The organism is Saccharomonospora xinjiangensis XJ-54 (assembly GCF_000258175.1).
GTDB classification, from domain to species: domain Bacteria; phylum Actinomycetota; class Actinomycetes; order Mycobacteriales; family Pseudonocardiaceae; genus Saccharomonospora; species Saccharomonospora xinjiangensis.
Genome location: NZ_JH636049.1, coordinates 1,879,191 through 1,990,548, shown reverse-complemented (window position 1 = coordinate 1,990,548; position 111,358 = coordinate 1,879,191). Strand labels below are relative to the sequence as shown.

The window sequence follows — 111,358 nt, the reverse complement described above, 5'->3', positions numbered from 1 at the left end:
CTGGTTGATCGCCAGGGAGCACTCGCTCGCGGTGGAGGCGTTCGTGTGCAGGCGGCCCGACGAGGCACATGAGGACGTCTACCGGTTCCTGCTGCGCCGCAACGCGAAGCTCTACGGCGTCCACTACACCATCGACTCGGCAGGGGACATCTACCTCGTGGGCCGGTTCGGCCTTGACGCCGTCACGGAGCCGGAACTCGACAAGGTGCTCGGTCAGGTCCTCGAAGCCGCCGACGGTGATTTCAACACGCTGCTCGAGCTGGGCTTCGCGACGTCCATCCGCAAGGAGTGGGACTGGCGGGTCTCCCGGGGCGAGTCGCTGGCGAACCTCAAGCCCTTCGAGCACCTGGTGCGGCCGGAGAGCCCGCACACCCCCGGATCGCTCACGTCCGACTGAGGCGGCGCTGATCACACCGGGAACCGGCGGATCGTCGTGCTCGTTGGACGGCGTAAGACGCGGTGGTGAGGGAGTGTCGCGGGGCGGCTCGAGGGAGGGGGGAGTCGCGAACTCGAGCCGCCCCGCTGACGTTCCCGCCGCGTGGACCCGGTGGCGAGGGGGATGCCAACGGGGCCGGCGGGCCGCAGCTCGGCAGGGGGGAGACGAGCTGCGCCTACGCCCGCGTCCGGCCGGGGAGTGCGTGGTGACCGACCGGGCGGGTTGTAGCCAACTTGTCAGACCAAGGTCTGTAATCACAAGACTACGCACTACCCCGATAGGGTGAAATTCGCCCCCTCGGTTAACGCCCCGCATTTCTCTGGGCGGGAACGTCATGTTGTTGGCAGCACGCTTGGGGCATGGGTGAAGTTCCGCCCGCCGCCATGCAACTCACAGTAGAAAACGCAGGTCGATTCCCGCTGCCCCGTTCCGGAGAACAGCGGCATGGCAGGCTTGTGGCATGTCCGAACTTGGAACCCTTGTGCTGCTTCGCCACGGGCAGAGCACGTGGAACGCGGAGAACCTGTTCACGGGCTGGGTCGATGTCCCGCTGTCCGAGCAGGGCGAGGCCGAAGCCCGGCGCGGTGGCGAACTCCTCGCCGAAGCGGACCTTCTGCCCGACGTCGTCCACACCTCGCTGCTGCGGCGCGCGATCTCCACGGCGAACATCGCACTCGACGTCGCAGAAAGGCACTGGATCGACGTGCGGCGGGACTGGCGGCTCAACGAACGGCACTACGGCGCGCTTCAGGGCAAGAACAAGAAGCAGACGCTCGAGGAGTTCGGCGAGGAGCAGTTCATGCTCTGGCGCCGCTCGTACGACACGCCGCCGCCGCCCATCGACGCGGACAGCGAGTACAGCCAGGACGGCGACGCGCGCTATACCGGACTCGGTGACGCGATGCCGAGGACCGAATGCCTCAAGGACGTCGTCGCGCGGCTGCTGCCGTACTGGGAGTCGGCGATCGTGCCCGACCTCAGGGCGGGAAAGACGGTGCTGGTCGCCGCGCACGGCAACTCGCTCCGAGCCCTCGTCAAGCACCTCGACGACATCTCCGACGCGGACATCGCCGGTCTCAACATCCCGACGGGCATCCCGCTTCGCTACGACCTGCGTGACTCCGGGGGCGAACTGCGGCCGGTCAACCCCGGCGGCACCTACCTCGATCCCGAACAGGCGGCCAAGGCCGCGGCGGCAGTGGCGAGCCAGGGCCGTTGACGCCTGCCGCGCTGCCGGTGCGACAGGCTGGGGAAGGTGAGCCCTTCCCCAGCCTGCGGGGGCCAGGTGGTGAACGGCCGGTGACACGGTGGCGAACAAGTGCCCGGAAGATGTCACGGCTGTCACGACAAGGCTTCGAGTACTGGTCTTCGGGGCCACCTCCGTGCCTACGATGCCACCCGTGACGGCGCCCGCTACGTTCGCGCTGGCCATCGCCACCGCGGTGATCGGCCTCCTCATCGGTATCGCCGTCGGCAGGTCCGGGATCGCTCGCAGACGCACTGCGGCGCAGGGCCCGACGGCCGCCGAGCTGCTCGACAGGTTCGTGCGCTCCTCCAACAACGGTGTGCTGATCCTCAACCGTTTCGGCGATCTCGTGTTGCACAACCGCAGGGCGGAGGCACTGGGGCTCGTGCGGCTGAACCAGGCCGACGCCAGGGCCCGCAAGGCCGCCGAGCAGGTCGCCGAGACCGGCGAACCCACAGAGATCGACCTCTCCCCGCTCGCGGTGCGGGGCAGGGGGCCGGAGGCTGTGCTCGGCGAGGTGCGGCCACTCGGGGACGGATACGCCGTCGTCGAAGCCGTTGACCACTCCGAGGTTGTGCGCCTCGAAGCCACGCGAAGGGACTTCGTGGCCAACGTCAGCCACGAGCTGAAGACACCGGTCGGCGCCATCGCGCTGCTCGCCGAGGCGGTCCTCGACGCGGCCGACGACACAGCCGAGGTCCGGCGCTTCGGCGAGAAGATCCTGCGAGAGTCCACCCGGCTCGGCAAGCTCGTCACCGAGCTGATCGCGCTGTCGCGGTTGCAGGGCGCGGAGAAGCTGCCGGAACTCACCGTGGTCGATGTGGACGCGGTGGTGGCCGAGGCGTTGGGCCGCACGAGGCTCGCCGCCGAGTCGGCCGACATCGAGATCACCACCGACAACGCGAGCGAACTGCGTGTCGAGGGCGACCGCACGCTGCTCGTCACCGCGTTGTCGAACCTGCTCGACAACGCCGTCGCCTACTCGCAGGCGGGAAGCCCCGTGTCGATCAGCCGCAAACTGGTGGACGGGCACGTGGAGATCGCCGTCACCGACCGGGGCATCGGCATCGCCGAGGTGGACCAGCAGCGGGTGTTCGAACGGTTCTACCGGGCGGACAAGGCGCGGTCCAGGGCGACCGGAGGCACGGGGCTCGGACTGGCCATCGTCAAACACGTCGCAGCGAACCACGGCGGCGAGGTCCGGTTGTGGAGCAGGCCGGGGATCGGTTCCACGTTCACGCTGCGCATACCGGCGCACCCGAACGCAGCCGAAGAGCGTGGCGATGCGGTTCCGGCCGCACTGTCCGCCGCCAAGCCCGCCGCCAAGCCTGACGCCAAGCCCGCCGCACTGCCCGCCGCCAAGCCTGACGCCGCCGCGCTGCCGGAGCAGGGCGCGCGGAGCGCGCACACCGTGCCTGCGTCAGCGCAGGAAAGCCCCCGAGGAGGAGAAACGTCGTGACCAGGGTTCTGATCGTGGAGGACGAGGAGTCGTTCGCCGACCCGTTGGCCTTCCTGTTGCGGAAGGAGGGGTTCACGGCCGCCGTCGCCACCGACGGCAGGCAGGCCCTCGAAGAGTTCGACCGCAACGGCGCCGACATCGTCCTGCTCGATCTCATGCTGCCTGGCATGAGCGGCACGGACGTGTGCAAGCAGTTGCGCCAGCGCTCCAGCGTTCCGGTGATCATGGTGACGGCAAGGGACAGCGAGATCGACAAGGTCGTCGGTCTCGAACTGGGGGCCGACGACTACGTCACGAAGCCCTACTCGGCCCGTGAACTGATCGCGCGCGTCAGGGCGGTACTCAGGCGAGGCGAGAAGCCGGCGGTCGAAGGCCAGCAGGCCCAGCCCGTGCTGACAGGCGGCCCCGTGCGCATGGACGTCGAGCGGCACGTGGTCACGGTGGACGGCACGGAGGTCCCGCTGCCGCTGAAGGAGTTCGATCTCCTCGAGTACCTGCTGCGCAACGTCGGCCGCGTGCTCACGCGCGGCCAGCTCATCGACCGGGTGTGGGGCGCGGACTACGTCGGTGACACCAAGACGCTCGACGTTCATGTCAAGCGTCTTCGCTCCAAGATCGAACCAGACCCCGGTTCGCCTCGGCATCTGGTCACCGTCCGTGGGCTGGGCTATAAATTCGAGGCCTGAAACGGGACGTTCGGCGCAGAGTGGCGACCGCCGAACGGTTCCCCGTCCGATGTCACAGTGGAAGCACGCCGGCGAACGGTACCGTAGGACTTTGTGCGCCTAGGGGTACTCGACGTCGGTTCCAACACCGTTCACCTTCTCGTGGTGGACGCGCATCGTGGTGCCCACCCCACGCCGATGCACTCCGAGAAGTCGGTGCTGCGTCTCGTCGAGCAGATCGACGAGGGCGGCGAGCTGGACAAGAAGGCGGCCGACGAGCTGGTGATCGCGGTAGCCGAGGCCCGTGACGCGGCCGAGCGGCTGGGGTGCGAGGAGGTCATGTCGTTCGCGACGTCGGCGATCAGGGACGCGGTCAACGCCGCCGAGGTGTTGCGGAGGGTCGCCGACGAGACGGGCATCGAACTCCAGGTGCTGACGGGCGAGCAGGAGGCCACCCTCACCTTCCTTGCCGTGCGACGGTGGTTCGGCTGGTCGGCGGGGCGGTTGCTGGTGCTCGACATCGGTGGCGGTTCCCTCGAGGTCGCGATGGGTATCGACGAGGAGCCGGAATTCGCGGAGTCGCTGCCGCTCGGTGCGGGCCGCATCACGCGCACGCGCTTCGCCAACGACCCGCCCACCCGCTCGGAGGTCGTCGCCACTTCGGCCTGGCTGGAGGACCAGCTCGCCGATCTCGCCGACCGCGTCGCGAGCACGGGCGTGCCCGACCGTGTCGTGGCCACGTCGAAGACGTTCCGGACGCTGGCGAGGCTGACGGGTGCCGCGCCGTCGTCGGCAGGCCCTCGGGTGAGCAGGGTGCTGACGCGCGCAGGTCTCCGGCAGCTGATCGCGTTCATCTCACGCATGTCGTCGGACGACTTGGCGCAGCTTGAGGGTGTGAGTCCCAGCAGGGCACACCAACTCGTCGCGGGCGCGCTTGTGGCGGAGGCCACGATGCGGGCGCTGTCACTGGAATCCCTGGAAATCTGTCCCTGGGCGCTCAGGGAGGGTGTCATCCTGCAACGGTTGGACCGCTCCGACGGCACAGAACAGACCGCTTTGCTGACCGGCCGGAGGCGGCACGCATGATGCCTGGGTTCAGACTGGACGTAACGAACGGGCGACGGGCACGGTGGAAAGGATGACGCGAGACAGCGACGGCGGGCGGCCGCAGAAGACCGTGGCCGAACTCCTCGCCGAACACGGCGGAAAGGTCGGCGACACACCGCGTCGCCGACGGCGCCGTGCTGCCGAGGACGACGCGCCCGGCGCGCGGCAGCCCGGGCTCACCGACACGGCGCCTCAGGCGATCATCGAGAGAGTCCGTTCCGAGGGGCCGCCACCCGGCGCGGCGGCACAGAGCAGCAGGCCGAAGGGACGCTCTCCCGAGGGGGACGAGCAGGCACGTGGCCGTTCGGCTGCGCCTCGCACAGGCCCGCAGAAGGTGCCTGCGCCACCACGGACGCCGCAGGGGTCCGGTGCGTATCCCGCGCCGGGCGCCGGTGAGGGGTCCACTCGCCAGCCGCTCCCACCGCGCGGCCAGGCGCGGTCGGCGCCTGCACCGGCGAGTTCCGCGCCCCCCACGCAGTCGAGCCTGCCCCCGAGCACGGCCCACAGCACCGGATACGGCAAGCCGACGACGAACGGTTTCCGGCTGCCACCGAAGCAGCAGAACAGCGGGGCGAACCCGGTGCCGCCGGGTGGTGCGCCCCAGGGCGGCGGAACGACGGGGGGCCTACCGGTCCCGCCGAGTCCGCAGACGTCGGCGAACCCTTCGCAGCAGACACCGCAGCCCGACGCGGCGAGCCGGATGGCGGCCACCCGCAGGGTCCCCGCGCCCCCGCCACCGCCTGCGGCGCAGGAGGGAACGCTCGCGGCCCGGCTCGACGGGCTCGGCGACGTCGAAGAACAGGAGCAGGCCGCCGCACCGCCTGCACCACCTGCGAGCGGTCCCCCACAACGCTCCAGCCGGTTCGCCCTGCCGCCGCGACGGCGAAGGCCACCGAGGGGCGCCCCGGCGCCGGACCCCGAGCCGCACACCGAGCAGCTTCCCGCGGTCGGGGTCAGCGATGCGGAGCAAACGGCACTGTCCGAGCCCGTGCGTGCCGACGCCCCACCGGCCGGATTGGCGAGCTGGCCGGGGCATCCGGGACCGGCAGGACCGGTCCCGGGCCGCGCCGAGCGTCAGGGGGGCCCCGATCCTTCCGTCGAGGAGACGCAGGTCCACGCCCCAGCGACACTGGACGACGACGGCAGCGGAGAAGGCCCGGACACCGGGTACTACGTCCCGGACTTCGACGACGATTCCGACGACTCCGAGGACCTGGACGCGGCCACCAGGGTGGGAGCTCTCGCCGACGACCCACTCGCCGACGGCACCTACGGCGCCTACGGCGACGAGCCGTACGCCGACCACCCGGACGCCGCCTACGACGACTACGACGGCGACTACGACGACTACGACCAGGACCACGACGTCGAGTACGACGGCTCCGAAGGGAACGGGCAGAACGACCGGAGAAACGGCGACACCGGCGCATCAGGCATCGAGGCAGGCGACGCCGCCGAGGAGGAATCGCCCGCGAAGCAGTGGCTTCTGCTCGCGGGGCAGCTCGCGCTCGGAGTCGCGGGCGGAGCGGGGGTGTGGCTCGGCTTCAACTGGCTGTGGGGCCAACTCCCGGCTGCCGCGTTGATCGCCGCGCTGCTGGTCACCGTCGGCCTGGTCTGGATTGTGCGCAAGGTCCGGAAGGCGGAGGACACGCAGACCACCGTGCTGGCACTGCTCGTCGGCCTTGTGGTGACCGTGTCGCCCGCGGCGTTGCTACTGGTGTCCCGCTAGCGTGGCCACCCCGGCGATTCCGGTCGCGCTGTCCACGGCGTCGGTGTGGCCGCTCCGCGCGCACAGGGCCTTCGAGCTGGCAGCCGACCTCGGCTTCGACGGTGTCGAGGTCATGGTGTGGGTCGATCCGGACAGCCAGAACGTCGAGGCACTGCGCAAACACAGCGTCGCGACGGGGGTGCCCGTGCTGTCGGTGCACTCACCGTCGCTGCTGATCACCCAGCGCGTGTGGTCGCCAGACCCGGTCGTGCGGCTCCGCCGCTCGGTCGAGGCCGCGCTCGAACTGGAGGCGACGACCGTCGTCGTGCACCCGCCGTTCCGCTGGCAACGCAGGTACGGGGACGCCTTCTCCGACCTCGTCGCCGCGTTGGAGCAGGAGAGCGGGGTGGTGATCGCGGTGGAGAACATGTTCAAGGTGCGTCCTCCTGGAGGGCGGCGCAACGCGCGGGTATCGGCGTTCCGCCCCTCCATCGATCCCACCGACGTCGGCTACGCGCATTACACGCTCGACCTCTCCCACACCGCGGCTGCCGGCATGGACGCGCTGGCGCTGGCCGACCGGATGGGGGACGGCCTCGCGCACGTGCACCTCGCCGACGGCACGGGAATCCCCAAGGATCAGCACCTCGTCCCCGGCCGTGGCGATCAGCCGTGCGCGGAACTGCTGGAAAGACTCGTGGCGAAAGGCTACGAGGGCACCGTCGTGCTGGAGATCAACACGCGGGGTGCGAGGTACCCGGCCAACCGTGTCGCCGACCTCGCCGAAGGGCTCTTGTTCACCCGCCTTCATCTCGGTCAGTGATCGGAAGAGTGCACGGGGAAACCGGAAGAAAAACCGGATCATCCTCAGGGTAGCCATAGCTTTCCCGCGTCCGACCCGTAAAGTTTGCGTCGTGGAGCCGCTGCGATCGTTGATCCTCGCCGCCGCGGGCAACGACGTGATCCGGCGTGCGGTGGCCAGGTCCTTCACGGTGCCGGGTGCCCGGCGGATCGTCGCCCGGTTCGTGCCGGGTGAGACCGTGGCGGACGCGCTGGCCGCCGTGAGGGCCCTCGCCACCGACGGCCGCTACGCGACCCTCGATTACCTGGGCGAGTGGACCCGCGATCGCGGGCAGGTCGAGCGGGCTGTCCGCACGTACCTGCGGTTGCTCGACGGCCTCGCCGAGCAGGGCCTCTCCGGCCACGCCGAGGTGAGTGTGAAGCTGTCGGCCCTGACCGTGGACGGTGATCCCGCGCTCGCCTCGCTGAGCCTCGGCCGCATCTGTGAGGCTGCGCAGCGGTGCGGCACCACTGTCACCGTGGACATGGAGGACCACACCACGACCGACAGCACGCTCGCCGTGGTGAACGACGCGCGCCGCACGTGGCCCTGGGTCGGAGCAGTGGTCCAGTCCTACCTTCGCCGCAGCGAAACCGATGTCGCCGCGCTGGCACACAAGGGGTCTCGTGTGCGGCTGTGTAAGGGCGCCTACGCTGAGCCGGGCGATGTCGCGCACAGCGATGCCCACGCTGTCGATCTCAGCTACGTGCGATGTGCCAACCTGCTCCTCGAGGGTGGCGCGTACGCGATGTTCGCCACCCACGATCCCCGGCTTGTGGGGGTATTGCGGCAGCGCACGCGCTGGTACGGCAGGCGACCAGGGACCTACGAGTACCAGATGCTGTACGGAGTCCGGCCGGACGAGCAGCGCCGGCTGGCCGCGGAAGGGGAGACCGTGCGTGTGTACGTGCCGTTCGGTGAGCAGTGGTACGGCTACCTGATGCGAAGGCTCGCGGAGCGGCCCGCGAACCTCGCGTTGTTCCTGCGAGCACTGGTCAGTCGTTCGTGAGCACGATCGACTCGGAGCCGCTGTCGTTCGCGGCGGCCTGCGAGATCCGTTCGCTGGGCGACGGCACCTTCACCGCCGACCTCCGCCAGGAGTGGGCGATCGGAAGGCATCCGCACGGGGGATTCCTGCTCGCCCTCGTGGCGAAGGCCGGGATCAGGGCGCTGTTCGAGGCGGGTGAGCCACCCTCCGAGCCGCTCGCTGTGAGTGCCGAGTTCCTGCACGCGCTCGCGCTGGGCCCTGTGCTCCTGCGCGCCGAGGTGCGCAAGGTGGGCAGGAGGGCCACGGTGGTGGCCGTGAGCATGGAGCAGCGGGGTCGAAGCTGTGTGGAGGCGAGGGTGACGGCAGGCAGACTCCCGCTGCGCCCTCCCGTGTGGAACGACGTGCCCGCGCTGCCCGTCGAGCCGCCTGCGGGGGCGATCGCGCTGGCGGGCCGCACAGCCGAGGGGCTGTTCCACCTCGCCAAGGGCTGTGATGTCCGGATCGACCCCGCGACGGCCGGTTATCTCGCCGGAAGGCGGGACGACCCGCCTCGCCTCCGGTTGTGGGTGCGTCCGCGCCACGGTGAACCCGACCCGTACTTCCTGCTCCTCGCCGGTGATCTCAACCCGCCGGTGGTGTTCAACCTCGGAGGCACAGGGTGGGCGCCGACCGTGCAGCTCACCACGTTGGTGCGGACCCGCCCGCATCCAGGCTGGCTGCGGATACAGGTGGACTGCCGTGCCGTCCACGAGGGCTGGTTCGACTCCGACGCCGTGGTGGTGGACAGCCACGGTCGTCTCGTCTGCCAGGCGAGGCAACTGGCGCTGGCCCCCCTGCCGTGACACCCGCCCGCCCGCGGGCGCACGGGATCCCTCCGTGGCCGACCGAGGTCAGTCCTGTGACACCGCCCGCGCGGGCTCACGGCTGGCTGCCCCGGCAGGTCAGCGCTCCGCGCCGGCACGTGGGCGTCGTGCGACGCGGCCAAGGCGGTGTTCGACACGTTCTCTCCGCGCGGTACGCGGGAGTCGTGAAAGAGGGCCTGGCTTAGTGTTGCTGGCATGGGAACCATCGCTGTACTGGGTGCCGGCAAGATCGGAGAAGCGCTGCTGTCCGGGCTGCTCAGCGGAGGGCGCGCTCCGGAGGATCTGCTGTTCACCGAGCGGCACCCTGAGCGGGCGACCGAGTTGCAGGAGCGTTACGGGATCACCGGCGTCACCGTGAAGGAGGCGGCAGAGCGGGCCGACCTGCTGGTCGTCGCGGTAAAGCCGCAGGACATCGAGCCCGTGCTCGCCGACCTCGCGCCGCTGCTGCGACCGCAGTCCCTCGTGGTGTCGCTGTGCGCGGGCCTGCCGACGGCACTGTTCGAGCGCAGGCTCCCTTCGGGAACACCCGTGGTCAGGGTGATGCCCAACACGCCGATGCTCGTGGGCGAGGCGATGAGCGCCGTGTCCGCGGGCAAGTACGCGGGGCCCGAGCACATCGAGATCGTCACCGACCTGCTCGGCTGCGTCGGCAAGGTGGTCGAGGTTCCCGAGTCGCAGCAGGACGCGGTCACCGCCCTGTCGGGCTCCGGTCCGGCGTACTTCTTCTACCTCGTCGAGGCCATGATCGACGCGGGCATCCTCCTGGGGCTGCCTCGCGCCGTCGCCGAGCAGCTCATCGTGCAGTCGGCCGTCGGGGCGGCCAAGATGCTCGCCGAGGGCGAGAGCCACCCCGTGTTGCTGAGGGAGGCCGTGACCTCCCCGGCGGGTACGACGATCAACGCGATCCGAGAGCTGGAGAAGCATGGGGTCAGGGCCGCGCTTCTCGCGGCCATCGAGGCGGCGCGCGACCGCTCCGTCGAACTCGGCCGCGCCCACGAGGACTGACAGCGTGCCCGCGTGGGTTGGTGACCCGATACGGCAGAATCGCCACGCGCAGGCACCCGCGAGGGTGGTGACCGGCGGTGTTGCCTCCGTCCGGGTGCCCCGTTTCGCCTCGACAGGCGTCGCACGAGCCCCAGAAGTCCCGCTACCCTCGGGGGAAGCACGCGCGTGTCGGTACCGCTCGGTGGGGAAGCCGGGCGGCGCGGCGCGTGGCAAAGGACACGGTGAATCGCTATGCCGCCGAACAATGACCAGGACGTGCCGGGGCGGCAGGTCCAGTTCCTGACAGTCGCCGAGGTGGCCGCTCTGATGCGAGTCTCCAAGATGACGGTCTACCGACTGGTGCACTCCGGGGAGTTGCCCGCCGTGCGGGTCGGCAAGTCGTTCCGGGTGCCGGAGCAGGCCGTTCACTCCTACCTGGACAACGCCTACTTCGACGTGGGGTAGGCCGGATCCCATGCCTCCCTCGTATCCGCTCGCGAGGAGAGGACCTGTGAATCACGACCGAGGTGCGGGAGGGCCACGCACGCCACGCGGAGGTGCCCGGGTAACCTGGAGAGCCGTTCGCGACCGACCGTTAGGAGCGTGGTGTGGGCTCGGTAATCAAGAAGCGTCGTAAGCGCATGTCCAAGAAGAAGCACCGCAAGCTGCTTCGCCGCACGCGGGTGCAGCGCCGCAAGCAGGGTAAGTGAGGCCGCAGGCCCGCGCGTGTCGGCACGGCCGCGACGAGGGGATCGTCCGGCTGGGCGAGTGTGAGATTCCGCCCCGGCACCGACGTGTCGGGGTAGCATCCACCCTGGTGTACACAGTCAGGGGTCGCGACCGCGCCTGTCACACGGGGGTCTGATGCCGTCGAACGTCGTCCTCGTCACCGGGGTATCCGGTGAGCTGGGCGGACGGTTGCTGGCGAGGTTGGGCGCGCGGTCCGACCTCGAACGGGTCGTCGGGGTGGACACCGCACCACCCGTTCCCGGTGTGCTGCGAGAGCCGGGAAGGGCCGAATTCGTGCGGGTGGACATCCGGAACCCGCTGATCGCCAAGATCATGACCTCCGCGAGGGTGGACACGGTGGTACACGCCGGTCCCACGTGTCACCCCGCGGGTTCGGGTGGACATTCGGCGATCAAGGAAGCCAACGTCATCGGCACCATGCGGCTGCTCGCCGCGTGCCAGAACTCGCCGCACCTTCGCAAGCTCGTCGTCATCTCGACCACGGCCGTCTACGGTGCGTCGTCGCGTTCCAGGGCCGTGTTCACGGAGGACGCGGAGCTGATCCCGGCCGTGGCGACCGGCTACTCCAAGGACGCCGTCGAGTTGGAGGGCTACGTTCGCGGTTTCTCCCGGCGGCGTCCCGACGTCGGGGTGACCACGCTGAGGTTCGCCGATCTCGTTACCCCCGACTTCGACACCGTCTTCACCAGGTACTTCTCGCTGCCGCTCGTGCCGACCGTGCTCGGATTCGACGGCAGGCTCCAGTTCCTGCACGCCGACGACGCCCTCGCCGTGCTGGAACGCGCCACCGTTCTCGACCGTCCCGGAGTGTTCAACGTCGCGGGAGACGGGGTGCTGTCGCTGTCGCAGGCCATCCGGCTTGCCGGTCGCGTCGGTGTCGGTGTTCCGCGCCCCGCCATGTCGCCCATCGGAACGGCACTACGTCTCGCCAGGCGGGTGCGGTTGTCGGCCGACCTCGTGCGGTTGCTGAACTTCGGGCGGGTCGTCGATACGGAGCGGCTGATCCGGGAGTTCGGGTACACCCCTCGCTGGACGACACGTGAGGCGTTCGACGACGCGGTTGCCGGGCGGCGGGGGCGCGTGACAGCGTGACTGCGATGGAGGGTTCACCGTGACCTCACGAGGTTCGGCGCGAGTGGTTCCGTTGCGTCCCGGCGACGGCGAGCCCGACACTTCGTCGAGCGTGGTTCCACTGCCTGTGCGGAAAGCGGAGCGACGTTCCCCTTCGGGCGGCCTGCTCGACTTCCTTCGTCGCAGGCTTAGCGGTGACTACGAGATCGACGAGTTCGGTTTCGACCAGGAATTCACCGAGGCCGTGCTCATCCCGCTGCTGCGGCCGTTGTACGAGCGGTGGTTCCGCGTGAGCGCGCACGGCGTCGAGCACATTCCCGGCGAGGGCGGGGCTCTGCTCGTCTCCAACCATTCCGGTGTGGTGCCGATCGACGCCGTGATGACGGCCTTCGCCGTGCACGACGAGCATCCAGAGCATCGGTTCCTGCGCATGCTGGGGGCCGACCTTGTGTTCGACACCCCTGTTCTCGGGTCGCTGGCGCGCAAGAGCGGCCAGACACTGGCCTGCCATCCCGACGCCGAAAGGCTGCTGCGGGAAGGCGAACTCGTCGGTGTGTGGCCCGAGGGATACAAGGGGGTCGGCAAACCGTTCTCGGCGCGGTACAAGTTGCAGCGCTTCGGGCGCGGGGGTTTCGTGTCGGCGGCGTTGCGGACGGGGGCACCGATCATCCCGTGTGCCGTCGTGGGCGCCGAGGAGATCTACCCGAAGATCGGAGACATCAAGCCGTTGGCCAGGCTGCTGCGCCTGCCGTACTTTCCCGTGACGCCGTTCTTCCCGCTGCTCGGGCCGCTGGGCACGGTGCCGCTGCCGACGAAGTGGCACATCGAGTTCGGTGAGCCCATTCCCACCGACTGCTATGCCGAGGGCGCGGAGGACGACCAGATGCTGGTGCTGACCCTCACCGACCGGGTCAGGGAGAGCATTCAGGACATGCTGTACCGCAGGCTGGCCCACCGCAGGGGAATCTTCACCGGCTGAGCCGCAGCCCCAACCGCCGTGTCCGCACTTCCTGCACGGGTGTTGGCACTTCCCGCACGGTTGTTTGCACCTCCTGTCCGTGTCCGCGCTTCCTGCACGGTTGTTGGCACTTCCTGCACGGGTGTGGCACCTCGTCGGGTGTGCGAGGGAGCGGAAATCAAGGCACGAGTGCGGGCTCGCCCGTCGAGGGGCGGCTAACGTACCCAGAGTGCGGACACGGGTGCACAAAGTGTGGACACGAGTGCGCAAAGTGCGAGCATGCGTGCATAAGGTGCGGACACGGGTGCGCAAAGTGCAAGGACCTGTGCATGAAGTGCGGACACGGTCAGACCAGGCGTTTGCGGTAGGCCAGGCCCGCTGCCACGGCACCGGCGAGCGCGCCTGCGCCGAGGACAGAGGGGACGCCGATCTTCGCGGCCTTGCGTCCCGTGCGGAAGTCCCTGATCTCCCATCCCCTCGCCCTTGCGACGTCGCGCAGGCCCGAATCGGGGTTGACGGCGACGGCGGTGCCGACGACCGAGAGCATCGGGACGTCGTTCTGCGAGTCCGAGTACGCAGTGCACCGGCGCAGGTTGAGCCCTTCCCTCGCGGCGAGTGCTCGCACGGCGTGCGCCTTGGCTCTGCCGTGCAGGAGGTCACCGACAAGCCTGCCCGTGTAAACGCCGTCCACGCTCTCGGCGACGGTGCCGAGCGCGCCGGTGAGCCCGAGCCTTCGGGCGATGATCGCCGCGAGCTCCACGGGGGTGGCGGTCACCAGCCAGACCCGCTGACCCGCGTCGAGATGCATCTGAGCGAGTGCTCGCGTGCCTGCCCAGATCTTGTCGGCCATGAGCTCGTCGTAGATTTCCTCGCCGATGGAGACCATCTCGTCAACGGTGCGGCCAGCGACGAACGACAGCGCCTGCTCCCTGCTGGACTGCACTCCCTGGTGGCTCTCCCTGCCACCGACCCTGAATTTGACCTGCTGCCAGGCGAAACCGGCGAGGTCGGAGGTGCTGAAGTACTTGCGCGCGGCGAGCCCCCTCGCGAAGTGGAAGATCGACGCGCCCATCATCATCGTGTTGTCCACGTCGAAGAACGCCGCTGCCGTGAGGTCTTGGGGAATGGCAGGCCGCTCGACCTCAGGTGCTTCGGGTTCCGTGACTGGTGCGGCCGTGGCCACCGCGGTGGCCTCCATCGCGACGGCCGCTTCGGCCGACGCCTCGCCTGCCAGTGCTGCGAGCCGCTCGCGTTCCCGCTTACTGCGGCTCCGCCACAGAGACACGCACACCGCCTCCATACGTATGGTCCGCCTCCGGCGCTTGGTCACAGAGTAACGAGCGTGGCGTGAACACCGGAGAGCTATCCGCCGGGTGATCCCGGGCAGTTCCTGGGGGTGCGGACCCACGTGCACGGCGGTGGGCGTACCGAGTCACGAACTGTCCTCGCGGGGGTTGCCGCCACCGCGTCGCGGCCGGGCGTCGTGCCGCAGGGCACTCCGCCTGCTCCGAGGACGGATAACAACTCCGTGATCCGCGGCGTCGTGCCGCAGGGCTATCTCCGCCTGCTCCGAGGGCGGGTCCACTCGGAGCCTGCGTCTGCTCGACCTCAACCGTGGACGGCACCAGGATCGGCGCCTCCCGCGAGCCGGGGCCAGCGCGGTGGGTCCGGCTGCGCCCCTTCTCAGAGCGAGGCGGCGACCGACCCGGAGTGGGCCTGCGGTCCCCTGGCCCTGAGCGCCATGCGTTCGCGTGCCTCCGGCTCCACCGTGACGGAGTCGCCGAGCCGGTGAAGTGCCTCCACGACGGCGAGTTCGGCGCCGAATTCGCGAATGCCGCCGCAGTCGTCGGCGGTGTCCGCATCGACGAAACGTGCGAACCGCTCGGCGTCGCGTCTCCGGGAACGCGGCCACCACGGGAACCTCCGGGATCTCTGCGATCTCTGGGATCTCCCTGACCCCTTTGACCCCATGGACCACGCAGCCTCGCCCACCGCGCCAGCCTCCACGAACGTCGCCATCTCGTCGCCGGAGCAACGAGCCACGCCCCTGGCGGTTACGCGAGCATGATCACCTGATGCCCCGTGGTAGCAGGGTCGCGAGCCGCCGCACAGCGCGGTGCTGGAGTGCTTTCACAGCGCCCTCGTTCCGCTGCATGATCGCCGCGGTCTCGGAGACCGAGTAGCCCTGGATGAATCGCAGGATGATGCAGTCGCGCTGGTCGTCGCCGAGGCCCGCGATGCAGCGCAGCAGTTCGTCGTTGGTGGTCCGGGTGATGACCTGCTGTTCCGGTCCGGGTGGCGCGCCGGAGCCCGCGCCGGGCTCCGCGATCTCGTCGGTAACGACCTCAAGCCGGAACCGACTGGATTTGACGTGGTCGAAGACGAGGTTGCGGGCGATGGTGGTGAACCACGCGCCGACGTCCCGCCCCTGGTACGAGATCGACGTGATGCGGCGCAGCGCGCGCAGAAAGGTCTCGCTGGTGACGTCCTCGGCGAGATGACGGTCGCCGACGCGGAGCAGCACGTACCGGAAGACGCCGTCCACATGCCGGTCGTACAGCGTCGCGAACGCCGAGGTGTCGCCGCGCTGTGCCGCGCGGACCAGTTCCCAGTTCTCGTCAACGGCCGAGTCGGCCTGCGAGGCCCTCCGCCTCGCCTTTCCCAGCGTCGCGGGTGCTGGACCAGCCGCAACAGCGATCGGCATGCTCACGTGTCGCACCTCCTCCGGGCCCGTTCCCGGCCTCCGCGTGATCACCGCCACTACATCGCCCGATGGAGCATACGGGTTGTTACCGCTAAGTAGGTAGTGGTGTTGTTGTTGCGAATCGGCGACGGCCCCCGTCGGTGGCCGCGTGGCCGGAAGGCGTGCCGACGTTGCTGGGAGACTGTCGGTGAAGGGAAAGGGGCAGGTTGTGGGTGAGAGCAGCAACGTCGCCGATCTCGCCGCTGAGGCGGCAAGGGCCAGGCCGGACGCGCTCGCATTGATCGATACAGCGACGGGCGCCACGTTGACCTGGCGCGAGGTGGATCTCGCTGTGCGGGACACCGCGCGCCGGTTGAGGGAGAGCGGGGTCGAACCTGGCGACAGGGTGGGCATCCGGTTGCCGACGTCGGCGGCGTTCGCCGTGGCGTTCTACGCCGTGTTGCGAGCCGACGGAGTCGCGGTGCCGCTGAACCCGTACGAACCCGCGCAAGCCTCGCAGGAGGTGCTCGACCACTGCGGAGCGAAGACCGTGCTCACCGACCAGCCGTTCGGTTCGGCGACACCGATCGAGCCGGTGCTCGATGTCGCCGTCGCCGACGCAGGCAGCGACACCGAACCGGCCAGGGGTGGTGAGGACATCGCGGCCCTGCTCTACACCTCGGGCACCGCGGGCGCACCGAGGGGTGCGATGCTCTCGCACCGGGCTCTGCTGGCCGGTGTCGCGCAGTTGCGCTCGCTCACCCCGCCCGTGGCCGAGCCGTCGGACCGGGTGTTCGTCTCGGTTCCCATGCATCACGTCTACGGGCTCGGCCCCGGCCTGCTCACGGTGACGGCCGCAGGAGCCACCGTCGTGTGCGCGCCCCGCTTCGAGGTGCGGTCGGCGCTGTCGGACTGCTTGAACCACCGGGTCACCGTGGTCATCGCGGTGCCTGCGATGTATTCGGAGATGGGGGCTCGGCCCGCCGACGAACTCGGCGAGAGCTTGTCCACCGTGCGGCTGCTGATCTCGGGGGCAGCGCCCCTGCGGCCGAAGCTGCTCGCCGACATCCGCGCCGCCACGGGCCTTTCGGTGTTCGAGGGCTACGGGCTCACGGAGACGGCCCCCGTGGTGACCTCGACGCTGGTGACCGGATACGCGAAGCCGGGCTCCGTCGGGAGGCCGCTGCCCGGTGTCGAGCTGCGGCTCGTGGACAGTGACGGCTCCGAGAGCGGTGTGCCGCTGGACCCGGGGGACCCCGACGACACCTTCGACGACGCGGACGGCACAGGGCTCGTTGCCGTGCGCGGGGCGAACCTGTTCTCCGGGTACTGGCCCGACGGTGCTCACGGACCGGACGCTGAAGGCTGGTTCCGCACCGGTGACGTCGGCTACATCGACACCGACGGCGATCTGCACCTCGTGGACCGCGCGGGCGACGTGGTGATCGTCAACGGTTTCAACGTCTACCCGCACGAGGTCGAGGACGTGATCTCGGAGTTGCCCGGCGTGCGGGAGGTCGCGGTCGTGGGTGTGCTCGACGCGCGCAGTGGCGAGGCGGTCAAGGCCGTGGTGGTGCCCGAGGAGGGTGTGGGACTGTCCGAGCAGCAGGTGATCGAGCACTGCGCCGCGAGGCTGGCCGGGTACAAGGTGCCCACGGTGGTGGCCTTCGCGGAGAGCCTGCCGCACACCGCCACCGGCAAGGTGCGCCGGGTTGGGCTCAGGGACGCGGGACCGCTGCGGGAGGATGGGACTCATGCCTGAGGAGCAGCACACCGTCGTGGTGATGACCCGTGTCGGCTGTTCGGCGTGTGAGAAGGCCGAGCAGGACGTCGAACGCATCTGCGGCGAGTTGGGTGTGCCGTGGTCGGCGGCCGACGTGGACACCGATCCGGAATGGCGTGCCGAGTACGGCGACAGGGTGCCGGTGATCCTCGTGGATGGTGACGAACACGGCTACTGGTCGGTTGACGAGGAACGGCTCAGGTCGGCACTGCGGTCGTGACCGCTCCGGCACCGGGGGACGAGGGGTGGTGTGGCCTGCGTCAACGTCCTAACCAGGCGCTTTGTGCCTACGTTCACAAGTGGCTACCGTAGTGCCAGCACCCGCGCGGAGCCCGGCATCGAACACTACACGTGCCCGCTCGGTCAAGAGTTGATTTTTTCGCTATCTGGTGACAGGAGTCCAGCGTGGTGGCACAGCGGGGTCGGCGCAATGGGTCCGCACCCGCGCCGAGGCGCGCCCCCGAGGCCGGTGGCGCTTCGGAGGCCGGCGGCGCTTCGGCCACCGGGGAAGGCGGCGACGTTTCGGCAGCGCATCCGGCGAAGGGCGCCGACGCCACCGGTACGACCACCGTGGCGACCGAGAACTCGCAGGCGGCGAATTCGACCCGCGCGATCCCGGAGGCGGCCGTCGCCCGTCTCGCCGTCTACCTGCGCGTGCTGTCCGCGATGGCCGAGCAGGCGGCCACCACGGTCTCCAGCGAGGAACTGTCGGCCGCGGCCGGTGTGAACTCGGCCAAGCTGCGCAAGGACCTCTCCTACATCGGCTCGTACGGCACGCGGGGTGTCGGCTACGAGGTTCAGGTTTTGATCGGGCAGATCGAGCGGACACTCGGCCTGACCCGCCAGCACAAGGTCGCCGTCGTGGGAATCGGGAACCTCGGTCACGCGCTGGCGAACTACGGTGGATTCCCAGGGCGCGGATTCCCCGTGGACGCCCTGTTCGACATCGACCCCGACCTGATCGGTGTGCCGGTGGGCGGGGTTCCGGTGTCACACCTCGACGACATCCCGTCGGTGTGCGCCGAGCGAGGCATCTCCATCGGGGTCATCGCGACGCCGCCGACAGCCGCGCAGTCGGTGTGCGACCGGCTCGTCGAGGGCGGGGTGCAGTGCATTCTGAACTTCGCCCCCGTGGTGTTGCAGGTGCCCGAGCAGGTCGAGGTGCGGAAGGTCGATCTCGCGGTGGAGTTGCAGATCCTGTCGTTCCACGTGGCGCGGAGGGCGGCGCCGGAGGCGGAACAGAGCGGCGGTGCGGTCGAGGCCGGTGGCACCGACGGCGCGAAGGGCGTGAAGGCTATGAAGGGCATGAGGGGCGCCGGGGACGTGAAGGACATGGTGGTGTCGTGATGAGCGTGCTCGCGATCGGGCTGTCACACCGCACCGCAGGCCTGGCGATCCTCGAACGGGCCGCGATCCCCTCCGCCGAGGTGGAGAAGGTGCTGCACGAGCTCCAGCAGGCCGACGACGTCTCCGAGGTCATGCTGCTGTCCACCTGCAACCGCATCGAGGTCTACGCCGTCGTCGAGACCTTCCACGGTGGTCTCGCCGGTATCACCGAGGTGCTGGCGAGGCAGGCAGGCATGGAGCCGGGTCAGCTGTACGAGCACTTCTACGTCCACTACGCGGGCGCGGCGGTGGAGCACGTGTTCTCCGTCGCGTCGGGGCTGGACTCGATGGTGGTCGGCGAGACGCAGATTCTCGGCCAGGTGCGTGCGGCCTACGCCGCCGCTCGCCAGGCGGGCACCGTCGGCAGCACCCTGCACGAGCTGGTGCAGACGACGTTGCGTGTTGGCAAACGGGTGCACAGCGAGACCGGTCTCGACCGCCTCGGCGCTTCCGTGGTGTCCGAGGCTCTGGCCGCCGCGGGTGAGCTGGAGGGCAGGAAAGCCCTCGTCGTGGGCGCGGGTTCCATGGGCGCGCTGTCGGCGTCGCAGCTGCGCAAGTCCGGTGTCGGCGAGATCGCCGTGGTGAACCGGACGCCGGAGCGCGCGATGCGACTGGCCGCCTCGATCAGCGAGCAGGGAGTGGCGGCGAGAGCCGTTCCGATGTCCGACCTCGCCGACGAGGTGCTGCGTGCCGACGTCGTCGTGGTGTGTACCGGGTCGAAGATTCCCGTTCTCGGCTCGGAGCACGTCGCGCCACGCGCCGAGCGTCCCGTCGTGATCTGCGACCTCGGTCTGCCGAGGGACGTCGAGCCCGGCGTCGAGAGCGTGCCCGGCGTGACGCTGGTGGATCTCGAAACGCTGCGCAGGCGCATGGCCGAATCGGGAACGGCCACCACGGAGAAGCAGATCGCCAAGGCGTCCGGCATTGTCCTCGACGAGGTGCGGGCCTACCTGGCAGGCCAGCGCAGCGCCGCGGTGACACCCACCGTGACCGCGTTGCGCAAGCGCGCGACCGAGGTGGTGAACGCCGAACTGCTGAGGCTGGACCGGCGCCTTCCCGGCCTCGACGCCGCCGTCCGCGACGAACTGGGCCGCACGGTCAACAGGGTTGTGGACAAGCTGCTGCACGCGCCGACCGTGCGCGTCAAACAACTCGCCGCCGAGAAGGCCGACACCGATTACGCCAACGCACTGCGGGAGTTGTTCGGACTCGACCCGCAAGCACCCACGGCGGTGTCGAGCCCGTCGGCGGCATCCAGGCACGAGCAGATCGACGGTGAATAAAGTGACTGACACGGCTGACAGGAACGTCGGCAGGACCATCCGCATCGGCACGCGCGGCAGCAGGCTCGCCATGGCACAGACGGGCACGATCGCGGCGATGCTTCAGAGCGCGGGATGCCGGGTTGAACTGGTCCCCATCTCCACCCCCGGCGACCGCTCGTCCGCTCCGATCGCCGAGATCGGAGTCGGCGTGTTCACCTCCGCTGTGCGGGAGGCACTGCTGGAGGGACAGGTCGATGTGGCCGTGCACTCCTACAAGGACCTGCCGACAGCGCCCGAGCCCGGTATCGCGCTCGCGGCCGTGTCGAAACGTGAGGACCCGCGTGACGCACTCGTGGCGCGGGACGGGCTCACGCTCGGTGAACTGCCGCCGGGGTCGCGCGTCGGTACCGGTTCGCCCCGCAGGATGGCCCAGCTCCGCGCGCTCGGTCTCGGGCTGGACGTCGTGCCGATTCGTGGCAACATCGACACCCGGCTCAGCAAGGTGACCTCGGGGGAACTGGACGCCGTCGTGCTGGCGAGGGCAGGGTTGGCGCGGACGGACAGGCTCGGGCTGGTGACGGAGGTTCTCGACCCGATCCAGATGGTTCCGGCGCCAGCGCAGGGGGCGCTGGCCGTCGAGACCCGCGCCGACGACGTGGACACCGAACACCTGCTCCACACCGTCGTGGACGACGCGGCGACGCGAGTGGCCGTGACGGCGGAGAGGGCGTTGCTCGCGGCGCTCGAGGCAGGATGCAGCGCGCCCGTCGGTGCGCTCGCCGAGGTCGTCGAGGATCTGAACGGCGAGGGGGCTGTGGTCGAACGCCTTTCGATGGTGGGCGTCGCCGCGACCGCCGTCGAGGGCGACGCCGTGCAGATGCTTCGGGCTTCGGCGACCGCCGACACCTCCGAGGCGGACAAGCTCGGCCGCATGCTGGCCGCCGAGCTGCTCGACCTCGGTGCTGGCGCGGTGTCACGCTGACAAATCCGGACAGGTAAGAACGAACGCTCGGCCGTGGACGCGGCCGATGACGAGGAGAGACGACGTAATGACCCGCGCACGCAAAACCACGGGGCGTGTCGCTTTCGTGGGCTCGGGCCCAGGGGACACCGGGCTGTTGACGGTCCGTGCCCAGGAGCTGCTCACGAAGGCCGACCTCGTGGTGACCGACCCCGATGTGCCTTCCGGTGTGCTGGCTTTCGCCAGCGCCGACGCGGAGGTACGTCCCGCCGTGGGCGAGCCAGGTGACGTCGCGAGAGACCTGGCCACGGAGGCCAAGGCGGGCAGGCTGGTCCTGCGGTTGACGGCGGGCGATCCGCTGACGCAGCAGGCCGTCGTCGCCGAAGTGCAGGCGGTGTCGCGCACCAGCGCGGTTTTCGACGTGGTTCCCGGTGTTTCCGCAGGCACGGCCGTTCCCGCGTACGCGGGTGTGGCGCTCGGCGCCGCGCACGCCGAGGTGGATCTGCGTGCGGGGGAGACCGACTGGGCGAAGCTCGCGGCGACCCCCGGCGCCATCGTGTTGCACGCGACGTCGAGTCACCTCGCCGAGGCCGCGTCGGCACTGGTCGAGCATGGGCTCTCGCCGCAGTTGCCCGTCGCCGTGACCTCCAACGGCACGAGCAACACGCAGCGCACGCTCGACTCGACACTGGCCACGCTGGCCGCAGACGCGGGTGAGCTCGTCGGTCCGCTCGTCGTGAGCATCGGCGAGGCCGTGAGCAACCGCGCGAAGCTGTCGTGGTGGGAGTCGCGGGCGCTGTACGGCTGGAAGGTCCTCGTGCCGCGCACGAAGGAGCAGGCAGGCGACATGGCCGAGCGGCTCCGCAGCCACGGCGCGACCTCCCACGAGGTCCCCACGATCTCGGTGGAGCCGCCGCGCAGCCCCGCGCAGATGGAACGCGCTGTGAAGGGCCTCGTGGACGGCCGCTACCAGTGGATCGTGTTCACGTCGGCCAACGCCGTGCGTGCGGTGTGGGAGAAATTCGGCGAGTTCGGGCTCGACGCCAGGGCGTTCTCCGGCGTGAAGATCGCCTGCGTCGGCGAGTCCACCGCGGAGAGGGTGCGCTCGTTCGGCATCATTCCCGAACTCGTGCCGAAGGGTGAGCAGTCGAGCGAGGGCCTGCTGGACGAGTTCCCGCCCTACGACGACATCCTCGACCCGGTGAACCGCGTGCTGCTGCCGAGGGCGGACATCGCCACCGAGACGCTGTCCGCGGGAATGCAGGAGCGTGGCTGGGAGGTCGATGACGTGACGGCCTACCGCACCGTGCGTGCCGCGCCGCCACCGGCCGAGACCCGTGAGATGATCAAGACGGGCGGTTTCGACGCGGTGTGTTTCACGTCGTCGTCCACGGTGCGCAACCTCGTCGGCATCGCGGGCAAGCCGCACGCGCGGACGCTCGTGGCGTGCATCGGCCCGAAGACCGCGGAGACGGCCACCGAGTTCGGTCTTCGCGTTGACGTGCGTCCCGAGAAGCCCAACGCGGTCATGCTCGTGGACGCTCTCGCCGAGCACGCGGCGAAGCTGCGCGCCGAGGGCGCGTTGCCGCCGCCGCGTAAGGCCAAGCGCACGCGTCGTTCCTGACGCGTGACGAGGGGCCGCTCATCCCGTTCGGGGTGGGCGGCCCTTTGCCACGGCTCGACTTCCCTGGCGCTCACCGCCGTGTCCGCACCTGGTGTACGCGTGTCCGCACCTGGTGTACGTGTGTTTGCACTTGGTGTACCTGGCCCTTCGTTCATCGTCCTCGGACGAACCGAGCACCGCCTTGCTTCGTCGCACCGAAGACCAAGCCCAGCGCCACCTGGCGCACAATGCTGTCCGTCACCTGCGGACGCGCGTGCGGGAACTACAAGCATGCGTGCGGGAAGTGCGGACGCGCCCGGGTCACACCCCGCGAGACTCAGCTCAGAATGCTTCTCGCGTTCTACCAACGAGCTGCGCCTGGCAGGGCCCGGCACGGCGGTAGGCTCGGAAGCGTGTTTCCCGAGCATCGTCCTCGCCGGTTACGCAGCACTCCCGCCATGCGGCGGATGGTGAGTGAGACCACGCTGCGACCGCGCCAGCTGATCCTGCCCCTCTTCGTCGCCGAAGGCGCGTCGGAGCCACGCCCCATCAGCAGCATGCCGGGGGTCGTGCAGCACACGAGGGAGACGGTTCGCAAGACCGCGGCCGATGCGGTGGAGGCCGGGGTCGGCGGCCTGATGCTCTTCGGAGTCCCCGAGACGCGCGACGCGACAGGCAGCGCGGCCACCGACGCCGACGGCATCCTCAACGCGACACTGCGCGATCTTCGGTCCGATCTCGGCGACGACACCGTGCTGATGGCCGACACCTGCCTCGACGAGTTCACCGACCACGGCCACTGCGGTGTGCTCGACTCTGCCGGTGCCGTTGACAACGACGCGACGCTGGAGCGGTACGCCGAGATGGCGCTCGCGCAGGCCGAGGCAGGGGCACACCTGCTGGGGCCGAGCGGGATGATGGACGGCCAGGTCGGGGTGATCCGCCGTGCCCTCGACGACGCCGGGTACAGCGAGACCGGCATCCTCGCCTACTCCGCGAAGTACGCCAGCGCGTTCTACGGCCCGTTCCGCGAGGCCGTCGATTCGCAGCTTCGAGGCGACCGCAAGACCTACCAGCAGGACCCCGCCAACGCGAGGGAGGCGCTGCGCGAGATCGAGCTCGACATCGCGGAGGGCGCCGACATCGTGATGGTGAAACCGGCTCTCGCCTACCTCGACATCGTGAAGGCCGCGGCCGAGGTCTCTCCGGTTCCGGTGGCCGCCTACAACATCTCGGGCGAGTACTCGATGGTCGAGGGCGCCGCGGCGAACGGCTGGATCGACCGCGAGCGCACGATCCTGGAGGTGCTCACGTCCATCCGCAGGGCGGGAGCCGATCTCGTGCTGACGTATTGGGCGGCTGAAGTGGCAGGCTGGCTCGACTAGTCTCGGGGTTGTGACTGAGTCAGGCGAACCGGACGAAGGGCGAGAGCTTCCCGAGTCGGATGAGGCGCGCAGGGCGCGAGGGTTGCCGCCCGAACCGAGCATTCCAGGGAAGGCGCCGAGCGTGAGACCGCCGAAGCCGGTCTCGGTGGCCTTCTGGTTGTACGTGCTGGCAGGGCTCGTTCTCATCGCCGCGTTCGGTTACACGCTGACGCAGCAGGAGACCGTGGCGCAGGCGTTGATCGACCTCAACACCACGGAGAACCTCGACGAGGAACAGATCAGGTCCGGCGTCAGCACGCTGTTGTGGACGCTGTTCGTCGGCGCGGTGGTGTTCGCGGTCCTGTTCGCACTGTTCGGCTGGAAGGCGAGGGAGGGCGCGCGCTCGGCACGCACCATCCTGACCGTGCTCGCCGCGATCACCCTGCTGCTACAGGTGCTGCTCTTCCCCACCAGCGTGCCGATGCTTGCCGCCTCGTTCCTGGCCGTGGTGGCCACGGCACTGCTGTACCTGCCGAGTGTGACCGGGTACTTCCCCCGCCAGGGGCCGCCTGCCGGAGGGCAGCGCTGAGCGCGGACGTGCGCTACCACGAGAACGGTGCGAGCGGGTGGGCGCTGACCTGGGGCCCGCTGTTCGCGCTGTCGGGTTACGGCCTCGAACTGTTCTCGGGAGCGGGAACCAACGCGGTGCTGTGGCTCTCGGTGGGAGCGGGCCTGGCCGCGCTGACGGCACTGTGGGTGTACGCGCGGCGCAGGTTTCTGAGTGTGCGCGTCACCGACGACGCGTTGTGGCTGGGTGGCGAGCGCCTTGCTCTCGCCGACATCGCCGAGGTGGACGACGTGGACGCACCGCTGGGCACGCGCGTGCTCGGCGGCGCGCTCGGAGTGCCGCGCACGTTCTGCGAGGTCCCGCTGCGGCTTTCCGACGGTGCGGTGGTGCTCGCCTGGGCACGCGACGGTGCCGCCCTGCGCGAGGCGTTGCGGGAAGCGGCGGGCCGGACCGAGGGCACCGGGAACTCGGCTGATCGAGAGGCTTCGGGGGACGGCGGGACCGAGACCGGGACCGCGTGACCCGGCGTGAGAAACTGCCCGCCGTGACCGACGCTGCCGACTCCGACCGCCTGCACCAGCCGTGGCGCCTCGCGGTGGCAGCGGTGGAGGCGGTGCTCGCGCTGGCGGCGGGCTGGGCCGCGACGTGGTGCTGGCGAGCCGCTGTGACACCTGTGACGGTTCACGCCGACGACGGCACCGAGTTGGTGTCGCACGTGTACGAGGGCAGTTGGGTCGGGCTCGCCTTCGCCTCCGCCGCCGTCGCGGGTGTGCTGCTCGTGGACGGCTCGCGGCAGACCGTTCTCGGAGTGCGGACCAGGCGGCGCCGGAGGAGACGTCCGTCTCGCCGTGCCATGACAGCCGACACACCAGCGGACACCCGCTGAGGAGCCTTTGCGAGACTGGGGGGCGTGACAGGAGCAGTCGAGCAGTCCAAGTCCTGGTTCGCGCGGGCGAGCGCCGTCACACCGGGCGGGGTGAACTCGCCGGTGCGGGCGTTCGCGGCGGTCGGCGGAACCCCGAGGTTCATGGTGCGCGGCGAGGGTGCGTACCTGTGGGACGCCGACGGCAACCGCTATGTCGATCTGGTGGCCTCCTGGGGCCCGATGATCCTCGGCCACGCGCACCCCGAGGTGGTGGAGGCCGCGAGGACGGCCGCGTCGTCCGGACTGTCGTTCGGCACGCCGACGTCGGGTGAGGTGGAACTCGCCGAGGAGATCGTCAGGCGTGTCGAGCCGGTGCAGCGGGTGCGGCTCGTGAACTCGGGCACCGAGGCCACGATGAGCGCCATCCGGCTGGCCAGGGGATTCACCGGCCGCAGCAAGATCATCAAGTTCGCGGGCTGCTACCACGGGCACGTGGATGCCCTGCTGGCACAGGCTGGATCCGGGGTCGCCACGCTGGGACTGCCGACCTCGCCCGGTGTCACGGGCGCGCAGGCGGCGGACACTCTGGTGCTCCCCTACAACGACCTCGACGCCGTGCGGGCGGCGTTCGCGGAGAACCCGGACTCGATCGCGGCGGTGATCACGGAGGCTGCGGCAGGCAACATGGGCGCCGTCGCCCCGAAGGAGGGCTTCAACGCCGGGTTGCGCGAAGAGGCCCACGAACACGGCGCGCTGCTCATCATGGACGAGGTGATGACCGGCTTCCGCGTCTCGGCCTCGGGCTGGTACGGCCGCGAAGGCGTCGCCGGTGACCTCTACACCTTCGGCAAGGTGATGTCGGGCGGCCTGCCCGCGGCCGCGTTCGGCGGAAGGGCCGACGTGATGGAGCGGCTCGCACCGACCGGGCCGGTGTACCAGGCGGGCACGCTGTCCGGAAACCCTGTCGCCGTCGCGACCGGATTGACGACGCTGCGGCTCGCAGGCGAGTCCACCTACCGTGCGCTTGACGCCAACGCCGAACGCCTCGGCACCCTGCTGGGCGGCGCACTGGACGCGGCAGGGGTCGCGCACACCGTCTCGTATGCGGGCAACCTCGTCGGCGTGTTCTTCACTGACCAGCCGGTGACCGACTACGCCGGTGCAGCGGCGTCGGAGACCTGGCGCTTCAAGCCTTTCTTCCACGCGCTGCTCGATGCGGGCGTGTACCCGCCGCCGAGTGCCTTCGAGGCGTGGTTCGTCAACGCCGCCATGGACGACGCCGCCTTCGAGATCATCGAGGCGGCGCTGCCGGGAGCCGCGGAGGCCGCTGCGAAGGCGGAGCGCCCGTGAGCACGACCGTGAACCGGGGCACCCGCACCGTCGTCCACCTGCTGCGGCACGGCGAGGTGCACAATCCGGACGGCGTGCTGTACGGCCGCATGCCCGGATACCGGCTTTCCGAGCGGGGACGGCAGCAGGCGCTGCTCGTCGCGGAGGCCCTTTCGTCTCACCGGCTCGCGCACGTGGTCGCGTCGCCGCTGGAGAGAGCGCAGGAGACGGCGACGCCCTCGGCTGCGGCGCATCGGCTGGACGTCGCCACCGATGAGCGTCTCATCGAGGCGGACAACCAGTTCGAGGGGCTGAAGGTCAGTGTCGGTGACGGCGCGCTGCGCAGGCCGGAACACTGGCCGAAGCTGCGGAACCCGCTGCTGCCGTCGTGGGGAGAGCCCTATCTGGAGATCGCCCACCGCATGCTGGGCGCCGTGCACGCGGCCCGCGCCGCAGCCGAGGGACAGGAGGCGCTGTGTGTGTCGCACCAGCTTCCGATCTGGACCCTTCGCCGGTACCTGGAGGGCAAGCGGCTATGGCACGACCCGAGGCGGCGGCAGTGCTCGCTGGCCTCGCTCACCAGCTTGGTGTTCTCGGACGAGCAGCTCGTGGACATCGTCTACAGCGAACCGGCAGGCAGTACCGACCCGAGGGTGACCGGAGCATGAGATCGGGGCGCGTCAGGGCCGGGCTGGTCGCCGCTGTGACGGCGATGGCCGTGGCGCTCACCGGCTGCGCCACGGGCGACGACGCCGTGGCGAGTGGCGGTGACTTCAGTTTCGTCGCTCCCGGAGGCAAGTCCGACATCTACTACGAGGGCGAGCAGCGTCAGCGACTGCCCGAGGTGGCTGGTGAGGACCTGTTCGACGAGGGCAAGCGCCTTTCGGCGGCGGACTACAAGGGCAAGGTCCTCGTCATCAACATCTGGGGCCAGTGGTGTGGTCCGTGCCGCACGGAGGCGCCCGAGATGCAGAAGCTCTACGAGGAGCACGCCGACGACGGCGTTGTCGTGCTCGGCATCGACGTGCGCGACCACGACCGTTCGGCCCCGCAGGACTTCATGCGCGACCGTGGGCTGACCTATCCGTCGATCTACGATCCGTCCGGCCGGTCACTGGTGAATCTCTCCGGCTACCCGCGCAGTGTCGTGCCGTCCACCATCGTGGTGGATCGGCAGGGACGGGTCGCCGCCGTGTTCCTGCGAGACCTGCTCGCCGAGGACCTGCGCCCGCTCGTCACGCGGCTCGCCGGGGAGAAACCGTCCTGACGGTCGCGGCCGGTCTTTCTCCGCGCTGCCTGCCTCGCCGCGGGGCCATGGGCGGACCGGCTGGTGGGACCGTGACATCGGTGTTCGCGGTCGTCCAGCTCACTCGCCGCACCAGCCAGTGGGCTCGGCACGAACCCCATTCCCTACGCTGAGGCGCGTGAATGCGGTAACCGAGCTGGCGACGACCGGGCCGCTGCTGCTCGCCGCCGGGCTTTCGCTGCTCGCCGGCGCGATCTCGTTCGCCTCGCCCTGCGTGGTCCCCCTCGTGCCCGGCTACCTCGCCTATCTGGCGGCACTCGTCGGTGCCGACGCCCCCGCCGTCAGCGTGGATGAGGAGCGCAAGAAGGGACGACTCGCCGTCGTCGGCGCCGCAGGGCTGTTCGTGCTCGGGTTCACCGTGGTGTTCACCGCAGGCGTCGGCGGGCTGGTGTGGCTGGCCGATTCCCTGTGGGCCAACCAGGAATTGTTGCAGCGCGTCGGCGGTGTGGTGATCATCGCGATGGCGTTCGTGTTCCTCGGCTTCATCCCGATGCTCCAGCGCGACGTCCGCATCCACCGGATTCCCAGGGCGGGACTGTGGGGCGCGCCCGTGCTCGGCGCCGTGTTCGGTCTCGGGTGGACCCCGTGCATCGGCCCCACCCTCTCCGGCGTTCTGATGATCGCCACCAGCAGCGGCGCGACGGGAGCGAGGGGAGTGTTCCTCGTCCTGCTGTACTGCCTGGGGCTCGGCCTGCCGTTCGTGCTGCTCGCGGCGGGAGCCCGCTGGGCGGTGGGCGCCACCGACTGGCTTCGCCGCAACGGCCGCACGGTGCAGATCTTCGGCGGTGTGCTGCTGCTCGTCGTCGGGGTGCTCCTGGTGACCGGCCTGTGGGCCGATCTCACGAGCTGGATGCGGGACGCCTTCATCACGGACACGAGGTTGCCGCTGTGAGCGACGAGACCATCACGACGAGGTCGGAGACCTCGGAGTTCTCGGAGACGTCGGAGATGTCGAAGACGTCGGAGCCCTCGACGGAGTCCGGACGGGAGCGGCCCGCCTACCGCAGGACGCCGGTTCGCGCGGCGCTCGCCTTCCTGCGCAACACCTGGCGCGGGCTCACATCCATGCGCACGGCGCTGGTGCTGCTGTTCCTGCTGGCTGTGGCGGCACTGCCCGGCGCGTTGCTGCCGCAGTGGGACCTCAACGCCGCCAAGACCGAGTCCTACATCGCCGAGCGCGGCTGGTGGGGCGAGCTGCTCGACCGGCTCCAGTTCTTCGATGTCTACTCCAGCGCCTGGTTCTCGGCCATCTACCTGCTGCTGATGGTGTCGCTGATCGGCTGTCTCGTGCCGAGGACGGGCGAGTACCTCCGCGCCATGCGCGCGGGCCCCGTACTGACGCCGAGGAACCTGTCGAGGCTGCCTCACCACCTCAGGACCGAGGTCGAGGCCGATCCCGACGAGGTGCTCGACGCGGCGCGGCGCAGGCTGCGCGGCTGGCGGATCTCGGAGCGAACGGAGCCAGATGGTGCCCGCACGATCAGTGCCGAGCGCGGCTACCTGAGGGAGACCGGCAACCTGCTCTTCCACTTCGGGATGCTCGGCCTCATCGCCACGTTCGCGATCGGCGCGATGTACTCGTACGAGGGTCAGGTCATCGTCCACGCCGACGGTCACGAGTTCTGCAACTCCGGCGTCTTCGCCTACGACTCGTTCGACCCCGGCCTCCGGGTGGACGGCACCCAGCTCTCGCCGTTCTGCGTGCGTGTGAACGACTTCGACGCGACCTTCACCGACGCGGGCCAGCCGATCAGCTACGAGGCCGACATCCAGTACCAGGCGGGCGGGGACCTGACCACGGGAGCCTGGCGCGACTACCACCTTGAGGTCAACGAGCCGCTGCGCACGGCAGGCGACCGCGTGTACCTGCTGGGACACGGCTACGCGCCGACGTTCACGGTGACCTGGCCCGGCGGCGAGTCGCGCACACAGACCATCCAGTGGCGTCCCACCGACCAGACGACGCTGCTCTCCCAGGGCGCGACGAAGTTCGACCCGCCCGGTGTCACCGACTCGGAGCAGCGCAGGAAGAACCAGTTGGCGATCACGGGCCTCTTCGCCCCGACCGCCGCTTTCCACGGCACGATCCTCTCGTCGTCGTTTCCGGACCTCACCGACCCTGCGGTGGCGATCGATGTCATGCGTGGCGAACTCGGGGTTGACTCGGGGCGTTCGCAGTCCATCTTCGAGATCGATCAGCGCATGGTGGACAGCGGCAGGTTGAGCCGCGTGGCCCGCGAGAATCTGCGGGTCGGGGAGAGCGTCACGCTCGACGACGGCACCACGATCAGCTTCGACGGCGTGCGGCGGTGGGTGTCCCTCCAGGTGTCGCACGATCCGACGCAGGGCTGGATGCTCGCGTTCTCCATCGTCATGTTCGCGGGCCTCGGCGCGTCGCTGGCCGTCAAACGGCGCCGATTCTGGGTCAGGGTGAGGCAGGACGACACCGCGAACACCGCCGAAACCGACAGCACCGCCGCCGAGCCCGATCTCCGACGCGCTGTAGTAGAGTTGGGCGGGCTCGCCCGCACCGACCAGGCCGGGTACGGCGAGGAGTTCGCCGTCCTCGCGCGGGACGTCCTCCAACGCCTGCCACAGGAGAGAAAGGCACGCTGATGCCGGTGAACGAGACGCTGTCGCAGTACAGCGACTGGTCCTACACCACATCCGTCGTGGTGTACGTGCTGGCGATGATTTTCTTCCTCGTCGAGCAGTCCTTCGGCAAGCACGGCGTTCGCGCGGCCGAACGGACCCGGACCAGGCAGCTCGTCGGCGCCGGTGGGGGCTCGGTCCCCGGGTCTCCTGTGGACTCCCCAGCTCAGGCGGGCACCGGCGGGCCGGGCACTCCGCCGAGGAGCAGGACAGAGCGCATCGGCCGCATGGGCGCCGCACTCGCGATTCTCGGCGTCGCCCTGCATCTGACGGCGTTCGTGCTTCGCGGCCTCGCCACCAGCCGCATGCCGCTCGGCAACATGTACGAGTACATGATGGCCATCACGCTGGTGACCGTGGCCGCGTGGCTGGTGATGATGCGCAAATACCGCATCCGGCACCTCTCGGCGTTCTTGCTGCTGCCCGTCGTGATCCTCATGTTCATCGGCGGCACCATGCTGTACGCCGTCGCCGCTCCCGTGCAGCCCGCGTTGCAGTCCTACTGGCTCGTGATCCACGTCACGGCGGCCGCGGTGAGTTCGGGTGTCTTCCTCGTGCCCGGTGTGGCGAGCATCCTGTACCTGATCCGGTCGGCGTACGACAGGGACCCGGTGAAGTTCGGCAAGCTCGGCCCCAAGCTTCCCGCCGCCGATGTGCTCGACAGGGTCGCCTACCGGACCACCGTGTTCGCGTTCCCGGTGTTCACCTTCGGCATCCTGTGCGGCGCCGTGTGGGCGGAGGCCGCGTGGGGCCGCTTCTGGGGCTGGGACCCGAAGGAGACGGTCGCCTTCATCGCCTGGGTGGTCTACGCCGCCTATCTGCACTCCCGCGCCACAGCGGGCTGGCGGGGTACCCGCGCCGCGGTGATCAACGTGATCGGTTTCGCGGTGACCGTGTTCAACCTGTTCTTCGTCAACCTCGTCTCGACGGGTCTTCACTCGTATGCCGGAGTCGGCTGACGTTCTCGCGCCGCTGCGGCTACCGTCGCACGTGTGAAGCGTGAGGGGGACGCTCGGCAACCCATCGGAGGACTGACGCGGTGACCGCATCCCACGAACGCGGCGGGCAGGATCATCCGCTTTATTCCGACGCGAGCACGGACTCGACGCCCCACCCGGCGATGGCGAGCGGGCAGCAGCCGCAGCAGGCCGGGTGGCCCGGCGCCATGCCGCCTGCTCCGCCGCAAGCTCCGTACGGAGTGCAGGCACAACAGGCACAACAGGCGCAGCAAGGGCCGCCACTCCCACAGCCACAGCATCCGCCACCGCCACCGCATCCGGCAGGCTATCCGTATCCCGGGCTCGACAGTGCGCGGTTCGTGCGCAAGCCGAAGCGCGCACCCCGGTCGGGCTGGCGCAAGGCGCTGTACCTGGCGTCGGGCACCCTGATCAACCCCGGTGAGAGCCCCGAGGAACGGCGGCGCGGGGAACTCGTGTCGCGGGTGAACCAGCCGCTGCGTGGCTGCCACCGCATCGCGATGCTGAGCTTGAAGGGCGGGGTGGGAAAGACCACCACCACGACGACGCTGGGGTCCACGTTCGCGTCACTGCGGGGCGACCGCGTCGTGGCGATCGACGCCAACCCCGACGCTGGCACTTTGTCACAGAAGATCCCGATCGAGACCACGGCGACGGTGCGGCACCTGCTCCGCGACGCGGACCGCGTCACGCGCTACAGCGACGTGCGCTCCTACACCTCGCAGGGGCCGAGCAGGCTGGAGATCCTGGCATCCGACGCCGATCCCGCAGCCTCCGAGGCATTCTCCGAGCAGGACTACCTGCGTGTGGTGTCGGTGCTGGAGCGCTTCTACAACATCGTGCTCACCGACTGCGGCACCGGCCTGATGCACTCGGCGATGAAGGGTGTGCTGGACAGCGCCGACACGCTCGTGGTGGTGTCCTCGGGTTCGCTGGACGGCGCGCGCAGCGCCTCGGCGACACTCGACTGGCTCGATGCGCACGGGTACGGCGACCTCGTAGCGCGCTCGGTCGCGGTCATCAACTCGGTGCGCCCCAAGGCGGGCTCGGTTGATCTGGACAAGCTGGCCGCGCACTTCGCGGCGCGCGTGCGCGCGGTGGTGCGTATCCCGTTCGATCCGCATCTCGAAGAGGGCGCGGAGATCGAACTCGACCGGCTTTCTGGGGGTACTCGGGCGGCGCTGCTGGAACTCGCCGCGACGATCGCCGACGGCTTCGGGCCAGAGGCGATGCCGCTGCTGCGCTGATCCGGACGGCGGCGAAGCCGGTGTTCGGGGTGAGTGTCAGCTCCCGCCGTGCTCGCCGTCCTTACGCTTCTTCTTCTGCTGTTCGGAGAGACGACGCAGGAACTCGGGGTCGTCGTCCGGCGCGACCGGGGCCTGCCGCGTGGTCACGCCGACGCGGTCGGCACCGAGAATGCGCCACAACAGGACAGCGATAGTGACGGCGCCGATCGCCGCGAGCAGGTAGATCATGCTCGCTCCCTTCGGTGTGTCGCGCAGGTGACCACACTAGCGCACCCGAGATTAACCCTTTTGTCCATTGCGCGTGCCGGGTGCTGCTCGGGGTGTCCTTCGCGGCGGCAGGGACCGGCGAGGCAGGCGAAGGACACCCCGAGCAGGGTCAGTTCCGAGGACGTTCACTCGCGTCCGTGGTCAGCTCGGCAAGGAGCTGGTTGACCTCGGACTCGCGAAAACGACGATGGCCCCCAGGGGTGCGAATCGATCCGATCCGGCCCGCGGTAGCCCAGCGCGTCACCGTCTTCGGATCGACTCGGAACAAAGCGGCGACTTCGCCCGGCGTCAGAAGCCGGCCTCCAGTGCTCGCGGTCACTCTTCGCCTCCTTCACTCTCGGAGATCACAATCGTGTCACTTCACCCGCTGAGTACTCGAACGGTTGTCCATGAGTAAAGAGGTAGTAAGGGACAAACGGTGCTGTTCGGGCGCCACCGGTGTCGTCGGGAAGACGGCGTAGCCTCTGAAAGCGTGAGCGACCGCCCATCCGACACGCTTGTCCGTGATCTCACCCTGTACGTGCTCGCCCGGTTCGTGCTCGTCGCGGTGATCGCGGCGATCCTCGTGGTGGCCAGGGTTCCTCTGCTCGTCGGCCTCGTCATCGGGCTGGTCGTCGGGCTTCCTCTCGGCCTGCTGCTCTTCCGGTCCCTCAACGCGAGGGTGACCGAGGGCCTCGCAGCGCGTAACGCGCACCGGGCCGCTGAGCGCGCGCGCTTGCGTGCCGAGTTGCGTGGCGAGACGTTCGAGGCGGGCGGTGACGACGAGCCCTCGGGAGAAACCGAGCGCAGTGACACCGCGGGCGCCGCCGACACCACAGGTCGCGCCGACACCGCCGAACGCGCGGGCACCGCCGAGCGCATCGACAACGGTGACGCCGGTGACGCCGCTGACGCCGGTGACGCCGCTGACGCCGGTGACGCCGCTGACGCCGGTGACGCCGCTGACGCCGGTGACGCCGCTGATTCCCCTGACTCCGCTGGCCACACCGGCGACACCGACGGTGCCGGCCGCAGCGGCACGGAGACCGACGAGACGCCGGGGACACGGTGATGGTGAACACAGGCAACGATGACTGGGTGCGCGAGGCGGTCCGCATCATCGAGGCGGACGCCAACCGCAGTGCGGACACTCACCTGCACGTCTTCCCGCTGCCTCCCGAATGGGGCATCGACCTCTACCTCAAGGACGAGTCCGTACACCCGACGGGCTCGCTCAAACACCGGTTGGCGCGGTCGCTGCTGCTCTACGGGCTGGTGAACGGCCGGATCGGTCCCGAAACGGTGCTCGTCGAGGCGTCGAGCGGCTCGACGGCGGTGTCGGAGGCGTACTTCGCGCGGATGCTCGGACTCGACTTCATCACCGTGGTGCCGAGGAAGACGAGCCGCGAGAAGATCGAGCTGATCGAGTTCTACGGCGGGCGCTGCCATTACGTCGATCGGGCTCCCGACATGTACCCCGAGGCCGAGCGGCTCGCCGCCGAATGCGGCGGCCACTACCTCGACCAGTTCACCTACGCCGAGCGGGCCACCGACTGGCGCGGCAACAACAACATCGCGGAGTCGGTGTTCACACAGTTGCGTTCCGAGCGGCACCCCGTGCCGTCCTGGATCGTGGTCGGGGCAGGCACGGGCGGAACGAGCGCGACGTTCGGCCGGTACGTCCGGTATCGCAGGCACGCCACGAAGGTCGCCGTCGTTGACCCCGAGAATTCCGCGTTCTACGGCGCGTGGCAGACGGGAGTCCGCGACTACCAGACGGGCATGCCGTCACGCATCGAAGGCATCGGAAGGCCGAGGGTGGAGCCGTCGTTCGTCCCCGAGGTGATCGACGAGATGATCCAGGTCCCCGACGCGGGGTCGCTGGCGGCGATCCGGTTCCTGCGAGGCCACACCGGTCACTGGGCGGGTGGCTCGACGGGCACCAACCTCTACGGCGCGTTCACGCTCATCTCGCGGATGCTGGAGCGCGGTGAGCACGGCAGTGTGGTGACGTTGCTGTGTGACGGTGGCGAGCGCTATGCCGGGACCTACTACGACGACACGTGGCTCGCCGAGCGAGGCCTCGACATCGAGCCGCACCTGAAGGCGTGCGAGCGGTTCCTGGAAACCGGGGTGTTTCCCGGCTGACACAGTCAGTGATGGGGTGGTGAACACGGCTGACGCGGCGCCTTCCCCGGTCAGCCGTGTTCAGCGATGAAAGGCCTACAACGGTGAACCCGCCACCGCGAGCGCGGCGCCGGTGAGCACCGCCCAGGCGAGCATGGCGAAACCCGTGTCCCTCAACACCGGGATGAGGTCGAGCCCGTCCCGCCCTCGTGTGATCGTGCGTACCGGTGTGATCAGCAACGCTCCGGCCAGCAGGCCGATGAGTGTGACGGGGTGCGCGAGGCCGAGCGTGACCGTGACGACGAACGGCGCGGTGACGAGTATCAGGTACAACCGGCGGGTGCCCGCGTCGCCGAGCCGGACGGCGAGGGTGATCTTGCCGGCGACGCGGTCGGTGGGAATGTCGCGCAGATTGTTGGCCACGAGCACCGCCATGGACAGCGACCCGACGGCGACCGCAGCGCCGAGAGCCTCCCAGCTCACCCCGCCTGCCTGCACGTACACGGTGCCGAGCACGGCGGCAAGGCCGAAGAAGACGAACACCGCGACCTCGCCGAACCCGGCGTAGCCGTAGGGGCGCGAACCTCCCGTGTAGAACCACGCTCCGGCAAGGCACGCGGCCCCGGCCGCGATCAGCCACCACTGGCCGGTCACCAGCACCAGCACGAGCCCGAACAGCGCGGCAGCCGCGAACGACGCCAGCGCGGCGGCCAGAACCGCCTTTGGTGACGCGGCACCCGAGCCCACCAGCCGCAACGGGCCGACGCGCTCCGCATCGGTTCCCCTGACGCCGTCGGAGTAGTCGTTGGCGAAGTTCACACCCACGATCAGCCCCAGCGCGACGAGCAGCGCCAGCAAGGAACGCCACCACGAGAAGGCGTCGAGTTGTGCCGCCGCGCCACAGCCTGCCAGCACGGGGGCGACGGCGTTGGGCAGCGTGCGCGGTCGTGCCCCCTCGATCCACTCACCGACGGTTGCCATGCGGGTCATTCTTCGGCATCGGCGCTTTCGTGATCGACGTGGCCGAGCAGAAGGCGGCGCACAGCACTCCGGTCCACCTTGCCCGGACCGAGCAGCGGCAGTTCGGCGACCGCGCGGATCTGCTTCGGTGTGGCGGCACCGCCGAGTTCGGCGCGCACCGCGTCGCGGAGCCGCTCGCCGGTGACCTCGGCGGTGTCGGCGTCGGCGACATTCCGGGTGATGGCGACGACAGCGGCGACCCGATGCCCCCACTCCGGGTCGGGCAACCCGACGACGCAGGCCGCGCTGACCCCGGGACAGCGGGTCAGCACGTCTTCGACGTCGCGGGCCGCCACCTTGACCCCACCGGTGTTGATCACGTCGTCGAGGCGGCCGAGTACCTCAAGCCTGCCGTCGCCGGTGAACCGGCCGACGTCGCTGGTACGGAACCAGCCGTCCACGAACGACGCCGCCGTGAGTTCGGGATCGAGCCGGTAGCCGTCGGCGAGCATGGGCCCGGAGATCTCGATCCGGTCGGCGTCGCCGAGGCGGACGCGCACGCCGTCGAGCGGGATGCCGTCGTAGACGCACCCGCTCGCGGTCTCGCTCATCCCGTACGACGGCACCACGGAAAGCCCCGCATGCTCGGCTCGACGACGCAGCGGCTCGGGGCAGGCGGCACCGCCGAGGACGATCGCGTCGAGCGAGGCCGCCAACTCGACAGGGTCCGCTCCGGTGCCGTCGGTGCCGTCGGTGTCGTTGGCGCCGCTGGTGTCTTCGGTGTCCGTCGGGTCTGTCGTGCCTCGCGTGCCTGTCGTGTCTCGCATGTCGAGCAGCCGGGCAAGCTGCGTCGGTACCAGTGCGGTGTAGTGCGGCCCCGGAGAAGCCAGAAGTTCGCGAGCGGCCTGCGCGAAGGCCTCGGGCCGGAAGCCGCGGCTCAGATCGCAGACCACGGGTGTGGTGCCTGCCAGGTGTGAACGGACGAGTACCTGGAGCCCACCGATGTAGGCGGGCGGGGTCGCGAGCAGCCACCGGCCGGGGCCGCCGAGCCTGGCGTGAGTGGCGTCGGCGGAGGCCAGCAGCGCGCGGGCCGAGAGCACTGTGCCCTTCGGTCGCCCCGTCGAGCCGGAGGTGGGGATGATCACGGCGGTGCCCGGTTCCACGGCCTCGCCGGGGCGCATGGCGGCCCGGACGGCGTCGGCCGAGGGGTTGCGCGGGTCCAGTGGGAGCACGGTCGGGCCACCGTCGAGCGCGTCGAGCACAGCGCGGGTGAGTTCGGCCACCGACCCGGCGCTGCCGTCCGACCAGACCACCCGCATGCTTTACGGTCCCTTCACATGGCAACTTTTCCTGGAGTACTGACGTATGTCGCGTTCGCCGCGGTGTTCTTCTTCATCCTCTACTTGGTTGTGAAAGCTGCCGTTCGCGACGGTATCCGGGAGGCCCGCAACGTCCAGGCTGTGCCGAAGCCGGAGGTCTGACGGCGGCTTCGGCACTGCCTGTTGACACGCGTGAAGTGCCAACTCCCGTGCACAGGGTGCGGACATGCGTGCGGGAAGTGCGGACACGCGGGTCGGCTTTAGTAGTAGTACGGGTAGTCCGACCAGTCCGGGTCACGTTTCTGAAGGAAGGCGTCGCGGCCCTCGACGGCTTCGTCCTGCATGTAGGCGAGGCGTGTGGTCTCCCCCGCGAACACCTGCTGGCCGACAAGGCCGTCGTCGATGAGGTTGAAGGCGTACTTGAGCATGCGTTGCGCCGTCGGTGACTTGCCGAGCACATCCCACGCCCACTCCAGCGCCTCGGCCTCGAGCCGCTCGTGGGGGACGGCCTTGTTCACCGCGCCCATCGCGTGTGCCTCCTCCGCGGAGTAGGGCCGGCCGAGGAAGAAGATCTCGCGCGCGAACTTCTGGCCCACCTGCCGCGCCAGGTACGCCGAACCGAACCCGCCGTCGAACGACCCCACGTCGGCGTCGGTCTGCTTGAACCGCGCGTGTTCGGCCGAGGCCAGCGTGAGGTCGCACACCACATGCAGTGAGTGCCCTCCACCGGCGGCCCACCCCGGAACGACGGCGATCACGACCTTCGGCATGAATCTGATCAGGCGCTGGACTTCGAGGATGTGCAGCCTGCCCGCCCTGGCGGGGTCGATGGTGTCGGACGTCTCGCCACTGGCGTACTGATAGCCGGAACGGCCGCGAATACGCTGGTCACCACCGGAGCAGAAAGCCCAGCCGCCGTCCTTGGGAGATGGTCCGTTGCCGGTGAGCAGGACACACCCCACGTCGGAGCTCATCCGGGCGTGGTCGAGCGCGCGGTACAGCTCGTCCACGGTGTGGGGGCGGAAGGCGTTGCGCACCTCCGGCCGGTCGAACGCCACACGCACGACGCGCTTGCCGGACCGGGTTCTCCTCGAACGGTGGTATGTGATGTCGGTGAAGTCGAAGCCGGGGACCTCGTCCCACTCGGCGGGGTCGAACAGCTCCGAAACCTGGGTGTGGTGCACGCCTGGGAGAATAGGCCGTGTGCTTCCCCTCAGCGACACCCCGGCGCGGCGTGACCGCCGTCCGCGGTCTCGTGGGGACATCGACGTCCAGGGGGCTGCCAGGTGAATCCATCCACGGCACAGGCCCGCGTTCTCGTGGACGAACTCGTGCGCAACACGGTGTCGCACGTGGTGCTCAGCCCCGGTTCCCGCAACGCGCCGCTGTCGTTCGCGCTCCACGACGCCGCCGCGGAGGGCAGGCTCAGCCTGCATGTGCGCATCGACGAGCGGAGTGCCGCGTTCCTCGCTCTCGGCATTGCCGCGCGCACGGGAAGACCTGTCGCCGTGGTGTGCACGTCGGGTACGGCGGCGGCCAATTTCCATCCGGCCGTTCTCGAAGCCGACAGGGCAGGCGTTCCGTTGATCGTGCTGACGGCCGACCGGCCGCCCGAGTTGCGCGCTGCCGGTGCGAACCAGGTCATCGACCAGCGCGACCTCTACGGCGGTGCGGTCAGGTATTTCGACGAGCTGGCCGTGGCGGAACGCAAAGCGGGCCAGAACGCGTACTGGCGCAGCCAGATCTGCCGGGCCTGGAACGCCGCGTACGGCGAGTGGCGGTGCGGTCCGGTACACCTCAACATCCCGTTCCGCGAACCGCTCGTACCCGACGCCAGCAGCACCAGCGGCACCAGCGGCACCGATGACACCAGGGGCGCTGACGGCACCGACTGGCCCGAGTCTCTCGAAGGAAGACCACAGGGAGCGCGCTGGACGGAGCTGCCCGACTTCGGCGCGTTGCCGTCGTTCGTGGTGCCCTCGGCGCGCCACGGTCTCGTGATCGCGTGTGACGCGGGCGTGAGAGCTGCGGCCGAATGGGCCGAACTGCACGGCTGGCCGGTCATCGCGGAGACGGGTGGTCTCGGGCTCGGCGGCACGACGGCGATCGCGGGAGGGGTGTGGCTGCTCGGCCTCGACGAGTTCGTCGAGGAACACAAGCCCGAGCAGGTGCTGTGTATCGGGAGGCCCACCGTGTTCCGGCAGGTGCAGCGGGTACTGTCCGACCCGGACGTCGAGGTGCTGTTGGTGCGGCCCGACTCCGACTGGCCCGCTCCCGCCCACAATGTGCGGCAGGTGGGGCAGTGGTTCGACGAACCCGCGAAGCCCGCCGATCCCGACTGGTTGCTCCGCTGGCGCAGGGCGGACGCCGCGGCCACCGCCGCGGTGCGTGACACGCTCGCCGCGCAGCCGTGGCCGAGCGGCCTGAGCGTGGCAGGCGAGCTGGTGGAGTCACTGCCGGAGGAGTCACTGCTGGTGGTCGGCTCGTCCAACCCGGCCAGGGACGTCGCACTCGTCGGCGGGTGCAGGCCCGACGTGCTGGTGCACCGCAACCGGGGGGTCGCGGGCATCGACGGGACGCTCTCCACCGCGCTGGGCGCGGCACTCGTGCACTCGGGCCCTTCGTACGCCTTCGTCGGCGACCTGACCTTCCTGCACGACATCAACGGCCTGCTCACCGGTCCACAGGAACAGCGCCCCAACCTGACCATCGTGGTGCTCAACGACGACGGCGGCGGCATCTTCTCCCTTCTCGAACAGGGCGAGGACCAGCACGAAAGCAGCTTCGAACGGATTTTCGGTACTCCGCACGGCGCCGACCTCGCCGCGCTCTGCGCGGGGTATCGCGTTCCGCACACGGCGGTCGAATCGCGGACGGCACTGCGCGAGGCGCTTCGTCCCTCACCCGGCCTCAGGGTCGTGGAGGTGCGGGTCGATCGATCGCGCCACCGTGATCTCCACGCACGCGTGCGCGCGGCGGTGGCGAGAGCGGTCGGCACCCGGTAGGGGGGCAGGCGGCGCGAACGGCAGCACGAACAGCGGAGGCCGACTTTCTCCCGTGTCCATGGGGTGTCCGGAGCGCTACTGTTCGTGAACATGCGCATTCCAACACGTGCTTGCCTCGGCGGTGTCGCCGCGAGCCTGGTCACGGTGCTCACAGCCACGACGGCGAGCGCCGCGCCCATGCCGGGTGCCCCCGGGGTCGGTGATCCGTACTATCCCGGCGACGGCAACGGCGGCTACGACGTCTCGCACTACGACATCCGGCTCACCTACACACCGGAGAGCGACCGCCTCTCCGGCACGACGACGATCCTCGCGACCCCCACCGCCGAGCTGTCGAGTTTCAACCTCGACTTCGCGCTGGACATCCGGTGGGTGAGGGTCAACAACCACCCGGCCCGCGTCGAACGCGACGCCGCCGACCCCACCGAGGTGGTCGTCACCCCGAAGGCGGCCTTGCGCGAGGGGGAACCGGTGACGGTGGTGGTCCGCTACGCCGGAACGCCGTCCGAGGTGGCCGTGGACGGTTTCACCGCGTGGAAGCGCACCGCGACGGGCGCACTGGCCGTCGATGAACCGCACATCGCCGAGTGGTGGTTCCCCTCGAACGACCATCCGACCGACAAGGCGACCTACGACGTGTCGGTCGAGGTGCCCGACGACGTCGTCGCGCTCTCGAACGGCGTGCTCGAAGGCACGGGCACGCAGCGTGCGGGCTGGACGCGCTGGAACTGGCGCAGCACCGAACCGCAGGCCACCTACCTCGCCTTCCTCGCCATCGGTGACTACGACGTGCGGCATTCCACGGCGCCGAGCGGCCTTCCCGTGGTGAACGCCTACGACACCGCGCTCGGCGACCTCCGGCCCTCGGCGGAGGCCAGTGTGGAGCGCACACCCGAGGTGGTGGAGTTCCTGGAGAGCCTCTTCGGTCCGTATCCGTTCGAGGCGCAGGGCGGCGTCGTCACCAGGGATCTCGGGTTCGCGCTGGAGAATCAGACCCGCTCCGTCTACGACGCCGGGTTCTTCAGCCGTGGCACCAACCTGTCGGTTGTGGTGCACGAGAACGCCCACCAGTGGTTCGGCGATTCCGTCGCGCTCGGCAAGTGGAGCGACATCTGGCTCAACGAGGGCTTCGCCTCCTACGCCGAATTCCTGTGGTCGGAGCACTCGGGGGAGGGCACGGCGGCTGAACTGGCGCAGTACCTCTACGACTCGATTCCCGCCGGCGACGAGTTCTGGCAGGTGCTTCCCGGTGACCCCGGTCCCGAGAACCAGTTCCACTCCGCCGTCTACGACCGGGGAGCCCTCGCCGTCCACGCGCTGCGCACGGCGGTGGGTGACGAGGTGTTCTTCGAGATCCTCAGGACGTGGCTCGATGCCAAGCGCGGCGGCCACGGGACGATCGAGGAGTTCGTCGAGCTGGCCGAGCGGCTGTCAGGGCGGCAGCTCGACGAGGTGTTCGAGGTGTGGTTGTTCACGAAGGGCAAGCCGCAGGCAGGGCCCAACGGTGCCGAAGGAGCAGAGGCGAGGGCCGCGGTCGCCGAACCCGAGTCCTACCGGGAGATCTCCTTCACCCACGAACAACTGGCGAAGCGCCGGTAGGCGGCTCGATATGCTCGCGAGGTGAACATCGTCGGCCCCGGGCTCGTCAGGACAGCGCAGGCACCCGAGTCGCGGCGCGACCACGCGCTGAGACTCGGTTTCCTCGGCGTGCTCGGGGTCGCGTCGGTGATCACGTTGCTCGGCGTCGTGCTCGTGCTGGGTGCCTTCCGGAACGACCAGGTGATCGCCGAGCACCACGGCACGGCGACGGCGCTCGTCGAGCAGACGACGTTCGACCGCACGCTCATCAGGTACGAGACGCCCGACGGCGTGTCGCACAGCCCCGAGAACGGGGTGCTCTACCCGGACGGCCTCACCGAGGGACAACTCGTCCGTATCGAGTACGACACCACCGATCCCGCACTGGCCAAGGTGGCGGAGCGGACGTGGCTGCTCACCCTGCTCCCCGTGACCACGACGCTGCTGTTCACGTGGCTGGTCGCCGCACCGTTGCTGTGGGGCCTGCGGTCGCGCCTTCGCGCGAGAATCGCGACCCCGGTCGTCGCCTGACTTTCCGGCAGGGCGGAATAGACGCGAACGACGCTCAGTCGCGCAGCCACGACAGCAGTGTCGGCGCCAGCGCGGGAGCGCAAACCAGCAGGGAGCCCTCCGGAAGCCCGCTGTCGCTCTCCGCCACCACGGCGGCCGCCTCGACGGCCAGCGCCAGTGCTCCCGCGACCTCCGACTCGCTGTAGCTCGGCAGGATCGCCGCCCCCGCCCTGCCCAGCGCCACCTGCGTCACCGATAGCGCCGCCGAACCCAGCACCCGCACCCGTGCTCCGGCCGCCGTGGCGCGCAGGGCGAACCGGGTCATGCCGGGCCACGGCAGTTCCGCCACCGGCTCCACGCACACGATCGCTCCCTCCGGAGCGTGGCGGTGCTGGGTGCGTACGGGACCGTCGTCCGTGCGAACCCCGAGACCACGGGCGGCCGCGTACGTCTGGCCGCCGCACGGATCGGCGACCACACCGACCACCGGCCCTGAGTCGTCCATCAACGCGAGGCTGTAGGCGTACCAGGGCAGCCCGGCGACGTAGTTCGCCGCGCCTTCCACCGGTGCGACCAGCCAGCGGTAGGGCGCGGTGCTGTCCTTCGCGGCCGTGGTGCCGCGCCCCAGCACGGGGATGCCGGGGAACTCGGTCGCGAGTACCCGCCGGGTGTGCCGTTCGAGGGTGGCGTCCGTGTCGCGAACCCACTCGAACGGCGAGGCTCCGCCGCCGGTTCTCGCCGCGCTCCCCGCCGTAGCCGCGATGACGTCGTTCGCATCGTCGGCGAGACGCGCGGCGACGTCCAGTGCGCGGGACACGAGACCGGGCTCGACGGGCCGCGTGGACGCTGACGACAGGAGTGCCATGCCGGTCCAGTGTGGCCCGTGCTGGTGTCGGCAACGCGACACCGAGGTGACGACCCGGCGCGACCTGCGTGAACCTTGATATCTGACGTGCGCCGGAAAGGAAGGCTCGCACCTGCCCTTTCCGGTCCTCGGGGAGGCCGCCGCGCCTGCTCGGCATCGGCGAACGGAAAGGGTGCGGGGTCGAGGCGAACGGAAGGCGAACACAGCACGACTAGACTCCCGGCATGGCCAGAGCGAGCCTGGACAAGGACCCAGCCGACGTCGCGGCGATGTTCGACGACGTCGGGAAGCGCTACGACCGCACCAACTCCGTGATGACGTTCGGCTTCGACCGCCGATGGCGCTTCATCACGGGCAGGGTGCTCGACGCCCGCCCCGGCGAGAAGGTGCTCGACCTGGCCGCGGGAACCGGCGTGTCCACCGAGGAGTACTCACGCAGTGGCGCGTGGTGTGTCGCCGCCGACTTCTCGCTCGGCATGCTCAGAGGCGGGTCTCACCGCAAGGTGCCGAAAGTGGCGGCCGACGCGCTGCGGCTGCCGTTCGCCGACTCCTCCTTCGACGCCGTCACGATCTCGTTCGGTATCAGGAACTTCGTGGACACCAAGGCCGCGCTCGTCGAGATCGCCCGCGTCGTGAAGCCGGGCGGAAGGCTCGTGGTGTGCGAGATGTCCACGCCGACGTTCCCGCCGATCCGCTTCGTCTACCGCAAGGTGATGCTGCCCCTGCTCACCTGGGTCGGCAGGAGGGTGTCGTCGAACCCGGACGCCTACGTCTATCTGTTCGAGTCGGCGCTGACCTGGCCCAACCAGCGCAGGCTCGCCGAGATCATCGCCGACTCCGGCTGGCGCGGCGTCGAGTGGATGAACCTCATGTTCGGCGCTGTGGCCATTCACCGTGCGTGGAAGCCAGGTGACGATCCGGCGGCTCGTAGACTCACCGCATGACTCACGACGCCGAGGTCATCGTCGTCGGTGCGGGCCCTGCGGGCTCCACCGCGGCCACCTATCTCGCCCGCGCGGGCGTCGATGTGCTCCTGCTGGAGAAGACGAGTTTCCCGCGCGAGAAGGTGTGTGGTGACGGACTCACGCCGCGTGGCGTGAAGCAGCTCATCGACCTCGGCATCGACACCAGCAGGGAAGCGGGCTGGGTCCACAGCAGGGGGCTGCGCATCCTCACCGGCGAGCTGACCCTCGAACTGGACTGGCCCGATCTCACGGCGTACCCGCCTTACGGGGTGGCGCGCACGCGCCAGGACTTCGACGACCTGCTCGCCAGAACCGCCGTGAAGTCGGGCGCGCGGCTTTTCGAACGCACCACCGTCACCGGCGCGATCACCGACGAGCGCACCGGGCGCGTCGTCGGTGTCGAGGCGCGGCAAGGCCCCGAGCGGACACCGGTCTCCTACCGCGCACCGCTGGTGCTGGCGTGCGACGGCGTGTCTGCGCGCCTCGCTCTGTCCGTGGGCATCCAGAAGGACGACAGCAGGCCGATGGGCGTCGCGGTGCGCCGCTACTACCGCAGCCCCCGGCACGACGACGCCTACATCGAGGGCCACCTCGAACTGTGGGACCGCAGCGACCCTCGCGACCCCACGCTGCTTCCCGGTTACGGCTGGGCGTTCCCGCTCGGCGACGGCACGGTGAACGTGGGATTGGGGATGCTCTCCACGTCGAAGTCGTTCCGCAACATCGACTACCGCGCGTTGCTGCGGTCGTGGCTCGACTCGACGCCGGAGGAATGGGGCTACCGCGAGGAGAACGCCGTGGGGCGTATCGGCGGCGCCGGTATCCCGATGGGCTTCAACCGCACGCCGCACTATCGCGACGGGCTGCTGCTGCTCGGCGACGCGGGCGGCATGGTGAGCCCCTTCAACGGCGAGGGAATCGCGGCGGCGATGGAGTCGGCGAAGGTGGCCGCCGAACACGTGGTGCAAGCTCTCGCCCGTCCCGAGGGGCCGTCTCGCGAACGCGCGCTGCGCGGCTACCCACGCGCGGTTGCCGACCTGATGGGCGGCTATTACCGCCTCGGCAACCTCTTCGCCAAGGCCATCGGCAACCCGAAGGTCATGCGCGCGGCCACGAAGTACGGGCTGCGGGTGAGTCCCCTGATCCCGCTGGTGTTCAAGGGGCTCTCCGGGTGCTACGACCCGAAGGGCGGCGACGTCGTCGATCGCCTCGTCGCGACGCTGGCGCGCATCACGCCTTCGCCGCGCTGACCGTCCGCCTGGTCAGTGGGAAACATCACAGTACGCGCGTACTCTTAAGCGTCCTCGGCTGTGTCCCCCGGGTTTCTACCCAGGTCACGCAGGGTGCCCGCGCGAGAGCCTCAGGGGGCCGGGCGCGCCCTGAACGTCGCAGGCGGGTAACTGGTTGCGCCGGGGGCTAGCGACAAGGTGTGAGTTGCGTCTTACACTGCACCCATGTTTTGTGAAGGGCTTCACAACCGCGCAGGCGAGTTTGTGAACTGTTTCACAAGCCGCGTTGGTTGCGCCGTTCGTGACAGAGGTGGTCGAGAACACAAAGTAAGGCGGTCCTTACCCGCAGCGGTGTGGTGAAGGTCGCCTAGAGTCTCGCCACGGCAAGACAGTTGTCGAACCATGTCCGTTACGCAGCGGCGCGTGAAAGGATGGTGCCGCAGTGATCTCCTCGGTGTCCGCGGTGGAGGTTCTGGCGCAGGAGAGCGCGGATTCCGGCCTCGGCGTTTTCCTGCCGCTCGTGTTGCTGTTCGGGCTCGCGCTCGCATTCGCGCTCTTCTCCGTCCTACTTGGACCATTGCTCGGGCCGAGCCGGTACAACAAGGCCAAGCTGTCCGCGTACGAGTGCGGTATCGAACCGTCCCCCCAGCCGCTCGTCGGCGCAGGCCGGATGCCCATCGCCTACTACGTGACGGCGATGCTGTTCATCCTCTTCGACATCGAGATGGTGTTCCTCTTCCCCTACGCCGTCTCGGCCGACTTCCTGGGGTTGTGGGGAGTCGCGGCCGTCTCGGTGTTCATCGCGACGTTCTTCATCGCCGACATCTACGTGTGGCGGCGCGGCGGGCTGGATTGGAACTGATCGAACCATGGGTCTCGAAGAGAAACTCCCCAACGGAATCCTGCTGACGACGCTGGAAGGCGTGGTCAACTGGGCGCGCAAGAACTCGCTGTGGCCTGCCACGTTCGGTCTCGCCTGCTGTGCGATCGAGATGATGACGACGGGCGGATCGCGCTACGACATCGCGCGGTTCGGCATGGAGCGGTTCAGCGCGACGCCGAGGCAGGCCGATCTCATGATCGTCGCGGGGAGGGTCACGCAGAAAATGGCCCCGGTGCTGCGGCAGATCTACGACCAGATGGCCGAGCCGAAGTGGGTGCTCGCCATGGGCGTGTGCGCGTCCTCGGGAGGGATGTTCAACAACTACGCCGTGGTGCAGGGCGTTGACCACATCGTTCCGGTCGATATGTACCTGCCCGGCTGCCCGCCGAGGCCGGAAATGCTGCTCGACGCGATCCTCAAGCTGCACGCCAAGATCCAGGACGAGCCGATGGGGCCGAGGCGGGCGGCATTGCGTGCCGAGAGCGGGAAGCAGACGGAGATCATCCCGTCTTCGATCAAGTACGCGAAGAAGTGATGGGCATGCCTGACGAGAAGCCAGAGACCGGCGGCGAGCTGTCGAGTGCCGAGCGCAGCGAGAACGGCCTTCGCCCTCAAGGTTCCGAGCCGGCGCGGCCGGCCGCGCCGGTGGTGGCGGGACGGCAGCGCCACGGCATGTTCGGAGTGTCGGGCAGCGGCGACACCTCGGGGTACGGCGGTCTTGCGCTCCCCGCGTACTCACCGCCTCCTGCCGAACGGCCCTACGGCGGCTGGTTCGACGACTTCGCCGACGAGTTCTTCGCGGCGATGTCGGACAACGGAATTCCGGCCGAGGCGATCCAGCAGGTCACCATCGACCGCGGGGAGATCACGTTTTACGTCCGGCGCGAGCACCTCGTCGAACTCTGCCGCACGCTGCGCGACGACGCGGGCCTGCGATTCGAGTTGTGCGTCTCTGTGTCCGGTGTGGACTACGGCCCCGAGGTCCCCCAACGGCTGCACTCCGTGTACCACCTGCTGTCGATGACCTACCGGCGCCGCATCCGCCTCGAGGTCTCGCTGGACATCGACGACCCGCACGTGCCGTCCGTCGTGGAGGTCTACCCGACGGCCGACTGGCACGAGCGGGAGGCCTACGACATGTTCGGGATCGTCTACGACGGGCACCCGGCGCTGACGCGCATTCTCATGCCCGACGACTGGGACGGCCACCCGCAGCGCAAGGACTATCCACTCGGCGGAATCCCGGTGGAGTACAAGGGCGCGGAAATCCCGCCGCCCGACACGCGGAGGTCTTACTCATGACCACGAGCGACCGCATCGCCGAGGCGAGCACAGGCACCGACACCACGGCCGAGGGCAGCGAAAGCGCCCCTTACGCCGAGCACCGCGAGACCACGGAAGGCCGGGTCTACACGGTCTCGGGCGGCGACTGGGACGACGTCCTCTCCGACGCCACCCATGCCGAGCGCATGGTCATCAACATGGGGCCGCAGCACCCTTCGACGCACGGTGTGCTTCGCCTCGTACTGGAGATGGAGGGCGAGACCGTCACCCAGCTCCGTTCGGTGATCGGCTACCTCCACACCGGCATCGAGAAGAACTGCGAATACCGGACGTGGACCCAGGGCGTCACATTCGTGACCCGCATGGACTACCTCTCGCCGCTGTTCAACGAGATGGGCTACTGCATGGCGGTGGAGAAGCTCCTCGGCATCGAGGTTCCCCGCCGCGCGCAACTTCTGCGGATCATGCTCATGGAGCTGAACCGCATCGCCTCCCACCTCGTCTACATCGCCACCGGAGGCATGGAACTCGGCGCCACAACGGCGATGACGCTCGGGTTCCGTGAGCGCGAAGAGGTACTGCACCTGCTCGAACACCTGACGGGTCTGCGCATGAACCACGCGTTCATCCGGCCTGGAGGGCTCGCGCAGGACATGCCGGAGGACTTCCACGAGAAGGTCACCGAGTTCTGCAAGGTGATGGACAAACGCCTCCCGCTGTACGACAAGCTGTTCACAGGGCAGCCGATCTGGCGCAACAGGCTCAAGGGCGTGGGATTCCTGCCGCTGGACGCCTGCCTCGCGCTGGGCGTCACGGGACCGGTGCTCCGGTCGGCGGGCATTCCGTGGGACCTGCGCAAGGTGGAGCCGTACTCAGGCTACGACGAGATCGAGTTCGAGGTGCCCACCTCAACCGACGCCGACTGCTGGGCCCGCTACCTGCTGCGGGTCGAGGAGATGCACCAGTCGCTTCGCATCGTCCGGCAGGTGCTGACCATGCTGGAACCCGGCCCCGTGATGGTGGAGGACCGCAAGATCGCGTGGCCAGCCCAGTTGTCGATCTCCAGCGACGGCATGGGCAACTCCCTCGAACACGTCCGCAAGATCATGGGGCAGTCGATGGAGTCGCTCATCCACCACTTCAAGCTGGTCACCGAGGGCTTCCGGGTCCCGCCGGGCCAGGTGTACAGCCCCGTGGAATCACCGCGAGGCGAACTCGGCTTCCACCTTGTCTCCGACGGCGGAACACGGCCGCTGCGGGTACACGTCAGGGAACCGAGCTTCGTGAACCTGCAAGCGATGCCTGCCATGGCGGAAGGCGGCCTCGTCGCCGACGTCATCGCGGCCATCGCCTCGATCGACCCGGTGATGGGGGGAGTGGACCGATGACCACACCGTCGCAACAGCCTTCGGAGACACCGCGGCCAGGTTCGCGGCCTGCCGAGAGGACCTACGCCGCCGCGTCGCCCGACGTGGACGTCAAGGCGATCTCGCCGGTCGCCGATGAGGTGACATCGCCGCCGACACAGCCTTCGGTCGCCGAGGAGTTCGGCCCGGAGATCGAGGCGAAGGCGGGTGAACTCGCCGCGCGCTACCCGCAGTCGCGTTCGGCGCTGCTGCCGATGCTGCACCTCGTGCAGTCGGTACAGGGTTACGTGAGCCAGGAGGGCATCGCGTTCTGCGCGAGGCAGCTCGACCTCACGGAGGCCGAGGTCAGCGCGGTCGCCACCTTCTACACGATGTACAAGCGCAGGCCGTGCGGGCAGCATCTCGTGAGCGTGTGCACCAACACGTTGTGCGCCGTGCTCGGCGGTGACGACATCTACAAGCGACTGTCGGAGCACCTCGGTGAGGACGGCAAGCCGCTCGGCCACGAGGAGACCGCGGGCGAGCCGGGCGAACCCGGTTCCATCACGCTCGAACACGCGGAATGCCTCGCTGCCTGCGATCTCGGCCCCGTCATCCAGGTGAACTACGAGTACTTCGACAACCAGACGCCGGAGAAGGCCGTCGAACTCGTCGATGCGCTGCGCAGGGGCGAGAAGCCGCAGCCGACACGAGGCGCGCCGCTGACCGACTTCAAGTCCGTGGAACGCCAGCTCGCCGGGTTCTTCCCCGAGGAGGAGGACGTGTTCCGCTCCGATGTGGACGCTCCATCACAGGCGGTCGAGACGCTGCGGGGAGCGCAGCTCGCGGCGGATCGCGGTTGGACGGCGCCGGTGATGCCGGAGAACGCCCCGTTGCCGGAGGTGGAGGCGAAATGAACGACGCTGGTTTGTCGCGTTCGTGGAGCCGACCGGGTGCGGGTGTCCCGCAGTGGGAGGTGGAGGCGAAATGAACGACGCTGGTTTGTCGCGTTCGTGGAGCCGACCGGGTGCGGGTGTCCCGCAGTGGGAGGTGGAGGCGAAATGAACGACGCTGGTTTGTCGCGTTCGTGGAGCCGACCGGGGTCGGCCCCCGCTGCGGCAGGTGCTTCTGCCGCAGTAGGGGAGAGTGTCCCGCAGTGGGAGGTTCAGAAATGACAGCCGATCCGTTGACGCCGGTTCTGACGAAGCGGTGGCTCTCACCGCAGTCGTGGCGTCTGGCGACGTACGAGAAGCTGGAGGGCTACACGGCCCTTCGCAAGGCGCTGTCCGGAACGCCGGAACAACTCGTGGAGCTCGTCAAGGCCGCGGGCCTGCGTGGCCGTGGCGGTGCGGGATTCCCGGCAGGCGTGAAGTGGTCGTTCATGCCGCCGAACGAGGACAAGCCCCACTACCTCGTGATCAACGCCGACGAGGGGGAACCGGGTACCTGCAAGGACATCCCGCTGATGATGGCCGACCCTCACTCGCTCATCGAGGGTTGTGTCATCGCCTCCTACGCCATGCGGTCGCATCGCTGCTTCATCTACGTGCGTGGCGAGGCACTGCACCCGATCCGCAGGCTCAACGCGGCTGTGCGCGAGGCGTACAAGGCGGGGTACCTCGGCAAGAACATCCTCGGCTCAGGGTTCGACCTCGACATCACTGTGCACGCGGGTGCTGGCGCCTACATCTGTGGTGAGGAGACGGCGCTGCTCGACTCGCTGGAAGGCCGCCGTGGCCAGCCGAGGCTGAAGCCGCCCTTCCCCGCGGCAGCGGGCCTCTACGCCGCACCCACCACGGTGAACAACGTCGAGACCATCGCCAGTGTTCCCTACATCGTCAACGGTGGGGCCGACTGGTTCCGGCAGATGGGCACCGAGAAGTCGCCCGGCCCGAAGATCTACTCGATCTCCGGCCACGTGGAGAAGCCGGGTCAGTACGAGGCGCCACTCGGCACCACGCTGCGTCAGCTGCTGGAGATGGCCGGCGGCATGAAGGACGGTATCCCGCTGAAGTTCTGGACGCCGGGTGGTTCTTCGACGCCGTTGTTCACGGCCGAACACCTCGACGTGCCACTGGACTTCGAGGGCGCGGCCGAGGCGGGGTCGATGCTCGGAACCACGGCCGTACAGGTGTTCAACGAGACCGTGTCCGTGCCGTGGGCCGTGATGAAGTGGACCCAGTTCTACGAGCACGAGTCCTGCGGCAAGTGCACCCCGTGCAGGGAGGGCACCTACTGGCTGGCGCAGATCCTCGAACGCATGGTGGACGGCCACGGCACCACCGAGGACATCGACACGTTGCTCGACATCTGCGACAACATCCTCGGCCGCTCGTTCTGCGCGCTCGGCGACGGTGCCACGAGCCCCATCACCAGCGCCATCAAGTACTTCCGCGACGAGTTCGTCGAACTGTGTGAGAAGAACCGGGCGCACTCGCCCGAATTGGTGGGAGCATCATGACCATCGCACCCGAGGCGGCCTCGGACGAGACACCGGTTCCGGAGGGCCACGTCAAGCTCACCATCGACGGTGAAGAGGTCATCGCCCCCAAGGGCGAGTTGCTGATCCGCACCGCCGAGCGGCTGGGCACTGTCATCCCCCGGTTCTGCGACCACCCGCTGCTCGACCCCGCAGGCGCGTGCAGGCAATGCCTCGTCGAGGTCGAGATGAACGGCCGCCCCATGCCGAAGCCGCAGGCTTCGTGCACGATGACCGTCGCGGACGGCATGGTCGTGAAGACCCAGCGGACCTCGCCCGTCGCGGACAAGGCACAGCAGGGTGTGATGGAGCTGCTGCTCATCAATCACCCGCTGGACTGCCCGATCTGCGACAAGGGCGGCGAGTGCCCTTTGCAGAACCAGGCGATGGCCCACGGGAGGGCCGAATCCCGCTTCCGCGACCGCAAGCGCACGTTCCCGAAACCGCTGCCGATCTCCACGCAGGTGCTGCTCGACCGCGAGCGGTGCGTGCTGTGCCAGCGGTGCACGCGCTTCTCGGCCCAGATCGCGGGCGACCCGTTCATCGAACTGCTCGAACGCGGTGCGCAGCAACAGATCGGGACCTCGGAGACGGCCGACGTTCTTGATCTCGCTTCCCGCACCAGCAGCGGGACGCCGTTCCAGTCGTACTTCTCCGGCAACACCATCCAGATCTGCCCCGTCGGCGCGCTGACCAGCGCTCAGTACCGGTTCCGCTCGCGGCCGTTCGACCTCGTGTCGTCGCCGAGCGTGTGCGAGCACTGCTCGGTGGGCTGCGCGATGCGGACTGACTTCCGGCGCGGCAAGGTGATGCGCCGCCTCGCCGGTGACGACCCCGAGGTCAACGAGGAATGGCTCTGCGACAAGGGCCGCTTCGCCTTCCGGTACGCGGGTGCGGCCGACCGCATCCGCCACCCGCTCGTGCGCAACCCCGAGACAGGGGAGCTGGAGCGGACGTCGTGGACACAGGCACTGCGCGTGGCGGCGGAGGGACTGGCGAAGGCCCGCGACGGCCGTGGCGCAGGAGTGCTGCCCGGCGGCAGGCTGACAGTCGAGGACGCCTACGCCTACAGCAAGTTCGCCAGGATGGCGTTGCGGACCAACGACATCGACTTCAGGGCGAGGGCGCACTCTCCTGAGGAGCTGGACTTCCTCGCCTCCCACGTCGTCGGAACCACACCGGACACCGGCGTCACGTTCGGCCAGCTCGAAACGGCGCCGCTGGTGCTGTGCGTGGCGTTCGAGCCGGAGGAGGAAGCGCCCGTGCTGTTCCTGCGGCTGCGCAAGGGCGCACGCAAGAACGGCACGAAGGTCGTCCACATCGGTCAGTGGACTACCCCGGCCGTCCGAAGGACTTTCGGGGAGCTCCTCGCCTGCGTTCCCGGTGCCGAGGCCGAGGCGGTGGACGGGCTCGCCGAGCACGCGAGCGACGTCGATGAGCTGCTGCGTGCCGAGGGCTCGGTGGTGCTCGTCGGGGAGAGGGCGGCCGAGGTGCCCGGCCTCTACTCCGCGCTCCACCGGCTCTCCGAACGCACGGGAGCGCCGATCGCGTGGGTGCCGCGCAGGGCGGGCGAGCGCGGGGCGATCGACGCCGGTGCTCTGCCGAACCTGCTGCCCGGCGGTGCCGCCGTCACCGACGCGGAGGCCCGCGCGGCGCTGGAGCGGGCGTGGAATCTCGAAGCGGGATCGCTGCCGTCCGTTGCGGGCAGGGACACCACCGGAATCCTGACCGCCGCCCGCAACGGCGATCTCGACGCACTTCTCGTCGGCGGGGTCGAGCTGTCCGACCTCCCCGACCCCGGACTGGCGCTCGAAGCGGTGCGGCGCTGCGGGTTCGTGGTCAGCCTCGAACTGCTGCGCAGCGAGGTCACCGACCACGCCGACGTGGTGCTGCCCATCGCCCCCGTTGACGAGAAGCCGGGCAGCTTCGTCAACTGGGAGGGCCGCAGGCGCGAGTTCTCGGTGACGCTCGACGGCACAGGGGCGCTGCCCGACTGCCGTGTCCTCGACACGCTCGCCGTCGAGATGGACGCCGACCTCTTCACCCAGACACCCACCGCTGCGGCCGGCGACTTCGCACGGAGCATCGACGGCCTCGATCGCGGTCACCGGCCTGCGGCGCCGGACGTCCCCAGCGCGCCGGTTCCGAAGGTCGGAGAGGGACAGGCACTGCTGGCGACGTGGCGGCAGTTGCTCGACGAGGGCGCGCTCCAGAGGGACGAGCCGCACCTCGCGGGCACCGCGCGGCGGGTGGTCGCCAAGATCTCCAAGGCCATGGCGGCGTCACTCGGCGAATCGCCCACGGTGACGGTGTCCACCAGTCGTGGCTCGATCACGCTGCCCTTCGAGGTCGCCGACCTCCCCGACGGTGTCGTGTGGCTTCCGGGCAACTCGCCGGGTTCCACGCTCCGCGCCACGCTCGGTGCGGGGCACGGCGCCGTGGTCTCGATCGCTGCCGGAGGTGAACGGTGAGCCCAGCGACCTCGATGGTTCCCTTCCTCGCGCAGGCACAGGAGCCGATGACGAGGGCGGAACTGCTGGCGGATGACCCGCTGTGGTTGATCCTGATGAAGGCCGTCGTCGTCCTGCTGATCGGCCCGATCCTGACGGTGTTCCTCATCGTCGGCGAGCGCAAGATCATCGGTCGGATGCAGAATCGACCGGGGCCCAACCGCGTCGGCCCCGGTGGCTGGTTCCAGTCGTTCGCCGACGCGATCAAGCTGCCGTTCAAGGAACAGATCATCCCTGACACGGCCGACCGCAAGGTCTACTTCCTCGCGCCGGTGATCGTGGTGGTGCCCGCACTGATCGGGCTCGCGGCGATCCCGTTCGGGCCCGAGGTGACGATCTTCGGCGAGCGCACCGTGTTGCAGCTGATCGAGCTGCCCGTCAGCGTGCTGCTCATCCTCGCGGGCGCGTCCGTCGGTGTGTACGGCATCGTGCTCGCGGGGTGGTCGTCAGGGTCGCCGTACCCGCTGCTGGGTGGCCTCCGCTCGGCGGCACAGGTGATCTCCTACGAGATCGCGATGGGCCTTTCGATCGTCGGCGTGGCGCTGTACGCGCAGTCGCTCTCCACCGGCGAGATCGTGGACGCTCAGGCGAGCGGCTGGTACTTCTACCTGCTGCTGCCGAGTTTCGTCATCTACCTGATCTCGATGGTCGGGGAGACCAACCGCGCGCCGTTCGACCTTCCCGAGGCGGAGTCCGAGCTGGTCGGTGGCTTCCACACCGAGTACAGCTCGATGAAGTTCGCGATGTTCTTCCTCGCCGAGTACACCAACATGGTCATCGTCTCGGCGTTCGCGACCACGCTGTTCCTCGGCGGGTGGATGTTCCCGTTCGTCGGCCTCGACTCACCGCTCAACCAGGGCTGGTGGCCGGTGCTGTGGTTCTTCGGCAAGATGTTCGTCCTGCTGTTCGGCTTCATCTGGCTGCGGGGAACGCTGCCGAGGTTCCGCTACGACCAGTTCATGAAGCTCGGCTGGAAGGTGCTCATCCCGGTCGGGCTGGTGTGGATCCTGGTCATCTCCGCGATCAGGGCGCTGCGCACCGACGGGAACGTCTCGACGGGACAGATTCTCGTCGTCGGCGCCATCATCATCGCCGTCCTCGTGCTGCTGACGCTGCTGCTGCCGGAGAAGCAGGTTCCCGAGTCGGACTCGGTGCCCGTCACCGGAAGCGACTACCCGTTGCCGCCGCTCGACCTCGCCGTCCCGAAGACGACGCCCCGGCAGAAGGCGCTCAAGGCGAAGCAGCGGTCCTCGCGGCAAGCCGTCGATGCGGGCAAGGCGGGGGAGCACGGGGAGCAGGAGCCCAGCGGCCAGTCCGAACCGGCTGCGGTCACCTCAGGTAAGGAGAACGCCGATGGGGATGTTTGATCCGCTGAAGGGCTTCGGCGTCACCTTCTCGATGATGTTCAAGAAGGTGGCGACGGAGGAGTACCCGGAGATCGGAGCGCCTGCCGCGCCGCGATACCACGGCCGCCACCAGCTCAACCGGCATCCCGACGGGCTTGAGAAATGCGTCGGCTGCGAGCTGTGTGCCTGGGCGTGCCCCGCCGACGCGATCTTCGTCGAGGGCGGGGACAACACCGACGAGGCCCGCTACTCGCCCGGTGAGCGGTACGGGAAGGACTACCAGATCAACTACCTGCGGTGCATCGGCTGCGGCCTGTGCGTCGAGGCGTGCCCGACCCGATCCCTCACGATGATCAACTTCTATGAGCTGGCCGACGACGACCGGCAGAAGCTGATCTACACGAAGGAGGATCTGCTCGCGCCGTTGCTGCCGGGCATGGAACAGCCGCCGCACCCCATGCGGCTGGGTGACGACGAGCAGGACTACTACGTCAGGGGACCCGAGCTGGCCCGGCAGCGCGGTGTGCCCTCCGGCGAGGCGGTCGAGACGTCCGGAGAGAAGGCAGTGTGATGACCGGCATGACCGGGATGACTCTGACGGCGCTGACGACGCCGCTGAACGGCGTGATCGTCGCGCAGGCCGAGGCAGGCGCGAGCGTGTCAACGGGTGAGGCGGTCGCGTTCTGGATCCTCGGCCCCATCGCGTTGGCAGGCGCGCTGGGCATGGTCTTCGCCCGCAACGCGGTGCACTCCGCGTTGTGGCTCGTACTGACGATGCTCTCGCTCGGGTTGCTCTACCTGACCCAGCAGGCGCAGTTCCTGGGATTCACCCAGATCATCGTCTACACCGGCGCGATCATGATGCTGTTCCTGTTCGTGCTCATGCTGGTGGGGCGCGAGTCGTCCGACTCGGTGGTCGAGGTGCTGCGAGGGCAACGCCTGATGGCCGGCCTCGTCGGCATCGGCGTCGCCGTGCTCCTCGCCGCCACGCTGGCCCGCGCGGTCGCGGACGTCACGCCTGCGGCTCCGCTCGACCCGTGGAGTGACGCGGGTGGTGGCGCGGCAGGCCTCGGCCGCCTGATCTTCACCGACTATCTGTTCCCGTTCGAGCTGACGGCAGCACTGCTGATCACCGCCGCGATGGCGGGCATGGTGCTGTCGTTCACCACCCGCCACATGAAGGGCGGCAAGCGCAGCCAGCGCGAACTGGTCGTCGCACGGTTCAGGGGCGAGTACGAACGGCCTTCCCCGAAGCCCGGTCCCGGCGTGTTCGCGACGTCCAGCTCGGTGGCCACACCCGCGCTGTTGCCCGACGGCTCGGTGGCGCCGGAGTCGCTCTCCGAACTCATCGAGGCCACTCCGACGGCGCGGTTGCAGGCGCACCGCGAGCAGGTCGAGGGGAAGAAGGGCGAACCGGGCGCGAAGGCTCTCGTCGGTCAAGGCACCGCGAGTGAGACCGGCGCAGGCTCCGACGAGGGGGAGGACAAGTGAGCCCCACGTACTACCTGCTTCTGTCGGCTCTGCTGTTCACGATCGGCGCCGTCGGCGTCCTCGTGCGCCGCAACGCCGTCGTGGTGTTCATGTGCATCGAGTTGATGCTGAACGCTGTGAACCTATCGCTGGTGACCTTCTCCAGGATCAACGGCTCGATCGACGGTCAGGTGATGGCGTTCTTCGTGATGGTCGTGGCCGCGGCCGAGGTCGTGGTCGGTCTGGCGATCATCATGTCGATCTTCAGGACCCGGCGTTCCGCCTCGGTCGATGACTCCAACCTGCTGAAGTACTAGCCTCCAACCACAGGGAACTACCTTGATCGCTCAATCGTGGCTGCTGGTCGCGTTCCCCGCGCTCGGCGCCCTCGTCCTGTTGGTCGGTGGTAACCGCACCAACGCATGGGGGCACCTGCTGGGCTGCGCGACGGTCATCGCGTCGTTCGTCTACGGCTTGGCGCTGTTCTTCGGCGAGTCACTGTCCGAGGCCGCTGACACGACGGTCTACTCGTGGATTCCCGTCGAGTCGTTGCAGGTCGATTTCGGACTGCGCATCGATCCGCTCTCGGTGACGTTCGTCCTGCTGATCACGGGTGTGGGCGCGCTGATCCACATCTACTCGATCGGCTACATGTCGAACGACGCCTCGCGGCGTCGCTTCTTCGGCTACCTCAACCTCTTCGTCGCCTCGATGCTGGTGCTGGTGCTCGGCAACAGCTTCGTGATGCTGTACCTGGGCTGGGAAGGTGTCGGCCTCGCTTCGTACCTGCTGATCGGCTGGTACCAGGACCGGCCTTCGGCGGCCACAGCCGCGAAGAAGGCGTTCCTGATGAACCGCGTCGGTGACGTCGGGCTCGCGCTGGCGATCTTCTTGATGTTCAAGCACATCGGCAGCACGAACTACGCCGAGGTGTTCGCGGGCATCGGTGACCTCTCGCCCGGCGTGATCACCGCGATCGCGCTGCTGCTCCTGCTCGGGGCGTGCGGCAAGTCGGGTCAGTTCCCGCTCCAGGCGTGGTTGCCCGACGCGATGGAGGGTCCGACCCCGGTTTCGGCCCTGATCCACGCGGCCACGATGGTCACCGCAGGTGTGTACCTCATCGCCCGCTCCTCGCCGATCTACAACCTCACCGAGGACGGGAGGCTGGTCGTCACCATCGTCGGTGCGTTCACCCTTCTCCTCGGGGCGATCATCGGTTGTGCCTACGACGACATCAAGAAGGTGCTCGCCTATTCGACCGTGAGCCAGATCGGGTACATGATGCTGGCCGTCGGTCTCGGGCCGATGGGATACGCACTCGGCATCGCCCACCTGCTCACGCACGGCTTTTTCAAGGCGGGACTGTTCCTCGGTGCGGGGTCGGTCATGCATGCCATGAACGACGAGGTCGATATGCGCAAGTTCGGTGGCCTCGCGAAGAAGATGCCGATCACGGCGGCCACCTTCGGCCTCGGTTACCTCGCGATCATCGGTTTCCCCTTCCTCTCCGGGTACTGGACGAAGGACGCCATCATCGAGGCGGCGTTCGGGCAGGAAGGCTGGCGCGGCTGGGTGTTCGGCGGCGCGGCGCTGCTCGCGGCAGGCATCACCGGCTTCTACATGACCCGGCTGGTGCTGCTGACGTTCTTCGGCAGCCAACGCTGGCGGGAGACGACGTCGGCCGACGGAAGGCAGTTCCACCCGCACGAGTCGCCACCGGTGATGACCGTGCCGATGATCGTGCTGTCGGTCGGCTCCGTCGCCGCGGGCTTCCTGTTGATGGCGGGCGACACGCTGACCGAGTTCCTCGTTCCCTCGGTGGGTGCGCTGGCCGAGCCCGAGCACGGCGTACTCCCGCACGCACTCGTGCCGTGGTTGACCGTGGGCCTCTCGGCGCTCGGTGTGCTGCTCGCGTGGATGTTGTTCGGCAGGCGGCCGACCCCGGTCGAGCGGCCGGAGAACGTGGCCTGGCCCGTCCGCGCCGCCCGCAAGGACCTGTACGGCAACGCCCTCAACGAGGCGCTCGTCGCCACGCCGGGGCTGTGGCTCACCCGCTTCGCGGTGTTCCTCGACAACCGCGGCGTTGACGGCGCGGTGAACGGGCTCGCCGCGGCATTCGGCGGTGGGTCCAGCCGCCTTCGCAGGATGCAGACCGGGTTCGTGCGGTCGTATGCGTTGTCGATGCTCGGCGGGTCGTTCCTGCTCGTCGCCGCACTGCTGTTGGTGAGGTTCTCATGAGTTGGCTCATTGCCCTGATCCTCCTGCCGCTGGCAGGCGCCCTCGTGGTGGCCGGCCTGCGGAACAACGACCGGGCGGCGACACTGGCAGCGCTCGCGGTGTCCGTTGTGGAGCTGCTGCTGATCGTGCCGGCCTGGCTGGCCTACGACCCCGGCGGCGACCGCATCCAGCTCGCCACGTCGGTGGACTGGATTCCCGCTCTGGGCGTGCACCTCTCGTTCGGCATCGACGGCATCGCGCTCGTCATGATCGCGGTGATCGCACTGCTGGTGCCGGTGGTGATCGGTCTGCTGAACTCCACCGACCGCTTGCCCGAGGGACGTTCGGCAGGTGGGTTCCTCTCGCTGATCCTGGTGCAGGAGGCACTCACCATCGCCGTGTTCGCGGCGACCGACGTCTTCCTGTTCTACGTGCTCTTCGAGATCATGCTCGTACCGATGTACTTCCTCATCGGCTTCTACGGCGGTCCGAAGCGGCAGTACGCGGCCGTCAAGTTCTTCCTCTACTCGTTCCTCGGCGGCCTGATCATGCTCGCCTCCGCCATCGGGGCGTACGTGCTGGCTGTTGATGAACTCGGTGAGGGCACGTTCGACTGGGCCACGCTGGTGTCCGTGGTGAGCAACGCACCCCTTGAGACACAGATCTGGCTGTTCCTCGGGTTCTTCCTCGCCTTCGCCGTCAAGGCGCCGCTCGTGCCGTTCCACACGTGGCTTCCCGACGCGGCAGGCCAGGCGCCGATCGCCGTCACGGTGCTGCTGGTCGGTGTACTCGACAAGGTCGGCACGTTCGGGTTCCTGCGTTACAGCCTCCCGATGTTCCCCGACGCGAGCGCGCAGCTCGCCCCGCTCGTGCTGGTGCTCGCCGTCCTCGGCGTGATCTACGGCTCCATCCTCGCCGCGGGCCAGCAGGATCTGAAGCGGTTCGTGGCCTACGTTTCGATCGCCCACTTCGGATTCATCGCACTCGGAATCTTCGCTTTCACGCCGCAGGCCACCGTTGGTTCGGCGACGTACATGCTCAACCACAGCCTCGCGACGGGCATGCTCATCCTCGTGATCGGCATCGTCGCACAGCGCGGCGGTTCGACGAGGATCTCCGACTACGGCGGCATGTTCAAGCTCACGCCGATCCTCGGCGGCATGCTGCTGCTGGCTGGAATGTCCACATTGTCGTTGCCGGGCACGAACTCGTTCGTCAGCGAGTTCCTCGTGCTGCTGGGCGCTTTCGACACACAACCGGTCTACGCCACCATCGCCACCGTGGGCATGGTGCTCGCCGCCGCGTACGTGCTCTGGCTGTACCAGCGGATCATGACGGGTCCGGTGCGCGGGGCCGCGCTCGTCGAGGTATCCGGTGAAACACTATCCGGTGCCACGCCCGCGAGCGCGGGAAGCGGGGAGCGCGGTACGGCGACGGCCGTGGCCCCCGAACGAACCGAGACCACGACTCGCAAGGCGATCCGTGACCTCTCCGGCAAGGAAATCGCGGTGCTCGCACCGCTCGTCGTGCTGATCATCGGCCTCGGTCTCTACCCGAAGCCGGTGCTCGACACGGTGACACCGTCGGTGGAAGCGACACTGCAAGCGGTGCAGGAAAGGTAATGCAGCCGTGTTGAACCTTCATCTCGCCCAGCAGGGCCCGGTCGAGGCACCCGCCATCGACTACCCGGCCATCATGCCGTTGGTGATCGTGCTCGGTGTGGCGTGCGCCGGAGTGCTGATCGAGGCGTTCCTGCCGAAGCGCCGGCGGTGGACGGCGCAGGTCTCGTTGAGCCTGCTCGCTGTCGCGGGTGCGGGCGTCGCGCTCGCGCTGTACATCCCGGACGCTCCCGAGCACGGCACCACGACGTTGAGCGGAACACTCGCCGTCGATTCCCCCGCACTGTTCCTGTGGGGCACGCTGCTCGCCCTCACCGTCGCCGCGCTGCTGTTGATCGCCGACCGGACGGTGGAGCGAGGCGGCGCCTTCGTGGCCGAAGCCGGTATCAGCCCAGGCACGTTCCAGGACAAGGAACAGGCCAGGACCGAGTCGATGTCCACCGAGGTCTTCCCGCTCACGCTGTTCGCACTGGGCGGCATGATGGCCTTCACGGCGGCCAACGATCTGCTGACCATGTTCGTGGCACTGGAGGTGCTGAGCCTCCCGCTGTACCTGATGTGCGGGCTCGCGCGACGGCGGCGGCTGCTGTCACAGGAAGCGGCGGTGAAGTACTTCCTCCTCGGTGCCTTCGCCAGCGCCATCTTCCTGTACGGCCTCGCACTCCTCTACGGCTACGCCGGTTCGGTGCGGCTCTCGGACATCGCGAACGCCACCGCGGGCACCGACCGTTCCGACACGCTGCTGTTCGCCGGTCTCGGGCTCCTCATGGTCGGTCTGTTGTTCAAGGCGTCGGTCGGCCCGTTCCACGCCTGGACCCCCGACGTCTACCAGGGGGCGCCGACCCCGGTCACCGCGTTCATGGCCGCCTGCACCAAGGTCGCGGCGTTCGGCGGGATGCTGCGGGTGCTGACGGTCGCCTTCGAATCCACCCACTGGGAGTGGCGCGGTGTGCTGTGGGGTGTTGCCATCGTGTCGATGCTCATCGGCGCCGTGCTGGGCCTCACGCAGACCGACGTCAAGCGCATGATTGCCTACTCCTCCGTGGCGCACGCCGGGTTCCTGCTCATTGGCACGATGGCGCTGACAGACGCCGGTCTCTCCGGCACCCTGTTCTACCTGCTCGCGTACGGTTTCACGACGCTGGCGGCGTTCGGGGTGATCTCGCTGGTCCGTGACGGCAGCGGCGAGGCGACTCACCTTTCGGCGTGGGCGGGGCTCGCGAAGCGTTCCCCCGTGCTGGCCGCGGTGTTCACGTTCCTGCTCTTCGCACTCGCTGGGATTCCGTTGACCAGCGGGTTCGTCGGCAAGTTCGTGGTGTTCTCCGCCGCGCTGTCCGACGGGATGGCGCCGCTGGTGGTGATCGGGCTGGTGTTCAGCGCGGTCGCGGCGTTCTTCTACCTGCGCGTGGTCGTGTTGATGTACTTCTCGAAGCCCGCGGACGACGGCCCCACGGTGAGCGTGCCCGGCACGTTCACCACGGCGGCCATCACGCTGGGCGTCGTGGTGACCCTCCTGCTCGGTGTCGCGCCGACGTTCGCGCTCGACTGGGCGGGCGCGGGCGGTTTCTCGATCACGTCGTGAGCGGGTTCAGGCCAGGGTGGCGCGCAGGGCGGCCACCTTGGCCGCGAGCAGGTCGGGGCGGCCGGGGAACACGGTGACGCGGTCGCACTCGCGGTGCAGGCCGACCCTGCCCAGGTCGGCGTCGAGGTAGTACACGGTGCCGTCGGCCTCCACCCGTGGCCCGCGGCCGGGACGCCGCGCGACATGCAGGTAGCCGATCCCGCGTTCCGGCAGGGAGAGCAGGCGGCGGAGATCCCCGGTGGCGTCGAGGGAATCAGGGCTTTCGCCGGATCGGCGGGTGTGCACGAGGAACGGCTCGAACATCGCGGCGCTGGACTGCGGCAGGCTTCTCACGAGAAGGCCGGGCAGGTCGCGTGTGGTGGCGGTGTCGAGGCGCACTCGCTCTCCGGTCCTGACCGCGACGACGACCGACCTGCCGCGCGCGGCGACGAGCGAGTGGTGTTGTTCCCCGCCAGCGCGTACGTGCGCGAAGTACTCGGTGTGCGGTTTGCCGAGCACGTGGAGGACGTCCTCGAACTCGGGCGTGAGCCGGGTCCCCGCGACAAGTCCGGCTGCGGCGAGTTCGACGGTGGTCTCGGCCGCGACCCGCGCTGTCGCGGACGGCGGCACATACCGGGCGCCGCCCGCGAAGACCGCGTGGGGCGTGTGGCAGCCGACGACCGCCAGCGCGTCGAGGAGAGTGTGGAGGGTCAGTGCGACCGTCACGTTCCACCCCGGGGTGTCTGGTCGGTGTGGCCGATGACCGGTGGCGGGGTCTTGGGCAGTGGGTCGCTGAAGGTGTCCTCCGGGTCGGGTTCGCGCAGGTAGCCGGGCCGGCGACGGTCCTTGTCGTCCCCTCCGCCGCGACCCGCGGTTCCCACGGGTGCCGGCCCTGCCGCGGTTCGGGCGCTGGTGCTGCCTGCGCCGCCCGCCGTGGGTGGTGTGCCACCACGGGCGACGTCGCCGCCGGGCCTTTCGGCCGTGCCGGCCCCGCTGCCGCGGCCGGGTAGGGGCTGCTGGCCGGGCGGTGCGGCCGGAGTGCGCCCGTGTGCGTTCGGGGGCAGGTTCGTCTGCCTGTTCGAGCGCGAGGCAGGGCCGCCTGCGCCGGGCGTGTCGCGCTGGCCGGAACCGGGGCCTCTTCCCTGAGCGGCGAGACGCCCGGTGGGCTCGATGCCGGTGGGTGTCGGCGACACGGTGTGCCGTCCGGGAGGACCGGAGGGGCCGCTGTGGTGCTCACTCGGCGCCGGTGGCGGGGGCGTGTGTGCCGCCGCGTGCGTGCTTTCGGGCTCTGGTTCGGTTGTGCCCTTTGGCGTCCTTGGGATGTCGGTGTTCCGCTCGGAGGCGTAGGTCGGCGCGGAACTCGCCGGGGTGGACGCGGGCTCGACGGTGAACAGGCCGGGGGAGCTGGTCTGCCCGCTCGTCCGGGTCTGTGCCACGGAAACGCCGGTCGTCTCGTTCGCGTCGGACAGGGTGATCTCGGCGGCGTCGGCGCTCAGCGGGGCGTAGCGGGCGGGTATCGCTCCGCTGTTGACGGTGCTGGCCTGGTGATAGGAGCGGAACGCGGCGACGTTGGTGGCGGCATCCCGTTCGTAGGCGTCGAGTTTCGTCCGGTAGGAGTCGCCGCCGAGCAGGTCGCGGACCAGGTCTTCCTTGGTGGGTGCCGGAGGCTGTGGCGGCACGGGCACGACGCTGTCGCGGGTCCCGGCGAAGGCGGTGATCTGGTCGCTGAGCGTGCGATCGACGTCCCGCAGCAGGGCCTCGTCGGTCTCGGAAGCCAAGGCGAGCGGCATCGCGAGCAGGGCTGCGCGGCGGCCCGCTTCACCTTCCCAACCGCGGTCGGCCTGCCCTGCGGCGCCGCGCACATCGGCGGCGAGGTCGGCGAGTGCCCTGCGCAGTCGCGCAGTGGCCTCCGCAGCGGTGGACAGCCTCCCAGGACCGTTGCCGCCGGTGACCTGCTCGTAGATCTCGGCGGCTGTGAGCGGTCTTTCAGCAACCATGATCACTTGCCTCCGTTGGCTGCCTTGATGTTGCCGATGACGGCGGTGGCGACCTCGTGAGCGGCCTCGCACGGATCGACCTTCCCGACGGAGCCGTCGCCGAGATACGCGCGAACACTCACATAGCTGGTGTTGCTCGTTCCGACAAGAAGGTGGCATTCGCCCTCGTCGCGAGCGTCGATCATGCTGGACGCGACAGCGGGGTAACCATCCACGTCCGGCAGCTCGGTGAAATACGCGGCCTCGTTCTTGTTGCGGTAGATCGCGGTCAGTCCCTCGTCGGTGACCTGGGGATAGGTGATCGAAATCTTGGCGTCGCTGTGCATGTCGGAACGCCACGAGCAGGCCGGACCCGCGGCCCCATCCTTGCGCGGGTTTGTTTTGGTTTCCTCGCCGAGATATTTGGTGATTTGTTCGTTCGTCAACGAGTGGCATGGCTCTGTCACGAAGGAGTCGATGTCCAGGGGACTTTCGATCGAAGGGACTCCAGTCACGGTGCCGATGGTGGACGCTGGGGAGGCGGGCGGGAAGGAGGAGCCCGCGGCAATGCCGACGTGCGGCGTGCGCGAACAGCCTGTGGCAACCACGGCGGCGATGATCAGTGTGATGGTAGGCCAAGCAGGTCTCATTCCATCTCGCCCTTCACTTTCGAGAGAGTGGTCTCGGCGTCGCCCTCGGTGCTGAGGTGATCGCCGAGCGCTGCGCGGAATTTGTCCCTCATTTCCTCGCAGTACCTGATGCGTTCCTGCAACGCGTCTCTCAAGGCCCTGCCGGACGCTCGCAGTTTCTCCGCGTGCCCGGCACTCGCGTACTCGATCCCCGGTCCCTCTGCCGAGGCAATGAGGTCGGCGTCGGAGAGTGCGTCTTCGTAGCGACTGGCGAAGTCGGCCCATTGGTTGGCGAGGTGTTGGAGGGTTTCGGTGTCGAAGGCGAAGCCTTCGTCGCCAATCACCTCGTCGAGCGCGGCGTCGGTGCGCGCGGCGCGGTGGAGAAGAAGATCATGTGAAGGTGGTGTGGGTGGCGGTGAGGCCTGGGGTGTGTAGACCGCGCCGCCGACCGGATGGGCGACTCCTCTGATCTCCCTGGCCATTACCGGCCCCCTGATGTCGTCAGCCGAGGCTCGTTCCCCGCGTCCAGCCGTTGGGCCGCAGGACCCAGCGATGTCGGCGGTGGCGTCCGATTCGACCTCGATCCGGACAGGCCCTCCATCGGCGTACACGTCGGCTCGGCGCGAACTCGGCTATCCGCCATGATCACTTGCCTCCGTTGGCTGTCTTGATGTTGCCGATGACGGCGGTGGCGACCTCGTGAGCGGCCTCGCACGGATCGAGTTTCCCGACGGAGCCGTCGCCGAGATACATGTCGATGTTGACGTAGTCGGAGTCACTGGTGCCGACCGTGACGAGGCATTCGCCTTCGTCGCGGTTGTCGATGGTGCTGGAGGCGATGGTGGGATAGCCGTCCACGGAATCCATTTCCGTGAAATAGGCGGCCTTGTCCCTGTTTCGGTAAATCGAGGTCAAGCCCTCGTCGCCCAGCTGGGGATAGGTGACCGAGATTTGAGCGTCGCTCAATACGTCCGAGTGCCAGGCACAGGACGGTCCCGCACTGCGATCCGTCTTGGGTCGGGTCTCGGCGTCCGCACCGAGATACTCGGTGACCTGCTTTTCGGTCAGTGAGGTGCAGGGCTTCTGGAGGAAGGGGTCGATGGCGAGTGGGTCGGTAACTCTGGGCGCACCGTGGGTTTGGTTGCCGGTGGAGTGGGGTGGGTTGGTCGGTGGTGAGGACGGCGTCGGTGTGCCGTCGCTGGGTGTCGAGGAGCAGCCTGTGAGGAATGCTGTGGCGACGAGTGCGGCGGCGAGTCCAGGGTTCCTCATTCGAATCTGCCCTTGTCGATCGTGGTCTCGGCTTCGTCCTCGGCTGCGATGTACTTGCCCAGCGCCGCGAGGAATCTGTCGCGCATGTCCTCGCAGTAGCGAACCCGTTCGTCGAGCGCGGCCTTCAGCGCCTGGCCGGACGCCACGAGCGTCTCCGCGTGTCCGACGCTCGCGTAGTCGAGCCCGGGGCCCTCCGCTCGTGTGAGGTGGTTGGCGAGATCGCGTGCGTCCCTGTAGCGGCGGGCGAAGTCGGCCCATTGGTTGGCGAGGTGTTGGAGGGTTTCGGTGTCGAAGGCGAAGCCTTCGTCGCCAATCACCTCGTCGAGCGCGGCGTCGGTGCGCGCGGCGCGGTGGAGAAGAAGATCATGTGGAGGTGGTGAAGACGGTTGCGCGGTTTCGGGAATGTAGACGGCGCCAGCGGCTGGGTGGGCAAATCCCCTGATCTTTCTTGCCACCTCGAACCCCCCGGTTTCTGTGGCTTTCCTCCCGCGCGAAGCGGCTTGACGTTAGCATTCGATTATGTGATTCGCAGCAATTTCGCCCGTTTGGGCCAAAGATTCCCTCCTATCGAAAAGGCTGTTTCGGAAAACAGTTTTGATCAAAATGATGTTCGAAACCCGGTGCATGACGCGGGGTAGCGCGGCACGATGTAGAAGGATACAGGGTCGTGCTGCCGTGTGTCGCCCGCGTCACGAAGTGGGGAGTGACCTGCGGGTCGTCGCCGCGCGACCTCCGCCCATTAGGCTGGTGAGGACCGTGACCGACAGGGCCGAAAGGGCGGAGCCGACGTGTCAGTGCGTGATGGCACCATCGACGAGTTGCGCGCTGCAGTCGGGCTGCAGATCGCGGACGAGGAGCTGCTGCGGACGCTCGTCGCGGGGCTCGACGACGTCGAGGAGGTTCTTCGTGGCGTCGTCAGCAGTGACGTCGCGGCCATTGACGAGGCCGCGCGCCACCTCGTCGATGCCGGTGGCAAACGCTTCCGCCCCATGTTCACGTTGCTCGCCTCCCAGTTCGGCGAGGGGGGAAGCCGGGACGCCGTGATCACCGCGGCCGCCGCGGTGGAACTGGTGCACCTCGCCACGCTCTACCACGACGACGTGATGGACGAGGCCACGATGCGCCGGGGCGCCCCCAGCGTCAACGCCCGCTGGGACAACAGCGTCGCCATCCTGACGGGCGACTACCTCTTCGCCCACGCCTCGCGTCTGGTGGCAGACCTGGGCACAGACGCCGCCCGCATCATCGCCGAGACGTTCGGCGAACTCGTGACGGGGCAGATGCGCGAGACGGTCGGACCGCAGGGTGGGGACGACCCTGTCGAGCACTACCTGTCCGTCATCGGCCAGAAGACCGGGTCCCTGATCGCGACGGCGGGACGTTTCGGCGGCATGTTCTCCGACGCCGCTCCCGAACACGTCGAGGCTCTTCACCGGTTCGGCGAGATCGTGGGCACGGCGTTCCAGATCTCCGACGACATCATCGACATCGCCTCACCGCCCGACACCTCGGGCAAGGCGCAGGGAACGGACCTGCGCGAGGGCGTGCGAACCCTGCCGATGCACTACGCGCTGTCCTGTGATCCCGATCCGCGCCTCGTGGCGTTGCTGGCGGGGCCGCTCACCGACGACGCGCTGGTGGCGGAGGCACTCGACCTGCTACGCCGATCGGGTGGGCTCGAACGCACGCGCGCCACCCTCGCCGACTACGCTCGGCGCGCACGAGAGGAGCTCGCCGTGTTGCCGCAGTCCCCGGCGAGGGTGGCCTGCGAGTCGGTCGCCGACTACCTCGTCGCACGCACCCACTAAGGAGGGCAGCCGTCATGTCCGTTTTCGGCCAGGTCTGGGTGTTCAGTGCGGTCGCGTTCGTGCTCGGCGCCTTCCTCGCCTGGCTGTTCCTCGTCCGTCCCGCGCAGAAGCGCATCGGCGAACTTCAGCGCAGGCTCGCCGCCGCGGAGGGCTCGCCGAGGCCGCGGACCGGCCCTCACAGCACACGTATCGCCCCCGCACTGGGCACGACGGGTGGAGACCGTGGCGACCTCACCGACCGCGAAGACACACCGGCGACATCCCCGACACGGCACTTCGAGCCGGCTGCCGAACCGAGGCCGGGGGAGGTGACCGAGCACATCGCGCCGTCGCCGAGCTGGCTGGAGCGCGACAGCCTCCAGGGGCGCTCCGGCGCGGGGCCATCGGAGATCGACTCTCTCGACGAGGAGTTCCTCCGCGCCGACGACCTCGACGACCGGGACGCCGAGCACGGCAGCTCCATCGACGGCACCCTCGACGACCTTCGCGGCAGCACGGGCGGCGTGCTCGACGCTCCTCCACCGTCCGATCCCGGTGAGCCCACCCAGATCCGGGGTAGGGACGGCGAGCTCGACCTCGGCGGCGAGCGCAGCGACACCGGGAGCGGTAAACGCAAGGGCACCAGCCTGTTCGAACCCGCCCCGCTGGACGATGAGCCGGAGGAGAAGCCACCCGCCTTCGGCCAGGGCGGGCAGGGAGCCGACGAACCGAGGGTGGAGAGCGCCACCGCGCTGCCGAAGCGGCAGCCGGGGCGTTCGCAGTTGGAGAGCTTCGACTCGGCGAAGCCCTTGAAGCCGTCGATGCGCCAGGTGGAGCGCCGCGACCCCGAGCCGAGCCGCAGCGGATCGCTGTTCGAGCCCGCCGTGCCGCCGTCAAACTCGGCGCCGCCCGCGAGGGACGTCTCTGCCGCCTCCGACCTTCCGCCGGGACCATTCGGGCCGGGATCGGCGATGCCGGAGCCGGGAGGCGGGCGCCCTTCGGACGAGTTCACCGTCAAGGCCAGCGTTACCGCACTGCGCTACTGCGCCGAGGGCTCGCCGGAGTATCCGCGCATGGTCGCCGAGGTCTGGTTCCGCACACCCGCCGACGCGGAGCGGGTCGGATTCCGCCCCCTCTCGGCACCCTGACCCCAGACCCCGGAGCAGGGAAGCGGGGGCACCACACGCACTCGCGGGTGCCCCTCGTCCACGGGTCAGTGAACCGTCCAGGTGTCCTTTCCGGTGAGCAGCGCCTGCAGGTCGGCTGGGCGGCTCTCCGAAGCCTCTCGCACCTGAGCACGCGCGAGGTCGTCGTAGGTGGGGCGGCCGACCTGCCGGAAGATCCCCGTCGGGGTGTAGCCAAGGTTCTCGTCGCTCAGCCGGGAGAGGGCGAACGCGTAGGTGCTGTCGGCGATGGCCGGATCGTGGACGACGACGTTCTCCTCGCCGATCTCGCTGACCTTGCCGACCTCGAACCCGCCCCAGCCCGAGCGGCCGACCCCGAACTCGCCTTCGGGACCGAAGCGGATCGGTTCACCCGGCACGAGAGGGATGATGCGCCGGGATGCCTCGTCGGCGTCCTTCAGCGCGTCGAACGCTCCGTCGTTGAAGATTGGGCAGTTCTGGTAGATCTCCACGAACGCCGAGCCCCTGTGCTGTGCCGCGGCGGTGAGCACCTCCGTGAGGCCCTTGCGGTCGGAGTCGAGCGCGCGCCCCACGAACGACGCCTCGGCGCCGAGTGCGAGCGAGATCGGGTTGAACGGCGTGTCGAGCGAGCCCATCGGCGTGGACTTCGTGACCTTGCCTGGCTCGCTGGTTGGCGAGTACTGGCCCTTCGTCAGCCCGTAGATCCGGTTGTTGAACAGCAGGATCTTCAGGTTCACGTTGCGGCGCAGCGCGTGGATGAGGTGATTGCCTCCGATGGAGAGCGCGTCGCCGTCACCGGTGACCACCCACACGGAGAGGTCGGGGCGAGTGGTCGCGAGCCCGGTCGCGATGGCGGGGGCGCGCCCGTGGATCGAGTGCATCCCGTAGGTGTTCATGTAGTACGGGAAGCGGCTCGAACACCCGATGCCGGAGACGAAGACGATGTTCTCCGGTTTCAGCCCCAGCGTCGGCAGGAACGACTGGACGGTATTGAGCACGACGTAGTCGCCGCAGCCGGGGCACCACCGGACCTCCTGGTCCGACTTGTAGTCCTTGGCCTTCTGCTTCTCATCGCTCGTGGGGACGAGGTCGAGCCCGCCGAGGGCCGGCAAACCCAGGTTGACTTGGGTCACTTGACCACGGCCTCCTTGTTCGCTGTGCGGTGGGCGATGTCGGTGAACACGTGCTCCAGCTCCTCGGCCTTGAACGGAAGGCCCGCGATCTTCGTGTGGGAGTGGACGTCCACGAGGTACTTCGCGCGCAGCATCGTCGCAAGCTGCCCGAGGTTCATCTCGGGCACCACCACGGTGTCGTACGAGCGCAGGACCTCGCCGAGATTCGCGGGGAACGGGTTGAGATGCCGAAGATGTGCCTGCGCGATCGGGATGCCCTTGCGCCGCAACCTCCGGCACGCGGCCCCGATGGGGCCGTAGGTGGAACCCCAGCCGAGTGCCAGCACGCGCGCCTCGCCGTTGCTGGGATCGTCCACCTCGACGTCGGGCACGTCGATGCCGTCGATCTTGGCCTGGCGCAGGCGCACCATCCGGTCGTGGTTGTCGGGGTCGTACGAGATGTTGCCCTTGCCGTCGGCCTTTTCGAGCCCGCCGACCCGGTGTTGCAGCCCAGGTGTGCCCGGAACGGCCCATTCCCTCGCGAGGGTCTCGGGGTCACGCACGTACGGCCAGAACTCGCCGGAACCGTCGAGCGCGTTGGGTTCGGACGCGAACCGCACCCGGAGGTCGGGCAGCGTCTCCACGTCGGGGATGAGCCACGGCTCCGACCCGTTGGCGATGGCGCCGTCGGACAGCAGCAGCACCGGAGTGCGGTAGGTCAGCGCGATGCGCGTGGCTTCCAGCGCGGCGTCGAAGCAGTCGGCTGGCGAGCGGGGCGCCACGATCGGCACGGGCGACTCGCTGTTGCGGCCGTACATGGCCTGAAGAAGGTCGGCCTGCTCGGTCTTGGTCGGCAGCCCCGTTGACGGCCCACCGCGCTGCACGTCGATCACGACGAGCGGCAGCTCGATCATCACGCCGAGGCCGATGGTCTCGGACTTCAGCGCGATGCCGGGACCCGACGTCGAGGTCACACCGAGCGCGCCGCCGTAGGAGGCGCCGAGAGCCGCGCCGATACCGGCGATCTCGTCCTCGGCCTGGAACGTGATGACGCCGAAGTTCTTGTGCTTCGACAACTCGTGAAGGATGTCGGAGGCCGGGGTGATCGGGTAGGTGCCGAGCAGCACCTGAAGACCGGAGAGCCTGCCAGCCGCCACGATGCCGTACGCGAGCGCGGTGTTACCGGTGATCTGCCGGTAGGTGCCCTTGGGCAGCTTAGCGGGGGCCACCTCGAAGGTGGTGCGGAACACCTCGGTGGTCTCGCCGTAGTTCCAGCCCGCGCGGAAGGCCAGGATGTTGGCCTCCGCGATCTGCGGTTTGGCGGCGAACTTCTCCCTCAGGAAGGTTTCCGTGCCGTCGGTCGGCCTGTGGTACATCCACGAGAGCAGCCCGAGCGCGAACATGTTCTTGCAGCGTTCGGCGTCCTTCTTGCCGAGGCCGCTGTCGGCGAGCGCGCCCTGAGTGAGCGTGGACATCGCCACCTCGTACACCTCGAACGCCGAGAGCGAATCGTCGCTCAAGGGGTCGGTGTCGTAGCCGACCTTGCCGAGGTTGCGCTTGGTGAACTCGTCGGTGTTGACGATCACCATGCCGCCTTTCGGCACGTCGCCAATGTTGGCCTTCAACGCGGCGGGGTTCATGGCCACCAGCACGTCGGGACGGTCGCCCGGCGTGAGGATGTCGTAATCGGCGAAGTGGACCTGGAAGCTGGAGACGCCGGGAATGGTGCCCTGCGGCGCCCTGATCTCGGCGGGGTAGTTGGGGAGTGTGGCGAGGTCGTTGCCGAACGCCGCGGCTTCCGAGGTGAACCGGTCGCCGGTCAACTGCATGCCGTCGCCCGAGTCGCCCGCGAACCGGATGACGACTCTGTCGAGCCTGCTGACCTCGATCGGCCTTGCCGTGGTCACGCTGGTCTGGACGTCCTCCTCATCCGCGCCCGAACCCCTGACACCGTCTGCGCCGTCTGCGCCTGCGCTTGTGCTCATGGGCCAGCAAATCCCTCTCTCCCGACTCCGGCGCGCGACGCGCTCATACTTCGAGATTACTTGTCGTTCCACGGCCCCGTCGGGGCCTGTGATCCGGCTTACCTGTAACCGGCGGTAACAGGGTACTCCGGTTCCAGTTTCTGAGATCAGCGCCCGGGGTCCGGCGGCCTTTCGAGCAACGTCGAGAGCACCACCGTGGACACCGTCCTGTCGATGATCTCCAACCCTCGCAGCCGCTCCAAAGCGTCCTCCAGGTGGTGGATGTCCGCGGCGCGCAGATGCACGATGGCGTCCGCCGCTCCCGACACGGTGTAGGCGGCGACGACCTCGGGCAACGGTTCGAGATGCGACCGGATCCGGGCAGGGGAGACGTTGCCCTGGCAGTGGACCTCCACGAAAGCCTCCGTGCCCCAGCCCAGCGCCTCGGGATCGACAACGGCGGTGAAGCCGCGGAGCACGCCGGTCTCCAGCAGCCGGTCAACCCGGCGCTTCACCGCAGGCGCGGAGAGTCCCACCACCTTGCCGATCTCCGCGTAGCTCGACCGGGCGTTCGCGACAAGGCACGAAACGATACGTTGATCCAACGTGTTCACACGCAACAAATAGCATACCAACGCGCAACTATTGACAATTGATCGCCGGAACACGCTCCGCATACATTCGATACATGCGCGTACCCATGCCTCGCCACTACGTCATGTGCCCACCGAGGTACTTCGCGGTGGACTACGCCATCAACCCGTGGATGGACCCCGGCGTGCCCGTTGACCCGGAGCGCGCGCTGCACCAGTGGACGGAACTGCGGGACACCTACCGCAGGCTCGGTCACCTCGTTGACGAGGTGGAGCCGCAGCCGGGTCTGCCCGACATGGTGTTCGCCGCGAACTCGGGCACCGTGGTTGACGGCCGCGTGCTCGGTGCGAAATTCGCGACGAGCCAGCGTGCGGCCGAGGCGGAGCATTTCCGCCGCTGGTTCGTGGAGAACGGTTTCCGCGACGTCACGATGCCGCAGGAGACCAACGAGGCCGAGGGTGACTTCACCTGGACCGGGCACCTGCTGCTCGCGGGCACCGGGTTCCGCACCGACCCGAAGGCGCACGCCGAGGCTCAGGAGGTGCTCGGTGTTCCCGTCGTGTCGCTGACACTGGTGGACCCCCGCTACTACCACCTCGACACCGCGTTGTTCGTGCTGTCGGAGGCAAGCGACGACCGGCCTGCGCACGTCGCGTACTACCCCGATGCCTTCTCTGTCGGCTCCAGGAAGGTGTTGAGCAGGCTGTTCCCCGACGCGGTCGTCGCCGACGCCGACGACGCGGCGTGCTTCGGGCTCAACGCGATCTCGGACGGGCGCAACGTGGTGCTGCCTGTCGAGGCGACTGCGCTGGCCGAGAAGGTCGCCGCGCACGGCTACGAGCCCGTGTTCGTGGACATCTCCGAGCTGCGCAAGGCGGGCGGCGGCCCGAAGTGCTGCACGATGGAGATTCGCAAGTAACAGCGGCTGCCGGCTGCGGCCGGTCTCCTGCCAGCAGCCGTGTCCGCAGGCTGTGCACGCGAGTTTGCACTGCATGACCGCGTGTTTGCACCTCGGGTACGTCGGCCTACCGCCTCTGCGTCAGCCTCCGTACGAGAAGTGCGGACACACGTGCGAGAAGTGCGGACACGGTTCAGGGGGTGGTGCGGTGGCGGGCGATCCTGCTCGCCGCCAGCGCCACCGTGAACAGCGCACCTGCCGTGAGACCGATGGTGCCCGCCACGGACGAGTCCAGCGCCAGCGCGGCGCGGTGGCCCGCGAACGAGCTGATCCAGCCGACGCCCACGGCGACGGCGAGCATGGGTCCCAGCCGGTGGGTCAGCAGCCGCGCCGTGGCGGCGGGCACGACGAAGAACGTGATCACCAGGATCGCGCCGACGCTGTCGAACGCGACGACGGCGGTGCCCGCGACCACGACCAGCAGCACGCGGCCCACCAGGGCGCCCCTCAGCCCTGAGAGCTCGGCGAAGTCGGGATCGAACGTCGCCGAGGACAGCGGGCGCCACAGCAGCGTCACGAACAGCACCGTGCACACCGCTGTCAGCCCGGTAACCAGCAGTGACGTCGGAACCGGCGTGCCGAGTACGTCCGCGGTGCGCAGCGGGGCGAACGTGATGTCGCCGTAGATCGCGGAGTCGAGGTCGATGTGCGCGCCCGAGGCGAAGCCGCTGATCCCCAGCACGCCGAGCGAGAACAGCGCGGGAAACGCCAGCGCGAGCGCGGCGTCGGAGGCGACGACGCCGGTGCGCCGCAACCATTCCGCTCCCGCCACGCAGGCCACGCCGAACGCCGTGGCGCCGAGCACCGTGGCGGCCGAGGCGCGCTCGCCGGTGAGCAGGAACACGAGCACGATTCCCGGCAGCACGGCGTGGCTCACCGCGTCGGGTAGCAGCGCCTGGCGCCGTAGCATCAGGAAACCGCCGAGCAGCGCACACGACGTGGACAGTAGGCCGGCAATCAGCACGATCACGACGTCGTCACCGGTCATGTCCCACGCTCCTGACTGCGAACCGTGCGGCTCCTGCGGACCCTGGCCAGCACCCCGCGCCGGGGCGCGAAGACGACCGACAGCAACGCCACACCCGTGGCGAGCAGGACGATCACCGGGCCCGCTGGCAGCTCGGCGCGCCCCGACAGCACCCCACCCAGCGCGCCACACGCGGCCCCCACGGCCCCGGACAGCGGCACCAGAGCCGAAAGCCGCTTCGTGACCTGCCTCGCCGCCACGACGGGCGCCACCAGCAGCGCCACCATGAGGATCGCACCGACGGTGCGGACGCCGAGGACGACGGCCAGCGCGAGCAGGCCCGTGCTCACCGCGTCCACCGCCCACGCCGGCATGCCCGCGACGGACGTGAACCCGGGATCGAACGCGGCACTGCGCAGCAGCCGGAAACCCACCACGAGGACGGCCAGCCCCACGGCACCCACCACCAGCGCCAACCCGATGTCGCGCTCCGACATGCCCGCTGTCTGGCCGAGGAGGTAGTCGGACAATCCCGCCTGGTTGCTGTTGCCGGACGCGGAGACGTGCGTGATGAGGACGATGCCCAGCGACAGCGATACCGAGAGCACCACACCGATGGCGGCATCCGGTCTGAGCTTTCCCACTCGTTCGAGGCCGATCATGGTGAAGGCCGCCAGCGCCGCCGAGATCGTGGCGCCCAGCAGGAGCACCTCGGGAACCTTGGCGCCGGTGAGCAGAAAGGCGACGGCGACACCGGCGAGCGTGCCGTGGCTCATGGCGTCACCGAACATGCTCCGCCGCCGCAGCACGGCGAGAGGGCCGAGGACACCGGCAACGAACCCGACCACGGCGGTGCCGACCACCACGACGGCGTCCGGATAGGGCAGCGGCAGCACGGAGAGAAAGCCTTCGATCATGAGTCGAGCACCAGGGGAGCCATGCCGAAGGCGCGTTCGAGGTGGTCGGTGGTGAGCACGTCGGCCACCGGACCCTGCGCGACAACACCGTGGGCGAGCAACACAGCGTGGTCGAACCGGCGAAGCACCGTGCGCAGGTCGTGGTGCACGGCGATCACCGAGACACCCTGCCCGCACAGGCCCGTGAGCACGTCGAGCAGTGCGGACTCGGTGCGCGCGTCCACAGCCGTGAACGGCTCGTCGAGGATCACCAGCTCGGCCCGCTGGGCCAGCGCCCTGGCGAGGAACACCCGTTGCCGCTGGCCGCCGGAGAGTTCGTCAAGCGGGCGGTCGGCGAGATCGACGACGCCGACCTGCTCCATCGCCTCGGCCACGAGTTCGTCGTCGGTGTGCGTGAGCCGCCGCAGCCAGCCCCTGTGCGGGTAGCGACCCATCTCCACCACCTGAACGGCGGTGATCGGGAAGTCGCTCGCCACCGAGTCCTGCTGCGGCACGTACGCGACGCGGCGGCGCACCCTGGCCAGCGGTTGCCCGAGCAACAACACTCGCCCCCGCACCGAAGGCACCAGGTTCAGCGCCGCCTTCACCAGCGTGGATTTGCCCGCGCCGTTGGGGCCCACGACCGCGCTGAGCATTCCAGCGGGGACGTCAACACTCACGTCGGACAGCACGGGCCGACCGCCGTAGGACGCGGTGACGTTCGCCATGCTCAACGCGGGCGCGCCACCCGGCCTGCGGGAATCCGAGGTCATCGCAGTCCCTCCGCTATGCGTTCGGCGTTGGCCAGCACCATGCCGACGTAGGTGCCCTCGGGGGTGCCGTCCTCTCCGGTGGAATCCGAATACAGCGGGGCGCCGATCGAGGCGTCGCCACCGCGGTGGCGCACGGCGGCGAGTACGGCGCTCACCGTGCGGTCGGACATGCTGGTCTCCACGAACACGGCTCCCACGTCACGGTCGGCGACCACGTCGGCGACGCGGCCGATGTCGGCGGTACTCGCCTCCTGCTGGGTCGAGATGCCCTGCACCGCCACCACGTCGAGATCGAATGCCCTGCCCAGATATCGGAAGGCGTCGTGGGAGGTGACGAGCACCCGCGACCGGTCGGGGATGCCGTCCAACATGGCGCGCACCTGTTCGTCGAGTGCGAGCACTTCGGCCCGGTACGCGGCGCCCCTGCGGTGGTAGTCGGCGGCATGCGCGGGGTCGAGATCGGCGAGCTGCGTGGTGACCGCGTCCACGACGTACGCCCACAGGCGCGGCTCGAACCACACGTGCGGGTCGTGCTCCTCCCCCGGCGCGGCGCCGGGCGGCGGGGACAGCAGCAGATGCTCGGGCACGGCCTCACCCGCGAACAGCACGGGTTTGGTCCGCGCCACCGCGTCGAGCGTGCGCATCAGCGATCCCTCCAGGTAGAGGCCAACGGCCACGACGGCGTCGGCGCGGCGCATCTCGCGGAGGTCGCTCGCCTTCGCCTGGTACAGGTGGGGGTCAACGCCGGGGCCCATGAGCCGAACGGTCACCACGTCGTCGCCGCCGATGCGGCGTACCGTGTCGTCGAGGAACGTCGTGGTGGTGACCACACGCAGCGGCGAGTTCGGCCCCTCCGACGCCGACGAGCCGGGCCCGAGGGCGTAGGAGACGGCGAGCGACACGGTGAGCGTGGCAGCGAGAACCAGCGTCACCAGCGCGCGCACATCCCGGCGCCGCGCCCTCCTGCGCCTTCTCGCAGGCGACAATGCCTCGTCCAGCCCCACGACTCACCTCTTTTCGCCATGCCGAACTTCAGGGTAAGGCCCAGCGAATTCCGCTGTCCCGGCAATGAGATCGCCGCCGCAGCACGCGGCAGGACGAGAACGGGCACCCCGCGCGCCGCGGTCACGACAGGCCGTCACCGCAGGAGTGACGCCGGGGACACCGGCGGAACACCGTCCACGGCGGAGTCGTTCGACACTGGGGGACGGCCGGGGAGACACCCGCCGGACTGGAGTTCGAGAACGGGAGGCGGAGCACGTGCACAGCCATCGCAACGGGTTGAAGACGGCGCTACTGCTCGGCCTGCTCAGCGCCATGATCGTCGCGATCAGCGGGTTGTTCGGCAGGGGAGCGCTCGTCATCGGCCTGCTCGTCGCGCTCGCCGTCAACGGCTACGCCTACTTCAACTCCGACAAACTCGCCCTGCGTGCCATGCGGGCCCGCCCGGTGTCCGAGGCCGAACAGCCCGCCATGTATCGCATCGTGAGGGAACTCGCGACCTCGGCGCGCCAACCCATGCCGCGCCTCTACGTGAGCCCCACACAGGCACCCAACGCGTTCGCCACGGGACGAAACCCGCGTAACGCCGCCGTGTGCTGCACCGCGGGCATCCTGCGGATTCTCGACGAGCGAGAACTGCGAGCCGTGCTGGGCCACGAACTCTCCCACGTCTACAACAGGGACATTCTGATCTCCAGCGTCGCGGGTGCGCTCGCGAGCGTGGTCAGCTTCCTCGCCAACATGGCGATGTTCGCTGGCATGTTCGGAGGCCACCGCGAGGGCGGGGTGAACCCGCTCGCCACGCTGCTGATCGTTCTTCTCGGCCCCGTCGCGGCGGGGATCGTCAGGATGAGTGTCAGCCGCTCACGCGAGTACGAGGCCGACGCATCCGGCGCCGAACTCACCGGGGACCCGCTGGCTCTGGCCTCCGCCCTGCGCAAACTGCAACAGGGAACGCGGGCGCTTCCCCTCGCGCCCGAACCCAAGGTCGTGTCGCAGTCCCATCTGATGATCGCCAACCCGTTCCGGCCAGGCGAGCGGCTTTCCCGGCTGTTTTCCACCCACCCGCCCATGGAGGAACGGGTGCGCAGGCTCGAAGAGATGGCGCGACGGCCGTTCTGAAAAGCCTCGCCCCGCTGGTCAGGCGCCCGCGCCTGCGTCGCGCGCCACGCTCATCACGTAGTCCCCGTACCCGCTCTTCGCCAGCTTGGTGCCGAGCCGGTAGCACTCGTCGGGCGTGATGAACCCCATGCGCAGTGCCACCTCTTCGAGGCAGGCGATCCGCACGCCCGTGCGGTGCTCCAGCACCTGGACGAACTGGGCGGCCTCCAGCAGCGAGTCGTGTGTTCCTGTGTCGAGCCAGGCGAAACCGCGGCTCAGCGTGTGCATTCGCGCCCTGCCCTCGCGGAGGTAGGCGAGGTTGACGTCGGTGATCTCCAGTTCGCCCCGCGCCGAGGGCGTGAGGCCCTTCGCGATGTCCACCACGTTGCAGTCGTAGAGGTAGAGACCGGTGATGGCGAGGTTCGATTTCGGCTTCGCGGGTTTCTCCTCGATCGACAGCAGGTTGCCCTCGGCGTCCACCTCGCCGACGCCGTAGCGCTGGGGGTCTTTGACGGCGTAGCCGAACAACGCGCAACCGTCGAGGTTCGCCGTCTCCTGCCTGAGCAGCCCGGAGAACCCTCGCCCGTAGAAGATGTTGTCGCCGAGGATCAGCGCGACGTCGTCGTCACCGACGAAGTCGGCACCGATGATGAACGCCTCGGCGAGCCCGTTGGGGCTCGGTTGCTCCGCGTACCGCAGGTCGAGGCCCCACTGGCTGCCGTCGCCGAGCAGCCGCTGGAAGTTGGGCAGATCGCTCGGCGTGGAGATGAGCAGGATCTCCCTGATCCCGGCCAGCATCAGCACCGAGAGCGGGTAGTAGATCATCGGTTTGTCGTAGACGGGCAGAAGTTGTTTCGAGGTCGCTTGAGTGATCGGGTGCAGCCGGGTGCCGCTGCCACCGGCCAGCACGATGCCCTTCATGCGCCCTCCGCGTTCTCCGACGACCGACCTGCCGGTGGGCAGCGTATCGCGGCCGTCCGGCTGCTGCGGGGGCCGTCACAACGCTCGGGGCCGCCGAAACAGCTCGCGTCCTGTCACTTCGCGAGACCGGGCAGGGGCCGTCTGGCCGCAGCTCCCTGATTGGACGCCGAGATGTGCGGCGTCTTTCGGATGCGAACCGGTTCAGCGCTCGCCCGGTCCTTCTTCGATGGTGGACACCGTGAGCTGGTTGCCGTGCAGGTCGGCCCTGGCGCAGCCGGTGCCGGGGATCTCCACGAACTTCGAGGCCGTCTCCTGCGGAGGGTAGACGCGCAGCCCGCGCACCTCCGTGGGAGAACATGCCTGCGTGTCGTAGTTGCGGACCTGCACGAACCCCACGTCGGCGTGCGCGACATCGCCCGGGTACAACGTCAGCGCCGGACCTTTGGAGCCGATGTGTTCGGCGGGTTTGCCGACCTGGTGGCCGTCGTCGCCTGCGACGTAGGAGACGCCGGGAAAGCCGCGGAGCACGCACGGGAAGTCGCTGACGTTGGTGAATCGCAGCGGCCGATACACCGTTCCTGCCGCGCCACCACCTTCACCGAGACTCAACGACAGCTCCCCGGATGTGCAGAAGTCGGGGTCCTGCGGCGGTTGTCTCGCATCCGTGGAGCCATCCGTTGAGGTGTCGGACGGCGCGTGTCCCGCCGTACTGCTCGTCGGCGCGGTCGCCTCGGAGCCTGATGTGGTTGCCGAGGCCGTGACCGACTCCTCAGGCGACGAGCCGGCCGCGCTGCCGGGGCTGCCGCCGGAGCCGCATCCAGCCAGCGCGAAGGTCGCGCCGACCGTGGCCAGCAGCAGGTGTGCCGTCATGGTGCGCTTCATGGCCACCCCCTTCTCCGGGTTCCTGGAGTCAGGACGTGGGGCGGGGGGAGCGAGGTTGCCTCGCGGGAGCAGGACCAGCCGAAAGGACCGCTGTGCCTGCCGTCAGGGTGAAGCAGCAGCGGCCAGGGACGACGGACGGTCACGAAGCCTGCGCGGAAGCCCGGTGCGCGCCTGCGACGCGGCGGCGTGTGTCGGGCCGCCGCCGCGCCCGCGCTTCGTGCCGCCGGGTGAACCGGCTCTGTACCCGGCGGCACCGAATGACGCATCACCGCAGGTCACGCAAGGTGCGTCACCGGTAGTTGGTGAATTGCAGCGCGATGCCGAAGTCTTCGTTCTTCAGCAGCGCGATGACTTCCTGAAGGTGGTCCTTCTTCTTGCCGGACACCCGCAGTTGATCGCCCTGGACCTGCGCCTGCACGCCCTTCGGGCCCTCGTCCCGAATGAACTTGGCGATCTTCTTCGCCTTGTCCGACTCGATGCCTTCCAGGATCTTGCCGTTGACCTTGTAGATCTTGCCCGACACCGCGGGCTCGTCGGCCTCGAATGCCTTGAGGGAGATGCCTCGTTTGATGAGCTTCTCCTTGAAGACCTCGACCGCCGCCTTGGCGCGCTCCTCGGTCTCCGCCTCGATCGTCACGGCATGCTCACCGGCCCACTCGACCTTGGCGCCGGTGCCGCGGAAGTCGAACCGCGTGGACAGCTCCTTGCTCGCCTGGTTGAGCGCGTTGTCCACTTCCTGACGATCGACCTTGCTGACGACGTCGAAAGAGGGATCGGCCACGTCACACACCTCGTCGTTTCGGCTGTTGGATGGCTCCACCCTAGCCACTGCCAACCCCACCGATCGGGCGAGCCGCGCATTCGGTATCCTTGAGCGCGGCCGGGTTGACCGGCCATGGCGGGTTACCCGAGTGGCCAAAGGGATCTGACTGTAAATCAGACGGCTCAGCCTACGGGGGTTCGAATCCCTCACCCGCCACAGCAGCCGAAACGCCCCGCTGACCTGGGAAGACCAGGCGGCGGGGCGTTTGTCGTTGGTGGCGAATCTGCTTCTGGTCAGCGAGAACGCTGGTATTGGCCCTTGGGGTAGTACTGGATGGTGAGGCATGGCTCGCCTGCGTCGCGGGTGGCGAAGCGCCACTTCGCGCCGATGGCTGTGTCGAACTCCTGCTCACGCCGCAGGATTCCGGTTACAACGTCATCGCCGCTGACGGCGATCCACGCGCCACCGCCCGAGACCGCGATGGCGCGACGGTCGATGCCGAACTGGTTGGTGAGGACGTCCACGAGCGCCAAGGTTTCCGCTGCGGTCACCTGTGGGAGAACCTCCGTGTAGTTACCGTGGTCGGGGCCTTCGTACGGATCGTCCTCTTCTTCTTCGAGTTCCTCTTGCCACACGTAGTTGTCGATCTTGCTGAGTTCACTGATCAGGTCGTATGCCTGGCGGTCGATGAGGGTCAGGCTGATCTCACGTCCGTCGTCGATGGTGAGGTCGAGGTCCGCTTCCAGAGAGTCGCCCGGATCGGCCTTGATGGCACCGATCACGTGCCCGGCCACGGGTAGTGGCGCAGCGGCGGTGTCGGCGGCCAGGTTCGCGGCGATCCAGAACGTGGGCGCGTCACGGAAGGTGTCGATGCCGGTGACGTGGCGGGTTCCGAGGATGTCTTCCACGGTGATCGATCCGAGCGAGGCGATCGGGTCCCATTCGGCGACGACTCTCGCCAACCCGATCTTCTTGGTGTAGGTCTCCTTGCCGTCGCCGCAGGTGGCGACGGTCCAGCCCGCAGCGTCGAAAGTGCTCATCGGATGTCCTTCTGATCGACGACGTGCCCGGTTTCCTGGGCAGCCCCGGTGGAGGTCTCGGTGCCCCGACCCGAGGACAGTGGCGGAGAGGGCACTTCGGCCTCGTCAGGCCCGATTCCACAGCAGCGAAGTCGATCATTCCAGGGCTTGAGCGGTTTGCTGATCTTAACCGGCCTCACGGGGAATTCGAGAGGCCGGTTAACGTCCCGGTGCGCTTACGAGGGAATCCGGTGGGCCAGCTCCTGGAGCACGGTCTTCATGGCCTTCGTCGGCTTCCTGAACGCCTTCTTGACCAGGTCGGTGTATTCCTCGTCGAGAATGGTCTGCGGGCTGTCCGCCTGGTCCGCCCTGGCGCGGAAGCGCTTCGCCGCGTCGCGCTGCCTTGCCTCATGCGCGACCACGATGAGGAAGTCGTACGCGGTCGCGTCCCTGCCTTCGCCGATCGACTCGGCGTTGACCACGGAATGCGCCCAGTAGTAGAGCGCTTCCGCGCCTCGTTCGCGCTGCAACATGGCGGTTCCCGCCAGATCCAGCAGGCAGTACTTGCGGAGGCAGGTGCGCAAACCCTGCTCGATCACCTCTAGTTGCCGATCTGTTCCCGTGTAGACGCCTGCCAGCCAGCTGTACAGGGAGTCCAGGGCGGCGTAACGCGGCTCCGCGAGCAGTTCGTTCACCACGTTCGCCATGGCAGGCGATCTGGAGCCGTCGGTTTTGGCGACCGCGACGATCCGGTTCAAAGCGTGCCCGTCGCGGATCGTGCGTGTCTCGGGCTCCTCGTGGAACGCCGGGGCCAGGCAGGAAGCAACATACTCGGGACCGTCGGCGAGCAGGTCGCCGCGCTCCCATGCCTCCACAGGCCATCGTGGGGGCCCGGCCGCTGAGCCGTGCGCCTGCGCCAAGGGTGGTTCGCTGCTTTTCCGCCTCATCCTGCCGAGCACACTGTCCTCCCCAGTCCGACAGACGGCGCCAGGTGGGCGCGTCAAGCGGAGGATAGCGTCAGCCCATCGCCACCGCGGGTTTTCCGGCAGACGACATCCGCGAGGACCAACCACCTGCCGCGCTGCCCTGCCGATCGCGTCACCCCACGCTCTACTCAGCCCATGCTCTTCGCGCCGTCGAGGGATTCGCGAATGATGTCGGCGTGACCGGTGTGCTGGGCGGTTTCGGTGATGATGTGCAGCAGCACCCGGCGAGCCGACCACCGCGCACCGGGCTCGAACCACGGTGCCTGCGGGAGCGGCTGGTCGGCGTCGAGGCCGGGAAGGCCGGCGACCAGCTCGTCGGTCCGTGCGGCGACCTCGGCATAGTCGGCCAGCACGCCCTCCAGCGTCTCCCCTGGCAGCAGGTCGAACTGGGTTGCCCAGTCCGTCTCCGCAGTAGGGGTGGGCTCCATCGCCTCGGGGCCACGCTCGATGAAGTTCCTCCAGCTGACTTCGACCGCCGCGACGTGCTTGATCAGGCCGCCGAGGCACAACTCGCTCGCGGTCGTGCGTTGCCTGGCCTGCTCGTCGGTCAGGTCGCGGGTCGTGTGCCGCAGGAAGTAACGCTGCTGAGCCAGCATCGCCAGGAGGTCGGCGCGTTCGCCGGTGACGCCTGCGGCGGTGGGGCTGTGCGGCGTCGTCGCGGTACTGGTCATGGTTTGGCCTCCGAGGTCTGATCGCGTGTTCCTGCACCACGTTAGGAAGCAAAGCGGTCAGTTTCCGACCTAGGTGCTGCGCCGCAGCGAAAGAAATTCAGCGACACCGTCCAGCCACGGCCGCGCGCCGGAGATGCCGGCGCGGCTCTAGGGTCATCGGCATGCGACTTCACCTGGCCGCGCTGGTGGTGGCCGACTACGACCGCGCCATCCGGTTCTTCGTGGACGCGCTGGGGTTCGACCTCGTCGAGGACACGCCGTCGCTGACGAACGACGGCCGCCCCAAGCGGTGGGTCGTCGTCCGGCCGCCCGGCGGGGAGACCGGGATCCTGCTCGCTCAGGCCGACGGTGAGCACCAGAGGGCCGTGGTCGGCGACCAGTGCGCGGGCAGGGTGGCGTTCTTCCTCCAGGTTGACGACTTCGACTCCGCGTATGACCGGATGGTGGCGGCAGGCGTGGAATTCGTGACGGCGCCGCGCACCGAAAGCTACGGGCGGGTGGCGGTCTTCCTCGACATCGAGGGCAACAAATGGGATCTGCTCGGCCCCGCGTGAGGCGTTGACGTCCCACCCGCCGAGTGCGTGGTTCGGCTCATAGATCCGGTTCCGCGTCCGCCCACGGGAATTCCTCCTCCAGTTGTGTGGCGAGCGCCAGCAGTGTCGCCTCGCCACCGAGCCCGCCGACGAACTGCACCCCGAGAGGCAGGCCGCTCGCCGTCCGGTAGAGGGGCACGGACATCGCGGGCCTGCCGGTGATGTTGGCCAGTTGGGTGAAGGGGACAGGTGCGAGGTTGGCGAGTACCTGGTCGTTCCAGAGCCTGGTCTTCGTGAACGGGCCGGTCAGGCGAAGTCGGAGCAGCAGTTCGCCGCCGAGCCGCAGCAGCGGAGGCGTGGCCAGTTCGCCGACGCGCACGGGCGGCCGGGCGAGCGCCGGGGTGAGCAGCAGGTCGTAGCGGTCGTGGAAGTCGGCCAGCGCGCGCGTGTAGTCGTTCCAGCGCGCCCGCGCCTCGGCGTGTTCCACCGCACGCACCGAGTGCGCGGACGCGGCGAGCAGCCGGGTGTCCACTTCGAACTCCCGATCGCGGGCGCCGGTGTCCCGTTTGGCCGCGGCGATGGTCACGGCCGTCTGCGCCGACCACATCGTCATGAAGTCGCGGGCGAGCGCCACCCCGTCGATGCCGGGTTCGGCAGGCTCGACGTCGTGGCCGAGTTTCCCCAGCAGCGTGGCCGCGTGGTCAACGGCCGCGACCGCGTCCGCGTGCACGGGCGTGCCGAGGGGAGACCGGGTCGTGAAGCCGATCCGCAACCTCGGCGGTGTGCGGCGGGCGAGTTCGACGTAGGACGTGGCGGGGACGGCGACCGGATACGGCGCGCCGGGGTCGGGTGTGCGCGCCAGCACGTCGAGCATCGCGGCGGTGTCGCGAACGGTGCGGGACACCACGCCGTCCGTGGCAGCACCCGCGAGGTGCTCGGCGTGGCCGGGCCCTGCGGGCACAAGGCCACGACCGGGTTTGAGCCCGACAATGCCGCAGCAGGCGGCCGGGATGCGGATGGAGCCTCCGCCGTCACTCGCACCGGCCACCGGCACCACCCCGGCCGCCACCGCTGCCGCCGAACCGCCTGACGAACCGCCCGGAGTGTGGTCGAGGCTCCACGGGTTGCGGGTGGGGCCCGTCGCGTCCGGCTCGGTGACGCCCTTGAGGCCGAACTCGGGCGTGGCGGTCTTGCCGAACACCACGAGTCCCGCGTCGAGCCAGCGCCGCACGACCTCACTGTGTTTCGCGGGCGAACGGTGGCGCAGCGCCCGCGAACCGCTGCCCGTCGGCACGCCCGCGTAGTCCTGCATCAGGTCCTTGAGCAGGAACGGAACCCCCGCGAACGGCCCCGACAACTCCGATGCCGCTCGCGTTCTGGCGACGTCGTACATCGGGTGAACGATCGCGTTGAGCCGCCCGTTGACGTCCTCGGTGCGGCGGATCGCCACCTCCAGCAGCTCGGCGGGCGACACCTCACCCCGCGCCACCAGCCCGGCAAGCCCGACCGCGTCGTATCGCCGGTACTCGTCGTATCGCATCGCCGCCATGTGCACCGCCCTGCTCGAAGGTCGCTTCGAACAGGTCAACGCACAAGCCGCTTTCGCGTGACGCCGGCCCGCGTCACACCGACCATAGGGTGGCGAAATGAACACTCGCGAGGTCGCCGAGATCCCCACCGGACCCGTTCCCGTTCCCTCCGTCGTCGCCGAGCTGGCGAAGGGCGACGACATCACCCCGGTGTGGGAGAACGAACTGGGAGGACTCACGTTCCGGCTCGACGCGCGGATCGGAGGAAGCCGTTACGTCAAGTGGGTCGCCCACGGCACGCCCGAGATCGACCTGGCCGCCGAGGCGGACCGTCTCGCGTGGGCGAGTCGCTGGGTTCGCGTACCGCGTGTGCTGGGCCAGGGCTCGAACGCCGAAGGCTCGTGGCTGGTGACCGCCCCAGTACCGGGACGGTCCGCAGTGGACACCCGCTGGCTCGCCGATCCCGCCACGGCGGCCACGGCCATCGGGCACGGGCTTCGTGTGTTGCACGACGCGCTTCCCGTCGCCGAGTGCCCGTACACGTGGAGTGTCGCCGACCGGCTCGCGCGCGCCGACGAGCGCATCGCCGACGGTGAGGGACCCGGTGACTGGTTCCCCGAGCACCGCCATCTCACGGTCGCCGAGGCGCGCGGCCTGCTCGACGACGCCCCGCCGGTTGACCGGCTCGTGGTGTGCCACGGCGATGCCTGCGCGCCTAACACGCTGCTGCACGACGACGGCACGTTCGCCGCGCACGTCGATCTCGGCTCGCTCGGCGTCGCCGACCGCTGGGCGGATCTCGCCGTCGCGGCGTGGAGCACGGAGTGGAACCACGGGCCCGGCTACGACCACCTCGTCTACGCCGCGTACGGCGTCGAGCCCGACCCCGAGCGCATCGCCTACTACCGGCTGCTCTGGGACCTCGCCTGAGCGGGGTCGCGCTTCTCCTGGTGGGCGTCGGTGTTTCCGTGCGATCTCACTACGCCGGACCGGCCCATGCCACGGTGACGGTGGAGCAGGGGAGGAGTCCCGTCCCCGACGACGCGTGGCGACTGGAGTCCGTGTACTACGACGAGCGGGGCGCCGTGGTGGCGTTCAAGCCCTCGGCATGCCGGGATGGTGACACGCCGACGACCTGCCTGATCCGGCAGCGTGTGGCGGGACAGCGGGCGGCGTTCCATCCCGCCGACCGGTTCTGGTTGTTCCAGAGCATCGAGAGCGCCATGCGTCTCGCCGTCGGTGCGGTGCTGCTCGTGGTGGGGCTGTGACGGGTCCGTCGCATCGCCTGACGACTCATTCGGTCCGGCCGGTTTCGTGGTCGGGCAGCGCGCAATCGAGCCAGTAGTCCACCGTGATGTCACGGTAGGTGTGTCGTGACTGGACTCGGTCCGGCAGGCCGACACGCTCGCTGCTAGACCGGGACCGGAAGCCGTCGGACCCGTGGAACGACACCTCGGTTTCCGGGTCCTCGTGCCACCACAGTGTCTTTCCCGCGACGTGGGCGCTGAACAAGATGTCGGTGGACGAGATGTCGGTGGCCCCGGCTCCTGTTACGACGTCCGGGGCCTCCGGCGTTTTGGGGGGACTCGCCGACGCGGCTCACGGTGTTCTCCCTGCGGTCGGGAGCGCTTCGGCCGCCGGGGCGCACCCGGCTCCATGCCGGCCTCGGTGGCGGCCTCCATGTCCGTCTCCATGGATTCCGTGTCGGATTCCGTGTCTTCCGGTTCCTCCACGAGGCGGTCCACGGCGCCACCGACGCCACCGGCGCTGTCGGTGACCCGCGGCACTCCACCACCAACGTCCTCGACCACATCGCCGACATCGCCGACATCGCCACCGACGTCTCCGACGGCTCTTCTGCCACCGGCGCCGACATCCTCCACGGCTCTCCTGTTACCGGCGCCGAGTTCCCCGCCCGCGGCACCGGTCTCACGCAGCACGGGCTCCACAGCACGCACCACGCGGTTGAGCACCTCGGGATTGCGATCGATGGTGGTGAGCACCCGGTCGATGATCTGTGCCACCCGGTTGAGCCGGACCTTGAGCTGGGCCTGCGCCTTGACCCCTGTGATCGTGAGCGACACCTTGCCCAGCTCCACATCGGCACCCACGTGAAGCTTGAGCAGGTCGAGCACGTCGGCCCGGAGCGAGACGTGCGCCCGCAGATCCTCGACGTCGAGGCCGATCTCCTCCACCGACAGGTCAGGAACATCCAGCAGAACGTCGGGTTCCGGCTCGGCGAACTCGTCGCCGGGGCCGGCGGGAGTATCGGCAGGTGGAGAATCCTCGGGGCCTCCGACGGCATCGATGTCGCCGATGTCGTCGATGTCATCGATGCCGTCGATGCCGTTGCCCTCGTACGGGTCCGTCACCTCGAACCACCTCTCACCATCGAGGCACGTACCCCTGTCGAATACCCGTTCCCGCTCGCGTACACGAGATCGCTTGACCCCGGAAACCTCGGTAGGTAGCTTAGAAACTAAGCGAAAGGATAAGTGGATGTCGCCGACCGGAACCCGCGACGAGTTGATCGCCCAGATCATGGGCACGCTGGCTCGTCGTCACAGCACCGCGACGGTGCTGCTGCACCACGCCGTGGCCGAACGGCTTGGCCTGGGGCCCACCGACCACAAGTGCCTCGACCTCGTCGTGGAGCGGGGGCCGATGACCGGCAGTGAACTGGCAGGGATCACTGGACTCACCAGCGGGGCGATCACCGGCGTGGTGGCGAGGCTGGAGCGGGCGGGATTTCTCAGTCGCGAGCCCGACCCGCACGACGGCCGTAAGCAGTTGCTCCACTGCACCCCCGAAGGGCGGCAGCGCATCGGTGAGGTCTTCGCTGAACTCGCCGACGCGTCCACACTGCTGTCGGGTTTCGACGCCCACCAGTTGGCCGCGATCGCCGAGTTCCTCGGCAGGGGGACCGATTTCTCCTTCCGGCAGGCCGCTCTCCTTCGCGCCCACGCGATGACCCGACTCAAGAGGAGGCAGACATGACCCACGGTGAAGCCGGACAAGCCGCCGAGGCCGAAGTGCGGTCTCTGTTCGACCGCATGTGTGAGGCATGGACGTCGGGCGACGCCAATGCCTACGGGGAACTGTTCACCGAGGACAGCGACTACGTCTCCTTCGACGGCACCCGCGTGACGGGCCGCGCGCCGATGGTGGAGTCCCACGACCGGCTCTTCCGCGGCGTCCTGGCGGGAACGGCGCTGGTCGGGAAGGTCGAGTCCGTCCGATTTCTCTCCGACGACGTCGCTCTCGTCCACGGCACAGGGTCGGTCCTCGTCGCCTGGCGGTCCACGCTGCCCAAGCGGCGGCTCACCCGCAACACCATCGTGTGCGTCCGCACGCCGGTCGGCTGGCGGATCGCCGCCATCCACAACGGCCGGGTGCGGCCGCTGACGATTCCCTCGCCCGACTCCGTCCCCGCGCGCATGGCCAGGGGACTCGTGCGGCTGGCCCGTGCACTCGGGCTTGGCAGGGCCGCGGGGGTTAGGGCCTGAGCCGGGGCGCGAGCGTCGCCGCGTCCGGCGGGCTTTCGTGGCGCGGTACGCTCTCGGCGAGTGCGGACGCCCAGTCGCGCAGGGCGGTGATGTCGATGCCATGGGGCGTTGCCTCGGCGAACGGCTCGATGGCGTCCGCCCCACGGCGCAGCAGCGCCACAGCTCCCGTCCGGTTCCCCCTGGCCGCGTGAGTGAGGCCCACGGCCAGCTGGGCGAGCCCCCGCCACAGTTCCCGTTCGGCCTCCGGCCCCGACTTCCAGGCGTCCTCGAACACTTCGTGCGCGTGGAAAGGTTTGCCCTCGTCGAGCAGCCGTTGCGCTTCCAGCACCGTCTCCTCGGGAGTCCGTGACACACCCTCGGGTTGGCGGGGAACCCCGGTCGCGCCACGCGGCAACGGCCTGCCCAGGCCGTCCCTCGGCCTGGCGTTGCGGGCCCGCCCCTCGTCGTCTCGGTCGCGTTCGGCCACGCCCAGAGTGTGGCACGCCCGGGCGCGCAGTCGGGTTCCGCCGCGCACCGGCTCGCGCACGGGGGCCAGGACTAGCCTGTCTCGCCCTTCGTGGCGTCCGACGCCTTCACCTCGGGCGGTGTCAGGGCGGACTCGTCGAGCGATCTCGCCTTGCCGGTGAACGAGATGTTCCCCTCCGCACGCATTCGCTCGGTCATGTGCGGATAGTGCAGCTCGAATGCGGGCCGCTCCGATCGGATCCGCGGCAACTCCGTGAAATTGTGCCGAGGGGGCGGGCAGGTCGTTGCCCATTCGAGCGAGTTGCCGTAGCCCCAGGGATCGTCCACCGTCACCGGGTCGCCGAACCGGTAACTGCGCACGACGTTCCACAGGAACGGCAACATCGAAAGGCCGAGAATGAACGAGCCGATCGACGACACGGCGTGCAGAGTGGTGAACCCGTCGGTGGGCAGGTAGTCGGCGTAGCGGCGGGGCATGCCCTCGTTACCGAGCCAGTGCTGCACGAGGAACGCCGTGTGGAAGCCGACGAACGTGAGCCAGAAATGCAGCTTGCCGAGCGGCTCGTTCATCATCCGCCCCGTGAACTTCGGGAACCAGAAATAGATTCCCGCGAACGTGGCGAACACGATGGTGCCGAAGAGCACGTAGTGGAAATGCGCCACCACGAAATACGTGTCGTGCACGTGGAAGTCGAGAGGCGGGGCGGCAAGGATGACTCCACTCAGCCCGCCGAGCAGGAACGTGACGAGAAAACCGACCGAGAACAACATCGGTGTCTCGAACGTCAACTGCCCCTTCCACATCGTGCCGATCCAGTTGAAGAACTTGATCCCCGTCGGCACAGCGATCAAGAACGTCGTCATCGAGAAGAATGGCAGCAGCACCGCCCCCGTGGCGAACATGTGGTGGGCCCACACCACCGCGGAAAGGCCCATGATCCCGATGGTCGCGAACACCATCAGCCGGTACCCGAAGAGAGGTTTCCGGCTGAACACGGGAATGATCTCCGTGATGATCCCGAAGAACGGCAGCGCGATGATGTAGACCTCGGGATGGCCGAAGAACCAGAACAGGTGCTGCCACAGGATGGCTCCGCCGTTGGCGGGATCGAACACGTGCGCGCCGATCAGCCTGTCAGCCCCCAACCCCAGCAACGCCGCCGTGAGCGGGGGGAACGCGATCAGGATCAGGATGCTGGTGAACAGAATGTTCCAGGTGAACAGCGGCATCCGCCACATTGTCATCCCCGGCGCGCGGAGACACACCACGGTCGTGATCATGTTGACCGCGCCGAGGATGGTGCCGAGACCGGACACCACAAGGCCCATCACCCACAGATTGCCGCCGATGCCGGGGGAGAACGTCGGGCGCGACAGCGGGGTGTAGGCGGTCCACCCGAAGTCGGCCCCGCCGCCTGGCGTGAGCAGCGACCCCATCACGATCAGACCGCCGAGCAGGAACAACCAGTACGAGAACGCGTTGAGGCGGGGGAACGCCACGTCGGGCGAGCCGATCTGGAGCGGCAAAACCAGGTTGGCGAAGGCGAACAGCACAGGCGTCGCGTACAGCAGCAGCATCAACGTGCCGTGCAGCGTGAACATCTGGTTGTACTGCTCTGTGGACAAAAAGTGCAGCCCCGGCTGCGCCAGTTCGGCACGGATCAGCAGCGCCATGACGCCACCGACCATGAAGAACACCATCGAGGTGACCATGTACAGCTTGCCGATCACCTTGTGATCGGTCGTGCGCAGCAGGCTGAGCATGGCCTGCCACCGCTTACCGGGCAGCGGGGCAGGCTGCTGGATCCGCGTCGGGCGGACGCCGATCTGTGTGTCCACGAAGCACCTCCGCTCGCGACGGCGCGCCCCGTCCGGCTCGGGCTCGATCAGGCTTCGGGGCGGTCAGAATTCACGCTAAACCGGGCCACGAACGCCCGCGACTCGACGCGGTGCGCGAACGGCGCCACTCAAGGCATTCGGTTCGCGCGTCACTGCTGGTACGACTCCACCTCGCTCACCGGGCGGGCCTTCGCCTGATCCGGATCGACGCCGAACTCCGCGTTCGCCCTGCGCTGTCGCAGCAGGTCCCAGCACTGGTCGAGCCGCTGTTCGAGGTCCGCGAGCCTGCGCCGATCCTCCTCACCGAGCCCCTCACCGGTCGCCCTTCCCCGCAACTCGCGTTCCTCGGCGATGAGCCGGTCGATCCTGGCCAGCGGGTCGTCTGTGTGCTCCGTGTTCGCCATGGGGCAACTCCTTTCCGCACCACGGCGTGCCCTGGTACGCCGGGAACGAAACCGGGCCACGCCACGACCACGCCCGCGACCGGACGGGGCTAGGACTGGAGGTACCGCAACACCGCGAGCACCCTGCGGCTGAATCCGGTGACGTGAGCGAGACCGAGCTTGTCGAAGATCGTGCTGATGTGCTTCTCCACCGCGCTGCGGGAGAGATGCAGCGTGGCGGCGATGCGCGCGTTGGTGTGTCCCTGCGCCATCTTCTCCAGCACCTCGCGCTCCCGCTCTGTCAGCCGCGAAAGCGGATCGAGGTGGTTCGTGCGGGCGAGCAGGCGACGCACCACCTCGGGGTCGAACGCCGCACCACCCGCCGCCACCCTGTCGAGGGCGTCGAGGAACTCGCCGACCTGCGCAACCCTGTCCTTGAGCAGGTAACCCACCCGGCCCCGATCGTCGCTGAGGAGGTCCACCGCGTAACGCCGCTCCACGTACTGCGAGAGCACGAGCACACCGGTCTCCGGCCACGCCCGCCTGATCTCCAGCGCTGCTCTCAGCCCCTCGTCGGTGTGGGTCGGGGGCATGCGCACATCGGTCACGACCACATCGGGGCGATGCGCACCCACGGCGGACACGAGCGCGTCGCCGTCGCCGACGGACGCCACCACGTCGTGGCCCTCCTCGGCGAGCAGGCGCACCAGCCCCTCACGCAGCAGGATCGAGTCCTCGGCCAGGATCACGCGCACGGGAGTTCAGCCCTCACCACGGTGGGACCGCCCGCAGGACTGTCCACGCCGAAGGTGCCGTCGGCCGCCGCGACCCTGCGCGCGAGCCCCGACAAACCCGCTCCTGTCGGGATCGCCCCTCCGACCCCGTCGTCGCTGATCCGCACAGTGATCATCTTCCCCGCTCTCCACACCTCGATCTCGATGCGGTCGCAGCCGGAGTGCTTCACCGCGTTCGTCACGGCCTCGGACACCACGAAGTAGGCCACCGTCTCCGTCGCCGCGTCCGCGCGTTCCGCCAGGTCATAGACCAACGACGTCGGCACCGTGGATCGCTCGGCCAGCGACTCCAGAGCCACCCCGAGCCCTCCCGTCTCCAGCGCGATCGGATACACCCGCCACGCCACCTCGCGCAGCTCCTCCAACGCGTGCTGCGACTGCTCGTGCGCCTGCCGCACCAGCTCCTCCACCAGCGCGGGGTCCCGCGAAAGGTCGAGTGCCCTTCGCGCTCTGCCCAGCACCATCCCCAACGCCACCAGCCCCTGTTGCACACCGTCGTGCAGATCGCGTTCGATGCGCCTGCGTTCGGCGTTCACCGCCTCGACCACATCCGCCCTCGTCGTGGCCAGCTCCCGAACCCGCCTGCGGAGACGTTCCTTGTCACTCGGCCCGAAGAACCGCCTGGCGACCGCGCGATCCAGTGTGGCAACCCCGATCAGCCCCTGAACCGCGAGGAACACGAGCAGCGCCCCGCCGAGCACCACGGTGATCGGGTCGTACCAGCTCGCGTGCTCCCCGCCGCCGACGGCCTCGCCCGACAGCAGTTGCCCCAGCATGATCGCGCCGCTGACGCCACCGAACACCACCAGCGCGAAGACACCGGCGCCGAGCCAGCCCACGGCACACCGCACGGCGAGATACCGCCACGCGCGATCGTTCTCGTAGTCGCCCGAGTTCTCGCTGCCGAGGAACCGGGCGACCCTGGCGCGCTCCAACTCGGCAAGCCGCCTGGCGAGAGCGAGGACCCGAACCCGCGTCGGCTCCGCGACCAGCGCGGGAGCGGTCAGGACGACAAAAGCCAGCTCCAGTACCGCGGTGAACGATCCCAGCACCAGCCCGGTGCCTGCTCGTGCGGCACGGCCCGCGATACGCTCGGTGGTGGAGGACACCCCGCAGACGCTAGCCGGGCCGGATCACCGTGTGACTGAGGTTTTCCACAGTTCCGGCCTGCGGAGGCACGGCCTGAGACTCGGCGGTATGCACCATCCCGCCCAACCCGTAGCGCTTTGTAGTGTCCTGGCCACAAACGGACTTGGTGATTTCGCGAAAGGCCCTTCATGAACAGTCTCGTAGCTCAGGCCGACACCACCGAGCTCGGTGGGCTCGCCGGGTGGACGGTTGATCTGATGGACGCGCTCGGCGGGCCGGGCGCGGCCGTGGCTGTGGGACTCGACAACCTCTTCCCTCCGATCCCGAGTGAGCTGATCCTGCCTCTCGCGGGCTTCACCGCGGCACAGGGCCGGTTCAGCCTTCTCGAGGCGCTGTTGTGGACCACAGCCGGTTCGGTCATCGGCGCGGTCATCGTCTACCTCGTCGGCTACTTCTTCGGCAGGGAGCGCACCCGCAAACTCATCACGATGCTGCCGCTGGTGAAGGGGTCCGACTTCGATCACGCGGAACGGTGGTTCGCCAAGCACGGCACCAAGGCCGTCTTCTTCGGACGGATGGTGCCGCTGGTGCGGAGCTTCATCTCCGTGCCTGCCGGTATCGAGAGGATGCCGTTCTGGCTGTTCCTCTCCCTCACCACGCTCGGTAGCCTGCTGTGGAACTCGATCTTCGTCGTCGCCGGCTACTTCCTCGGAGCCAACTGGCACGTCGTTGACGAGTACGCCGGCATCTTCCAGTACGTCGTCATCGGAGCCATCGTGATCGCGCTCGCGGTGTTCGTCACCAAGCGCATTCGGGAGCGCCGCAAGGCCGACGTCTGAGCCATCGGGCCCGCCGTCCCGACCCGGGGCACTCGCGCACCCGCGCGGGTGCCCTTTCGCATGTGCGGGGTGGGGTCGGGAGGAAGCTGGGGCTCGCGCCACGAGAAGAAATGTGGCATAAATCACTATGCTCGGGCGACTACCATTCGCGACTGATTCGAGACGGAGGTGTTCACCCGCATCGCGGTCGGATGATCGCCTGTGTTGGATTTTGTTAACGCAGCGCTGATCTGATGGCAGCGAACGGCCACCCCGATACGCCTACCGGGGGTAAAGTATCGCCTCGTTCGCGGGGCGGCCCCGCCAAGTGCATGCGCGTCACTCAAGGAGGTTGCATGCCGGACGCATACGCCGACACCACCGAGGCGGATACCGCGCCGGGTGACGAACCGAGCCCGGCAAGGCAGCCGACCGAGGAGAACACCCCGACGGCTGAGGCGCGCGCGGACGAACGGCGGTTCCGCCTCTACACCGTGGCGGTGCTCACACTGGGCGTCGCGGCGGCGGCCGCCGTGTCCGCCTGGCTGCCTTTCCACGGATCGGTGCACCTGTGGTGGATCGGCCCGCTGCTCGCATTGGCGTTCCTCGGCGCGGAACAGCTCGGTGTCAACGTCGATGTCCGCAGCGGCATCTCCTGGACGATCTCCTTCACCGAGATCCCCCTCGTCATCGGCCTGCTGGTCGCGCCCTTCGAGGTGGTGCTCGCGGCACACGTCGTCGCGGGCGTCACCACGTTGCTGGCCCGCCGCGTCACCGGCCGCGTCCTCTACAACTCCGGCGCGTTTCTCATCGAGGTCACGAGCGCCTTCGCCGTCGCGGGCGTCGTGAGTCAGGCACTCGGCGATCCCGGCGCCGTGCCCTGGCTCGCCGCGCTCGCCGGTACTCTCACCGCGCCGCTGGCCAGCACACTGCTGGCGATGGCCGCCGTCCGCGTGCTGCGGCGCCGCATGCGGGTGGGTACCGTCATCCGGCTCGCGGGCCGGATCCTCGTTGTCGGCTTCGTCAACGCCTCCGTCGGACTCACCGGCTACCTCGTCATCTCGAAGACCCCGGAGGCGTGGCCGATCGTCCTTGCGGTCAGCCTCGGACTCGCGGCGCTGTACTGGGCGTACTCCGACCTCCTTCGCGAGCAGCGTGACATGGAGGCGCTCACCGACGTCAGCCTCATGGTGGCGAGGTCCGGTCAGCAGGTCGCGGCCCGCCCCGCGGGCAAGGCAGGCGACATCGACGGCGACGTTGACCTCGACGAATGGGCCACCATCGCCGAACGCATCCGTGATCAGCTCGCTGCGGCCCGCATCGTGTTGCGTCTCAGGCTCGAACCCGACGAACCGCTGCGCACCGTGGTGGTCGGCGACGAGCTACCCGCCACCGCGCAGGGCGAGGTGGCTGCCGACGACCCCTTGGCAAGACTGCCGGGTTCGCATGTGCGGCACCTTCGGATCACCGAGGCCGGCTCACAGATCAGGACGGCGCTGCTCGACAGGGGTGCCAGCGAGGCACTCGCCGTCCCGCTGCGGTCGGCGAACCAGTTGCTCGGCATCGTCGAGGCACACGACCGGCTCTCGCGGTGGCGGGGCTTCGGCAAGTACGACGTGCAACTGCTCGGGACGATGGCGAGCCACCTCGCCACCGCACTCGACAACCGCAGGCTGCTCGCCACGCTCCGCCACGACGCCTACCACGATCCGCTGACCGGTCTGCTCAACCGGCCAGGCTTCCGGCAGGTCGCGGCCGTGCCGCTGCGAGCATGCGCGAACTCGGTGGTGCTGCGTGTCGATCTCGACGTCTTCTCCACCGTCAGTGACGCGCTCGGCTACACGTGGGCGGATCGCATGCTGATGGCGGCAGGCAGGAGGATGCGCGACACGCTCGGCCCCGACGTGCCGCTGGCGCGGGTGGAGGGCGCCTCCTTCGCCGTGTTGCTCGCCGACTGCGACGCCGCGTGCGCGCAACGGATCGCCCAGAAGCTGCGAAGCGAACTCTCCGCGCCGTATCCCGTTGACCGGCTCATGGTCGAGGCCAACGCCGTCGTCGGTTACGTCACGACGACGGCTGAGGAGAACGCCGACCGGGCGGACGTGGACAGCCTCCTGCAACGGGCCGACATGGCCGTCAGAGCCACGCGGGGCGGCGAGGAGGTGAAGTCGTACGTCCCCAGCATGGGCCAGATCTTCCTGCGGCGGTTCCAGATGGTCACCCAGTTCCGGCAGGCTATCGAGGAGGGGCAGGTCACCGTCCACTACCAGCCGAAGGTGGCTCTGCCCGGCAAGCAGGTGCTCGGTGTCGAGGCGCTGGTGCGCTGGCAGCATCCGGAGTTCGGCCGGGTCAATCCCGACGAGTTCGTCCCGGCCGTCGAGGCCGCGGGGCTCGTCGGTGTCCTCACCTCGTTCGTCCTCGACACGGCGCTCGACCGCGTGCGGCGGTGGCTGGACGAGGGCCTGCGGATCTCCGTGGCGGTGAACCTGTCGGTGCGCAACCTCGCCGACGCCGAGTTCCCCGCGAGGGTCGCCGATTCGCTGGAGCGGTTCGGCGTCCCCGGCGAGCTGCTGACGCTGGAGCTGACCGAGTCGGACGTCATGCAGGACCCGGAGAGGGCGCTGCCGATACTGCGGAAGCTCAGCGAACTCGGCATCGAGCTGGCCGTGGACGACTTCGGCACGGGGTACTCGTCGCTGGCTTACCTGCGGCAGCTCCCCGTGGACCAGGTGAAGATCGACAAAAGCTTCGTCTTCGGTATGGGGACCGATCTCGGCGACCTGGCTGTGGTCAGATCGATCGTCGAGCTGGGGCACTCGCTCGGGCTGACGGTGGTGGCCGAGGGCGTCGAGGAGGACCTCGCCCGTGATCAGCTGGAGGCCATGGGCTGCGACGTGGCTCAGGGCTACCTCATCTCCCGGCCGTTGTCGGAGGAGCGGCTGGAGGCGTGGTTGCAGGCGAGGACGGTCCGTTCGCTCGATCGTGCTTCCGAGGCTGTGCTGACCCTGCTGACCTGAGGTTTTGCCGCGAACCCACCCCCGCCTCGGAGGGGTGATCTGGTGCTGTATTCTTGTGTGCAGCCCAGAGGGCAGGCCCCTTTAGCTCAGTCGGCAGAGCGTCTCCATGGTAAGGAGAAGGTCTACGGTTCGATTCCGTAAAGGGGCTCGGTGTGTGTTACGAGGCGGTGTAGCTCAGTCGGTAGAGCAAGCGGCTCATAATCGCTGTGTCGCCGGTTCGAGTCCGGCCACCGCTACGCTGTTTCGATGAGAGAGTAAGGAGCCGTTGTGGCTGCCACCGACGTACGACCGAAGATCACGTTGGCGTGCGAGGAGTGCAAGCACCGCAACTACATCACCAGGAAGAACCGCCGCAACGACCCGGATCGCCTGGAGATGAAGAAGTTCTGCCCGAACTGCGGGACGCACCGGGTGCACAAGGAGACGCGCTGAGGCGTAGTCCCACCAGCTCCACGAAGCCGCCCTCGGCCCATCCGAGGGCGGCTTCGTTGTGCGTGGGCGCGAGTATAGCGCCGGGAACGTTGGAAAAAACCCAGCGATAGGGACTACCTTTCCCGCCGTGTCGGCGACCACTCTGGCTTGGACCCATTTCCAACCCTGCGGAAGTGAGGGACCGACATGAGGGAGCTGCTGAGGTCGGCGGTCGCGGCGGGAGCCTGCGCGTTGCTGGCCGGTGCTCTGGCGCCTGCGACGGCTTTCGCGGACCCGACGGTGACGATCGAGGGCTACTCCACCGATGTCCGGGCGGAGGCGGTGTCCGCACTGGTGGCGGAACGAGGTCTGGGGACGGCGTCGGCGGAAGCGTTGCTGCGCACGCAGGAGGCCGCGACGAGTGCCCTCGACGCGGCGCTGGCACAACTCGGCGACAGTGCCGCAGGTGGGTACCTCGACGAATCGGGTGCGCCCGTGGTCAACGTCGTGAACGAGTCCGCCGCCACTTCCGTCGAGGGTGTCACGACGAGACTGGTCACCCGCACGACGGCCGAGCTGGAGTCCGCGCGGGACGAACTCGAAGCCCTGCCGCAGGTGTCTCACACCGCGATCGCCGTCGATCCCGTCACGAACCAGGTGGTCGTGACGGTCGGTGAAGCCGTAATCGGAGCTGCCGGCACCGCCGGGCTGCTCGCAGCGGCGGAGCGCATGGGCGACACAGTGAGGATCGAGCACGTCGCGGGCGGTTTCGAGCCGGCCATCTACGGCGGTGAGGCCATCACCGGCGGCGGCAGCCGCTGCTCGGCCGGCTTCAACGTCAACTCCGGTGGCCAGGACTACATCGTCGATGCCGGGCACTGCACGGCCGCCGTGTCGCAGTGGAATGTCGGTCCTTCGGTGGACGCGAGCTTCCCCGGCGACGACTACGGCCTGATCCGCAACGACACGGGCAGCGCGCCCGGCGCGGTGAGTTTGTATGACGGGTCCGTCCAAGAGATCGCTTCCGCCTCCGACGCGCACGTCGGCCAGTCGATCTGCAAGAGTGGCAGCACAACGGGCCTCACCTGCGGCACCGTCGAGGCCACGAACGTCACCGTCAATTACCCGCAGGGCGCGGTCCACGAGCTGGTGCAGACCTCGGCGTCGGCGGGCTCGGGGGACTCCGGCGGTGCTCTGTTCGCAGGGAGCGTCGGCCTCGGGATCACCTCGGGTATGGGTGAGGACAGCTCGTTCTTCCAACCTCTCACCGAGGCGCTCGGCGCATACGGTGTCCGGTTGAACTGACGTTCGGCCGAAGGTCGCGTTCGAGGATGGTCGTGGACGGACTTCGCCCGCACTGTCCACGACCCACCGCCGCGTCAGCGGCGCCCGAGGCGGGTAGCCTGCCGTTCGTGCCACTGGATCCGAGTTTCGCCGGGCGAACGTATCCGCCCACCACCACGTACGAGGTCAGCCGCGCCAAGATCGCGGAGTTCGCCGAGGCCATCGGCGACGACAACCCGCTGTACCGTGACCCCGATGCCGCGAGGTCCGCGGGGTATCCGGACGTGATCGCGCCGCCCACCTTCCTCACGATCATCAACCTCGCCTCGATCAACGCGATCGTCGCCGACCCCGAACTCGGCCTCGACTACTCGCGCATGGTTCACGGTGACCAGCGGTTCACTCACCACCGTCCGGTGCACGCGGGTGACGTGCTGAGGCTGACGACGCACATCGACGACGTCTTCGCCCGCGCGGGCAACGACTTCCTGAACGTGCGCGCCGACGTGGAGACCACGGCGGGGGAAGCGGTCTGCACCACGCACGCGCAACTGGTGGTGAGGGGGGAATGACCATGTCCGAGACCGTGGCCGAGGCGGAGCTGAAGGTCGGCGACGAGTTGCCGCCGCTGTCCGTGCGCGTCACCCGTGACCAGCTCGTGCGTTACGCGGGTGCGTCACTGGATTTCAACCCGATTCACTGGAACGAGCGGTTCGCCACCGAGGTCGGACTACCGGGTGTGATCGCCCACGGGATGTTGACCATGGCGCTCGGCGGCCGGTTGGTGACCGGCTGGCTCGGCGATCCAGGGCGGCTCGTGGAGTACGGCGCTCGTTTCACCCGCCCCGTGGTGGTGCCTGACGACGGCAGCGGCGCGCTCGTCGAGTTCACCGGCAAGGTCGGTGAGGTGCGCGACGACGGCACGGCCCGCATCGACATCACGGCCAAGTTCGAGGGCCGCACGGTACTCGGCAAGGCGCAGGCCGTCGTCCGGCTGTGACGATCGCCGCGCCGGTGGCACAGGCCACGACGGCGTGGCGACGTTGCCGGCTCAGCGGCCGCGAACGGCGGCGAGAACGGCGTCGGCGATGGCCTGCTCGCCCTGCGCGGTGGGGTGCAGGGGAGCGGCTCCCGTCGTGGACTCGAGTCCCTCGATCCAGGCCCCCTCCGGCGCGCACACGTGGTGGTTCTCGGTCACGTCTGCCGTATCGACGAACTCGGCCCCGTGCGTGTTGGCCTGCTCCTCAAGCACGTGGTTGAGGAGCAGGAGACCTTCGCGGAGCGTGGCGAGATCCCCGGGCGAGTGGGGCAGCACATCCGCACACGCCGCGGGGTCGCGGGGAAGGATCGCGGGGTAGCCGACCACGAGGACGCGAGCGCCGGGGGCCTTCCGCCTGATGTCCCTGACCACCGACGCCACCGCCGATACCGTCCTGCCGACCCGGTCCTCGATCGCGATGCTGTCGCCGCACTCTCGTCCCTCCTCGGCCACCTCGCCGCACTGGGCGGCCAACTCGACGAGCCCGATGTCGTTGCCGCCGATGCCCACCGTCACGAGCGTCGTCTCCGGGGTGAGCGCCGACAGTTGCGGCGGGTTCGTGCCTTCGGGTGTCTGCTGAGGCCGGGTCAGGTGCTCGGTGGTGGCACCGCCGCAACTGGCGTCGGTGAACGTGTCGGCGCCGACCTCGGCCGCCACGAGGCGCGGATAGTTGTTGTCCGACCGTTGGCAGCCTGCGGGAGAACCCACCGTCCGGCCTGTGCCGGGCGCGGCCGTGTAGGAGTCGCCGAGTGCGACGTAGTGCACCGGCGATTCATCGCGGTGGGGCCCTGCCTGTGGTTGATCCCCGACGGCACACCTCGCCAGCGGCACCGCCAGCACCGCTGCGGCCATCGTCACGAGTCCTGCTCGTCCGCGCACATTCGATTTGTATCAGCCAGCCTGGTGGTGGGCCTGCCGAACGAGGTCGTTCACGAGCCCCGCTGCCTCGTCGGGGTGATCGACGGTGGCGATCACGCTGCGCTGCGAGCGCAGGTTCAGCACAAGAGCGGCACCACTGCGGCATTTGTAGGCAACGTCGCCGGAGGTGTTCATCCGCACCCCGAGGCCGCCGTAGCCGAGCATCGTGAGTGAACGCGTTCCCGCCGACGTGATGTCCGAGATCGGGACGGTGCGCCTCGGGTACCCGAGCAGTCCCATCCGGATCGTGACAGCCTCGCCGTCGATGGTCACGCGAACCCGCGAGATCCCGACGGCGGCGAGCAGCCCTGCGCCGAGGGGCACGAGGTAAAGGCTCCACGTGGGGACCGACCCGGTCAGCGCGCCGATCACGGCCACCACAACAGGCGGGATCGCCACGCACAGGACCGCCAACCCCGCGTTCGTCGCGCCGCCCACCCACGTTCCGCGTTCGCCGGGGGCGAGGCCGACGCTCTCGGTGCCTGCCTCGGCCGTCTCTCGCTTCGGCGGCACATTCGGAGCGATGAGCCACGACACCACGCCTGCCACCACGCTGTTGCCGACGAGCACCATGATCGGCAGTGCGGGGCCCGACGCCTGTTGCCAGGTGGGCGCGTCGAGAGTGGCGAGCATGGCGGCGGCGAGGCCGGCCACGGGAGTCACCGCGAGCCCCGAAGCCAGCCCGATCAACGGTGGATACGCGCCCCGGCCTGCACGCAGCAGCATCAGCGCGGCCACCGTGAACACGACGGCGAGGACGAGAGTGGCTGCCAGCGTCCAGGTCGCCAGACCGTCGAGATCGGCCGCGCGGTCAGGCGCCCCGGAGGGGCCCCAGTGTGAGGCGACCCTGTCCGGCAGGCGATCCGACAACGCGCTACGGAGGGCGAACGCCATGACGGCGAGCAGGGCGGGAACGCCCAGCGTGGCCACGACCACGCGGATCGGCAGATTTCTCACGAGAACTTCCTCCTCAGGATCGTGACCAGCTCGTCTTCGCTCACACCGGTGCGCTTGCTCTCCGCCACCAGTTCGGCGGCGAGTTCGGCAAGCCGGGCGTAACCGTCGGCAGTCCCGGTCACCACGGCCCCCCGCCTTCGGCGGAGGTCGATGATCCCCTCGTCACGCAGCATCGCGTACGCGCGCAGCACGGTATGCACGTTGATCTTCAGCAGATCCGCGAGCTCGCGAGCGGGCGGCAGCGTGTCGCCCGCCTTGATCCGCTTTTCGGACAGTGCGCGGCGGACCGACGCGGCGACCTGCTCGTAGAGCGGAGCCGGGGACGAGGGATCGACACGGAAGAGCATAGTTCTAATATTAATAGAACAAAGCAAGCGGAGGGTGGGATCTCGGTGCGCGGTTTGCGAAAGGCACGCGGCAGGCTCGGCAAAAGGGCTCGCGCACGACGAAGCCCCTGGAGCCGTCACACGACATGCTCCAGGGGCTTCGAGGATGTGGCAGAGGAGCCGCGAGGGCGCGGGCTACGTCGCTTCGGAGAGCAGGCGCGCCACGCGCGTGATGCCTTCCACGAGGTCTTCCTCGGCGAGGGCGTAGGAGAACCGGAAGTAGCCGGGCGTGCCGAAAGCCTCACCGGGGACGACGGCGACCTCCACCTCGCGAAGGATCAGGTCGGCCAGCTCGATCGTGTCCGCCGGACGTTCGCCGCGGATCTCCTTGCCGAGGACCGCCTTCACCGACGGGTAGGCGTAGAAGGCACCCTCCGGTGTCGGGCACTCGACGTTCGGGATCTCCGACAGCATCGCCACGATCTTGCGGCGACGGGCGTCGAACGCGCGGCGCATCTCGGCTACCGCGTCGAGGGGGCCGGCAACGGCCGCGAGCGCGGCACGCTGGGACACGTTGGCGACGTTGCCGCACAGGTGTGACTGGAAGCTCGACGCGGCCTTGATCACGTCCTGCGGGCCCACGATCCAGCCGACCCGCCACCCGGTCATGGAGTAGGTCTTCGCGACCCCGTTGAGGATCAGCGTGCGGTCGGCCATCTCGGGGACGACGACGGGCAGCGACTCGGCCTTGACGCCGTCGTAGACGAGGTGTTCGTAGATCTCGTCGGTGACCACCCAGACGTCGCGCTCGGCGGCCCACCTGCCGATCGCCTCGACCTCCTCGCGGGAGTAGACGGCGCCGGTCGGGTTCGACGGCGAGTTGAACAGCAGCACCTTCGTGCGCTCCGTGCGAGCTGCCTCCAACTGCTCGACCGTGACGCGGTAGCCGGTCGATTCGTCGGCCGTGACCTGCACGGGAATCCCACCGGCCAGAGTGATCGACTCCGGGTACGTCGTCCAGTAGGGGGCGGGCAGCAGAACCTCGTCACCCGGGTCGAGCAACGTGGCGAAGGCCGAGTACACGGCCTGCTTTCCGCCGTTGGTCACCAGCACCTGCGAGGCGTCGCAGGAGAATCCGGAGTCGCGCAGCGTCTTCGCCGCGATGGCCTCACGCAGCTCGGGAAGGCCCGCCGCTGCCGTGTAGCCGTGGTTGCTGCGGTCGCGCACCGCTGCCGCGGCGGCCTCGACGATGTAGTCGGGAGTCGGGAAGTCGGGCTGTCCGGCACCGAAGCCGATCACCGGACGGCCCTCGGCCTTGAGCGCCTTCGCCTTCGCATCGACGGCGAGCGTCGCGGACGGCTTGATGCCCGCGATGCGGGCGGACACTCGGGGACGGGAGCCGGGCGTGCTGTCGGGTGTGGCCATGCCGACATTTTTTCACGGACACCGTTGTGCCAGGCAGCAGCCCTCCCCGAGGCGCCCGGCACGCTGTAACGAGGGCGTGGTTGCGAGGCACTGTCGGGCTTGCCGTAGACTGCTGAACTTGGAACGTACGGAATCGGCCCCACAGCCTCTGCGGGGCCGGTGAAGAACGTCCTTGTGAGTGGGTCACCGCTCGAAGGGGTGTAGCTCAACTGGCAGAGCAGCGGCCTCCAAAGCCGCAGGTTGCAGGTTCAAGTCCTGTCACCCCTGCGTTGACGTGTCAGGTGGAGCGGAGGAGTAGCTCGTGAGCGAGGACGGGGAGAAGGACAAGGAAAGGGCTGACCGCCCTTCCCGTCCGGACACCGCCGCGGCTCGGCGCGCACGGCGTGCCTCCGCTGACCGGAAGGACACACCGGCCGGCGTCGGCGCCGGGAGGAGCACGGAATCGACGAAGCGGCCCTCGCCGAAGGGAAAGACCTCAGAGAAGGTCGCCAAGCCCGAAGGCAAGGGAGCGCCGACGCCGAAACGGAACCGCAGGGACGCGAAGAAGGGCTCGCTGTTCACCCGCATCGGGCGCTTCATCCGCGAGGTCTGGGGCGAGCTGCGTAAGGTCATCTGGCCTACGCGGAAGCAGATGGTCACCTACACCACGGTGGTGCTGCTCTTCCTGGTGTTCATGGTGGCGCTCGTCGCGGGACTCGACTTCGTGTTCCTTGAGGGCGTTGACGTCGTCTTCGGCGACTAGGTGGCCTGACTTCCTCGCGGGTGGCGGCGTCCACGCGGCGCCCGCGACCACCACACGCGATCAACTGAGAGGACGGAAAGTGACCTCCGAGAACGGCTCAGGAGCCGGTCAGGACCTGACTGGCCTCTCCGAGGAGCAGGCACTCGCCGCCGACGGCGGCGTGGACTCGGATGCCACCGAGACCGCCGAGGTGCCGGAAACGGCCGAGGCCGAGCAGCCTTCGGGCGCTCCAGACGCCCCGGAGGCCGGTGGCGCCACCACCGAGAAGAGCGCCGAGAGCGCGGAAGACACAGCGGGCGGCGAGCAGGCGGAGGACGAGGACCCCGTCGAGAAGCTGCGACAGGAACTGCGTTCCCTCCCCGGCGAGTGGTACGTCGTGCATTCCTACGCCGGGTACGAGAACAAGGTCAAGACGAACCTCGAAACCCGCCGCCAGACTCTCGACGTCGAGGACTACATCTTCCAGATCGAGGTGCCGACCGAAGAGGTCACCGAGATCAAGAACGGCCAGCGGAAGATCGTGCAGCGCAAGGTCCTCCCTGGCTACATCCTCGTCAGGATGGAACTGAACGACGCCTCGTGGAGCGCGGTGCGCAACACTCCGGGCGTCACCGGTTTCGTCGGAGCCACCTCTCGCCCCTCGCCACTCGGTCTCGAGGACGTTCTGAAGTTCCTCGCCCCGAAGGTGGAGAAGCCGGCGCCCGCGAAGGCAGGCAAGGGTGAGGCGGCAGCCGCCGAGCGGCCCGCCGCTGCCGGTGCCGTCGAGGTGGACTTCGAGGTCGGCGAGTCCGTCACCGTCATGGACGGCCCGTTCGCCACGCTGCCCGCGACGATCAGCGAGGTCAACGCGGACGCCCAGAAGCTGAAGGTCCTGGTGTCGATCTTCGGCCGGGAAACGCCGGTCGAGCTGTCGTTCACCCAGGTCTCAAAGATCTGACGGCCGAGAACGCTCGGCCGCAGGCAAAGCCTCACGCCACGGCAGGGGCGTGAGGGCGAGCGACACTGAACAGGAACGAAGAATGCCACCCAAGAAGAAGAAGCTCGCAGCGATCATCAAGCTGCAGATTCAGGCGGGCGCCGCGAACCCGGCTCCTCCCGTCGGCCCGGCGCTGGGTCAGCACGGCGTCAACATCATGGAGTTCTGCAAGGCGTACAACGCGGCGACCGAGTCGCAGCGTGGCAACGTCGTGCCGGTCGAGATCTCCGTGTACGAGGACCGCTCGTTCGACTTCAAGCTCAAGACCCCGCCGGCCGCGAAGCTGCTGCTGAAGGCCGCAGGCGTTGAGAAGGGCAGCGGCGAGCCCCACAAGACGAAGATCGGCAAGGTCACGTGGGACCAGGTCCGCGAGATCGCTGAGACCAAGAAGTCCGACCTCAACGCGACCGACGTCGAGCAGGCAGCCAAGATCATCGCCGGTACCGCTCGCTCGATGGGCATCACGGTTGAGTGATCGTGGTGAGCCGATGGCCGTCTCCGGCTGTCACACCACCTGTGGAAGGGCCACGCGCTGACCCGCACCACAACTGATCCGTCACGAACTTGTAAGGACAGAACATGACCAAGCGCAGCAAGGCCTACCGCCAGGCCGCCGAGCTGATCGACCGCGAGCGGCTGTACACGCCGCTGGAGGCCGCGAAGCTCGCCAAGGAGACTTCGAAGATCAAGATGGACGCCACCGTCGAGGTCGCGATGCGGCTCGGCGTGGACCCCCGCAAGGCCGACCAGATGGTCCGCGGCACCGTGAACCTGCCGCACGGAACGGGTAAGACCGTCCGCGTCATCGTCTTCGCGACCGGCGACAAGGCCGCGGAGGCCGAAGCCGCCGGTGCCGACGTGGTCGGCTCCGACGACCTGATCGAGCGCATCCAGGGTGGCTGGCTCGATTTCGATGCCGCGATCGCGACGCCGGACCAGATGGCGAAGGTCGGCCGTGTGGCCCGCATCCTCGGCCCCCGGAGCCTGATGCCGAACCCGAAGACCGGCACCGTGACCCCTGCGGTGGGCAAGGCCGTGGCCGACATCAAGGGCGGTAAGATCAGCTTCCGGGTTGACAAGCAGGCCAACCTGCACATGGTGATCGGCAAGGCGTCGTTCGACACCGAGAAGCTGGTGGAGAACTACGCCGCCGCGCTCGACGAGGTGCTTCGCGTCAAGCCGTCGTCGTCGAAGGGCCGTTACCTGAAGAAGGTCACCTTCTCCACCACCATGGGGCCGGGCATCCCCGTCGATCCCGCTCGCACGCGCAACCTCTTGTCCGAAGAGGCCAACGCCTGACGGGCAACTGACTCAAGGGGCGGTCATCCGGTGGGATGGCCGCCCCTTCGTCGTTCTCAGCGGCGCATGCGAAGCCGGTCAGTTGCCATCGGTGGTGGAGGTTCGCGGTGACGGGCAGGTGGTGGGTCCTGGTTCGTGATCGGTGATGAGCCACTGACCCATCTCGACCTGGGTGACCTCGAAGGTCCCGAGTGCGGGGCCGCCCTCGACGGTGAAGTCGCACGAATCGACGCGGACCGTGGTGGCGTCGGGGTCGTACCAGCGCGGGAAGATCGACTCGGCGTAGTCGTTGACGTGCGTCACCTGCTCGTGCAACGCCAGCACGGCGGCCCGGCAATCGGGGTGGCCGGTGTTGGTCGCGAAGAGTTGCTGGATGCCTCGATCGTTGTCGAAGTGCCCGCACGCCTCGGCGATCAGCGGTCGGTTGGTGGAAGGGTCCTCCTGCGCGATGGCGTCGTAGACCTTGCGCACGGCCTCGTGTGGTTCCTTCGCGAGCAGTTCCTCGGTGTGGTAGGTCCCGCCGCCCATGCGCGCTGCGGCCTCGGTGCTGTTGTCGTCGTCGGAGCCGAAGAGTTCGTTGAACGCCCAGGTTGCGAAGATCGCGAGCAGCAGGAAGAAGATCAGCCAGCCGAGGAGCTTCCTGCCGAGCCACTGGAGCCAGCCCGGAACCTTTCTCGTGCTCTGAGCCGGTTGCGGCGGCACGGCGAGGTCTGTACCGGTTGCGGTGCGCAGGCTCGCGCTCTGTCCTGCTCCTCCTGCGGCTTGCTGCTGCAACTGCTGGAACTGCTGGAACCGTTGGAATTCCTGGAACTGCTGGAACTGGCGTAGTTGTTCCGGGTCGAGATCCGGGGTGGCCGGGGTGAGTTCGGTACCCGCGCGCGGCACGTCGGGCACGATCTCGATCTCGTCGTCCGCCTCGCCGGACGTTCCGTCTCCTCGCTGCTCCACCACGTCACCCATGATGCCCTCTCGCACACGACTTGTGACCGGCGGAACGAGCATTTCCTGCGGACACCGATGCGAGAAGTGCAAGCACGCGTGCGAGAAGTGCGGACACGAGACGCAGCGTGCCGTGTCCGCAGTCTGTGCACGGGTGTTTGCACCGCACGACGCGGGCACGCGTGCGAGAAGTGCAGGCACTGTGCGGGAGGTGCGGGCACGCGTGCGGGAGGTGCTGGCACGCGTGCGGGAGGTGCGGACACGGCGTTGGGGCTTGCGGGGGTGGGCGTTGGAGCGGTTCGCGGGGAGCGTATGCTGGTCGAGGTTCTACCGAAGACCGCTGGTCTTTCCCGCGCAGGGCGTGGGAAACGAAGGTCCCGTACCAACGTCGGGCGGCCTGCGCAGGAGGACGAGGCTCGTCGAAGCGAGCGCTGGATGGGAGTCCGGCTCGCGAAACCACGCCCCGCGCCTGCTGCGCCGGGGCGTTTTGTCGTTTGTGGGGGTCCGGGCCCGCCGGTGGTCACCGAAGCCAAGAGAGGAGGCGACCATGGCGAAGCCCGACAAGGTGGCGGCCGTCGCCGAGATCGCGGACCGGTTCCGCACCAGCTCGGCTGCCGTCGTTACCCAGTACAGCGGCCTCTCCGTGTCCCAGCTCAGCGAGCTGCGCCGCGCTCTCGGCGACACCGCCAAGTACCGGGTCGCGAAGAACACCCTCGTCAAGCGTGCCGCCGCCGAGGCGGGCGTCGAGGGGCTCGACGAGCTGTTCGTCGGTCCCACGGCGATCGCGTTCGTCGAGGGTGAGCCGGTCGAGGCCGCGAAGGCGATCCGCGACTTCGCGAAGGACAACAACGCCCTCGTCATCAAGGGCGGCTACATGGACGGCAAGGCCCTCTCGGTCAGCGAGATCGAGCGGATTGCCGACCTGGAGAGCCGCGAGGTGCTGCTCGCCAAGACGGCGGGTGTGCTGAAGGCGAAGCTGTCCCAGGCCGCCGCCCTGTTCCAGGCCCCGGCGTCCCAGGTCGCGCGCCTGGCCGCCGCGCTGGAGGACAAGCGCAAGTCCGAAGGCGGCGCCGACGAGGCTGCCGAGAGCTGACAACCACCCACCCGACTCACCACCCACGAGTCCGCTAGAGGAAGGAACGCCATCATGGCGAAGCTGAGCACCGACGAACTGCTCGACGCTTTCAAGGAGCTGACGCTGCTTGAGCTGTCCGAGTTCGTGAAGAAGTTCGAAGAGACCTTCGACGTCACCGCCGCCGCCCCGGCCGCCGTCATGGCCGCCCCGGGCGCTGCGGGCGGCGCCGCCGCTCCGGCCGAGGAGGAGAAGGACGAGTTCGACGTCGTCCTCGAGGGCGCAGGCGACAAGAAGATCCAGGTCATCAAGGTCGTCCGCGAGATCGTCTCCGGCCTTGGCCTGAAGGAGGCCAAGGAGCTGGTCGAGAGCGCTCCGAAGCCGCTGCTCGAGAAGGTTGACAAGGAGGCCGCCGAGGCCGCCAAGGAGAAGCTCGAGGCTGCCGGCGCGAAGGTTTCGCTCAAGTGAGCTGACGCCGCTGTCGCGACAAGGGCGGGTCGTTCGTCGAGAGACGAGCGGCCCGCCTTTTTGTATTCACCCGGTCGTGGGTTAGTGTGCTGCGGGCCACAGACCGGTGCTCCCTTCGGAACTCGTGAGTAACCTGCGCGCCCTGAACTCGTTGCACGTTGTTGACGCGCCACGAAAACAATCCGGGAGGTGCGATGGGTGCCGAGGTGGTCATCGAAGGTCTGAGCAAGTCCTTCGGCAAGCACACCATCTGGCGTGATGTCACGCTGACGTTGCCGCCCGGCGAGGTATCGGTGATGCTCGGCCCTTCGGGCACCGGCAAGTCCGTGTTCCTCAAGTCCATGATCGGGTTGTTGAAACCGGACAGAGGCACCTGCGTGATCAACGGCGTGGACATCGTCAGGTGTTCGGAACGCAAGCTCTACGAAACGCGGAAGCTGTTCGGGGTGCTGTTCCAGGACGGTGCGCTGTTCGGTTCGATGAACCTCTACGACAACGTGGCGTTCCCGTTGCGTGAGCACACGAAGAAATCCGAGACCGAGATTCGCAGGATCGTTCTCGAAAAGCTTGAGATGACCGGTTTGTCCGGTGCGGAACGGAAACTTCCCGGCGAGATTTCCGGTGGTATGCGGAAACGTGCCGGTCTCGCGAGGGCGCTCGTGCTCGACCCGGAGATCATTCTCGTCGATGAACCGGACTCCGGTCTCGATCCTGTGCGCACCACGTACATCTCGCAGTTGTTCATCGACGTCAACGCCCAGATCGACGCCACATTTCTGATCGTCACCCACAACATCAACCTCGCGAGGACCGTGCCGGACAACCTGGGCATGCTCTACCGCAAGGAACTGGTGATGTTCGGCCCTCGCGAGGTGCTGCTCACCAGCGAGGAGCCCGCGGTGAAGCAGTTCCTCAATGGGCGCATGGACGGGCCGATCGGCATGTCGGAGGAGAAGGACTCGGCCACGCTCGCCGCGGAGAGGGCGATGTTCGAGGCAGGTCATCACGCCGGTGGTGTCGAGGAGGTCGCGGGTGTGCCGCCGCAGATGCAGCCGACGCCGGGTTTGCCGGAACGGCAGGGCGCTCGGCGGCGTAAGGACCGGGTGATGCGCATCCTGCACACGCTGCCGGACGCCGCCCGCCAGTCGATCATCGCCTCGTTGTCGCCGGAGGAGCAGCGCCGCTACGGCGTTTACAGCGCCCGCAGCGGCGACCTCGTGGGTGCTCAGAGCGGCACGCTGCCCACCGGCGACGTCGCCACGATCCCGGGCTCCGAGTGGACCCAGCCGATTGAGCCCGGTCCCACCGACGTGACCAGGCCAGGACCGCATCGGCAAGGACGCTTATGAGTTCACCGGCCTCCACGGCCAGGATTCCCGGGCTCGGGATGTTGCGTGAGACCGGAAGGTTGTTCGCGCTGGGTCTCGATGTCGCACGCGGAGTCTTCCAGCGGCCGTTCCAGTTCAGGGAGTTCATCCAGCAGGCATGGTTCATCGCGAGTGTGACGATCCTGCCGACGGCGCTGGTGGC

The 111,358-nt window shown here is 68.6% G+C and carries 116 protein-coding genes and 4 tRNA genes (2 of these 120 only partly in view); 80 read left to right on the top strand and 40 right to left on the bottom strand.

Features of this window, described 5'->3' with window-relative positions:
• The 14 genes from SACXIDRAFT_RS08580 to SACXIDRAFT_RS08520 all read left to right on the top strand — a co-directional run.
• On the top strand, positions 1-397 hold the 3' portion of the coding sequence (locus SACXIDRAFT_RS08580; RefSeq protein ID WP_006238153.1) for a type III secretion system chaperone family protein. 137 nt of this gene lie to the left of the window's left edge; 397 of the gene's 534 nt are visible here — the last part of the coding sequence; its start codon lies off the left edge, out of view; the stop codon is at positions 395-397.
• A 499-nt stretch (positions 398-896) separates the two neighbouring features.
• Positions 897-1,655: a phosphoglyceromutase gene (locus SACXIDRAFT_RS08575; protein ID WP_006238152.1), complete on the top strand. Its 759-nt coding sequence runs from the start codon at positions 897-899 to the stop codon at positions 1,653-1,655.
• Between the two features lie 181 nt (positions 1,656-1,836).
• On the top strand, positions 1,837-3,141 hold the full coding sequence (locus SACXIDRAFT_RS08570) for a sensor histidine kinase (protein WP_040922097.1): 1,305 nt from the start codon (positions 1,837-1,839) through the stop codon (positions 3,139-3,141).
• On the top strand, positions 3,138-3,827 hold the full coding sequence (locus SACXIDRAFT_RS08565) for a response regulator (RefSeq protein ID WP_006238150.1): 690 nt from the start codon (positions 3,138-3,140) through the stop codon (positions 3,825-3,827). The genes SACXIDRAFT_RS08570 and SACXIDRAFT_RS08565 overlap by 4 nt, the downstream gene beginning before the upstream one ends.
• A gap of 93 nt (positions 3,828-3,920) precedes the next feature.
• The gene (locus tag SACXIDRAFT_RS08560) at positions 3,921-4,892 is read left to right on the top strand and encodes a Ppx/GppA family phosphatase (RefSeq protein WP_006238149.1); all 972 of its coding nucleotides are present in this window, start codon (positions 3,921-3,923) and stop codon (positions 4,890-4,892) included.
• A 52-nt stretch (positions 4,893-4,944) separates the two neighbouring features.
• Positions 4,945-6,642 (top strand): Rv0497 family membrane protein, encoded by a 1,698-nt coding sequence (locus SACXIDRAFT_RS22345; protein ID WP_006238148.1) that lies wholly within the window; start codon positions 4,945-4,947, stop codon positions 6,640-6,642.
• Position 6,643: 1 nt separating this feature from the next.
• Entirely contained in the window at positions 6,644-7,444 is an 801-nt protein-coding gene (locus SACXIDRAFT_RS08550) for a sugar phosphate isomerase/epimerase family protein (RefSeq protein WP_006238147.1), read from the top strand.
• Between the two features lie 91 nt (positions 7,445-7,535).
• On the top strand, positions 7,536-8,471 hold the full coding sequence (locus tag SACXIDRAFT_RS08545) for a proline dehydrogenase family protein (RefSeq protein WP_006238146.1): 936 nt from the start codon (positions 7,536-7,538) through the stop codon (positions 8,469-8,471).
• Complete coding sequence (locus SACXIDRAFT_RS08540) at positions 8,468-9,292, top strand: thioesterase family protein (RefSeq protein ID WP_006238145.1); 825 nt, start codon at positions 8,468-8,470, stop codon at positions 9,290-9,292. Before SACXIDRAFT_RS08545 ends, SACXIDRAFT_RS08540 begins: the two co-directional genes overlap by 4 nt.
• Positions 9,293-9,508: 216 nt before the next feature.
• Positions 9,509-10,318 (top strand): pyrroline-5-carboxylate reductase, encoded by an 810-nt coding sequence (gene proC / locus SACXIDRAFT_RS08535; RefSeq protein ID WP_006238144.1) that lies wholly within the window; start codon positions 9,509-9,511, stop codon positions 10,316-10,318.
• 231 nt (positions 10,319-10,549) lie between these two features.
• A complete protein-coding gene (locus tag SACXIDRAFT_RS08530; protein WP_006238143.1) occupies positions 10,550-10,762 on the top strand; it encodes a helix-turn-helix domain-containing protein in 213 nt (70 codons plus the stop codon).
• Positions 10,763-10,905: 143 nt separating this feature from the next.
• Positions 10,906-11,007, top strand: a complete 102-nt coding sequence (locus SACXIDRAFT_RS22340; RefSeq protein ID WP_005453035.1) for a 30S ribosomal protein bS22 — start codon at positions 10,906-10,908, stop codon at positions 11,005-11,007.
• A gap of 154 nt (positions 11,008-11,161) precedes the next feature.
• On the top strand, positions 11,162-12,139 hold the full coding sequence (locus SACXIDRAFT_RS08525; protein ID WP_006238142.1) for an NAD-dependent epimerase/dehydratase family protein: 978 nt from the start codon (positions 11,162-11,164) through the stop codon (positions 12,137-12,139).
• Positions 12,140-12,158: 19 nt separating this feature from the next.
• Positions 12,159-13,097 (top strand): lysophospholipid acyltransferase family protein, encoded by a 939-nt coding sequence (locus tag SACXIDRAFT_RS08520; protein WP_006238141.1) that lies wholly within the window; start codon positions 12,159-12,161, stop codon positions 13,095-13,097.
• Between the two features lie 325 nt (positions 13,098-13,422).
• On the opposite strand, the gene SACXIDRAFT_RS08515 is transcribed toward SACXIDRAFT_RS08520, so the two are convergent.
• From SACXIDRAFT_RS08515 to SACXIDRAFT_RS08505, 3 genes are all read right to left on the bottom strand, one after another.
• Positions 13,423-14,376 carry an HAD family hydrolase gene (locus tag SACXIDRAFT_RS08515; RefSeq protein ID WP_006238140.1) on the bottom strand — a complete coding sequence of 318 codons (954 nt, stop codon included), beginning with the start codon at positions 14,374-14,376 and terminating at the stop codon, positions 13,423-13,425.
• 383 nt (positions 14,377-14,759) lie between these two features.
• Positions 14,760-15,119 carry a hypothetical protein gene (locus SACXIDRAFT_RS08510; protein ID WP_157599650.1) on the bottom strand — a complete coding sequence of 120 codons (360 nt, stop codon included), beginning with the start codon at positions 15,117-15,119 and terminating at the stop codon, positions 14,760-14,762.
• A gap of 25 nt (positions 15,120-15,144) precedes the next feature.
• Complete coding sequence (locus tag SACXIDRAFT_RS08505) at positions 15,145-15,786, bottom strand: sigma-70 family RNA polymerase sigma factor (RefSeq protein ID WP_006238138.1); 642 nt, start codon at positions 15,784-15,786, stop codon at positions 15,145-15,147.
• A 202-nt stretch (positions 15,787-15,988) separates the two neighbouring features.
• On the opposite strand from SACXIDRAFT_RS08505, the gene SACXIDRAFT_RS08500 reads away from it, so the two are divergent.
• The 17 genes from SACXIDRAFT_RS08500 to SACXIDRAFT_RS08420 all read left to right on the top strand — a co-directional run bounded on the left by SACXIDRAFT_RS08500 (position 15,989) and on the right by SACXIDRAFT_RS08420 (position 33,065).
• The gene (locus SACXIDRAFT_RS08500; RefSeq protein WP_232285273.1) at positions 15,989-17,521 is read left to right on the top strand and encodes an AMP-binding protein; all 1,533 of its coding nucleotides are present in this window, start codon (positions 15,989-15,991) and stop codon (positions 17,519-17,521) included.
• Entirely contained in the window at positions 17,514-17,762 is a 249-nt protein-coding gene (locus SACXIDRAFT_RS08495) for a glutaredoxin family protein (RefSeq protein WP_006238136.1), read from the top strand. The genes SACXIDRAFT_RS08500 and SACXIDRAFT_RS08495 overlap by 8 nt, the downstream gene beginning before the upstream one ends.
• Positions 17,763-17,947: 185 nt before the next feature.
• Entirely contained in the window at positions 17,948-18,889 is a 942-nt protein-coding gene (locus SACXIDRAFT_RS08490) for a redox-sensing transcriptional repressor Rex (RefSeq protein WP_006238135.1), read from the top strand.
• Entirely contained in the window at positions 18,889-20,211 is a 1,323-nt protein-coding gene (locus SACXIDRAFT_RS08485) for a glutamyl-tRNA reductase (RefSeq protein ID WP_006238134.1), read from the top strand. The genes SACXIDRAFT_RS08490 and SACXIDRAFT_RS08485 overlap by 1 nt, the downstream gene beginning before the upstream one ends.
• Positions 20,204-21,175, top strand: a complete 972-nt coding sequence (hemC, locus tag SACXIDRAFT_RS08480) for a hydroxymethylbilane synthase (protein ID WP_006238133.1) — start codon at positions 20,204-20,206, stop codon at positions 21,173-21,175. The genes SACXIDRAFT_RS08485 and hemC overlap by 8 nt, the downstream gene beginning before the upstream one ends.
• 67 nt (positions 21,176-21,242) lie before the next feature.
• Positions 21,243-22,778, top strand: coding sequence for a bifunctional uroporphyrinogen-III C-methyltransferase/uroporphyrinogen-III synthase (locus SACXIDRAFT_RS08475; protein WP_006238132.1), 1,536 nt, complete (start codon positions 21,243-21,245; stop codon positions 22,776-22,778).
• Positions 22,779-23,170: 392 nt separating this feature from the next.
• A complete protein-coding gene (gene hemB / locus SACXIDRAFT_RS08470; protein ID WP_006238131.1) occupies positions 23,171-24,142 on the top strand; it encodes a porphobilinogen synthase in 972 nt (323 codons plus the stop codon).
• A gap of 10 nt (positions 24,143-24,152) precedes the next feature.
• The gene (locus SACXIDRAFT_RS08465) at positions 24,153-24,710 is read left to right on the top strand and encodes a hypothetical protein (protein ID WP_040922094.1); all 558 of its coding nucleotides are present in this window, start codon (positions 24,153-24,155) and stop codon (positions 24,708-24,710) included.
• A gap of 8 nt (positions 24,711-24,718) precedes the next feature.
• Entirely contained in the window at positions 24,719-25,210 is a 492-nt protein-coding gene (gene mce1N / locus SACXIDRAFT_RS08460; RefSeq protein WP_006238129.1) for a transport-regulating membrane protein Mce1N, read from the top strand.
• 23 nt (positions 25,211-25,233) lie between these two features.
• Positions 25,234-25,575, top strand: coding sequence for a hypothetical protein (locus SACXIDRAFT_RS08455; RefSeq protein ID WP_232285272.1), 342 nt, complete (start codon positions 25,234-25,236; stop codon positions 25,573-25,575).
• Positions 25,576-25,599: 24 nt separating this feature from the next.
• Positions 25,600-26,904 (top strand): glutamate-1-semialdehyde 2,1-aminomutase, encoded by a 1,305-nt coding sequence (gene hemL, locus SACXIDRAFT_RS08450; protein WP_006238127.1) that lies wholly within the window; start codon positions 25,600-25,602, stop codon positions 26,902-26,904.
• A gap of 8 nt (positions 26,905-26,912) precedes the next feature.
• Positions 26,913-27,551 carry a histidine phosphatase family protein gene (locus SACXIDRAFT_RS08445; protein ID WP_040922542.1) on the top strand — a complete coding sequence of 213 codons (639 nt, stop codon included), beginning with the start codon at positions 26,913-26,915 and terminating at the stop codon, positions 27,549-27,551.
• Positions 27,548-28,150 carry a TlpA disulfide reductase family protein gene (locus SACXIDRAFT_RS08440; protein ID WP_006238125.1) on the top strand — a complete coding sequence of 201 codons (603 nt, stop codon included), beginning with the start codon at positions 27,548-27,550 and terminating at the stop codon, positions 28,148-28,150. Before SACXIDRAFT_RS08445 ends, SACXIDRAFT_RS08440 begins: the two co-directional genes overlap by 4 nt.
• 157 nt (positions 28,151-28,307) lie before the next feature.
• A complete protein-coding gene (locus SACXIDRAFT_RS08435; protein ID WP_006238124.1) occupies positions 28,308-29,081 on the top strand; it encodes a cytochrome c biogenesis CcdA family protein in 774 nt (257 codons plus the stop codon).
• A gap of 56 nt (positions 29,082-29,137) precedes the next feature.
• Entirely contained in the window at positions 29,138-30,805 is a 1,668-nt protein-coding gene (resB, locus tag SACXIDRAFT_RS08430) for a cytochrome c biogenesis protein ResB (RefSeq protein ID WP_040922541.1), read from the top strand.
• On the top strand, positions 30,805-31,800 hold the full coding sequence (gene ccsB, locus SACXIDRAFT_RS08425; RefSeq protein ID WP_006238122.1) for a c-type cytochrome biogenesis protein CcsB: 996 nt from the start codon (positions 30,805-30,807) through the stop codon (positions 31,798-31,800). The genes resB and ccsB overlap by 1 nt, the downstream gene beginning before the upstream one ends.
• Before the next feature lie 80 nt (positions 31,801-31,880).
• Positions 31,881-33,065, top strand: a complete 1,185-nt coding sequence (locus SACXIDRAFT_RS08420) for a MinD/ParA family ATP-binding protein (protein WP_006238121.1) — start codon at positions 31,881-31,883, stop codon at positions 33,063-33,065.
• Positions 33,066-33,101: 36 nt separating this feature from the next.
• On the opposite strand, the gene SACXIDRAFT_RS08415 is transcribed toward SACXIDRAFT_RS08420, so the two are convergent.
• On the bottom strand, positions 33,102-33,293 hold the full coding sequence (locus SACXIDRAFT_RS08415) for a hypothetical protein (RefSeq protein ID WP_006238120.1): 192 nt from the start codon (positions 33,291-33,293) through the stop codon (positions 33,102-33,104).
• 148 nt (positions 33,294-33,441) lie between these two features.
• A complete protein-coding gene (locus tag SACXIDRAFT_RS22335; RefSeq protein WP_005443050.1) occupies positions 33,442-33,651 on the bottom strand; it encodes a BldC family transcriptional regulator in 210 nt (69 codons plus the stop codon).
• A 153-nt stretch (positions 33,652-33,804) separates the two neighbouring features.
• Between SACXIDRAFT_RS22335 and SACXIDRAFT_RS23540 the strand changes: the two genes are divergently transcribed.
• Both SACXIDRAFT_RS23540 and cds1 read left to right on the top strand, forming a co-directional pair.
• The gene (locus tag SACXIDRAFT_RS23540; protein ID WP_232285271.1) at positions 33,805-34,383 is read left to right on the top strand and encodes a DUF4229 domain-containing protein; all 579 of its coding nucleotides are present in this window, start codon (positions 33,805-33,807) and stop codon (positions 34,381-34,383) included.
• Positions 34,383-35,459, top strand: coding sequence for an L-cysteine desulfhydrase Cds1 (gene cds1 / locus SACXIDRAFT_RS08405; RefSeq protein WP_006238118.1), 1,077 nt, complete (start codon positions 34,383-34,385; stop codon positions 35,457-35,459). The genes SACXIDRAFT_RS23540 and cds1 overlap by 1 nt, the downstream gene beginning before the upstream one ends.
• A gap of 75 nt (positions 35,460-35,534) precedes the next feature.
• On the opposite strand, the gene SACXIDRAFT_RS08400 is transcribed toward cds1, so the two are convergent.
• Together SACXIDRAFT_RS08400 and SACXIDRAFT_RS08395 are read right to left on the bottom strand one after the other, a co-directional pair.
• The gene (locus SACXIDRAFT_RS08400) at positions 35,535-36,419 is read right to left on the bottom strand and encodes a 1,4-dihydroxy-2-naphthoate polyprenyltransferase (protein ID WP_040922093.1); all 885 of its coding nucleotides are present in this window, start codon (positions 36,417-36,419) and stop codon (positions 35,535-35,537) included.
• Between the two features lie 5 nt (positions 36,420-36,424).
• Complete coding sequence (locus SACXIDRAFT_RS08395) at positions 36,425-37,717, bottom strand: AMP-binding protein (RefSeq protein WP_006238116.1); 1,293 nt, start codon at positions 37,715-37,717, stop codon at positions 36,425-36,427.
• Between the two features lie 18 nt (positions 37,718-37,735).
• On the opposite strand from SACXIDRAFT_RS08395, the gene SACXIDRAFT_RS23280 reads away from it, so the two are divergent.
• Positions 37,736-37,879, top strand: a complete 144-nt coding sequence (locus SACXIDRAFT_RS23280) for a hypothetical protein (RefSeq protein ID WP_006238115.1) — start codon at positions 37,736-37,738, stop codon at positions 37,877-37,879.
• Positions 37,880-37,977: 98 nt separating this feature from the next.
• Here SACXIDRAFT_RS23280 and SACXIDRAFT_RS08390 read toward each other — a convergent pair whose 3' ends face one another.
• Positions 37,978-38,901, bottom strand: a complete 924-nt coding sequence (locus SACXIDRAFT_RS08390; protein ID WP_040922092.1) for a 1,4-dihydroxy-2-naphthoyl-CoA synthase — start codon at positions 38,899-38,901, stop codon at positions 37,978-37,980.
• 102 nt (positions 38,902-39,003) lie between these two features.
• On the opposite strand from SACXIDRAFT_RS08390, the gene menD reads away from it, so the two are divergent.
• The 3 genes from menD (at position 39,004) to SACXIDRAFT_RS08375 (ending at position 42,831) form a co-directional block, all read left to right on the top strand.
• The gene (gene menD, locus SACXIDRAFT_RS08385) at positions 39,004-40,722 is read left to right on the top strand and encodes a 2-succinyl-5-enolpyruvyl-6-hydroxy-3-cyclohexene-1-carboxylic-acid synthase (RefSeq protein WP_006238113.1); all 1,719 of its coding nucleotides are present in this window, start codon (positions 39,004-39,006) and stop codon (positions 40,720-40,722) included.
• 90 nt (positions 40,723-40,812) lie between these two features.
• Positions 40,813-42,321, top strand: coding sequence for a M1 family metallopeptidase (locus SACXIDRAFT_RS08380; protein ID WP_040922539.1), 1,509 nt, complete (start codon positions 40,813-40,815; stop codon positions 42,319-42,321).
• 21 nt (positions 42,322-42,342) lie between these two features.
• Positions 42,343-42,831 (top strand): DUF3592 domain-containing protein, encoded by a 489-nt coding sequence (locus SACXIDRAFT_RS08375; protein ID WP_006238111.1) that lies wholly within the window; start codon positions 42,343-42,345, stop codon positions 42,829-42,831.
• 34 nt (positions 42,832-42,865) lie between these two features.
• On the opposite strand, the gene SACXIDRAFT_RS08370 is transcribed toward SACXIDRAFT_RS08375, so the two are convergent.
• Positions 42,866-43,675, bottom strand: a complete 810-nt coding sequence (locus SACXIDRAFT_RS08370; RefSeq protein ID WP_006238110.1) for an inositol monophosphatase family protein — start codon at positions 43,673-43,675, stop codon at positions 42,866-42,868.
• 224 nt (positions 43,676-43,899) lie between these two features.
• On the opposite strand from SACXIDRAFT_RS08370, the gene SACXIDRAFT_RS08365 reads away from it, so the two are divergent.
• From SACXIDRAFT_RS08365 to nuoN, 16 genes are all read left to right on the top strand, one after another.
• Positions 43,900-44,619, top strand: a complete 720-nt coding sequence (locus tag SACXIDRAFT_RS08365; protein WP_006238109.1) for a demethylmenaquinone methyltransferase — start codon at positions 43,900-43,902, stop codon at positions 44,617-44,619.
• A complete protein-coding gene (locus tag SACXIDRAFT_RS08360; protein ID WP_006238108.1) occupies positions 44,616-45,890 on the top strand; it encodes a geranylgeranyl reductase family protein in 1,275 nt (424 codons plus the stop codon). Before SACXIDRAFT_RS08365 ends, SACXIDRAFT_RS08360 begins: the two co-directional genes overlap by 4 nt.
• Before the next feature lie 421 nt (positions 45,891-46,311).
• Positions 46,312-46,731, top strand: coding sequence for an NADH-quinone oxidoreductase subunit A (locus SACXIDRAFT_RS08355; protein ID WP_006238107.1), 420 nt, complete (start codon positions 46,312-46,314; stop codon positions 46,729-46,731).
• A gap of 7 nt (positions 46,732-46,738) precedes the next feature.
• Positions 46,739-47,287 (top strand): NuoB/complex I 20 kDa subunit family protein, encoded by a 549-nt coding sequence (locus SACXIDRAFT_RS08350; RefSeq protein WP_006238106.1) that lies wholly within the window; start codon positions 46,739-46,741, stop codon positions 47,285-47,287.
• The gene (locus SACXIDRAFT_RS08345) at positions 47,287-48,054 is read left to right on the top strand and encodes an NADH-quinone oxidoreductase subunit C (protein WP_006238105.1); all 768 of its coding nucleotides are present in this window, start codon (positions 47,287-47,289) and stop codon (positions 48,052-48,054) included. Before SACXIDRAFT_RS08350 ends, SACXIDRAFT_RS08345 begins: the two co-directional genes overlap by 1 nt.
• Positions 48,051-49,424 carry an NADH-quinone oxidoreductase subunit D gene (locus SACXIDRAFT_RS08340; RefSeq protein ID WP_006238104.1) on the top strand — a complete coding sequence of 458 codons (1,374 nt, stop codon included), beginning with the start codon at positions 48,051-48,053 and terminating at the stop codon, positions 49,422-49,424. Before SACXIDRAFT_RS08345 ends, SACXIDRAFT_RS08340 begins: the two co-directional genes overlap by 4 nt.
• Entirely contained in the window at positions 49,421-50,299 is an 879-nt protein-coding gene (gene nuoE, locus SACXIDRAFT_RS08335) for an NADH-quinone oxidoreductase subunit NuoE (RefSeq protein ID WP_006238103.1), read from the top strand. The genes SACXIDRAFT_RS08340 and nuoE overlap by 4 nt, the downstream gene beginning before the upstream one ends.
• A 254-nt stretch (positions 50,300-50,553) precedes the next feature.
• On the top strand, positions 50,554-51,843 hold the full coding sequence (nuoF, locus tag SACXIDRAFT_RS08330; RefSeq protein ID WP_006238102.1) for an NADH-quinone oxidoreductase subunit NuoF: 1,290 nt from the start codon (positions 50,554-50,556) through the stop codon (positions 51,841-51,843).
• Entirely contained in the window at positions 51,840-54,332 is a 2,493-nt protein-coding gene (locus SACXIDRAFT_RS08325; RefSeq protein ID WP_006238101.1) for an NADH-quinone oxidoreductase subunit G, read from the top strand. The genes nuoF and SACXIDRAFT_RS08325 overlap by 4 nt, the downstream gene beginning before the upstream one ends.
• A gap of 14 nt (positions 54,333-54,346) precedes the next feature.
• Complete coding sequence (gene nuoH / locus SACXIDRAFT_RS08320) at positions 54,347-55,738, top strand: NADH-quinone oxidoreductase subunit NuoH (RefSeq protein ID WP_198284359.1); 1,392 nt, start codon at positions 54,347-54,349, stop codon at positions 55,736-55,738.
• Positions 55,725-56,288 carry an NADH-quinone oxidoreductase subunit NuoI gene (gene nuoI / locus SACXIDRAFT_RS08315; RefSeq protein WP_006238099.1) on the top strand — a complete coding sequence of 188 codons (564 nt, stop codon included), beginning with the start codon at positions 55,725-55,727 and terminating at the stop codon, positions 56,286-56,288. Before nuoH ends, nuoI begins: the two co-directional genes overlap by 14 nt.
• 8 nt (positions 56,289-56,296) lie before the next feature.
• Positions 56,297-57,208, top strand: a complete 912-nt coding sequence (locus tag SACXIDRAFT_RS08310) for an NADH-quinone oxidoreductase subunit J (protein WP_408640376.1) — start codon at positions 56,297-56,299, stop codon at positions 57,206-57,208.
• Positions 57,205-57,504 carry an NADH-quinone oxidoreductase subunit NuoK gene (nuoK, locus tag SACXIDRAFT_RS08305; protein ID WP_005453108.1) on the top strand — a complete coding sequence of 100 codons (300 nt, stop codon included), beginning with the start codon at positions 57,205-57,207 and terminating at the stop codon, positions 57,502-57,504. Before SACXIDRAFT_RS08310 ends, nuoK begins: the two co-directional genes overlap by 4 nt.
• 22 nt (positions 57,505-57,526) lie before the next feature.
• The gene (nuoL, locus tag SACXIDRAFT_RS08300; protein WP_006238097.1) at positions 57,527-59,425 is read left to right on the top strand and encodes an NADH-quinone oxidoreductase subunit L; all 1,899 of its coding nucleotides are present in this window, start codon (positions 57,527-57,529) and stop codon (positions 59,423-59,425) included.
• Entirely contained in the window at positions 59,422-61,026 is a 1,605-nt protein-coding gene (locus SACXIDRAFT_RS08295) for an NADH-quinone oxidoreductase subunit M (protein ID WP_006238096.1), read from the top strand. Before nuoL ends, SACXIDRAFT_RS08295 begins: the two co-directional genes overlap by 4 nt.
• Positions 61,027-61,033: 7 nt before the next feature.
• Positions 61,034-62,605 (top strand): NADH-quinone oxidoreductase subunit NuoN, encoded by a 1,572-nt coding sequence (nuoN, locus tag SACXIDRAFT_RS08290; protein WP_006238095.1) that lies wholly within the window; start codon positions 61,034-61,036, stop codon positions 62,603-62,605.
• A gap of 6 nt (positions 62,606-62,611) precedes the next feature.
• Here nuoN and SACXIDRAFT_RS08285 read toward each other — a convergent pair whose 3' ends face one another.
• The 6 genes from SACXIDRAFT_RS08285 to SACXIDRAFT_RS08260 all read right to left on the bottom strand — a co-directional run bounded on the left by SACXIDRAFT_RS08285 (position 62,612) and on the right by SACXIDRAFT_RS08260 (position 66,913).
• Positions 62,612-63,310 carry an ESX secretion-associated protein EspG gene (locus SACXIDRAFT_RS08285; RefSeq protein WP_006238094.1) on the bottom strand — a complete coding sequence of 233 codons (699 nt, stop codon included), beginning with the start codon at positions 63,308-63,310 and terminating at the stop codon, positions 62,612-62,614.
• Complete coding sequence (locus SACXIDRAFT_RS08280) at positions 63,307-64,581, bottom strand: hypothetical protein (protein ID WP_006238093.1); 1,275 nt, start codon at positions 64,579-64,581, stop codon at positions 63,307-63,309. The genes SACXIDRAFT_RS08285 and SACXIDRAFT_RS08280 overlap by 4 nt, the downstream gene beginning before the upstream one ends.
• 2 nt (positions 64,582-64,583) lie before the next feature.
• A complete protein-coding gene (locus tag SACXIDRAFT_RS08275) occupies positions 64,584-65,168 on the bottom strand; it encodes a DUF3558 domain-containing protein (protein ID WP_232285270.1) in 585 nt (194 codons plus the stop codon).
• Positions 65,169-65,206: 38 nt separating this feature from the next.
• Positions 65,207-65,671: a hypothetical protein gene (locus SACXIDRAFT_RS08270; RefSeq protein WP_006238091.1), complete on the bottom strand. Its 465-nt coding sequence runs from the start codon at positions 65,669-65,671 to the stop codon at positions 65,207-65,209.
• 163 nt (positions 65,672-65,834) lie between these two features.
• Positions 65,835-66,458, bottom strand: coding sequence for a DUF3558 domain-containing protein (locus SACXIDRAFT_RS08265; protein WP_006238090.1), 624 nt, complete (start codon positions 66,456-66,458; stop codon positions 65,835-65,837).
• Positions 66,455-66,913, bottom strand: a complete 459-nt coding sequence (locus SACXIDRAFT_RS08260) for a hypothetical protein (protein WP_040922091.1) — start codon at positions 66,911-66,913, stop codon at positions 66,455-66,457. Before SACXIDRAFT_RS08260 ends, SACXIDRAFT_RS08265 begins: the two co-directional genes overlap by 4 nt.
• A gap of 333 nt (positions 66,914-67,246) precedes the next feature.
• Between SACXIDRAFT_RS08260 and SACXIDRAFT_RS08255 the strand changes: the two genes are divergently transcribed.
• Together SACXIDRAFT_RS08255 and SACXIDRAFT_RS08250 are read left to right on the top strand one after the other, a co-directional pair.
• Entirely contained in the window at positions 67,247-68,266 is a 1,020-nt protein-coding gene (locus SACXIDRAFT_RS08255) for a polyprenyl synthetase family protein (protein ID WP_006238088.1), read from the top strand.
• Positions 68,267-68,280: 14 nt separating this feature from the next.
• Entirely contained in the window at positions 68,281-69,393 is a 1,113-nt protein-coding gene (locus SACXIDRAFT_RS08250; protein WP_006238087.1) for a sunset domain-containing protein, read from the top strand.
• 65 nt (positions 69,394-69,458) lie between these two features.
• On the opposite strand, the gene SACXIDRAFT_RS08245 is transcribed toward SACXIDRAFT_RS08250, so the two are convergent.
• The 3 genes from SACXIDRAFT_RS08245 to SACXIDRAFT_RS08235 all read right to left on the bottom strand — a co-directional run bounded on the left by SACXIDRAFT_RS08245 (position 69,459) and on the right by SACXIDRAFT_RS08235 (position 73,080).
• The gene (locus SACXIDRAFT_RS08245) at positions 69,459-70,523 is read right to left on the bottom strand and encodes a 2-oxoacid:ferredoxin oxidoreductase subunit beta (RefSeq protein ID WP_006238086.1); all 1,065 of its coding nucleotides are present in this window, start codon (positions 70,521-70,523) and stop codon (positions 69,459-69,461) included.
• Positions 70,520-72,487 (bottom strand): 2-oxoacid:acceptor oxidoreductase subunit alpha, encoded by a 1,968-nt coding sequence (locus SACXIDRAFT_RS08240; RefSeq protein WP_006238085.1) that lies wholly within the window; start codon positions 72,485-72,487, stop codon positions 70,520-70,522. The genes SACXIDRAFT_RS08245 and SACXIDRAFT_RS08240 overlap by 4 nt, the downstream gene beginning before the upstream one ends.
• Before the next feature lie 146 nt (positions 72,488-72,633).
• Positions 72,634-73,080 carry an Lrp/AsnC family transcriptional regulator gene (locus SACXIDRAFT_RS08235; RefSeq protein ID WP_040922090.1) on the bottom strand — a complete coding sequence of 149 codons (447 nt, stop codon included), beginning with the start codon at positions 73,078-73,080 and terminating at the stop codon, positions 72,634-72,636.
• Positions 73,081-73,154: 74 nt separating this feature from the next.
• On the opposite strand from SACXIDRAFT_RS08235, the gene ddaH reads away from it, so the two are divergent.
• Positions 73,155-73,979 (top strand): dimethylargininase, encoded by an 825-nt coding sequence (ddaH, locus tag SACXIDRAFT_RS08230; protein WP_408640375.1) that lies wholly within the window; start codon positions 73,155-73,157, stop codon positions 73,977-73,979.
• Between the two features lie 172 nt (positions 73,980-74,151).
• Here ddaH and SACXIDRAFT_RS08225 read toward each other — a convergent pair whose 3' ends face one another.
• From SACXIDRAFT_RS08225 to SACXIDRAFT_RS08210, 4 genes are read right to left on the bottom strand one after another with little or no spacing between them, the layout of a single operon-like run.
• Entirely contained in the window at positions 74,152-75,006 is an 855-nt protein-coding gene (locus SACXIDRAFT_RS08225) for a metal ABC transporter permease (RefSeq protein ID WP_006238082.1), read from the bottom strand.
• On the bottom strand, positions 75,003-75,902 hold the full coding sequence (locus tag SACXIDRAFT_RS08220) for a metal ABC transporter permease (protein WP_006238081.1): 900 nt from the start codon (positions 75,900-75,902) through the stop codon (positions 75,003-75,005). Before SACXIDRAFT_RS08220 ends, SACXIDRAFT_RS08225 begins: the two co-directional genes overlap by 4 nt.
• Positions 75,899-76,654, bottom strand: a complete 756-nt coding sequence (locus tag SACXIDRAFT_RS08215; RefSeq protein ID WP_006238080.1) for a metal ABC transporter ATP-binding protein — start codon at positions 76,652-76,654, stop codon at positions 75,899-75,901. The genes SACXIDRAFT_RS08220 and SACXIDRAFT_RS08215 overlap by 4 nt, the downstream gene beginning before the upstream one ends.
• Positions 76,651-77,658, bottom strand: coding sequence for a metal ABC transporter solute-binding protein, Zn/Mn family (locus SACXIDRAFT_RS08210; RefSeq protein WP_006238079.1), 1,008 nt, complete (start codon positions 77,656-77,658; stop codon positions 76,651-76,653). Before SACXIDRAFT_RS08210 ends, SACXIDRAFT_RS08215 begins: the two co-directional genes overlap by 4 nt.
• A 256-nt stretch (positions 77,659-77,914) precedes the next feature.
• Between SACXIDRAFT_RS08210 and htpX the strand changes: the two genes are divergently transcribed.
• On the top strand, positions 77,915-78,778 hold the full coding sequence (gene htpX, locus SACXIDRAFT_RS08205; protein ID WP_006238078.1) for a zinc metalloprotease HtpX: 864 nt from the start codon (positions 77,915-77,917) through the stop codon (positions 78,776-78,778).
• 18 nt (positions 78,779-78,796) lie between these two features.
• Here the strand turns inward: htpX and rfbA are convergent, their stop codons facing one another.
• From rfbA to SACXIDRAFT_RS08190, 3 genes are all read right to left on the bottom strand, one after another.
• Positions 78,797-79,678: a glucose-1-phosphate thymidylyltransferase RfbA gene (gene rfbA, locus SACXIDRAFT_RS08200; RefSeq protein ID WP_006238077.1), complete on the bottom strand. Its 882-nt coding sequence runs from the start codon at positions 79,676-79,678 to the stop codon at positions 78,797-78,799.
• A 201-nt stretch (positions 79,679-79,879) separates the two neighbouring features.
• Positions 79,880-80,560, bottom strand: coding sequence for a DUF4232 domain-containing protein (locus SACXIDRAFT_RS08195; RefSeq protein WP_006238076.1), 681 nt, complete (start codon positions 80,558-80,560; stop codon positions 79,880-79,882).
• Positions 80,561-80,849: 289 nt separating this feature from the next.
• The gene (locus SACXIDRAFT_RS08190) at positions 80,850-81,341 is read right to left on the bottom strand and encodes a YajQ family cyclic di-GMP-binding protein (protein ID WP_006238075.1); all 492 of its coding nucleotides are present in this window, start codon (positions 81,339-81,341) and stop codon (positions 80,850-80,852) included.
• Positions 81,342-81,457: 116 nt separating this feature from the next.
• On the opposite strand from SACXIDRAFT_RS08190, the gene SACXIDRAFT_RS08185 reads away from it, so the two are divergent.
• Positions 81,458-81,539 (top strand) — tRNA-Tyr (locus SACXIDRAFT_RS08185).
• Between the two features lie 77 nt (positions 81,540-81,616).
• Here SACXIDRAFT_RS08185 and SACXIDRAFT_RS08180 read toward each other — a convergent pair.
• The 3 genes from SACXIDRAFT_RS08180 to SACXIDRAFT_RS08170 all read right to left on the bottom strand — a co-directional run bounded on the left by SACXIDRAFT_RS08180 (position 81,617) and on the right by SACXIDRAFT_RS08170 (position 83,999).
• The gene (locus tag SACXIDRAFT_RS08180; protein ID WP_006238074.1) at positions 81,617-82,363 is read right to left on the bottom strand and encodes a hypothetical protein; all 747 of its coding nucleotides are present in this window, start codon (positions 82,361-82,363) and stop codon (positions 81,617-81,619) included.
• Between the two features lie 215 nt (positions 82,364-82,578).
• Positions 82,579-83,217 carry a hypothetical protein gene (locus SACXIDRAFT_RS08175; RefSeq protein WP_134712447.1) on the bottom strand — a complete coding sequence of 213 codons (639 nt, stop codon included), beginning with the start codon at positions 83,215-83,217 and terminating at the stop codon, positions 82,579-82,581.
• A gap of 239 nt (positions 83,218-83,456) precedes the next feature.
• Positions 83,457-83,999, bottom strand: a complete 543-nt coding sequence (locus SACXIDRAFT_RS08170) for a DinB family protein (RefSeq protein WP_006238072.1) — start codon at positions 83,997-83,999, stop codon at positions 83,457-83,459.
• A gap of 161 nt (positions 84,000-84,160) precedes the next feature.
• Here SACXIDRAFT_RS08170 and SACXIDRAFT_RS08165 point away from each other — a divergent pair, with 161 nt between their 5' ends.
• Positions 84,161-84,553, top strand: coding sequence for a VOC family protein (locus tag SACXIDRAFT_RS08165; RefSeq protein WP_006238071.1), 393 nt, complete (start codon positions 84,161-84,163; stop codon positions 84,551-84,553).
• A gap of 37 nt (positions 84,554-84,590) precedes the next feature.
• On the opposite strand, the gene SACXIDRAFT_RS08160 is transcribed toward SACXIDRAFT_RS08165, so the two are convergent.
• Positions 84,591-86,081, bottom strand: coding sequence for an amidase (locus SACXIDRAFT_RS08160; RefSeq protein WP_006238070.1), 1,491 nt, complete (start codon positions 86,079-86,081; stop codon positions 84,591-84,593).
• Positions 86,082-86,178: 97 nt separating this feature from the next.
• On the opposite strand from SACXIDRAFT_RS08160, the gene SACXIDRAFT_RS08155 reads away from it, so the two are divergent.
• Complete coding sequence (locus SACXIDRAFT_RS08155; protein WP_006238069.1) at positions 86,179-86,991, top strand: aminoglycoside 3'-phosphotransferase; 813 nt, start codon at positions 86,179-86,181, stop codon at positions 86,989-86,991.
• Between the two features lie 38 nt (positions 86,992-87,029).
• On the top strand, positions 87,030-87,329 hold the full coding sequence (locus SACXIDRAFT_RS08150) for a hypothetical protein (protein WP_198284307.1): 300 nt from the start codon (positions 87,030-87,032) through the stop codon (positions 87,327-87,329).
• 282 nt (positions 87,330-87,611) lie between these two features.
• On the opposite strand, the gene SACXIDRAFT_RS08140 is transcribed toward SACXIDRAFT_RS08150, so the two are convergent.
• Positions 87,612-88,433 (bottom strand): hypothetical protein, encoded by an 822-nt coding sequence (locus SACXIDRAFT_RS08140; protein WP_006238067.1) that lies wholly within the window; start codon positions 88,431-88,433, stop codon positions 87,612-87,614.
• 127 nt (positions 88,434-88,560) lie between these two features.
• Between SACXIDRAFT_RS08140 and SACXIDRAFT_RS08135 the strand changes: the two genes are divergently transcribed.
• Positions 88,561-89,058 carry a MarR family winged helix-turn-helix transcriptional regulator gene (locus SACXIDRAFT_RS08135; protein ID WP_006238066.1) on the top strand — a complete coding sequence of 166 codons (498 nt, stop codon included), beginning with the start codon at positions 88,561-88,563 and terminating at the stop codon, positions 89,056-89,058.
• A complete protein-coding gene (locus SACXIDRAFT_RS08130; protein ID WP_006238065.1) occupies positions 89,055-89,567 on the top strand; it encodes an SgcJ/EcaC family oxidoreductase in 513 nt (170 codons plus the stop codon). Before SACXIDRAFT_RS08135 ends, SACXIDRAFT_RS08130 begins: the two co-directional genes overlap by 4 nt.
• Here the strand turns inward: SACXIDRAFT_RS08130 and SACXIDRAFT_RS08125 are convergent.
• The 5 genes from SACXIDRAFT_RS08125 to SACXIDRAFT_RS08105 form a co-directional block, all read right to left on the bottom strand.
• Entirely contained in the window at positions 89,557-90,033 is a 477-nt protein-coding gene (locus SACXIDRAFT_RS08125) for a DUF309 domain-containing protein (RefSeq protein WP_040922534.1), read from the bottom strand. The genes SACXIDRAFT_RS08130 and SACXIDRAFT_RS08125 overlap by 11 nt on opposite strands.
• A gap of 71 nt (positions 90,034-90,104) precedes the next feature.
• Entirely contained in the window at positions 90,105-91,871 is a 1,767-nt protein-coding gene (gene ctaD, locus SACXIDRAFT_RS08120) for an aa3-type cytochrome oxidase subunit I (protein WP_006238063.1), read from the bottom strand.
• Between the two features lie 149 nt (positions 91,872-92,020).
• A complete protein-coding gene (locus tag SACXIDRAFT_RS08115) occupies positions 92,021-92,275 on the bottom strand; it encodes a DUF2630 family protein (protein ID WP_006238062.1) in 255 nt (84 codons plus the stop codon).
• 89 nt (positions 92,276-92,364) lie between these two features.
• Positions 92,365-93,009, bottom strand: a complete 645-nt coding sequence (locus SACXIDRAFT_RS08110; RefSeq protein ID WP_006238061.1) for a response regulator transcription factor — start codon at positions 93,007-93,009, stop codon at positions 92,365-92,367.
• Complete coding sequence (locus tag SACXIDRAFT_RS08105; RefSeq protein WP_040922088.1) at positions 93,000-94,157, bottom strand: sensor histidine kinase; 1,158 nt, start codon at positions 94,155-94,157, stop codon at positions 93,000-93,002. Before SACXIDRAFT_RS08105 ends, SACXIDRAFT_RS08110 begins: the two co-directional genes overlap by 10 nt.
• A gap of 168 nt (positions 94,158-94,325) precedes the next feature.
• Between SACXIDRAFT_RS08105 and SACXIDRAFT_RS08100 the strand changes: the two genes are divergently transcribed.
• The 8 genes from SACXIDRAFT_RS08100 to SACXIDRAFT_RS08065 all read left to right on the top strand — a co-directional run bounded on the left by SACXIDRAFT_RS08100 (position 94,326) and on the right by SACXIDRAFT_RS08065 (position 100,667).
• Complete coding sequence (locus SACXIDRAFT_RS08100) at positions 94,326-94,976, top strand: DedA family protein (protein WP_006238059.1); 651 nt, start codon at positions 94,326-94,328, stop codon at positions 94,974-94,976.
• Between the two features lie 335 nt (positions 94,977-95,311).
• Positions 95,312-97,972 carry a putative bifunctional diguanylate cyclase/phosphodiesterase gene (locus SACXIDRAFT_RS08095; RefSeq protein WP_006238058.1) on the top strand — a complete coding sequence of 887 codons (2,661 nt, stop codon included), beginning with the start codon at positions 95,312-95,314 and terminating at the stop codon, positions 97,970-97,972.
• Between the two features lie 75 nt (positions 97,973-98,047).
• Positions 98,048-98,120: transfer RNA gene (locus SACXIDRAFT_RS08090), tRNA-Thr, on the top strand.
• Positions 98,121-98,135: 15 nt separating this feature from the next.
• Positions 98,136-98,208: transfer RNA gene (locus SACXIDRAFT_RS08085), tRNA-Met, on the top strand.
• Between the two features lie 31 nt (positions 98,209-98,239).
• Positions 98,240-98,404 (top strand): 50S ribosomal protein L33, encoded by a 165-nt coding sequence (rpmG, locus tag SACXIDRAFT_RS08080; RefSeq protein WP_006238057.1) that lies wholly within the window; start codon positions 98,240-98,242, stop codon positions 98,402-98,404.
• Between the two features lie 186 nt (positions 98,405-98,590).
• Positions 98,591-99,688, top strand: a complete 1,098-nt coding sequence (locus SACXIDRAFT_RS08075) for a S1 family peptidase (protein WP_006238056.1) — start codon at positions 98,591-98,593, stop codon at positions 99,686-99,688.
• 107 nt (positions 99,689-99,795) lie between these two features.
• Complete coding sequence (locus SACXIDRAFT_RS08070) at positions 99,796-100,239, top strand: MaoC family dehydratase N-terminal domain-containing protein (RefSeq protein ID WP_040922533.1); 444 nt, start codon at positions 99,796-99,798, stop codon at positions 100,237-100,239.
• A gap of 2 nt (positions 100,240-100,241) precedes the next feature.
• Complete coding sequence (locus tag SACXIDRAFT_RS08065; protein ID WP_006238054.1) at positions 100,242-100,667, top strand: MaoC family dehydratase; 426 nt, start codon at positions 100,242-100,244, stop codon at positions 100,665-100,667.
• Positions 100,668-100,718: 51 nt separating this feature from the next.
• Here the strand turns inward: SACXIDRAFT_RS08065 and SACXIDRAFT_RS08060 are convergent, their stop codons facing one another.
• The 4 genes from SACXIDRAFT_RS08060 to SACXIDRAFT_RS08045 form a co-directional block, all read right to left on the bottom strand.
• Entirely contained in the window at positions 100,719-101,558 is an 840-nt protein-coding gene (locus tag SACXIDRAFT_RS08060) for an SGNH/GDSL hydrolase family protein (protein ID WP_006238053.1), read from the bottom strand.
• 39 nt (positions 101,559-101,597) lie between these two features.
• Positions 101,598-102,581, bottom strand: a complete 984-nt coding sequence (locus SACXIDRAFT_RS08055; protein WP_006238052.1) for an SdpI family protein — start codon at positions 102,579-102,581, stop codon at positions 101,598-101,600.
• Entirely contained in the window at positions 102,578-102,928 is a 351-nt protein-coding gene (locus SACXIDRAFT_RS08050; RefSeq protein WP_006238051.1) for a GntR family transcriptional regulator, read from the bottom strand. Before SACXIDRAFT_RS08050 ends, SACXIDRAFT_RS08055 begins: the two co-directional genes overlap by 4 nt.
• A 174-nt stretch (positions 102,929-103,102) precedes the next feature.
• Complete coding sequence (locus SACXIDRAFT_RS08045; RefSeq protein WP_006238050.1) at positions 103,103-104,332, bottom strand: pyridoxal phosphate-dependent aminotransferase; 1,230 nt, start codon at positions 104,330-104,332, stop codon at positions 103,103-103,105.
• Positions 104,333-104,526: 194 nt separating this feature from the next.
• Between SACXIDRAFT_RS08045 and SACXIDRAFT_RS08040 the strand changes: the two genes are divergently transcribed.
• The 5 genes from SACXIDRAFT_RS08040 (at position 104,527) to rplA (ending at position 107,349) form a co-directional block, all read left to right on the top strand.
• Positions 104,527-104,599 (top strand) — tRNA-Trp (locus tag SACXIDRAFT_RS08040).
• Between the two features lie 34 nt (positions 104,600-104,633).
• On the top strand, positions 104,634-105,074 hold the full coding sequence (secE, locus tag SACXIDRAFT_RS08035; protein ID WP_006238049.1) for a preprotein translocase subunit SecE: 441 nt from the start codon (positions 104,634-104,636) through the stop codon (positions 105,072-105,074).
• 79 nt (positions 105,075-105,153) lie between these two features.
• Complete coding sequence (nusG, locus tag SACXIDRAFT_RS08030; protein ID WP_006238048.1) at positions 105,154-106,011, top strand: transcription termination/antitermination protein NusG; 858 nt, start codon at positions 105,154-105,156, stop codon at positions 106,009-106,011.
• 82 nt (positions 106,012-106,093) lie between these two features.
• Positions 106,094-106,525, top strand: a complete 432-nt coding sequence (rplK, locus tag SACXIDRAFT_RS08025; protein WP_006238047.1) for a 50S ribosomal protein L11 — start codon at positions 106,094-106,096, stop codon at positions 106,523-106,525.
• 104 nt (positions 106,526-106,629) lie between these two features.
• Positions 106,630-107,349, top strand: coding sequence for a 50S ribosomal protein L1 (gene rplA, locus SACXIDRAFT_RS08020; RefSeq protein ID WP_006238046.1), 720 nt, complete (start codon positions 106,630-106,632; stop codon positions 107,347-107,349).
• Between the two features lie 78 nt (positions 107,350-107,427).
• Here the strand turns inward: rplA and SACXIDRAFT_RS08015 are convergent, their stop codons facing one another.
• Positions 107,428-108,309 (bottom strand): hypothetical protein, encoded by an 882-nt coding sequence (locus tag SACXIDRAFT_RS08015; protein WP_006238045.1) that lies wholly within the window; start codon positions 108,307-108,309, stop codon positions 107,428-107,430.
• Between the two features lie 526 nt (positions 108,310-108,835).
• On the opposite strand from SACXIDRAFT_RS08015, the gene rplJ reads away from it, so the two are divergent.
• From rplJ to SACXIDRAFT_RS07995, 4 genes are all read left to right on the top strand, one after another.
• Positions 108,836-109,381, top strand: coding sequence for a 50S ribosomal protein L10 (gene rplJ / locus SACXIDRAFT_RS08010; RefSeq protein ID WP_006238044.1), 546 nt, complete (start codon positions 108,836-108,838; stop codon positions 109,379-109,381).
• A 54-nt stretch (positions 109,382-109,435) separates the two neighbouring features.
• On the top strand, positions 109,436-109,828 hold the full coding sequence (rplL, locus tag SACXIDRAFT_RS08005) for a 50S ribosomal protein L7/L12 (RefSeq protein WP_006238043.1): 393 nt from the start codon (positions 109,436-109,438) through the stop codon (positions 109,826-109,828).
• A 194-nt stretch (positions 109,829-110,022) separates the two neighbouring features.
• Complete coding sequence (locus tag SACXIDRAFT_RS08000; protein WP_006238042.1) at positions 110,023-111,177, top strand: ABC transporter ATP-binding protein; 1,155 nt, start codon at positions 110,023-110,025, stop codon at positions 111,175-111,177.
• Positions 111,174-111,358, top strand: the 5' portion of a protein-coding gene (locus SACXIDRAFT_RS07995) for an MlaE family ABC transporter permease (RefSeq protein ID WP_005453196.1). The gene runs 610 nt beyond the window's last position; only the first 185 of its 795 coding nucleotides appear in the window; its start codon is at positions 111,174-111,176; its stop codon lies beyond the right edge, outside the window. The genes SACXIDRAFT_RS08000 and SACXIDRAFT_RS07995 overlap by 4 nt, the downstream gene beginning before the upstream one ends.

Excerpts from the sequence above, each read along its gene's own strand:
- SACXIDRAFT_RS08575 (WP_006238152.1), top strand. The coding sequence starts at position 897 with ATGTCCGAACTTGGAACCCTTGTGCTGCTTCGCCACGGGCAGAGCACG.
- SACXIDRAFT_RS22345 (WP_006238148.1), top strand. The coding sequence starts at position 4,945 with ATGACGCGAGACAGCGACGGCGGGCGGCCGCAGAAGACCGTGGCCGAA.
- proC (WP_006238144.1), top strand. The coding sequence starts at position 9,509 with ATGGGAACCATCGCTGTACTGGGTGCCGGCAAGATCGGAGAAGCGCTG.
- SACXIDRAFT_RS08530 (WP_006238143.1), top strand. The coding sequence starts at position 10,550 with ATGCCGCCGAACAATGACCAGGACGTGCCGGGGCGGCAGGTCCAGTTC.
- SACXIDRAFT_RS08525 (WP_006238142.1), top strand. The coding sequence starts at position 11,162 with ATGCCGTCGAACGTCGTCCTCGTCACCGGGGTATCCGGTGAGCTGGGC.
- SACXIDRAFT_RS08515 (WP_006238140.1), bottom strand. The coding sequence starts at position 14,376 with ATGGAGGCGGTGTGCGTGTCTCTGTGGCGGAGCCGCAGTAAGCGGGAA.
- SACXIDRAFT_RS08495 (WP_006238136.1), top strand. The coding sequence starts at position 17,514 with ATGCCTGAGGAGCAGCACACCGTCGTGGTGATGACCCGTGTCGGCTGT.
- SACXIDRAFT_RS08485 (WP_006238134.1), top strand. The coding sequence starts at position 18,889 with ATGAGCGTGCTCGCGATCGGGCTGTCACACCGCACCGCAGGCCTGGCG.
- SACXIDRAFT_RS08475 (WP_006238132.1), top strand. The coding sequence starts at position 21,243 with ATGACCCGCGCACGCAAAACCACGGGGCGTGTCGCTTTCGTGGGCTCG.
- SACXIDRAFT_RS08440 (WP_006238125.1), top strand. The coding sequence starts at position 27,548 with ATGAGATCGGGGCGCGTCAGGGCCGGGCTGGTCGCCGCTGTGACGGCG.
- resB (WP_040922541.1), top strand. The coding sequence starts at position 29,138 with ATGTCGAAGACGTCGGAGCCCTCGACGGAGTCCGGACGGGAGCGGCCC.
- ccsB (WP_006238122.1), top strand. The coding sequence starts at position 30,805 with ATGCCGGTGAACGAGACGCTGTCGCAGTACAGCGACTGGTCCTACACC.
- SACXIDRAFT_RS08415 (WP_006238120.1), bottom strand. The coding sequence starts at position 33,293 with ATGATCTACCTGCTCGCGGCGATCGGCGCCGTCACTATCGCTGTCCTG.
- cds1 (WP_006238118.1), top strand. The coding sequence starts at position 34,383 with ATGGTGAACACAGGCAACGATGACTGGGTGCGCGAGGCGGTCCGCATC.
- SACXIDRAFT_RS08400 (WP_040922093.1), bottom strand. The coding sequence starts at position 36,419 with ATGGCAACCGTCGGTGAGTGGATCGAGGGGGCACGACCGCGCACGCTG.
- SACXIDRAFT_RS08395 (WP_006238116.1), bottom strand. The coding sequence starts at position 37,717 with ATGCGGGTGGTCTGGTCGGACGGCAGCGCCGGGTCGGTGGCCGAACTC.
- SACXIDRAFT_RS23280 (WP_006238115.1), top strand. The coding sequence starts at position 37,736 with ATGGCAACTTTTCCTGGAGTACTGACGTATGTCGCGTTCGCCGCGGTG.
- SACXIDRAFT_RS08380 (WP_040922539.1), top strand. The coding sequence starts at position 40,813 with ATGCGCATTCCAACACGTGCTTGCCTCGGCGGTGTCGCCGCGAGCCTG.
- SACXIDRAFT_RS08370 (WP_006238110.1), bottom strand. The coding sequence starts at position 43,675 with ATGGCACTCCTGTCGTCAGCGTCCACGCGGCCCGTCGAGCCCGGTCTC.
- SACXIDRAFT_RS08365 (WP_006238109.1), top strand. The coding sequence starts at position 43,900 with ATGGCCAGAGCGAGCCTGGACAAGGACCCAGCCGACGTCGCGGCGATG.
- SACXIDRAFT_RS08360 (WP_006238108.1), top strand. The coding sequence starts at position 44,616 with ATGACTCACGACGCCGAGGTCATCGTCGTCGGTGCGGGCCCTGCGGGC.
- SACXIDRAFT_RS08350 (WP_006238106.1), top strand. The coding sequence starts at position 46,739 with ATGGGTCTCGAAGAGAAACTCCCCAACGGAATCCTGCTGACGACGCTG.
- SACXIDRAFT_RS08345 (WP_006238105.1), top strand. The coding sequence starts at position 47,287 with ATGGGCATGCCTGACGAGAAGCCAGAGACCGGCGGCGAGCTGTCGAGT.
- SACXIDRAFT_RS08340 (WP_006238104.1), top strand. The coding sequence starts at position 48,051 with ATGACCACGAGCGACCGCATCGCCGAGGCGAGCACAGGCACCGACACC.
- nuoE (WP_006238103.1), top strand. The coding sequence starts at position 49,421 with ATGACCACACCGTCGCAACAGCCTTCGGAGACACCGCGGCCAGGTTCG.
- nuoF (WP_006238102.1), top strand. The coding sequence starts at position 50,554 with ATGACAGCCGATCCGTTGACGCCGGTTCTGACGAAGCGGTGGCTCTCA.
- SACXIDRAFT_RS08325 (WP_006238101.1), top strand. The coding sequence starts at position 51,840 with ATGACCATCGCACCCGAGGCGGCCTCGGACGAGACACCGGTTCCGGAG.
- nuoH (WP_198284359.1), top strand. The coding sequence starts at position 54,347 with ATGGTTCCCTTCCTCGCGCAGGCACAGGAGCCGATGACGAGGGCGGAA.
- nuoI (WP_006238099.1), top strand. The coding sequence starts at position 55,725 with ATGGGGATGTTTGATCCGCTGAAGGGCTTCGGCGTCACCTTCTCGATG.
- SACXIDRAFT_RS08310 (WP_408640376.1), top strand. The coding sequence starts at position 56,297 with ATGACCGGGATGACTCTGACGGCGCTGACGACGCCGCTGAACGGCGTG.
- SACXIDRAFT_RS08295 (WP_006238096.1), top strand. The coding sequence starts at position 59,422 with ATGAGTTGGCTCATTGCCCTGATCCTCCTGCCGCTGGCAGGCGCCCTC.
- SACXIDRAFT_RS08280 (WP_006238093.1), bottom strand. The coding sequence starts at position 64,581 with ATGGTTGCTGAAAGACCGCTCACAGCCGCCGAGATCTACGAGCAGGTC.
- SACXIDRAFT_RS08270 (WP_006238091.1), bottom strand. The coding sequence starts at position 65,671 with ATGGCCAGGGAGATCAGAGGAGTCGCCCATCCGGTCGGCGGCGCGGTC.
- SACXIDRAFT_RS08265 (WP_006238090.1), bottom strand. The coding sequence starts at position 66,458 with ATGAGGAACCCTGGACTCGCCGCCGCACTCGTCGCCACAGCATTCCTC.
- SACXIDRAFT_RS08250 (WP_006238087.1), top strand. The coding sequence starts at position 68,281 with ATGTCCGTTTTCGGCCAGGTCTGGGTGTTCAGTGCGGTCGCGTTCGTG.
- SACXIDRAFT_RS08240 (WP_006238085.1), bottom strand. The coding sequence starts at position 72,487 with ATGAGCACAAGCGCAGGCGCAGACGGCGCAGACGGTGTCAGGGGTTCG.
- ddaH (WP_408640375.1), top strand. The coding sequence starts at position 73,155 with ATGCGCGTACCCATGCCTCGCCACTACGTCATGTGCCCACCGAGGTAC.
- SACXIDRAFT_RS08225 (WP_006238082.1), bottom strand. The coding sequence starts at position 75,006 with ATGACCGGTGACGACGTCGTGATCGTGCTGATTGCCGGCCTACTGTCC.
- SACXIDRAFT_RS08220 (WP_006238081.1), bottom strand. The coding sequence starts at position 75,902 with ATGATCGAAGGCTTTCTCTCCGTGCTGCCGCTGCCCTATCCGGACGCC.
- SACXIDRAFT_RS08215 (WP_006238080.1), bottom strand. The coding sequence starts at position 76,654 with ATGACCTCGGATTCCCGCAGGCCGGGTGGCGCGCCCGCGTTGAGCATG.
- rfbA (WP_006238077.1), bottom strand. The coding sequence starts at position 79,678 with ATGAAGGGCATCGTGCTGGCCGGTGGCAGCGGCACCCGGCTGCACCCG.
- SACXIDRAFT_RS08195 (WP_006238076.1), bottom strand. The coding sequence starts at position 80,560 with ATGAAGCGCACCATGACGGCACACCTGCTGCTGGCCACGGTCGGCGCG.
- SACXIDRAFT_RS08180 (WP_006238074.1), bottom strand. The coding sequence starts at position 82,363 with ATGAGCACTTTCGACGCTGCGGGCTGGACCGTCGCCACCTGCGGCGAC.
- SACXIDRAFT_RS08170 (WP_006238072.1), bottom strand. The coding sequence starts at position 83,999 with ATGACCAGTACCGCGACGACGCCGCACAGCCCCACCGCCGCAGGCGTC.
- SACXIDRAFT_RS08165 (WP_006238071.1), top strand. The coding sequence starts at position 84,161 with ATGCGACTTCACCTGGCCGCGCTGGTGGTGGCCGACTACGACCGCGCC.
- SACXIDRAFT_RS08160 (WP_006238070.1), bottom strand. The coding sequence starts at position 86,081 with ATGGCGGCGATGCGATACGACGAGTACCGGCGATACGACGCGGTCGGG.
- SACXIDRAFT_RS08155 (WP_006238069.1), top strand. The coding sequence starts at position 86,179 with ATGAACACTCGCGAGGTCGCCGAGATCCCCACCGGACCCGTTCCCGTT.
- SACXIDRAFT_RS08135 (WP_006238066.1), top strand. The coding sequence starts at position 88,561 with ATGTCGCCGACCGGAACCCGCGACGAGTTGATCGCCCAGATCATGGGC.
- SACXIDRAFT_RS08130 (WP_006238065.1), top strand. The coding sequence starts at position 89,055 with ATGACCCACGGTGAAGCCGGACAAGCCGCCGAGGCCGAAGTGCGGTCT.
- SACXIDRAFT_RS08115 (WP_006238062.1), bottom strand. The coding sequence starts at position 92,275 with ATGGCGAACACGGAGCACACAGACGACCCGCTGGCCAGGATCGACCGG.
- SACXIDRAFT_RS08100 (WP_006238059.1), top strand. The coding sequence starts at position 94,326 with ATGAACAGTCTCGTAGCTCAGGCCGACACCACCGAGCTCGGTGGGCTC.
- SACXIDRAFT_RS08095 (WP_006238058.1), top strand. The coding sequence starts at position 95,312 with ATGCCGGACGCATACGCCGACACCACCGAGGCGGATACCGCGCCGGGT.
- SACXIDRAFT_RS08075 (WP_006238056.1), top strand. The coding sequence starts at position 98,591 with ATGAGGGAGCTGCTGAGGTCGGCGGTCGCGGCGGGAGCCTGCGCGTTG.
- SACXIDRAFT_RS08065 (WP_006238054.1), top strand. The coding sequence starts at position 100,242 with ATGTCCGAGACCGTGGCCGAGGCGGAGCTGAAGGTCGGCGACGAGTTG.
- SACXIDRAFT_RS08060 (WP_006238053.1), bottom strand. The coding sequence starts at position 101,558 with ATGGCCGCAGCGGTGCTGGCGGTGCCGCTGGCGAGGTGTGCCGTCGGG.
- SACXIDRAFT_RS08050 (WP_006238051.1), bottom strand. The coding sequence starts at position 102,928 with ATGCTCTTCCGTGTCGATCCCTCGTCCCCGGCTCCGCTCTACGAGCAG.
- SACXIDRAFT_RS08045 (WP_006238050.1), bottom strand. The coding sequence starts at position 104,332 with ATGGCCACACCCGACAGCACGCCCGGCTCCCGTCCCCGAGTGTCCGCC.
- rplK (WP_006238047.1), top strand. The coding sequence starts at position 106,094 with ATGCCACCCAAGAAGAAGAAGCTCGCAGCGATCATCAAGCTGCAGATT.
- rplA (WP_006238046.1), top strand. The coding sequence starts at position 106,630 with ATGACCAAGCGCAGCAAGGCCTACCGCCAGGCCGCCGAGCTGATCGAC.
- SACXIDRAFT_RS08015 (WP_006238045.1), bottom strand. The coding sequence starts at position 108,309 with ATGGGTGACGTGGTGGAGCAGCGAGGAGACGGAACGTCCGGCGAGGCG.
- rplJ (WP_006238044.1), top strand. The coding sequence starts at position 108,836 with ATGGCGAAGCCCGACAAGGTGGCGGCCGTCGCCGAGATCGCGGACCGG.
- rplL (WP_006238043.1), top strand. The coding sequence starts at position 109,436 with ATGGCGAAGCTGAGCACCGACGAACTGCTCGACGCTTTCAAGGAGCTG.
- SACXIDRAFT_RS08000 (WP_006238042.1), top strand. The coding sequence starts at position 110,023 with ATGGGTGCCGAGGTGGTCATCGAAGGTCTGAGCAAGTCCTTCGGCAAG.